At 68.6% G+C, this 112,919-nt stretch carries 101 protein-coding genes, 1 tRNA gene, 1 rRNA gene and 1 riboswitch (1 of these 104 running past the window's edge); of the genes, 56 read left to right on the top strand and 47 right to left on the bottom strand.

Going from position 1 to position 112,919, the window contains the following annotated elements:
* Positions 1–318: the final stretch of a phenylalanine 4-monooxygenase gene (gene phhA, locus EV683_RS04120; RefSeq protein WP_131861927.1), read on the top strand. Its footprint begins 582 nt before the window's first position; the window shows 318 of its 900 coding nt (coding positions 583–900); its start codon lies beyond the left edge, outside the window; it ends in the stop codon at positions 316–318.
* Between the two features lie 17 nt (positions 319–335).
* On the top strand, positions 336–1,040 hold the full coding sequence (locus tag EV683_RS04115; protein WP_131861926.1) for an SDR family NAD(P)-dependent oxidoreductase: 705 nt from the start codon (positions 336–338) through the stop codon (positions 1,038–1,040).
* Between the two features lie 74 nt (positions 1,041–1,114).
* Here EV683_RS04115 and EV683_RS04110 read toward each other — a convergent pair.
* Positions 1,115–1,190, bottom strand: a tRNA-Asn gene (locus EV683_RS04110).
* A gap of 84 nt (positions 1,191–1,274) precedes the next feature.
* Entirely contained in the window at positions 1,275–4,325 is a 3,051-nt protein-coding gene (locus tag EV683_RS04105) for an Rne/Rng family ribonuclease (RefSeq protein WP_131861925.1), read from the bottom strand.
* A 516-nt stretch (positions 4,326–4,841) separates the two neighbouring features.
* Here EV683_RS04105 and EV683_RS04100 point away from each other — a divergent pair.
* Genes EV683_RS04100 through EV683_RS04070 form a run of 7 tightly spaced genes read left to right on the top strand, consistent with a single transcriptional unit; the run spans position 4,842 to position 9,708 of the window.
* The gene (locus EV683_RS04100) at positions 4,842–5,795 is read left to right on the top strand and encodes an RluA family pseudouridine synthase (RefSeq protein ID WP_131861924.1); all 954 of its coding nucleotides are present in this window, start codon (positions 4,842–4,844) and stop codon (positions 5,793–5,795) included.
* On the top strand, positions 5,779–6,438 hold the full coding sequence (locus EV683_RS04095) for an HAD-IIIA family hydrolase (RefSeq protein ID WP_066614322.1): 660 nt from the start codon (positions 5,779–5,781) through the stop codon (positions 6,436–6,438). The genes EV683_RS04100 and EV683_RS04095 overlap by 17 nt, the downstream gene beginning before the upstream one ends.
* Positions 6,414–6,764: a Rieske (2Fe-2S) protein gene (locus EV683_RS04090; RefSeq protein WP_131861923.1), complete on the top strand. Its 351-nt coding sequence runs from the start codon at positions 6,414–6,416 to the stop codon at positions 6,762–6,764. Before EV683_RS04095 ends, EV683_RS04090 begins: the two co-directional genes overlap by 25 nt.
* Entirely contained in the window at positions 6,764–7,759 is a 996-nt protein-coding gene (locus EV683_RS04085; RefSeq protein ID WP_131861922.1) for a S49 family peptidase, read from the top strand. Before EV683_RS04090 ends, EV683_RS04085 begins: the two co-directional genes overlap by 1 nt.
* A 14-nt stretch (positions 7,760–7,773) precedes the next feature.
* Positions 7,774–8,580: a flagellar motor protein MotD gene (gene motD, locus EV683_RS04080; protein ID WP_066614325.1), complete on the top strand. Its 807-nt coding sequence runs from the start codon at positions 7,774–7,776 to the stop codon at positions 8,578–8,580.
* Positions 8,581–8,601: 21 nt separating this feature from the next.
* Positions 8,602–9,192, top strand: coding sequence for a malonic semialdehyde reductase (locus tag EV683_RS04075; protein WP_066614326.1), 591 nt, complete (start codon positions 8,602–8,604; stop codon positions 9,190–9,192).
* Positions 9,193–9,240: 48 nt separating this feature from the next.
* Positions 9,241–9,708, top strand: a complete 468-nt coding sequence (locus EV683_RS04070; protein ID WP_131861921.1) for an outer membrane lipoprotein — start codon at positions 9,241–9,243, stop codon at positions 9,706–9,708.
* Between the two features lie 70 nt (positions 9,709–9,778).
* Here the strand turns inward: EV683_RS04070 and EV683_RS04065 are convergent, their stop codons facing one another.
* From EV683_RS04065 to fur, 3 genes are read right to left on the bottom strand one after another with little or no spacing between them, the layout of a single operon-like run.
* A complete protein-coding gene (locus tag EV683_RS04065) occupies positions 9,779–10,534 on the bottom strand; it encodes an arginyltransferase (RefSeq protein WP_131861920.1) in 756 nt (251 codons plus the stop codon).
* Entirely contained in the window at positions 10,521–11,222 is a 702-nt protein-coding gene (gene aat, locus EV683_RS04060; protein WP_066614329.1) for a leucyl/phenylalanyl-tRNA--protein transferase, read from the bottom strand. Before aat ends, EV683_RS04065 begins: the two co-directional genes overlap by 14 nt.
* Complete coding sequence (gene fur / locus EV683_RS04055) at positions 11,219–11,653, bottom strand: ferric iron uptake transcriptional regulator (protein WP_197457481.1); 435 nt, start codon at positions 11,651–11,653, stop codon at positions 11,219–11,221. The genes aat and fur overlap by 4 nt, the downstream gene beginning before the upstream one ends.
* Positions 11,654–11,748: 95 nt before the next feature.
* Here fur and EV683_RS04050 point away from each other — a divergent pair, with 95 nt between their 5' ends.
* The 4 genes from EV683_RS04050 to EV683_RS04035 all read left to right on the top strand — a co-directional run bounded on the left by EV683_RS04050 (position 11,749) and on the right by EV683_RS04035 (position 14,732).
* Positions 11,749–12,105, top strand: a complete 357-nt coding sequence (locus EV683_RS04050) for an outer membrane protein assembly factor BamE (protein ID WP_082824233.1) — start codon at positions 11,749–11,751, stop codon at positions 12,103–12,105.
* Between the two features lie 15 nt (positions 12,106–12,120).
* On the top strand, positions 12,121–12,930 hold the full coding sequence (dapB, locus tag EV683_RS04045) for a 4-hydroxy-tetrahydrodipicolinate reductase (RefSeq protein ID WP_131861919.1): 810 nt from the start codon (positions 12,121–12,123) through the stop codon (positions 12,928–12,930).
* A 64-nt stretch (positions 12,931–12,994) separates the two neighbouring features.
* On the top strand, positions 12,995–13,972 hold the full coding sequence (locus EV683_RS04040; RefSeq protein ID WP_131861918.1) for a FecCD family ABC transporter permease: 978 nt from the start codon (positions 12,995–12,997) through the stop codon (positions 13,970–13,972).
* Entirely contained in the window at positions 13,959–14,732 is a 774-nt protein-coding gene (locus EV683_RS04035) for an ATP-binding cassette domain-containing protein (RefSeq protein WP_131861917.1), read from the top strand. The genes EV683_RS04040 and EV683_RS04035 overlap by 14 nt, the downstream gene beginning before the upstream one ends.
* A gap of 52 nt (positions 14,733–14,784) precedes the next feature.
* Here the strand turns inward: EV683_RS04035 and EV683_RS04030 are convergent, their stop codons facing one another.
* The 7 genes from EV683_RS04030 to EV683_RS04000 form a co-directional block, all read right to left on the bottom strand.
* The gene (locus tag EV683_RS04030) at positions 14,785–16,308 is read right to left on the bottom strand and encodes a SpoVR family protein (protein ID WP_066614339.1); all 1,524 of its coding nucleotides are present in this window, start codon (positions 16,306–16,308) and stop codon (positions 14,785–14,787) included.
* A 10-nt stretch (positions 16,309–16,318) separates the two neighbouring features.
* On the bottom strand, positions 16,319–17,599 hold the full coding sequence (locus EV683_RS04025; protein ID WP_066614340.1) for a YeaH/YhbH family protein: 1,281 nt from the start codon (positions 17,597–17,599) through the stop codon (positions 16,319–16,321).
* A 57-nt stretch (positions 17,600–17,656) separates the two neighbouring features.
* Complete coding sequence (locus EV683_RS04020; RefSeq protein WP_131861916.1) at positions 17,657–19,585, bottom strand: PrkA family serine protein kinase; 1,929 nt, start codon at positions 19,583–19,585, stop codon at positions 17,657–17,659.
* Positions 19,586–19,793: 208 nt separating this feature from the next.
* Positions 19,794–20,111, bottom strand: a complete 318-nt coding sequence (locus EV683_RS04015) for a PilZ domain-containing protein (RefSeq protein ID WP_082824234.1) — start codon at positions 20,109–20,111, stop codon at positions 19,794–19,796.
* Positions 20,098–20,655, bottom strand: coding sequence for an NUDIX domain-containing protein (locus tag EV683_RS04010; RefSeq protein WP_066614343.1), 558 nt, complete (start codon positions 20,653–20,655; stop codon positions 20,098–20,100). The genes EV683_RS04015 and EV683_RS04010 overlap by 14 nt, the downstream gene beginning before the upstream one ends.
* Positions 20,627–21,196, bottom strand: coding sequence for a DUF2062 domain-containing protein (locus EV683_RS04005; RefSeq protein ID WP_066614345.1), 570 nt, complete (start codon positions 21,194–21,196; stop codon positions 20,627–20,629). The genes EV683_RS04010 and EV683_RS04005 overlap by 29 nt, the downstream gene beginning before the upstream one ends.
* A 70-nt stretch (positions 21,197–21,266) precedes the next feature.
* Positions 21,267–21,932: a YecA family protein gene (locus EV683_RS04000; RefSeq protein ID WP_131861915.1), complete on the bottom strand. Its 666-nt coding sequence runs from the start codon at positions 21,930–21,932 to the stop codon at positions 21,267–21,269.
* Between the two features lie 157 nt (positions 21,933–22,089).
* Here EV683_RS04000 and EV683_RS03995 point away from each other — a divergent pair, with 157 nt between their 5' ends.
* The 3 genes from EV683_RS03995 (at position 22,090) to EV683_RS03985 (ending at position 25,697) form a co-directional block, all read left to right on the top strand.
* On the top strand, positions 22,090–23,256 hold the full coding sequence (locus EV683_RS03995) for an isovaleryl-CoA dehydrogenase (protein WP_131861914.1): 1,167 nt from the start codon (positions 22,090–22,092) through the stop codon (positions 23,254–23,256).
* Positions 23,253–24,851: a carboxyl transferase domain-containing protein gene (locus tag EV683_RS03990; protein WP_131861913.1), complete on the top strand. Its 1,599-nt coding sequence runs from the start codon at positions 23,253–23,255 to the stop codon at positions 24,849–24,851. Before EV683_RS03995 ends, EV683_RS03990 begins: the two co-directional genes overlap by 4 nt.
* Positions 24,852–24,917: 66 nt before the next feature.
* Complete coding sequence (locus EV683_RS03985; protein WP_131861912.1) at positions 24,918–25,697, top strand: enoyl-CoA hydratase/isomerase family protein; 780 nt, start codon at positions 24,918–24,920, stop codon at positions 25,695–25,697.
* 120 nt (positions 25,698–25,817) lie between these two features.
* Here the strand turns inward: EV683_RS03985 and EV683_RS03980 are convergent, their stop codons facing one another.
* From EV683_RS03980 to EV683_RS03970, 3 genes are read right to left on the bottom strand one after another with little or no spacing between them, the layout of a single operon-like run.
* The gene (locus tag EV683_RS03980) at positions 25,818–26,636 is read right to left on the bottom strand and encodes a formate/nitrite transporter family protein (protein WP_131861911.1); all 819 of its coding nucleotides are present in this window, start codon (positions 26,634–26,636) and stop codon (positions 25,818–25,820) included.
* Positions 26,637–26,646: 10 nt separating this feature from the next.
* Positions 26,647–29,304 (bottom strand): formate dehydrogenase subunit alpha, encoded by a 2,658-nt coding sequence (fdhF, locus tag EV683_RS03975; RefSeq protein ID WP_131861910.1) that lies wholly within the window; start codon positions 29,302–29,304, stop codon positions 26,647–26,649.
* Entirely contained in the window at positions 29,292–30,731 is a 1,440-nt protein-coding gene (locus tag EV683_RS03970; RefSeq protein WP_131861909.1) for an NADH-ubiquinone oxidoreductase-F iron-sulfur binding region domain-containing protein, read from the bottom strand. The genes fdhF and EV683_RS03970 overlap by 13 nt, the downstream gene beginning before the upstream one ends.
* 285 nt (positions 30,732–31,016) lie before the next feature.
* On the opposite strand from EV683_RS03970, the gene EV683_RS03965 reads away from it, so the two are divergent.
* The 4 genes from EV683_RS03965 (at position 31,017) to EV683_RS03950 (ending at position 34,278) form a co-directional block, all read left to right on the top strand.
* Positions 31,017–31,595 (top strand): peptidylprolyl isomerase, encoded by a 579-nt coding sequence (locus tag EV683_RS03965; protein ID WP_131861908.1) that lies wholly within the window; start codon positions 31,017–31,019, stop codon positions 31,593–31,595.
* A 26-nt stretch (positions 31,596–31,621) separates the two neighbouring features.
* Positions 31,622–32,113, top strand: coding sequence for a peptidylprolyl isomerase (locus EV683_RS03960; RefSeq protein ID WP_066614361.1), 492 nt, complete (start codon positions 31,622–31,624; stop codon positions 32,111–32,113).
* A gap of 37 nt (positions 32,114–32,150) precedes the next feature.
* Positions 32,151–32,876: a UDP-2,3-diacylglucosamine diphosphatase gene (locus EV683_RS03955; RefSeq protein WP_131861907.1), complete on the top strand. Its 726-nt coding sequence runs from the start codon at positions 32,151–32,153 to the stop codon at positions 32,874–32,876.
* 64 nt (positions 32,877–32,940) lie between these two features.
* Positions 32,941–34,278 carry an MATE family efflux transporter gene (locus EV683_RS03950; protein ID WP_131861906.1) on the top strand — a complete coding sequence of 446 codons (1,338 nt, stop codon included), beginning with the start codon at positions 32,941–32,943 and terminating at the stop codon, positions 34,276–34,278.
* Positions 34,279–34,357: 79 nt separating this feature from the next.
* On the opposite strand, the gene EV683_RS03945 is transcribed toward EV683_RS03950, so the two are convergent.
* Both EV683_RS03945 and EV683_RS03940 read right to left on the bottom strand, forming a co-directional pair.
* Positions 34,358–35,821 carry a protein adenylyltransferase SelO gene (locus EV683_RS03945; protein ID WP_131861905.1) on the bottom strand — a complete coding sequence of 488 codons (1,464 nt, stop codon included), beginning with the start codon at positions 35,819–35,821 and terminating at the stop codon, positions 34,358–34,360.
* A 62-nt stretch (positions 35,822–35,883) separates the two neighbouring features.
* Entirely contained in the window at positions 35,884–36,795 is a 912-nt protein-coding gene (locus EV683_RS03940; protein ID WP_131861904.1) for a LysR family transcriptional regulator, read from the bottom strand.
* 287 nt (positions 36,796–37,082) lie between these two features.
* On the opposite strand from EV683_RS03940, the gene EV683_RS03935 reads away from it, so the two are divergent.
* The 12 genes from EV683_RS03935 to rraA all read left to right on the top strand — a co-directional run bounded on the left by EV683_RS03935 (position 37,083) and on the right by rraA (position 49,254).
* Positions 37,083–37,391: a DUF485 domain-containing protein gene (locus tag EV683_RS03935; RefSeq protein WP_066614371.1), complete on the top strand. Its 309-nt coding sequence runs from the start codon at positions 37,083–37,085 to the stop codon at positions 37,389–37,391.
* A complete protein-coding gene (locus EV683_RS03930; protein ID WP_066614373.1) occupies positions 37,388–39,052 on the top strand; it encodes a cation acetate symporter in 1,665 nt (554 codons plus the stop codon). The genes EV683_RS03935 and EV683_RS03930 overlap by 4 nt, the downstream gene beginning before the upstream one ends.
* Before the next feature lie 69 nt (positions 39,053–39,121).
* Positions 39,122–41,086, top strand: coding sequence for an acetate--CoA ligase (gene acs / locus EV683_RS03925; RefSeq protein WP_066614375.1), 1,965 nt, complete (start codon positions 39,122–39,124; stop codon positions 41,084–41,086).
* Between the two features lie 150 nt (positions 41,087–41,236).
* Positions 41,237–41,818, top strand: a complete 582-nt coding sequence (gene rsxA, locus EV683_RS03920) for an electron transport complex subunit RsxA (RefSeq protein ID WP_131861903.1) — start codon at positions 41,237–41,239, stop codon at positions 41,816–41,818.
* 25 nt (positions 41,819–41,843) lie between these two features.
* On the top strand, positions 41,844–42,416 hold the full coding sequence (rsxB, locus tag EV683_RS03915) for an electron transport complex subunit RsxB (RefSeq protein WP_207910397.1): 573 nt from the start codon (positions 41,844–41,846) through the stop codon (positions 42,414–42,416).
* Positions 42,413–44,131 (top strand): electron transport complex subunit RsxC, encoded by a 1,719-nt coding sequence (gene rsxC, locus EV683_RS03910; RefSeq protein WP_131861902.1) that lies wholly within the window; start codon positions 42,413–42,415, stop codon positions 44,129–44,131. Before rsxB ends, rsxC begins: the two co-directional genes overlap by 4 nt.
* A complete protein-coding gene (locus EV683_RS03905; RefSeq protein ID WP_131861901.1) occupies positions 44,128–45,132 on the top strand; it encodes an RnfABCDGE type electron transport complex subunit D in 1,005 nt (334 codons plus the stop codon). The genes rsxC and EV683_RS03905 overlap by 4 nt, the downstream gene beginning before the upstream one ends.
* Positions 45,129–45,746 (top strand): RnfABCDGE type electron transport complex subunit G, encoded by a 618-nt coding sequence (locus EV683_RS03900; protein ID WP_066614382.1) that lies wholly within the window; start codon positions 45,129–45,131, stop codon positions 45,744–45,746. Before EV683_RS03905 ends, EV683_RS03900 begins: the two co-directional genes overlap by 4 nt.
* A 15-nt stretch (positions 45,747–45,761) precedes the next feature.
* The gene (locus EV683_RS03895) at positions 45,762–46,514 is read left to right on the top strand and encodes an electron transport complex subunit E (RefSeq protein ID WP_131861900.1); all 753 of its coding nucleotides are present in this window, start codon (positions 45,762–45,764) and stop codon (positions 46,512–46,514) included.
* Positions 46,511–47,143: an endonuclease III gene (gene nth / locus EV683_RS03890; protein ID WP_131861899.1), complete on the top strand. Its 633-nt coding sequence runs from the start codon at positions 46,511–46,513 to the stop codon at positions 47,141–47,143. Before EV683_RS03895 ends, nth begins: the two co-directional genes overlap by 4 nt.
* Complete coding sequence (locus EV683_RS03885) at positions 47,140–48,699, top strand: DegQ family serine endoprotease (protein ID WP_131861898.1); 1,560 nt, start codon at positions 47,140–47,142, stop codon at positions 48,697–48,699. The genes nth and EV683_RS03885 overlap by 4 nt, the downstream gene beginning before the upstream one ends.
* Positions 48,700–48,774: 75 nt before the next feature.
* Positions 48,775–49,254, top strand: a complete 480-nt coding sequence (rraA, locus tag EV683_RS03880) for a ribonuclease E activity regulator RraA (RefSeq protein ID WP_066614391.1) — start codon at positions 48,775–48,777, stop codon at positions 49,252–49,254.
* A gap of 88 nt (positions 49,255–49,342) precedes the next feature.
* Here rraA and EV683_RS03875 read toward each other — a convergent pair whose 3' ends face one another.
* The 10 genes from EV683_RS03875 to pdhA all read right to left on the bottom strand — a co-directional run bounded on the left by EV683_RS03875 (position 49,343) and on the right by pdhA (position 58,036).
* Positions 49,343–49,804 carry a GFA family protein gene (locus EV683_RS03875; protein WP_082824237.1) on the bottom strand — a complete coding sequence of 154 codons (462 nt, stop codon included), beginning with the start codon at positions 49,802–49,804 and terminating at the stop codon, positions 49,343–49,345.
* A 214-nt stretch (positions 49,805–50,018) separates the two neighbouring features.
* Entirely contained in the window at positions 50,019–50,399 is a 381-nt protein-coding gene (gene panD / locus EV683_RS03870) for an aspartate 1-decarboxylase (RefSeq protein WP_066614392.1), read from the bottom strand.
* Positions 50,400–50,458: 59 nt separating this feature from the next.
* Complete coding sequence (panC, locus tag EV683_RS03865; protein ID WP_131861897.1) at positions 50,459–51,292, bottom strand: pantoate--beta-alanine ligase; 834 nt, start codon at positions 51,290–51,292, stop codon at positions 50,459–50,461.
* 79 nt (positions 51,293–51,371) lie between these two features.
* The gene (gene panB, locus EV683_RS03860) at positions 51,372–52,166 is read right to left on the bottom strand and encodes a 3-methyl-2-oxobutanoate hydroxymethyltransferase (protein WP_131861896.1); all 795 of its coding nucleotides are present in this window, start codon (positions 52,164–52,166) and stop codon (positions 51,372–51,374) included.
* 58 nt (positions 52,167–52,224) lie between these two features.
* Positions 52,225–52,839, bottom strand: coding sequence for a deoxynucleoside kinase (locus EV683_RS03855; protein WP_066614395.1), 615 nt, complete (start codon positions 52,837–52,839; stop codon positions 52,225–52,227).
* A gap of 31 nt (positions 52,840–52,870) precedes the next feature.
* Complete coding sequence (folK, locus tag EV683_RS03850) at positions 52,871–53,350, bottom strand: 2-amino-4-hydroxy-6-hydroxymethyldihydropteridine diphosphokinase (RefSeq protein WP_131861895.1); 480 nt, start codon at positions 53,348–53,350, stop codon at positions 52,871–52,873.
* A complete protein-coding gene (gene pcnB, locus EV683_RS03845) occupies positions 53,347–54,696 on the bottom strand; it encodes a polynucleotide adenylyltransferase PcnB (protein ID WP_131861894.1) in 1,350 nt (449 codons plus the stop codon). Before pcnB ends, folK begins: the two co-directional genes overlap by 4 nt.
* 141 nt (positions 54,697–54,837) lie before the next feature.
* The gene (locus EV683_RS03840; protein WP_131861893.1) at positions 54,838–55,956 is read right to left on the bottom strand and encodes a dihydrolipoamide acetyltransferase family protein; all 1,119 of its coding nucleotides are present in this window, start codon (positions 55,954–55,956) and stop codon (positions 54,838–54,840) included.
* Positions 55,957–55,989: 33 nt separating this feature from the next.
* Complete coding sequence (locus EV683_RS03835; protein WP_066614401.1) at positions 55,990–56,970, bottom strand: alpha-ketoacid dehydrogenase subunit beta; 981 nt, start codon at positions 56,968–56,970, stop codon at positions 55,990–55,992.
* Complete coding sequence (pdhA, locus tag EV683_RS03830; RefSeq protein ID WP_131861892.1) at positions 56,963–58,036, bottom strand: pyruvate dehydrogenase (acetyl-transferring) E1 component subunit alpha; 1,074 nt, start codon at positions 58,034–58,036, stop codon at positions 56,963–56,965. The genes EV683_RS03835 and pdhA overlap by 8 nt, the downstream gene beginning before the upstream one ends.
* A 242-nt stretch (positions 58,037–58,278) precedes the next feature.
* On the opposite strand from pdhA, the gene EV683_RS03825 reads away from it, so the two are divergent.
* The 5 genes from EV683_RS03825 (at position 58,279) to leuA (ending at position 64,097) form a co-directional block, all read left to right on the top strand.
* The gene (locus tag EV683_RS03825) at positions 58,279–59,001 is read left to right on the top strand and encodes a 3'-5' exonuclease family protein (RefSeq protein ID WP_165916782.1); all 723 of its coding nucleotides are present in this window, start codon (positions 58,279–58,281) and stop codon (positions 58,999–59,001) included.
* Between the two features lie 13 nt (positions 59,002–59,014).
* A riboswitch (SAM riboswitch) is annotated at positions 59,015–59,090 on the top strand.
* Positions 59,091–59,260: 170 nt separating this feature from the next.
* Positions 59,261–59,566: a hypothetical protein gene (locus EV683_RS03820; protein ID WP_066614406.1), complete on the top strand. Its 306-nt coding sequence runs from the start codon at positions 59,261–59,263 to the stop codon at positions 59,564–59,566.
* A gap of 131 nt (positions 59,567–59,697) precedes the next feature.
* Positions 59,698–61,098, top strand: coding sequence for an MATE family efflux transporter (locus EV683_RS03815; RefSeq protein WP_131861890.1), 1,401 nt, complete (start codon positions 59,698–59,700; stop codon positions 61,096–61,098).
* Entirely contained in the window at positions 61,095–62,120 is a 1,026-nt protein-coding gene (murB, locus tag EV683_RS03810) for a UDP-N-acetylmuramate dehydrogenase (protein ID WP_131861889.1), read from the top strand. Before EV683_RS03815 ends, murB begins: the two co-directional genes overlap by 4 nt.
* Positions 62,121–62,408: 288 nt before the next feature.
* Positions 62,409–64,097, top strand: a complete 1,689-nt coding sequence (gene leuA / locus EV683_RS03805) for a 2-isopropylmalate synthase (RefSeq protein WP_131861888.1) — start codon at positions 62,409–62,411, stop codon at positions 64,095–64,097.
* An 81-nt stretch (positions 64,098–64,178) separates the two neighbouring features.
* Here leuA and EV683_RS03800 read toward each other — a convergent pair whose 3' ends face one another.
* Entirely contained in the window at positions 64,179–64,946 is a 768-nt protein-coding gene (locus EV683_RS03800; protein WP_131861887.1) for an ABC transporter permease, read from the bottom strand.
* Position 64,947: 1 nt separating this feature from the next.
* Entirely contained in the window at positions 64,948–65,622 is a 675-nt protein-coding gene (locus EV683_RS03795; RefSeq protein ID WP_131861886.1) for an energy-coupling factor ABC transporter permease, read from the bottom strand.
* A gap of 154 nt (positions 65,623–65,776) precedes the next feature.
* On the opposite strand from EV683_RS03795, the gene EV683_RS03790 reads away from it, so the two are divergent.
* The 4 genes from EV683_RS03790 to ppnP all read left to right on the top strand — a co-directional run bounded on the left by EV683_RS03790 (position 65,777) and on the right by ppnP (position 69,185).
* Positions 65,777–66,514, top strand: coding sequence for a hypothetical protein (locus EV683_RS03790; protein ID WP_131861885.1), 738 nt, complete (start codon positions 65,777–65,779; stop codon positions 66,512–66,514).
* 83 nt (positions 66,515–66,597) lie between these two features.
* Positions 66,598–67,752, top strand: coding sequence for a hypothetical protein (locus tag EV683_RS14380; protein ID WP_207910396.1), 1,155 nt, complete (start codon positions 66,598–66,600; stop codon positions 67,750–67,752).
* A 223-nt stretch (positions 67,753–67,975) separates the two neighbouring features.
* On the top strand, positions 67,976–68,818 hold the full coding sequence (nadC, locus tag EV683_RS03775) for a carboxylating nicotinate-nucleotide diphosphorylase (RefSeq protein ID WP_066614420.1): 843 nt from the start codon (positions 67,976–67,978) through the stop codon (positions 68,816–68,818).
* 55 nt (positions 68,819–68,873) lie between these two features.
* A complete protein-coding gene (gene ppnP / locus EV683_RS03770; RefSeq protein ID WP_066614422.1) occupies positions 68,874–69,185 on the top strand; it encodes a pyrimidine/purine nucleoside phosphorylase in 312 nt (103 codons plus the stop codon).
* Between the two features lie 85 nt (positions 69,186–69,270).
* Here the strand turns inward: ppnP and EV683_RS03765 are convergent, their stop codons facing one another.
* The 8 genes from EV683_RS03765 to EV683_RS03730 all read right to left on the bottom strand — a co-directional run bounded on the left by EV683_RS03765 (position 69,271) and on the right by EV683_RS03730 (position 77,823).
* The gene (locus EV683_RS03765; protein ID WP_131861884.1) at positions 69,271–69,879 is read right to left on the bottom strand and encodes a CoA pyrophosphatase; all 609 of its coding nucleotides are present in this window, start codon (positions 69,877–69,879) and stop codon (positions 69,271–69,273) included.
* Positions 69,880–69,889: 10 nt separating this feature from the next.
* Positions 69,890–70,525: a trimeric intracellular cation channel family protein gene (locus tag EV683_RS03760; RefSeq protein WP_131861883.1), complete on the bottom strand. Its 636-nt coding sequence runs from the start codon at positions 70,523–70,525 to the stop codon at positions 69,890–69,892.
* 87 nt (positions 70,526–70,612) lie between these two features.
* Complete coding sequence (rho, locus tag EV683_RS03755) at positions 70,613–71,869, bottom strand: transcription termination factor Rho (RefSeq protein ID WP_066614426.1); 1,257 nt, start codon at positions 71,867–71,869, stop codon at positions 70,613–70,615.
* 120 nt (positions 71,870–71,989) lie between these two features.
* Positions 71,990–72,316, bottom strand: coding sequence for a thioredoxin TrxA (gene trxA, locus EV683_RS03750; RefSeq protein WP_066614428.1), 327 nt, complete (start codon positions 72,314–72,316; stop codon positions 71,990–71,992).
* Between the two features lie 115 nt (positions 72,317–72,431).
* A complete protein-coding gene (locus tag EV683_RS03745) occupies positions 72,432–74,021 on the bottom strand; it encodes an ABC transporter ATP-binding protein (protein ID WP_131861882.1) in 1,590 nt (529 codons plus the stop codon).
* 2 nt (positions 74,022–74,023) lie between these two features.
* Positions 74,024–75,043: an ABC transporter permease gene (locus EV683_RS03740; protein WP_131861881.1), complete on the bottom strand. Its 1,020-nt coding sequence runs from the start codon at positions 75,041–75,043 to the stop codon at positions 74,024–74,026.
* Positions 75,040–76,095, bottom strand: a complete 1,056-nt coding sequence (locus EV683_RS03735; protein ID WP_066614442.1) for a microcin C ABC transporter permease YejB — start codon at positions 76,093–76,095, stop codon at positions 75,040–75,042. The genes EV683_RS03740 and EV683_RS03735 overlap by 4 nt, the downstream gene beginning before the upstream one ends.
* Before the next feature lie 3 nt (positions 76,096–76,098).
* Complete coding sequence (locus EV683_RS03730) at positions 76,099–77,823, bottom strand: extracellular solute-binding protein (protein WP_243694707.1); 1,725 nt, start codon at positions 77,821–77,823, stop codon at positions 76,099–76,101.
* Between the two features lie 272 nt (positions 77,824–78,095).
* On the opposite strand from EV683_RS03730, the gene fabI reads away from it, so the two are divergent.
* From fabI to EV683_RS03705, 5 genes are all read left to right on the top strand, one after another.
* Entirely contained in the window at positions 78,096–78,884 is a 789-nt protein-coding gene (gene fabI / locus EV683_RS03725) for an enoyl-ACP reductase FabI (protein ID WP_066614446.1), read from the top strand.
* A 292-nt stretch (positions 78,885–79,176) separates the two neighbouring features.
* Positions 79,177–80,787: a methyl-accepting chemotaxis protein gene (locus EV683_RS03720; protein ID WP_131861879.1), complete on the top strand. Its 1,611-nt coding sequence runs from the start codon at positions 79,177–79,179 to the stop codon at positions 80,785–80,787.
* A 173-nt stretch (positions 80,788–80,960) separates the two neighbouring features.
* Positions 80,961–81,542 carry a DUF1415 domain-containing protein gene (locus tag EV683_RS03715; RefSeq protein WP_066614449.1) on the top strand — a complete coding sequence of 194 codons (582 nt, stop codon included), beginning with the start codon at positions 80,961–80,963 and terminating at the stop codon, positions 81,540–81,542.
* A gap of 83 nt (positions 81,543–81,625) precedes the next feature.
* Positions 81,626–81,892: a GlsB/YeaQ/YmgE family stress response membrane protein gene (locus EV683_RS03710; protein WP_066614451.1), complete on the top strand. Its 267-nt coding sequence runs from the start codon at positions 81,626–81,628 to the stop codon at positions 81,890–81,892.
* 166 nt (positions 81,893–82,058) lie between these two features.
* The gene (locus EV683_RS03705) at positions 82,059–83,354 is read left to right on the top strand and encodes an NCS2 family permease (RefSeq protein ID WP_131861878.1); all 1,296 of its coding nucleotides are present in this window, start codon (positions 82,059–82,061) and stop codon (positions 83,352–83,354) included.
* A gap of 89 nt (positions 83,355–83,443) precedes the next feature.
* Here EV683_RS03705 and EV683_RS03700 read toward each other — a convergent pair whose 3' ends face one another.
* The 5 genes from EV683_RS03700 to acnB form a co-directional block, all read right to left on the bottom strand.
* Positions 83,444–84,463: an adenosine deaminase gene (locus tag EV683_RS03700; protein ID WP_131861877.1), complete on the bottom strand. Its 1,020-nt coding sequence runs from the start codon at positions 84,461–84,463 to the stop codon at positions 83,444–83,446.
* A 186-nt stretch (positions 84,464–84,649) separates the two neighbouring features.
* Positions 84,650–85,864, bottom strand: coding sequence for a branched-chain amino acid ABC transporter substrate-binding protein (locus EV683_RS03695; protein ID WP_066614460.1), 1,215 nt, complete (start codon positions 85,862–85,864; stop codon positions 84,650–84,652).
* A 148-nt stretch (positions 85,865–86,012) separates the two neighbouring features.
* The gene (gene putA / locus EV683_RS03690) at positions 86,013–89,639 is read right to left on the bottom strand and encodes a trifunctional transcriptional regulator/proline dehydrogenase/L-glutamate gamma-semialdehyde dehydrogenase (RefSeq protein WP_131861876.1); all 3,627 of its coding nucleotides are present in this window, start codon (positions 89,637–89,639) and stop codon (positions 86,013–86,015) included.
* A 588-nt stretch (positions 89,640–90,227) separates the two neighbouring features.
* Positions 90,228–90,560, bottom strand: coding sequence for a tetratricopeptide repeat protein (locus tag EV683_RS03685; protein WP_131861875.1), 333 nt, complete (start codon positions 90,558–90,560; stop codon positions 90,228–90,230).
* A gap of 209 nt (positions 90,561–90,769) precedes the next feature.
* Positions 90,770–93,361, bottom strand: coding sequence for a bifunctional aconitate hydratase 2/2-methylisocitrate dehydratase (acnB, locus tag EV683_RS03680; protein WP_131861874.1), 2,592 nt, complete (start codon positions 93,359–93,361; stop codon positions 90,770–90,772).
* A gap of 157 nt (positions 93,362–93,518) precedes the next feature.
* Here acnB and gcvA point away from each other — a divergent pair, with 157 nt between their 5' ends.
* The 4 genes from gcvA (at position 93,519) to EV683_RS03660 (ending at position 98,063) form a co-directional block, all read left to right on the top strand.
* A complete protein-coding gene (gcvA, locus tag EV683_RS03675; RefSeq protein ID WP_131861873.1) occupies positions 93,519–94,412 on the top strand; it encodes a transcriptional regulator GcvA in 894 nt (297 codons plus the stop codon).
* 106 nt (positions 94,413–94,518) lie between these two features.
* Positions 94,519–97,338: an aconitate hydratase AcnA gene (gene acnA, locus EV683_RS03670; RefSeq protein ID WP_131861872.1), complete on the top strand. Its 2,820-nt coding sequence runs from the start codon at positions 94,519–94,521 to the stop codon at positions 97,336–97,338.
* Positions 97,339–97,393: 55 nt separating this feature from the next.
* Positions 97,394–97,714 (top strand): heavy metal-binding domain-containing protein, encoded by a 321-nt coding sequence (locus tag EV683_RS03665; protein ID WP_066614478.1) that lies wholly within the window; start codon positions 97,394–97,396, stop codon positions 97,712–97,714.
* 49 nt (positions 97,715–97,763) lie between these two features.
* Positions 97,764–98,063, top strand: a complete 300-nt coding sequence (locus EV683_RS03660; RefSeq protein WP_131861871.1) for a hypothetical protein — start codon at positions 97,764–97,766, stop codon at positions 98,061–98,063.
* An 81-nt stretch (positions 98,064–98,144) separates the two neighbouring features.
* Here the strand turns inward: EV683_RS03660 and EV683_RS03655 are convergent, their stop codons facing one another.
* Positions 98,145–98,900, bottom strand: a complete 756-nt coding sequence (locus tag EV683_RS03655; protein WP_231879890.1) for an FCD domain-containing protein — start codon at positions 98,898–98,900, stop codon at positions 98,145–98,147.
* A gap of 274 nt (positions 98,901–99,174) precedes the next feature.
* Here EV683_RS03655 and EV683_RS03650 point away from each other — a divergent pair, with 274 nt between their 5' ends.
* The 5 genes from EV683_RS03650 (at position 99,175) to EV683_RS03630 (ending at position 106,746) form a co-directional block, all read left to right on the top strand.
* The gene (locus EV683_RS03650) at positions 99,175–99,927 is read left to right on the top strand and encodes a (Fe-S)-binding protein (RefSeq protein ID WP_424948503.1); all 753 of its coding nucleotides are present in this window, start codon (positions 99,175–99,177) and stop codon (positions 99,925–99,927) included.
* Positions 99,924–100,622 (top strand): LutC/YkgG family protein, encoded by a 699-nt coding sequence (locus EV683_RS03645; protein ID WP_131861870.1) that lies wholly within the window; start codon positions 99,924–99,926, stop codon positions 100,620–100,622. Before EV683_RS03650 ends, EV683_RS03645 begins: the two co-directional genes overlap by 4 nt.
* Positions 100,619–102,070 (top strand): LutB/LldF family L-lactate oxidation iron-sulfur protein, encoded by a 1,452-nt coding sequence (locus EV683_RS03640; protein ID WP_131861869.1) that lies wholly within the window; start codon positions 100,619–100,621, stop codon positions 102,068–102,070. The genes EV683_RS03645 and EV683_RS03640 overlap by 4 nt, the downstream gene beginning before the upstream one ends.
* Positions 102,067–104,889, top strand: a complete 2,823-nt coding sequence (locus tag EV683_RS03635) for an FAD-binding and (Fe-S)-binding domain-containing protein (RefSeq protein ID WP_131861868.1) — start codon at positions 102,067–102,069, stop codon at positions 104,887–104,889. Before EV683_RS03640 ends, EV683_RS03635 begins: the two co-directional genes overlap by 4 nt.
* Positions 104,890–105,045: 156 nt before the next feature.
* Positions 105,046–106,746: an L-lactate permease gene (locus EV683_RS03630; RefSeq protein ID WP_131861867.1), complete on the top strand. Its 1,701-nt coding sequence runs from the start codon at positions 105,046–105,048 to the stop codon at positions 106,744–106,746.
* A gap of 59 nt (positions 106,747–106,805) precedes the next feature.
* Here the strand turns inward: EV683_RS03630 and EV683_RS03625 are convergent, their stop codons facing one another.
* Both EV683_RS03625 and EV683_RS03620 read right to left on the bottom strand, forming a co-directional pair.
* Entirely contained in the window at positions 106,806–107,354 is a 549-nt protein-coding gene (locus EV683_RS03625; protein WP_131861866.1) for an antibiotic biosynthesis monooxygenase, read from the bottom strand.
* A gap of 117 nt (positions 107,355–107,471) precedes the next feature.
* Positions 107,472–109,289, bottom strand: coding sequence for a M60 family metallopeptidase (locus EV683_RS03620; protein WP_131861865.1), 1,818 nt, complete (start codon positions 109,287–109,289; stop codon positions 107,472–107,474).
* A gap of 120 nt (positions 109,290–109,409) precedes the next feature.
* Between EV683_RS03620 and EV683_RS03615 the strand changes: the two genes are divergently transcribed.
* Positions 109,410–110,411, top strand: coding sequence for a class 1 fructose-bisphosphatase (locus EV683_RS03615; RefSeq protein ID WP_131861864.1), 1,002 nt, complete (start codon positions 109,410–109,412; stop codon positions 110,409–110,411).
* Between the two features lie 210 nt (positions 110,412–110,621).
* On the opposite strand, the gene EV683_RS03610 is transcribed toward EV683_RS03615, so the two are convergent.
* On the bottom strand, positions 110,622–112,547 hold the full coding sequence (locus EV683_RS03610) for a methyl-accepting chemotaxis protein (RefSeq protein ID WP_131861863.1): 1,926 nt from the start codon (positions 112,545–112,547) through the stop codon (positions 110,622–110,624).
* 289 nt (positions 112,548–112,836) lie between these two features.
* Positions 112,837–112,919: ribosomal RNA gene (rrf, locus tag EV683_RS14770) — 5S ribosomal RNA — on the bottom strand; the annotation flags it as partial.

The raw sequence follows: 112,919 nt of genomic DNA, 5'->3' as shown, positions 1-112,919 counted from the left end.
TACGGCGCCGGCATCGTGTCGTCGTACACCGAGTCGATCTTCTCGCTCGACGATCCGTCGCCGAACCGCATCGGCTTCGACCTGGCGCGCGTGATGCGCACCCGTTACCGCATCGACGACTTCCAGGAGAGCTATTTCGTGCTCGACCACCTCGACGAGCTGCTCGAGCTGGCCAATATCGACTTCGACCCGGTCTACGCGGCGATCAAGGACCAGCCGGACTACCTCCCCGGCGACGTGCTCGACACCGACCGCGTGCTGACGCGCGGCAACGGCACCTACCACGCGGCGCGCCGCGCCGAGACCGCGGCGCTGTAAACGGACAGGAGACCCCAATGCAATTTCACGATCGCACCGTGCTGATCACCGGCGCCGCCGGCAACCTCGGCCGCGCCGTCGCCGACGCCTTTTACGCACAAGGCGCCAATCTGGTGCTGCTCGGCCAACACGCCGAGCATTTGACCGAAGCCTTCGGCGCCGAGGACGCGCGCCGCCAGTTCGCCGCCGTCGACCTGCTCGACGCCGACGCGGTCGCGCGGGCGGCGGACGCCGCGCGCGCGCGCTTCGGCCGCGTCGACGTGCTGTGCAACCTCGCCGGCGGCTTCCGCATGGGCACGCCGGTGCACGCGACGGCCGACGCCGACCTCGACTTCCTGTTCGACATCAACGTGCGCACGATGATGCACGCGGTGCGCGCCGTCGCGCCGGGCATGGTCGCCGCCGGCGGCGGCAAGATCGTCAACGTCGGCGCCAACGCCGCCGGCAAGGGCGTCGCGCAGATGGGCGCCTACTGCGCGGCCAAGTCGGCGCTGATCCGCCTGACCGAGGCGATGGCCGCCGAGCTGCGCGAGGCCGGCGTCAACGTCAACTGCGTGCTGCCGACCATCATCGACACGCCGGAAAACCGCGCGGCGATGCCCGGCGCCGACCCGGCGCGCTGGGTCGCGCCGGCGGCGCTGGCCGACGTGATCGCCTTCCTCGCGTCGGACGCCGCGCGCGCCATCCACGGCGCCGCCGTGCCGGTGACGGGGCTGAGCTGACGCGGGGTCACCCGCGTTTTGCCACACCCGAAACGGAAAACGCCGTGAACCAAGAGGTTCACGGCGTTGGTATTTGGCTCCCCGACCTGGGCTCGAACCAGGGACCTGCGGATTAACAGTCCGTCGCTCTACCGACTGAGCTATCGGGGAATCGAGGAAGCCATAATAGTACCCTTACGGCTTCCCGTCAAGCCCGTATCGACATTTTTTACCAATACGGGCTTGTCTGCTGCATCACTCGCTCTTGGCCTCGCGTGTTTCGACCTGCACGAGTTCCGTCACCGGCTCTGCCGCCTCGTCCTTGCGGACGACGTCGCGGCGGCGCGGGCCGGATGCCGCCTCGACGACGGGCGCGGCGGGCTCGACGGGCTTGGAGGTCGTCACCATCACCAGGCCGCCCAGGTCGGGCTCGACCTCAAGCGGGCGCGCGGCGGACACGGCCACCTCTTGCCCCTCGCTAGCCGACGCCTTTTCGACCGCAGTCTCCTCGACCGCGACGGGCGACGGCGCGGACTCTAGCGCGGCGGTCGCCGGCTCGACCTGAACCGGCTCGACCGTCACCACCGCGACGACTGGCTCTTCGGTCACGACCGCTTCGACGGACGCGGACCCGACCTCGGCCGCTTCGGCCGACACCTCGGCCTGCACGACGGACAGCTGCGGCGCCGCCTCGACGGCCGGCTGCTCGAGCGCCACCGCGACGGCTTCGGCCGGGCTCGACACCGCCGGCTCGGCCTCAACGGCATTCGACGGCTCGGACGGGGCCGGAGCCTGCACCGGCTCGACGGCCACGGCCTTGGCCTCGACCGCTTCTTCGGCCTGCGGTGTGACATCCTGCTCGGCCTTGACGGCTTCGACCTCGGCCAACGCTTCCGGCTTCAGACGGCGGAGCACTTGACGGCGCTCGTGCTCGCTGAGCGGCGCGTCGATAGCGGGCTTCTCCAGCCCCATCGTCCGCAACTCGCCGAGCAGGACCTCGGCCTCGAGCGACAGCTCGCCCGCCAGCGCGGCCACATTGGTCACCATTTCGTCCTGGCGACGATCGCGACGGCCGCGACGACGACGGCGGTCGCCACGCTCGCGCGCCTCGCCCTCGGCCGGCGCAGCCGCCTCGGCCCCTTCAGCGGCGACCGGCTCGGCCGGCGCGACCTCCGGGGACGGCTGCGGCGCACGGCGACGGTCCTGGCGCTCCTGCGGCGCACGCGGCGCGCGCGCCTCCTCGGACTGACCCTCCTCGGCGGTCACGGCGCGATTGTCGCGCGGTTCGCGCTCCTTGCGCTCGCGGCGGTTCTCACGCGGCCCCTGCTGACGCTCGGCGCGCTCGGCATTGGCCGCCTCGCCCGCTCCGCGGGCCTCGGCCGGCTGGCGGCGCGGCTTTTCTTCCGCACCCGCGGCACGACGATCCTCGCGCGGCTCGTCGCGGCCGCGGCGCGGCTGACCGGCCTGGGGAGCCTGCTGGCCATTGTTGCGACGACGCTCCTCGCCACCCTGACGCGGCTTGCCGCCCTGGGCCTGGCGCGCATCGCGGCGCGGCGCCTCCTTCTTCTCCGGCTCGGCCGGCACGGCGGCGGCCGGCGCGCTCTCGCCCTTGAGCCAGGCGACGATGCGTGCGATCAGGCCGGGCTGCGACGCCGGCTGCGCCGGAGCGACGGCGGGTTTGGGTTCGGCAGCGACCGGGGCGGGCTGCGCCGGGGTAATGCCCTTGACCGCGGCCTCCTGGCGGACCGGCTTTTCCTTCTCCTGGCCGAAGCGCAGCTGGGTGTCTTCCTCCGGCGCTTCGACGCGACGGTAGCTCGGCATGTCGCCCAGCTCCTCGATGCCGTCGAGACGGACGCGCACGACCTGGTAGTTCGGCGTTTCGAGATGGATGTTCGGAATCAGCAGCACGCTGACGCCGAGGCGCTCCTCGAGCGAATACAGCTCGGTGCGCTTCTCGTTGAGCAGGAAGGTCGCGACGTCGACCGGCACCTGCGCGTGCACCGCGCCGGTGTTCTCCTTCATCGCCTCTTCCTGGATGATGCGCAGGATGTGCAGCGCCGACGATTCGGTGCCGCGGATGAAGCCGGTACCGTGGCAACGCGGGCACGGCTGGTGGCTGGTCTCGCCGAGCGAAGGCTGCAGGCGCTGGCGCGACAGCTCAAGAAGGCCGAAGCGCGACAGCTTGCCCATCTGGACGCGCGCGCGGTCGTGCTTGAGCACTTCGCGCAGCTTGTTCTCGACCTCGCGCTGGTTCTTCGGCACTTCCATGTCGATGAAGTCGATCACGATCAGGCCGCCCAGGTCGCGCAGACGCAACTGGCGGGCGACCTCCTCGGCCGCCTCGAGGTTGGTGTTCAGCGCGGTGGTCTCGATGTCGCCGCCCTTGGTCGCGCGCGCCGAGTTCACGTCGACCGACACCAGCGCCTCGGTATGGTCGATCACGATCGCGCCGCCGGACGGCAGCGTCACGCTGCGCGAGAAGGCGGTTTCGATCTGGTGCTCGATCTGGAAGCGCGAGAACAGCGGCACGTGGTCGGTGTAAAGCTTCACGCGATTGACGTTGTTCGGCATCACGTGGCTCATGAACTGGCGGGCCTGGTCGTACACCTCCTCGGTGTCGATCAGGATCTCGCCGATGTCCGGCTGGTAGTAGTCGCGGATCGCGCGGATGATCAGGCTGCTTTCCTGCAGGATCAGGAACGGCGCGCTCTGCGCGCCCGAGGCGCCTTCGATCGCGCGCCACAGCTGCAAGAGGTAGTCAAGGTCCCACTTGAGCTCTTCGAGCGAGCGGCCGATACCGGCGGTACGCGCGATCAGGCTCATGCCCTGCGGCGTCTCGAGCTGGGACAAGAGCTCCTTGAGCTCCTGGCGCTCCTCGCCCTCGATGCGGCGCGACACGCCGCCGCCGCGCGGATTGTTCGGCATCAGCACGATGTAGCGGCCGGCGAGGCTGATATAAGTGGTCAGCGCGGCGCCCTTGTTGCCGCGCTCGTCCTTCTCGACCTGGACGACCACTTCCATGCCTTCGCGCAGCACGTCCTGGATGCGCGGACGGCCGCCGTCGAAGTCCTTGAAGTAGGAGCGGGAGACTTCCTTGAACGGCAAAAAGCCGTGGCGATCGGTACCGTAGTCGACAAAGCAGGCTTCCAGCGAAGGTTCGATCCGGGTGATCGTGCCCTTGTAGATGTTGCCCTTGCGTTGTTCCTTACCAACGGTCTCGATATCGAGGTCGATGAGCTTTTGCCCATCGACGATCGCGACGCGCAGCTCTTCGGCCTGCGTCGCGTTGAACAGCATACGTTTCATGTAACGTTCCCCGCGCGGCACTCACGCTAGGGACACAGCAAGTATTTGACGGCCCAGGGTCTAAGATGGGCGCTTTCCGTAGAAGTATCTAAGTAAAGAACGAATAGAAACGGGGCGTAAGCCGACTTCCTGATGTCGAATCTCACGCGGCAAGCGGTAGGGCGCTCGAAACGCTGTGATGACGGCACCGCCGCGGGTTGGGCATTGCCGGTTGCGAGGGCCGGTCTTGTCGCGCCGGGTCAAACTTTGCTGCGCAATCCCCCGACTGGCTTGGCATCGAGGGAGGAAAGCTCGTGAGTGCGTGATGCGTGCAAATGCATTACCATCGCTGCTTTTCGGTGAGCGAGACAACCGTGGCTGCGGCCGGGTTCTCGGCGTCAGGTCAGGGCCTGGCCCTGCCGGCCGGAACGAATCCCGCAGCGGCCCGCGCCGCGATGAACCGCGGGGCGACTTCACTTGCCGGTATCGCCGTCCTCGCATTGCAACACGCGAAGAAGCGGACGAAGTATAAGTAAAATGACAGATATTCGCAAAGACTCCGTCACCTTCCACACGGTGACCGAAGACGAGGCAGGGCAGCGCATCGACAACTTCCTCCTGCGCGTGCTCAAGGGCGTGCCCAAGAGCCACGTCTACCGCATCCTGCGCTCGGGCGAGGTGCGCCTGAACAAGGGCCGCGTCGACGCCTCGGCGCGCCTCTCGGCTGGCGACCTGCTGCGCATCCCGCCGGTGCGCGTCGCGGAGAAAAAACCGCTGGGCCGCTCGCCCGCGCCGGCGGCGACCTTCCCGGTCGTCTACGAAGACGAGGCGCTGCTGGTCATCGACAAGCCGGCCGGCGTCGCCGTGCACGGCGGCAGCGGCGTGTCCTTCGGCGTGATCGAACAGTTGCGCCAGGCCCACCCGGACTGGCGCTATCTGGAGCTCGTCCACCGCCTAGACCGCGAGACCTCGGGCCTTTTGATGGTCGCCAAGAAGCGCTCGGCGCTGGTCAGGCTGCACGAGATGATGCGCAACAACGTGCCGGACAAGCGCTACTTCGCGCTTGGCCTCGGCCACTGGCCGGCCGACTTGCGCCACGTGAAGCTGCCGTTGTTCAAGTTCAGCACCCCCGAAGGCGAACGCCGCGTGCAGGTCGGCCCGGACGGCATCGCCGCGCACACCGTGTTTCGCGTCGTCACGCCCTATCAGGGCTTCACGCTGGTCGAGGCGCAACTGAAGACCGGCCGCACCCACCAGATCCGCGTGCACATGCAGGAAAGCGGCCATCCGATCGCCGGCGACGAAAAATACGGCGACTTCGGCTTCAACAAGGAGCTGGCCCGACGCGGCCTCAAACGCATGTTCCTGCATGCGACCAGCCTCACCCTGCCCCACCCGCTGACCGGCGAGCGCCTCGAGCTCAAGGCGCCGCTGCCGGCCGAACTTTCCGCCTTTCTCGCCTCTCTGACCCCGTATGGCCAAGACCTTTGATCTGATCGTTTTCGACTGGGACGGCACGCTGATGGACTCGACCGCGCACATCGTGCGCTCGATCCAGCGCGCCTGCGCCGACCTCGACCTGCCCATCCCGCCGCGCGAACGCGCCAGCCACGTCATCGGCCTCGGCCTCGTCGACGCGATGCGCCACGTCTGCCCGGGGCTCGAGCCCGCGCGCTACCAGGACATGGTCGTCGCCTACCGCGACCACTACCTGAAGGGCGACGAGGCCATCGAACTGTTCGACGGCGTCAGCGAAGGGTTGGCCGAGCTCAAGGCGCAGGGCGCCTTCCTCGCCGTGGCCACCGGCAAGAGCCGCGCCGGACTCGACCGCGTGCTGGCCAAGACCGGCCTCGCCGGGCTGTTCGACGCCACCCGCACCGTCGACGAGTGTCACTCCAAGCCGCACCCTTCCATGCTGCTCGAGCTGACCGACCATCTCGGCGTCGACACCCGCCGCACGCTGATGGTCGGCGACACCACGCACGACCTGATGATGGCGCAGAACGCCGGCACCCACGGCGCCGGCGTCAGCTACGGCGCCCACCCGGTCGGCGAGCTGGCCGCCTGCGCGCCGCTCGGCATCTTCGACACCTACCCGGACTTGCACGCATGGCTGCTGCCGCAACTGAACTGATCTGCCCGTCCGGCGCGCTCGAGGAGCGCGGCGTCGGCGTACGCTTCGTGATCGAGCACGCCAACGGCGAGAAGACCAAGGGTTTCGCCGTCCGCTTCCAAGGGCAGGTGTACGCCTTCCGGAACGCCTGCCGCCACGTGCCGGTCGAGCTCGACCTGATCGACGGCCACTTCTTCGACCCGAGCCGCGAGTTCCTCGTCTGCAGCATGCACGGCGCGCTGTACGCGCCCGACACCGGCCTGTGCGTCGCCGGCCCCTGCAAGGGCGCCAGCCTGCACGCCCTCGCCGTCGAGGAGCGCGACGGTCAGGTCTACGTCACGGGCTGATGCGCGACGGCAGATTTGCTAGACTGCCCCAGTCCCCCAACGGAGATTCCCCTTTGAATCAGCAGGACCCCAACTGGGAACGCCGCCTGGTCGAAAAACTCGCCAGCGCCGCGCTCGTCGAGCAGCGCCGCACGCGGCAATGGAAAACCTTCTTCCGGCTGATGTGGCTGACGCTGGCCGCACTGGCGGTCGCCGCGATGTGGTCGTCGTCCGACGGCGACAAGAGCGGCATCGGCCTGGGCAGCGCGCACACCGCGCTGATCGACCTGAACGGCGTGATCGGCGGCGAGAACGACGTCGCCGACAAGCTGGTCAAGGGCATGGAGGCCGCCTACAGGAGCGGCAGCGCGCGCGGCATCGTGATCCGCGCCAACAGCCCCGGCGGCAGCCCGGTGGTGTCCGGCATGGCCTACGACGAAATCCGCCGCCTCAAGAAGCAGCACCCGACCATCCCGGTCATCGTCGCGGTCGAGGAGGTCTGCGCGTCAGGCTGTTACTACATCGCCGCCGCCGCCGACAAGATCTACGCCGACAAGGCCAGCGTGATCGGCTCGATCGGCGTGCTCTCGGGCGGCTTCGGCTTCACCGGCGCGATGGAGAAGCTCGGCGTCGAGCGCCGCCTGATGACCGCCGGCGCCGACAAGGCCATGGGCGACCCGTTCTCGCCCGAGAACCCCCGGCACGAGGCGATACGCCGCAGCCTGATCGACGACATCCACCGGCAGTTCGTCGCGGCAGTCAAGCTTGGCCGAGGCACACGCCTGAAGAACGACCCCGAACTGTTCTCCGGCCGCATCTGGCTCGGCGACCAGGGCGTGGCGCTCGGCCTTGTCGACGGGCTCGGCTCGGTGCGCAGCGTCGCACGCGACGTGCTCAAGGCCGAGAAGCTGGTAGACTACACACCGCAGGACGACCTGACCAGCCGCTTCGCGCGCCGCTTCGGCGTCTCGCTGTCCGACGGGCTGCGCGAGCTGTTCGCGACGCGCCTGCTCTAGACCAGGAGCCCGCGATGAACCGCCGCCGACGCCGCGAGGAGGAGCCGGAGAACCACGAACGCTGGCTGGTTTCCTACGCCGACTTCATCACGCTGCTGTTCGCCTTCTTCGTGGTGATGTACGCGATCTCCTCGGTCAACGAGGGCAAGTACCGCGTACTGTCGACCGCCATCGTCGAAGCCTTCCGCGCCGAGCAACTGACGGTCAGCCCGACGCCGCCCAGCGGCGGCGCCAACACGATGATCGCCGTGCCGAACGCCAAGCCGGTCGCCAAGGAGGTCAAGGCCAGCCCGAAAATCGACGACAGCCCGGCCGGCCGCGAGCGCGCCCGGCTCGCGCAACTGGCCGACGAACTGATGAAGGCGACCGACCCACTGATCCGCGGCGGCCAGGTGCGCGTCACGCACAGCGCACTCGGCGTCGCGATCGAGATCAAGGACAGCGCACTGTTCCCGGTCGGCCAGGCCGCGCCGTCGCCGCAATCGCGCCAGGTGTTGGCCGAGGTCGCCCGCATCCTGTCCGGCGTCGACAACCCGGTGCGCGTCGAGGGCTTCACCGACAACGTGCCGATCAACAACCCGGTCTACCCGTCCAACTGGGAACTGTCAGCCGCGCGCGCCGGCAGCGTGGTGCGACTGTTCGTCGAGAACGGCATCGCGCCGGCGCGCCTGGTGGCGATCGGCCGCGCCGAGAACCTGCCGGTGGCCGCGAACGACGACGACGCCGGCCGCGCGCAAAACCGCCGCGTCGCGATCACCGTGCTGTCCAGCGACCCGGAGCGCGGCGAACCCGCCGGCGTCTCCGTCGCCCCGCAACCCTGAACCCGGAGCCCGAGCGAAACGATGACCACCCCGATCCAGCACGCCGATCTCGAGCAACTGTTCCACAACGCCCGCACCTTCACCCACTGGCAGGCCCGCCCGGTCGCCGAAGCCACGTTGCGCCAGTTGTTCGACCTCTTGAAACTGTGCCCGACCAGCGCCAACTGCTCGCCGGCACGCTTCGTATTCGTCGCCTCGCCCGAGGCCAAGGCCAGGCTCAAGCCCTGCCTCGCCCCCGGCAACGTCGACAAGACGATGAGCGCGCCGGTCACCGCGATCGTCGCGATGGACACGCGCTTTTACGAACACCTGCCGCAGCTGTTTCCGCACGCCGACGCGAAAAGTTGGTTCGAGGGCAACGCCGCGCTGATCGACGCCACCGCTTTTCGCAACAGCAGCCTGCAAGGCGGCTATCTGATCCTCGCCGCCCGTGCGCTCGGACTGGACTGCGGCCCGATGTCCGGCTTCGACGCCGACCAGCTGAATGCGGAATTTTTCCCTGACGGCCGCTTCAAAGCTAATTTCCTGGTGAATATCGGCTACGGCGACGCGAGCACCCTGCATCCGCGCTCGCCGCGCTTCGGCTTCGACGAGGCGTGCCGGATTCTTTGATTTTGGCCGGACCGTCCGCACGATCCGGCACTGCATAGCGAGAAAGCCATGACCCCCCTCTTCCGCCCCCTGTTGATCGGCGCCGTCGTCGTCAGCACCGCGCTGACCGGCTGCTCGACCTCCGATTCGGCGCGCGTCTACTCCAAAGGCCAGATGCGCCAGGTACAGACCGTCGAACTCGGCACGGTGATTTCGGTGACGCCGGTAAAGATGGAAGGTGAAGCCAACGAACTCGTCAACCTCGGCGGCGTCGCGCTCGGCGGCCTGGCCGGCAGCAATATCGGCAAGGGCACCGGCGCCGCCGCCGGCGCCATCGTCGGCGCGATCGCAGGCGGCCTCGCCACCGGCTCGGCGCAGCGTTCGCTGGGCGCCAAGAACGCCTACGAGATCACCGTCCAGCTCGACCGCGGCTCGCGCACGATATCGATCGTGCAGGAGGCCGACGTCGTGCTGCAGCCGGGCCAGCGCGTGCGCGTGCTCTCCGGCGGCGGCAACGACCGCGTGCTACCGCTCTGAGCCTGAGCGCCCCCCCCGAAACGGACGGCCCGCCGATCGGCGGGCCGTTTTCGTTTGGCGCGAAGCTCCTCTAGACACCCGACGGCAAATGAGGCGCCTGCCCCACCTCGAACGGCCGCCAACGGCCGTCGACCAGCGCCTCGAGCGGACGGTAGGCCGATTTGTACGACATCTTGCGACACTGTCCGATCCAGTAACCGAGGTAGACGTAAGCGAGTCCCAGCCGGCGAGCCAGCTCAACCTGCCAGAGCACGCTGTAAACGCCGTAGCTGGCCTGCGGCTCGTCCGGGTCGTAGAAGGTGTAGACCGCCGACAGGCCGTCGGCGAGCTGGTCGATCAGGCTGACCATCCTGAGCACCCCGCCCTCGCGGAATTCGGCCAGCCAGCTGTCGACGCCGCTCTTGAGGATGAACTCCGAGTACTGCCCCGGGTCGTCGTCGGCCATGCCGCCGCCGGCGTGGCGCGCCGCCTGATAGCGGCGGTAAAGCGCGTAATGCTCGTCGCGGAACTGCAGCGGCAGCAGACGCGCCTCGAGCGCACCATGACGGGCGAAGGCGCGACGCTGGCTACGGCTGGGCCGGAACGCGTCGACCGGCAGCCGGACCGGCACGCAGGCGCGACAGATATCGCAATAGGGTCGGTAGACGTAAAGCCCGCTGCGGCGGAAGCCCATACGCACCAGTTGGCTGTAGACGCGGGCTTCGATCGCATTGGCTGGAATCGCGACCTGCGAGCGCGCCTGAAGCCCCTCGAGATAACTGCACGGATAGGGGGCCGTGGCATAAAAATGGATGGCGACCGCGTCGCCGGCGTCACGCTGGCTCATTGGAGTAGTCGTAGTCCCACATCGAAGCAGGCTGCGCCGACGCGCAGCCTAGCTTCAGCGTAGCAACAAACGCCTCGCGCGGCACCAGCTCGGCCCCGAGGCTCTCGAGATGCGGGGTATGCATCTGGCAATCTATCATCGCCACACCCATGTCCTGCAGGTGGCGAACCATATGCACGAAGGCGATCTTGGACGCATCGCTCACGCGACTGAACATCGACTCGCCGTAGAACATCGTGCCGATGCCGACCCCGTAGAGGCCGCCGACCAGTTCGCCGTCGACCCAGGTCTCGAAACTGTGCGCGTACCCCCGCTCGTGCAGGCGGCAATAAGCCTCGACCATCTCGGGTACGATCCAGGTATCGCCGCCCGGCTCGCGCGGCGCCGCACAAGCCTCGACGACGGCGCGGAACGCCCTATCGACGGTGACGCGGTAGCGGCGGTTGCGCAAGGCCTTGGCCAGAGAGCGACTTACCTTCAGCTTGGGAGGACGGATCACCATGCGCGGCGATGGCGACCACCACAGGATGGGCTCGCCACGCGCGAACCATGGGAAGATGCCGCGACGGTAAGCGGCCAGCAGACGCTCGGGGGACAGGTCGCCGCCGACGGCCAGCAGGCCGTTGGGTTCGGCCAGCGCACGCGACAGCGGCGGAAAAACCGGCCGGTGGTCCAGCCAGGCGATCATCGACGGCGCTTGGGCTTGGCCTCGGCGCACTCGGGGCATTCGCCGTACATGTAAAGCGCATGGTCGATGATGTGAAAACCATGCTGCTCGGCGATGCGCTCCTGCAGCGCCTCGATCTCCGGGTCGAAAAACTCGACCACCTTGCCGCAACTGATGCAGACCATGTGGTCGTGGTGGCCGCCCTCGTTGAGCTCGTAGACCGCCTTGCCGGTTTCGAAATGGTGGCGGACCAGAATGCCGGCCTGCTCGAACTGGGTCAGCACCCGGTAAATGGTGGCCAGGCCGATGTCGATGTTTTCCGACAGCAGTTGCTTGTACACGTCCTCGGCGGACATGTGGCGGGTTTCGCTGTGCTCGAACAGATCGAGTATCTTCAGCCGCGGGCCGGTGGCCTTCAGGCCGATATCTTTGAGGTGACTGGCTTTGTCCATCATGATATAAAGGCGGTGGTTTCTATAAGGCATGATAAAGGCTTTTGCCCGCTTTGCCCAACCCACCCCCCGCTTCCCTGACCGACAAAGACCGCATGCGATCCCTGATTCTAGCCCTTTCGGTGACGTTGACCGCCTGCTCGGCCCCGAGCCTGACCGGTTGGATTTCCCCCTACCAGATGGACATCCCGCAGGGCAACACCGTCAGCGAAGAGTCGCTCGCCAAGATCAAGCCCGGCATGTCGCGCGCGCAGGTCCGTTTCGTGCTGGGCACGCCGCTGCTCACCGACCCCTTCCACGCCGACCGCTGGGACTATGCCTTCCGGCTGACGCGCAACGGCAAGTTGGCCGAGGACACGCGACTGACCCTGTTCTTCAGCGGCGACACGCTGGTCAAGGCGGAAACCCATGGCCTGACCCAGCCGACCGCCGCCGTCCCGACCACCCCGTAAGATACCTGTCACGACATGAGCGAACTGAACGTAGTCATCGTCGGCGCCGGCGGCCGCATGGGCCGCGCGCTGATCGAATCGGTGCTGAGCACCCCGAACGCCCGCCTGCACGCCGCGATCGAGCGCGCCGGCAATCCGCTGGTCGGCCAGGACGCCGGCCTGTTCGTCGGCCGCCACACCGGCGTGACCGTCGGCGACGACCTCGCAGCCGCGCTCGAAGGCGCCGACGTGCTGATCGACTTCACCCGCCCCGAGGCGACGCTCGGCTACCTCGACGCCTGCACCGCGGCCAAGGTCAACATCATCATCGGCACCACCGGCTTCGACGACGCCGGCAAGGCGGCGATCGCCCGCGCCGCCGAAAATATCGGCGTCGTGTTCGCACCCAACTTCAGCGTCGGCGTGAACCTGACCTTCAAGCTGCTCGACCTGGCCGCCCGCGTGCTGAACGAGGGCTACGACATCGAGATCGTCGAGGCTCACCATCGCCACAAGGTCGACGCACCGTCCGGCACCGCGCTGCGCATGGGCGAGGTGATCGCCGACGCCCTCGGCCGCGACCTGAAGACCTGCGCGGTCTACGGCCGCGAAGGCGTGACCGGCGAACGCGACCCGGGCACCATCGGCTTCGCCACCGTACGCGCCGGCGACGTGGTCGGCGACCACACCGCGCTGTTCGCCGCCGTCGGCGAGCGCGTCGAGATCACGCACAAGGCGTCGAGCCGTGCGACCTTCGCCAACGGGGCGGTGCGCGCCGCGCGCTGGCTGCAGGAGCAGCCGCTCGGCAAGGTCTACGACATGCAGGACGTGCTGGGCCTGCGCTGATGCGCCCACTCACCCCGTCTCGCACAGGGCGCCCCGGCGCCCTTTTTGCTGCCTGCCCCCGCCGATGACGCGCCCCCTTGCCTGGCTGGCCGCGCTCGCGTTCGCCTGCCTCGCGGCCATACTGATCGACGGCAACCCGGCCTCGGCCAACGTCGCCGCCCTGCTCGCCCTGCCCGGCCACGATGCCTGGTTGGCCGAGCTGCTCCACACCCTGCGCGTACCGCGCGTACTGGCCGCCGCCGGTGCCGGCGCGCTGCTCGCCACCGCCGGCAGCGCGGTGCAATTGCTGTTCCGCAATCCGCTGGCCGAGCCCGGCCTGATCGGCGTCTCGGGCGGCGCGGCGCTCGCCGCCGCCCTCGGCCTCAGCGTCGGCGCCGGCGCGATCGCCGTAGCCGGCTCCGCCTTCGCCGGCGGACTCGGCGCGCTGCTGATCGCGCGTCAGCTGTGCGGTCGCGACGTCTCCGGCAGCCGCCTGATCCTTGCCGGCGTCGCGGTCAACGCACTGGCAGGCAGCCTGCTGACGTTGCTGATCGCGACGCTGCCGGACGGCGACCTGAGGAACGTTACCTTCTGGCTGATGGGCAGCTTCGCGGCGATGGACTGGGCCGGCGCCGCCGGCCTGCTGGCGGCGATCGCGCCGGTCTGGCTCTTGCTCCGCCTGCAGGCGAGCTTCCTGAACGCACTGCAATTGGGCGAGGCGGCCGCCTTCCACGTCGGCTTCGCCGTTGCGCGCCGCTTGCAGGGCGTCGCGGTGCTGGCCGCGCTGGCGACCGCCCTGGTCGTTTCTGCGGTCGGCATGATCGGCTTCGTCGGCCTGCTGGCACCGCATCTGGCACGTCTGCTCGTCGGCGCGGAGTCGCGCCGCTTGATGACGCTGGCCCCGCTGCTTGGCGCGCTGCTGACGGTACTGGCCGACTGGGTGGCACGGCTCGCGCTGGCGCCGGCCGAGCTGCCGGTCGGCGTCGTCACCAGCCTGATCGGCGCGCCATTCTTTCTGTGGCTGCTGAACAAACAAGGAGGACGCGGCGATGCTCGAGCTTGAAGACGTTGGCCGAGCACTCGGCCCGCGCCGCCGCTTGGGCCCCGTCTCGCTGACCGTCTCTGCGGGCGAGGTGCTCGCGCTGCTCGGACCGAACGGAGCCGGCAAGACCTCGCTGCTTCACCTTGCGAGCGGGCTGGCGAAGCCGACGATCGGCGCCGTCCGGCTCGCGGGGCGCGCACTGTCCGACTACACGACGGCCGAGCTCGCGGCGCACCGCGCGGTGCTCGAACAGCAGGCGCAGTTGCCGCCGCGCTACTCGGTGCGCGAAGTGGTCGCCGGCGGCGCCTGCCGGCAACGTCACGCGGACGAAGCGCGACTGGAGGCGATCTTGCAACGAAGCGGCGCCGCGCCGCTCGCCGAACGCCTGACCGACACGCTGTCGGGCGGCGAGGCGCAGCGGGTGCTGCTCGCCCGCGCCTGTTATCAGCTCGCCGCGTCGGACCGCGCGGAGCGCTACCTGCTGCTCGACGAACCGACCGCCGCACTCGACATCGGCGCGGCGGACGCGCTGTTCGCCGACGTCGCGGCGCTCGCGCGGCGCGACGGGATCGGCGTGCTCGCCGTGGTCCACGACCTCAACCTCGCGCTACGCCATGCCGACCGGGTCGCGCTGATCGACGACGGTCGCTGCGTCGCCGTCGGCCCGACCGATGAGGTGATGCGCGCCGAACGGCTCGAGGCCGTCTACGGCGTCAGATTGGCCGAACTGGTCCATCCGGACGAAACCAGCTGGCGCGCTTTCATTCCGCTGCGCCGCTGACGCCCGATAACGAAAACGGCCCCGTCGGGGCCGTTTTCTTCACACACCCACCCTAGGCCAACGTCAGGGCGTGCGAATTGTCGACCTTGCTTTCGTAAAGGTGATGCACTTCGCCGTGCTCGTCGACGCTTTCGAGCCGGACGTTAAAGCCCCACAGCCGCGCGACGTGCTTGAGCACCTCGCTGGTGCTGGCCGCGTCGAGTGGGCGCCGACGGTGCATCGTATGGCGCAACGTCAGGCTACGATCGCCGCGCATGTTGACCGACCAGACCTGGATGTTCGGCTCGCGCGAACCGAGGTTGTACTGATCGGCCAGCAGCGAGCGCACCTCGCGATAACCCGATTCGTCATGGATCGCCTCGACCATCAGCTTGTCGTCCTGATCGTCGTCGCGGATCGCGAAGAAACGGAAGTCACGGATCAGCTTGGGCGACAGGTATTGCGAGATGAAGCTTTCGTCCTTGAAGTTTTTCATCGCAAACTCCAGCACCTCGCGCCACGGTGCGCCAGCGATGTCGGGGAACCAGGCCCTGTCCTCCGCCGTCGGGTTTTCGCAAATACGACGAATGTCCTGGTACATCGCGAAACCCAGCGCGTACACGTTGATGCCGCGATACCACCGCGCCGTCACCGGCGGCTGATAGACGACGTTGGTGTGACTTTGCAGGAATTCCATCATGAAACCGTCGGTCACCAGCCCCTTGTCGTACAGGCGATTCAGGATCGTGTAGTGCCAGAAGGTCGCCCAGCCCTCGTTCATCACCTGAGTCTGCCGCTGCGGGTAGAAATATTGCGCCACCTTGCGCACGATGCGCACCAGCTCGCGCTGCCAGGGTTCCAGCAGCGGGGCCGACTTCTCGATGAAATAGAGCAGGTTCTCCTGCGGTTCGGCCGGGAAACGGACCGTCCCCTGATGGCTACCGCCCTTGCCGCGACGCGGAATGGTGCGCCACAGGTCGTTGACCTGCATCTGCAGGTACTGCTCGCGCTCGAGCTGGCGCGCCTGCTCCTTGGCCAGCGACAGTTTCTGCGGTCGCTTATAGCGGTCGACACCGTAGTTCATCAGCGCGTGGCAGGAGTCCAGTATCTGCTCGACGGCGTCGATGCCGTGGCGCTCCTCGCACTGCGCGATGTACTTCTTGGCGAACACCAGATAATCGATGATCGCCGACGCGTCGGTCCAGGCCCGGAACAGGTAGTTCCCCTTGAAGAAACTGTTATGCCCGTAAGCCGCGTGCGCGGTGACCAGCGCCTGCATCGTCATGGAGTTTTCTTCCATCAGGTAGGCGATGCAGGGGTTGGAGTTGATGACGATCTCGTAGGCGAGCCCCATCTGCCCGCGCTTGTAGCTTTTTTCGGTGGCGACGAAGTGCTTGCCGAACGACCAGTGATGGTAGTTCACCGGCATGCCGACCGACGCGTAAGCATCCATCATCTGCTCGGCCGTGATCACCTCGAGCTGAATCGGATAGACATCGAGTTTGAACTCGTCGACGGCGACCTGGTGGATCGCCCTGTTGTAGCGTTCGATCAGCTCGAAGGTCCATTCTGACCCGGTGGATATCGGTGTTTTCATCGTCGCCCCCTCAGCGCATCGCGGCGCTGCCAACCTGACGCTTGAACAGCTCGCGGAAGACCGGATAGATGTCGGCCGCCGAATGGATGCGCTGCATCGCGAACTGGGGATGAGTCGCCTGCAACTTCAGGTACTCGTACCACAGGTTCTGCGGCTCGCCTTCGGTAATCTCGATATAGGCGAAATAGCGGCAGGCAGGCAGCAGGAAGTCATCGAGCACATGGGCGCAGTTGACCGAGTCGCTGTCCCAGTTGTCGCCATCGGATGCCTGCGCGGCATAGATATTCCATTCGGTCGGGCTGTAGCGCTTGCTGACAATCTCCTTCATCAGGTTTAGCGCCGACGACACCACCGTCCCCCCCGATTCACGCGAGTGGAAGAAGTCGTACTCGTTCACTTCGACCGCGCTGGTATGGTGACGGATGAACACCACCTCGATTTTTTCGTAGTTCCGCTCGAGAAACAGGTAGAGCAGGATGAAAAAACGCTTGGCCATGTCCTTCTTTGCCTCGTCCATCGAGCCGGACACGTCCATGATGCAGAACATCACCGCCTGGCTGGTCGGCTTCATTTCCTTGACGCGATTGTTGTAGCGCAGATCGAAGGGGTCGATGAAGGGGATGTGGCTCAGACGCTCGCGCAACGCGTGAATATGGCGGCGCTTCTCGCGGACCTCGATATCGTTGTCCTCGTCCGACTCGAGCAGCGTGTCCAGCTCCTCCTCGGCGTCCGACAGTTGGCTGAGCGTCGGCGACGACACCGCGACGCGGCGCGCCAGCGCGCCGCGCAGCGAGCGGACGATGTTGATGTTGGCCGGCGTGCCGTCGTTGGTGAAGCCGGCCCGCACCGTCTTCCACTCCTCAAGCCCCAGGAGCTGGTTCTTGACCAGGTTGGGCAACTCGAGGTCGTCGAAGAAAACGTTCATGAACTCCTCTCGCGACAGCTCGAATACGAAGTCGTCCTCCCCTTCGCCCTCGTTGCTGGCCTTGCCACCGCCACCACCGCCACCACCGCCCTGCGGGCGGTTGATCCTGTCTCCCTTGATGAACTCCTCGTTGCCCGGGTGCACATAGTCCCACACCCCGCCGTGGCCATGGTGAAACACGGGTTCGGAAATATCCTTCACCGGAATCGAGACCTTTTCACCGCTCTCGATGTCGGTAATGCTCCGCCCCTTGATCGCCTTGGTGACGGCCTCTTTGATTTGGCTCTTGAAACGGCGCAGGAACCGTTCGCGGTTGACCGCGGACTTGTTCTTGCCGTTCAGACGCCGGTCTATGATGTGGGCCATGTCTCGCTCCGTGGAAACCAGGTGATGGCCGGGGCCCGTTCGCCCCGGCCGACGGCGTCACGACGACTTGCGCACGCGCAAATACCATTCGCACAAGAGCCGGACCTGCTTGGCGGTATAGCCTTTCTCCACCATGCGGTTCACGAAGTCCTCATGCTTTTTGGCGTCCTCGGCGCTGGCCTTGGCGTTGAACGAGATGACCGGCAGCAGTTCCTCGGTATTCGAGAACATTTTCTTCTCGATCACGGTGCGCAGCTTCTCGTAACTGGTCCAGGTCGGGTTCTTGCCGCCGTTGTTGGCCCGCGCTCGCAGCACGAAGTTGACGATCTCGTTGCGGAAGTCCTTCGGGTTGGAAATCCCGGCAGGCTTCTCGATCTTCTCGAGCTCGTTGTTCAGGGCGTTGCGGTCGAAAATCTCCCCGGTATCCTGGTCGCGGTACTCCTGATCCTGGATCCAGTAGTCGGCAAAGGTCACGTAGCGGTCGAAGATGTTCTGCCCGTACTCGCTGTAGCTTTCGAGATAGGCGGTCTGGATCTCCTTGCCGATGAACTCGACATACTTGGGCGCCAGATACTCCTTGATGAAGGTCAGGTACTTTTGCTCGACTTCCGCCGGGAACTGTTCGCGCTCGACCTGCTGTTCGAGCACGTACAGCAGGTGGACCGGGTTCGCCGCGACCTCGCTATGGTCGAAGTTGAACACGCGCGACAGGATCTTGTAGGCAAAGCGGGTCGACAGTCCGCTCATTCCCTCGTCGACCCCGGCGAAATCGCGATACTCCTGCATCGACTTGGCTTTCGGATCGGTATCCTTCAGGTTCTCGCCGTCGTAGACCTGCATCTTGCTGTAAAGGCTCGAGTTCTCGGGTTCCTTGATCCGCGACAGCACCGCGAACTGCGCCATCATTTTCAGCGTCCCCGGCGCGCAAGGCGCGTCGGCGAGCGAGGAGTTGCGGATCAGCTTGTCGTAAATCTTCACCTCGTCGGTGACACGCAGGCAGTACGGCACCTTGACGATGAAGATGCGGTCGAGGAAGGCCTCGTTGTTCTTGTTGTTCTTGAACTGTTTCCATTCCGACTCGTTCGAGTGCGCGAGAATCACGCCGTCGAATGGAATCGCGCCGAAGCCCTCGGTGCCCTTGAAGTTGCCCTCCTGCGTTGCCGTCAGCAACGGGTGCAGTACCTTGATCGGCGCCTTGAACATTTCGACGAATTCCAGCAGGCCCTGGTTCGCGAGACAAAGGCCGCCGGAGTAGCTGTAGGCGTCGGGGTCGTCCTGCGCGTACTTCTCGAGCTTGCGGATATCGACCTTGCCGACCAGCGAGCTGATGTCCTGGTTGTTCTCGTCGCCCGGCTCGGTCTTCGACACGGCGATCTGCTTGAGCACCGACGGATAGCGCCTGACGACGCGGAACTGGCTGATGTCGCCGTTGAACTCGTGCAGGCGCTTCACGGCCCATGGACTCGGGATGGTTTTCAGGTAGCGCCTCGGGATGCCGTACTGCTCCTCGAGGATGGGGCCGTCCTCGTCGTAGTTGAACAGACCGAGCGGCGACTCGTTCACCGGGCTGCCCTTGAGGCAATAGAACGGCACGCGCTCCATTAGCTCCTTGAGTTTTTCGGCGATGGACGATTTACCGCCGCCGACCGGGCCCAGCAGGTAGAGGATCTGCTTTTTCTCTTCCAGGCCCTGCGCGGCATGACGGAAGTAGGCGACGACCTGCTCGATCACCTCCTCGGTACCGTAGAAGTCGCGGAAGGCCGGGTAGATCTTGATGACTTTGTTGGAGAAGATGCGCGACAGGCGCGGGTCGTGGCGGGTATCGACAAGCTCGGGCTCGCCGATCGCCATCAGCATCCGTTCGGCAGCCGACGCGTAGGCGGAGGCGTCTTTCTTGCACAACTCCAGGTACTCCTGGATGGTGTACTCCTCCTCGCGGGTACGGTCGTACCGCTCGGCATAATGGCTGAAAATATCCGGGTACATGGCTCACTCCTTGGCAGTGACCGGGGGGGCTCGCGTCAAGCGCCATGCTTCCGACATCCCCCTTGTCGATTTAGAGTTGGCGCACCGTCTGCGGTTCGCTCGTGCTGTTATCGCTTTATTTTGGGTATAGCACAGCGTCTCGCGCGTCCACCGCTAATTGCGATGGCAAGCCGGCGACAAGGAGGAAATGCAAAAAGAAAACAGGAGGTCAGGAGTTTCGGCGCAGGATGGCCATTCCGATGTCGTAACACTTGCCGCGCTCGACTTCCTGGCAGCGGCGAACCTGCGCCTCGACGACGAAAGGACGGGAAGGCAGCACGCCGACCGAGGGTACGCGAACCGTAACGACAAAGCGTTCGCCGAATTGCGGAACGCAGGCCGAACGAATGGCGATGCCGTCGACCGACAGGTCGACGCACTCGCCGTAGAAGACGTCGCCGGTCAACAGCGACTTGATGCGCGCCTGGCAGCCTATCGGCAGCCGGCGTGCGCGACGGCGCTCCGAACGCGCGTCAAACGGGCACACCGGGCAGCGTCCCGTTCTGGTGGGCGGCCAGCCAGTGCAGACCGACGATGGACTTGCTGTCGCAGATCTCGCCGGAAAGCGCCATCTGCTGCACCTTGGGCAGCGGCACCGACAAGACCTCGAGGAACTCGCCGTCGTCGAGCGCGCGCGCCTCAAGCCGCAGGCCGGTGGCGAGAAAATAGTGGATCGCCTCGTCCGCGTAGCCGATGCACGGATAGGCGGTGCCGAGAAAGCGCCATTCACGTGCGACGTAGCCGGTTTCCTCGAGCAGTTCGCGGCGAGCGGTGGTTTCGGGCGCCTCGCCGGCGTCGCGCTTGCCGGCGGGAATCTCGAGAAATTCGCGCCGCAAGGGATAGCGGTACTGGCGTTCCATGATCAGCTCGCCGGCGTCGGTCAGCGCGAGCACGGCGACCGCGCCGGGATGCTCGACGTACTCGCGCATCGCCTCGGCGCCGTCGGGCAGACGCACGCGGTCGCGGCGCAGGGTCAGGAATCGTCCCTCGCAAATCACTTCGCTACTGATTTCGTGTTCGGTCAGTTCCACGTTGCTGCTTCCGTTTCTTCCAGGCATGTAAGAGATATAGCCGCCAGGCGCCGCGCACGACGAAGTAACCGATCACGCCGAGGCTGAGCCCCAGCGCCGGCACGCCGATCAACAGCGGCAGGCCAAGTTGGCCGAGCCAGTGACCCCATTCCGCCCCCCAGGCCCACAGGCCCTGACCATTCCATTCGGGTTGCGCGGCCATTGTACCTGCATGGCCGTGGCCCAGGATGAACTCGCCATAACGGAATGCGAGGAAGTAAAGCGGCAGGTAGGTGAAGGGGTTGGTGTAGAGGGTAGTGAACACCGCCACCGGCAGGTTGACGCGGATCAGCAGCGCGAGGATGGCGGCGGTCAGCATCTGGGTCGGACCCGGCATCAGGCCGGAGAACAGGCCGACGGCGACGGCAAGCGCGACCTTACGGCGGTTGAACGCCCAGTAAGCTGGCCGGTCGAGCCACGGCGCGAGCGGCCTCAGCCAGCGGTTGGCGAACAGCGCGTGGCGGTCGGGCAGGAGACGGTGCAGGTGGCGACGGGGTGACATGGGCAAAAGGGGGAACGGCTTGGCCGAGCCTATCGGCCCGGTCCGGCCAAGCCGGGTTCCACGCGGCGGTTTACTCCTTGCCGCAGCACTGCTTGTATTTCTTGCCGCTGCCGCACGGGCAAGGGTCGTTGCGGCCGACCTTGGGCGCGTCGCGGCGCGCGGTCGTCGGCGCGTTGACCTTGGCGCGCCAGTAGTTGTAGACCGCCAGCACCGCGTCCGGCAGTTCGTCCTTGAAGCCTTCGAGCTCGTCGTCGCTGAATTCGACCAGCGCCTCGCCCTCCTCTTCGTCGAAGATGCCGCCCAACGCCATCAGCGGGTAGAGCAGGTCCTCGAAACCCTCGTCGTCGGCGGCTTCGAACCAGTCGGTTTCCACCACGTCGAGCGCGTACAGGTAGGCGTTGCACCACGGCCAGTAGTCGGCCTCGTCGCCGTCTTCCTCGGCGTACAGGATCAGCTCGGGCACTTCGCCGGCGGCCAACGCGTCGGCGGTCGCGGCGTACAGCTTCTCGAGCAGCGCGACGACCTCGGCGCGCGCCGCGTCGTCGTCGAAGGCCGGCGATTCGCCGAGCACGTCGTCGATCCAGTCGGCGGTTTCGAGGCGGTCCGGGCCGCTGGCGATCGCGGCGAAGAAACCCTGCACCTCGTCGAGGCGCATGGTGTCGGTGGTGGCGGCCAGCGGGGCCAGCAGGCTCTCCAGGCGGGTGAATTCGGCGTCGGTCAGGGCTTGGGCGCTCATGGCGGTTTCCTTCGAAAAAGAGGCTGTCGCGCGCATTGTAGCGAAATGGCGCCGCCGCCGCGCGCCATCCGGCATTTGACCTTCGCGCGCTTGTCATACACAACGGAGGTAGGAGACCGCGATTGGCAACGCGGCGCACGATGGCAAGGAGACGGCCATGCTGCAGCAACCCGATTTCATTCTGGACGACACGCTCGCCGCGCTGCGCGAGAGCGTGCGCGCCTTCGCCGCGCGGGAAATCGCGCCCCGCGCGGCCGCCATCGACCGCGACAACCTGTTCCCCACCGAGCTGTGGCGCGCCTTCGGCGAGCTCGGGGTGCTCGGCATCACCGCGCCCGAGGAATACGGCGGGCTGGGCTTGGGCTACCTCGCGCACATGGTCGCGATGGAGGAAATCAGCCGCGCCAGCGCCGCGGTCGCCCTCTCCTACGGCGCGCACTCCAACCTGTGCGTGAACCAGATCCGCCGCTGCGGCAGCGACGAACAGAAGCGGCGCTTCCTGCCGAAGCTGATCTCGGGCGAGTTCGTCGGCGCGCTGGCGATGAGCGAGCCGAACGCCGGATCGGACGTGATGGGCATGAAGCTGCGCGCCGAGCGCCACGCCGAGGGCTGGAAGCTCAACGGCGCCAAGATGTGGATCACCAACGGCGGCGACGCCGACGTGCTGGTCGTCTACGCCAAGACCGACCCGGCGGCCGGCAAACTGACCGCCTTCCTGGTCGAGAAGGGCTTCGCCGGCTTCTCGGCAGGCGGCAAGCTCGACAAGCTCGGCATGCGCGGCTCGAACACCTATCCGCTGTTCTTCGACGACTGCTTCGTTCCCGACGAGAACGTGCTCGGCGAGGTTGGCCGAGGCGCCGAGGTGCTGATGAGCGGGCTCGACTACGAGCGCGCGGTGCTCGCCGCCGGGCCGCTCGGCATCATGCAGGCCTGCCTCGACGTCGCGCTGCCCTATCTGGCGACGCGCGAGCAGTTCGGTCGCGCGATCGGCGACTTCCAGCTGATGCAGGGCAAACTGGCCGACATGTACGTGACGTTGTCGGCCAGCCGCGCCTACGTCTATGCGGTCGGCCGCGCGCTCGACGCCGGCGCCAGCGGCCGCGCGATCCGCAAGGACGCCGCCGGCGCCATCCTCTACGCCGCCGAAAACGCGACCAAAATGGCGCTAGAGGCGATCCAGTGCCTAGGCGGCAACGGCTACATCAACGACTACCCGACCGGCCGGCTGTTGCGCGACGCCAAACTCTACGAGATCGGCGCCGGCACCAGCGAGATCCGCCGCTGGCTGATCGGCCGCGAACTGATGACGGGAGAAGGCCGATGAGCATCCTTTCGACGCGCTACAAGGCCGATCGGCCCGAGGCCTCGGCCAACGTCACGCGCATGAAGGCGCTGGTCGAAGAACTCAAACAACAGGTCGCGCTTGCCGCCGACGGCGGCGGCGCGGCGGCGCGCGACAAGCACGTGTCGCGCGGCAAGCTACCGCCGCGCGAACGCATCGCCGCCCTGCTCGACCCTGGCACGCCCTTCCTCGAACTGTCGCCGCTGGCCGCCCACCACCTGTACGACGAACAGGCGCCCGGCGCCGGCCTGATCACCGGCGTCGGCACCGTGTCGGGCGTCGACTGCGTGATCGTCGCCAACGACGCGACCGTCAAGGGCGGTACTTACTACCCGATCACCGTCAAGAAACACCTCAGGGCGCAGGAGATCGCGCGCGAGAACCGCCTGCCCTGCCTATACCTGGTCGACTCGGGCGGCGCCTACCTGCCTTTGCAGGACGAGGTTTTCCCCGACCGCGACCACTTCGGCCGCATCTTCTACAACCAGGCGAAGCTGTCGGCCGACGGCATCCCGCAGATCGCGCTGGTAATGGGCAGCTGCACCGCCGGCGGCGCCTACATGCCGGCGATGAGCGACGAGACCATCATCGTCCGCAACCAGGGCACCATCTTCCTCGGCGGCCCGCCCTTGGTGCGCGCGGCGACCGGCGAAATCGTGACGGCGGAGGAGCTGGGCGGCGCCGACGTGCACACGCGGCTGTCGGGCGTCGCCGACCACCTGGCCGACAACGACGCGCACGCGATCGCCCTCGCCCGCGCGCGCGTCGCGGCGCTCAACTGGCAGAAGCTCGGCCGACTCGACCGCGCCGAGCCGAAGCCGCCGCGCTACCCGGCCGAGGAGCTGTACGGCCTGATGCCGGTCGACACGCGCCGGCCGCTCGACTGCCGCGAGATCATCGCGCGGCTCGTGGACGACTCGGACTTCGACGAATTCAAGGCGCTGTACGGCACCACGCTCGTCACCGGCTTCGCGCGCCTCGACGGCTGGCGCGTCGGCATCATCGCCAACAACGGCATCCTGTTCTCCGAATCGGCGCTCAAGGGCGCGCACTTCGTCGAACTGTGCTGCCAGCGCGGCATCCCCTTGATCTTCCTGCAGAACATCACCGGCTTCATGGTCGGCAAGAAGGTCGAACAAGGCGGCATCGCCAAGGACGGCGCCAAGCTCGTCACCGCGGTCGCCTGCGCGTCGGTGCCGAAATTCACCGTCATCGTCGGCGGCAGCTTCGGCGCCGGCAACTACGGCATGTGCGGGCGTGCCTTCGGCCCGCGTTTCCTGTGGATGTGGCCGAACGCGCGCATCTCGGTGATGGGCGGCGAGCAGGCGGCGCGCGTGCTGTCGCAGGTCAAGCGCGACCAGCTCGGCGACGCGTGGAGCGACGCCGACGCCGCCGCGTTCGAGGCGCCGATCCGCGACCAGTACGAGCGTCAGGGCCACCCCTTCTACGCGACCGCCCGGCTGTGGGACGACGGCATCCTCGACCCGGTCACGACCCGCGACACGCTCGCGCACGCGATCGCCGTGTCGCTGAACGCGCCGATCGAGGCGACGCGCTTCGGCGTGTTCCGCATGTAGCCGCGCCGCCGGCGCGAACAGCCCACGCGTCGCGCGCGGGGCTCGGCCAACCTTGGGAGAGACAGCATGAACCCGGTCATCGAGATCGACGTCGCGCCGCCCTTGGCGACCGTATGGCTCAACCGTCCCGACAAGCACAACGCCTTCGAGGAGACGCTGATCGCGGCGCTGAGCGACGCGCTCGCCGGGCTGGCGGCGCGCGACGAGGTACGGGTGCTGATGCTCGCCGGGCGCGGGCCGAGCTTCTGCGCCGGCGGCGACCTCAACTGGATGAAGAAAAGCGCCGCCTATGGTGAGGCGGAAAACCTCGCCGACGCGCGCGCGCTCGCGGCGCTGATGCAGGCGCTGCACGATTTCCCGAAACCGGTGATCGGCCTCGTGCACGGCGCAGCCTACGGCGGCGGCGTCGGCCTGGCCGCCTGCTGCGACGTGGTCGTCGCCAGCGAAACCGCGCGCTTCTGCCTGTCTGAAGTCAAGCTCGGACTGATCCCGTCGGTGATCGCCCCCTACGTGATCGAGAAGATCGGCGCGTCGGCGGCGCGGCGCTACTTTCTCGGCGCCGAGGCATTCTCGGCCGTCACCGCGCGGGAAATCGGCCTAGTGCACGAGGTGGTCGACGAGCTCGAGGTGGCGACCACGGCGACGAGGTTGGCCGAGCTGTTCGCGCGCAACGGTCCGCAAGCGATGCGTGCGGCGAAGACGCTGATCCGCGACGTCGCCGGCCGGCCGATCGACGACGCGCTGGTCGAGGACACCGCGCAGCGCATCGCACGCATCCGCGTCGGCGCCGAGGGCCAGGAAGGCTTAGCCGCCTTTCTGGAAAAGCGCGCGCCGCGCTGGCGCTGACGGTGTGGCCCCACCCATGGGGCACGCGCGAAACATGTAGGCCGCACCGGCGCGCAAGGCGGTGGCCCGTCGGAATCGAACAGCCCGACAGGCCGTTTCCCACCAGACCAGGAGCCGGTCTCACGCCATCGACCGCCGATAAATCACGTGATAGACCAGAGCCACCAGCACGCTGCCGCCGAGGAGGTTGCCGGCGATCACCAGGCCCAAATTACGCAACACCCCAGCCCACACCAGCGCATCCGCCATAGGAATGCCGGGGGACACGCTATCTTTCAGCAACATTGCCAATGGAAGCAGATACATATTGGCGACGCTGTGTTCGAAGCCCGCCGCCACAAAGGCCGAGACCGGGAAGACGATCGCCACCGCCTTGTCGGCCACGCTCCGGCCAGCCATCGCCATCCAAACAGCCATGCACACCAGGGCATTGCAAAGCACCCCTTTCCAGAACAGCTCTCCCGAAGGCGCCGCGCACTTGAGCGCCGCCAGCCTTACCACCTGCTCAGCCACCAAACCCTGGTTCATTGCCGGATGACCAGACAACCAGACCAGGGTCGCCAGGCCTGCCGCGCCGACGAAATTGGCCGCGCACACGACGGCCCAGTTGCCAAGCAGCTCGCGGCTCGTGATCTGGCCTGCGGCCCACGCCATCACCAGCAGATTGTTGCCGGTAAATAGCTCGGCCCCGGCGACGATGACCAGCAGCAGCCCCAGCGAGAAAGCGACGCCACCCAGCACGCGTGAGGCGGCGAAGCCGAGACCGGGGTCGCTCGCTATCAGCACGAAATACAGCGCGCCCAGGCCGATGAAAGCCCCCGCGAGCCCTCCCAGCATGGCCATGCGCAGCAAGGGCAGCCGTGCTTTCGCGACGCCGATTTTTTCGACTTTCTCGGCGATCTGCGCCGGAGAGAAGGCATCGAATCCATACATTTCCATGCCCAGGACCTCAGCCGTCCGGTTTCTCAAGTCTGACCGCGGTCACCTTGTACTCCGGCGCGTGCACGAGGCGGTCGCGCACCGACGAGGTCAGTTGGTTCACGAACAGGTCGGGGCGATGAAAGGACGTGAAAAGTTGTCCCGGCCGCATCGCCGGGGTGACGTGCACGGGCAGGCAGGCATGACCGTAACGACTGCGGACCCGGACAATGTCGCCGTCCTTGAGGCCGTAAGCGGCGGCGTCGACGGGGGCGATATCGAGCGTGTCCGAAGGGGCAAGCGTGGCGTTAGGCGTCCGGTAGCTCATCGTGCCCGCGTTGAAGTGGTTGAGCGTGCGCCCGGTCGTCAGCAGCAGCGGGTAGGTGTCGTCCACCTGCTCCGGCGTCGCGACGAAGGGGATCCTTGCCAATTCCGCCGCCTTGCCGTCGGCGAAGTGGTCGGCGTGCAGCACGGGGGTGCCGGGGTGCCGCTCGTCGGTGCAAGGCCAGTTCGGGCTGTCGTTGTCGAGGCGCGGGTAGGACAGCCCGGCGCCGGCCGGCCAAAGCGCGCGCACTTCATTCCAGACCGCTTCCGGGCCGTCGAAGGCGAAACCGTCCGGCTTGCCCAGACGCTCGGCCAAGGCCTGGATGATCCACCAGTCGGGCTTGGCGTCCCCTGGCGGCGGCAGCACCTGCCTGACCCGCTGCACCCGGCGGTCGGAGTTCATGAAGGTGCCGTCCTTCTCGAAGACCGACGCGGCGGGAAAGAACACGGTGCCGAAGGTGGCGGTTCGGTTAAGAAACAGGTCCTGCACGATCAGCAGGTCGAGTCGGGACAGCGCCGTACCGGTTTCCGCCGCATCGGCGAGCGACTGATAGATATCGTAGCCGAACGCCCAGATCGCCTTGAGTTCGCCGTCCCGGGCGGCGTCCATCATTTGCAGCAAGTCAAGACCGTGCGAGGCAGGCAGCTTGCGTCCCCACACGGCCTCGAAACGAGGCCCGGCGTCCTTGAAGGACTGGGCCCCGGTTAGCGACGCCGGGTCGCAGCCCATCTGCGCCGCGCCCTGCACGTTGTTCTGGCCGCGTAAGGGGTTGATGCCGGCACCGGGCTTGCCGAGGTTGCCGGTCAGCAGGGCGAGGTTGATCAGCGCCATCACCCCCTCGGTGCCCTGCAGATGCTCGGTCACGCCGAGGCCATGAAAACACATCGACGGCCGGCCCGCGGCGTAGAGACGGGCCGCCGCGCGGATGTCCCCCGCCGCCACGCCGCAGACGGCCGCCATTTTCTCGGGCGTATAGTCGGCGACGAAGGCGACGTAGTCGGCAAAGCCGACCACCCGCGCGGCAACGAAATCGCGATCGACGAGCCCTTCTTCGACCAGCGTCGCCGCCATGGCGTTGAACAGCGGCACATTGCCGCCCGGTCGCACCGCCAGGTGCACGTCGGCCAGCGCCGCCAGTTCGGTGCGCCGCGGGTCGACGACGATCAACCTGGCGCCTTGCAGCACCCTCTGCTTGATCCGGGCGCCGACGACGGGATGGTTCTCGGTTGGGTTCGCGCCGCACAGCAAGAAGGCGTTCGTCGCCTCGATGTCGTCGAAAGCGTTGGTCGCCGCGCCCGTGCCGAGCATGGTCTTCAGTGCCTTGGCGCTCGGCGTATGGCAGACGCGTGCGCAGCAGTCGACATTGTTGGTGCCGATCACGACGCGGGCGAATTTCTGCGCGAGGTAGTTTTCTTCGTTAGTGGCGCGCGCCGAACCGAGCACCCCCACCGCATCCGGGCCATGGCGGTCGACGATTTCCTGCAGCCGCCTGGCGGTAAAATCGAGGGCCTCGTCCCAGCAGACCGGCTCCCAGCCGCCGTCACGGCGGATCATCGGCGACGTGATCCTGTCGTCGGCGTGGTTGAAGTCGAAGGCGTAGCGCCCCTTCACGCACAGGTGCCCTCGGTTGACCGGGCTGTTGGCCGGCCTGACGGCGACCACCCGGCCGGCAGACCGGCCGACTTCCATCTGGCAGCCGACGCCGCAATAGACGCAGCTTGTGCGGGTCCAGTTGTCCGGCTCGGCCGTGACGCGCTTGTCGAATAGCGCACCGGTCGGGCAGGTGTCGACGCAGGCACCGCAGCCGACGCAGCCGCCCGACAGCAGGGTGTCGCCCTTCCCGGGGGCGATGCGCGTGCCTTCCCCCCTCCCCCACGCCTCCCACACGAACTGCCCCTGCACCTCCTCGCAGATGCGGACGCAGCGGTAGCACTGGATGCAACGTTCCATCGCCGTGCCGATATAGGGATGGCTGTCGTCGTGGAAGAGGTCGCGATGGACGTCGCCGCCGGCTTCGACGCCGTATTCGGCGAGCAAGCGATGGAAGGGGTGGAGGGGTTCGGCCAGCACCGCCTCTTTCGGGTAATGACGGGCGATCAGTTGCAGATTGGTTCGGCGCAGGGTCTCCAGTTCGGCCGTCCGGGTCCTCACGCGCATGCCGTCGTGGACAGGGGTGGCGCATGCGGCGACCGGCCTTGCTTCGCCGTCGACCTCGACGATGCACAAGCGGCAGGCGCCGAACGGCTTCAGGCGCGCGTCGTGACAAAGATGCGGCACGTCGATGCCGGCCGTTTGCAGCGCGTCGAGCAGGCTGGTGCGCTTGGCCAGCACGAGAGGTTTGCCGTCCAGGGTCAGTCGAAACATGCCTCTATCTCCCCGCCGAAGTGGCGCTGCACCGAACGGGCAAACTCGGCCAACCCTCTTCCGTGCCCGCACAGACTGGTTGCGGCCAGCGCGTCTACGAGCGCCGTATAGTCCGAGCGGTCGATTCGCCCGCCATTTTTCGCCTCGTGGAGCAGCTCGGCCAACCGTGGCGCGCCAAGATGGCAAGGCGTGCATTTTCCGCAGGACTCGCGGGCGCCGAAGCGGAACACCTGCGCGGCGATGTCAAGGAGGGAAGTGTCGTCGGCAAAGGCGATCACGCCGCCATGTCCGACGGCGCAGTCGATGGACTGCATCTCCTCATAACCGAGCCGGGTCGACAGCAAGGCCGGCGGCACGATGCCGGCGAGCGGCCCGCCGACCATCAAACCTTTGAGTGCGCCACGCCTGAGTCCCCCGCCCAGCCGTTCGACGACATCGGACAGCGCGACGCCGAACTCCACCTCGTAGAGCCCGGGGCGCCGGAACAGCGAATTGAGCGAAAGCAACTTGGTGCCCCGGCTTTGCGAAAAACCGAGCGCGGCGTACGCGCTGGCGCCGTGGTTCACGATCCACGGGATCGCGCACAGGGTCTCGACGTTGTGGACCAGCGTCGGCGCACCGAACAGGCCCTGCTCGGTAACCTGCGGCGGACGCAGCCTCGCCTCGGGGCGCCGCCCCTCGAGCGCGTTGAGCAGCGCCGTCTCCTCGCCACAAAGATAGCTGCCCTCGCCCATCACCAGTTCAAGATCGAATGACGGCCCGAACCAGTCGGCGGCGCGCGCCTCGAGCAGCGCGGCGGAAACGACGCGTGCCGCCTGCGGGTACTCTTTGCGCAGGTAGATGTAGCCCTTTGTCGCGCCGACGGCGCGCGCCGCGATGGCGGCCGCCTCGAGAAGGCAGAACGGGTCGTCTTCGAGCAGGAAACGGTCCGAAAACGCCCCCGGGTCCCCCTCGTCGGCGTTCACGACCAGGTATTTGACGCGTGCGCGCTGCTCCGCCGTGAGTTGCCACTTGCGTCCGGCGGGAAAGCCCGCGCCGCCGCGCCCGCGCAGACCAGAGGCCTCGACCAGCCCAATCAGCTGCGACGGCGTCAGGTGCTGCGCCTTGAGCCGCGCAGCGCCGCCGCCCCGGGCACGATAGCTGGCGAGGTCGCGCACGCCGCCGGCCAGCACATTGTTGAGCAGCACGGAACGGCGACCGTGGACGCCGATATGGGGACGCGTATCGTGCCCGGCATCGCTGGGGCCCGCGTAGCACTTACCCACGCAGTAGACGGGGGGGACTTGCCTCGTCGCGCGCTGCCAGCGTTCGGCATCGTCGGCCCGGGCCGCAAAACAGGCCAAGCCGCTGCACGCACAATCGCTCAATGAACATCCCGCCAGATGGTAGAAGGTAGACGCCGCGGCGTGGCGCTGTATGGGCTTCATCGACGTCCTTCCGAGTGGCGGTCCCGGAGATTCCGGAGGCACGGTGCGGAACATGGTTGCTTCAAACTATAGCGAGGGGAAGCGCAGAAAAGCCAACCCGGACCCATCGACTGCAGGCCAGGCATGCCGAAAAGGAGGGCGCCACCGATTCTGCCCCTCCGCCGCCGCCAGCCACGTCGCTGCCGCGCCACTCTCGAACAACGCGGCAACGGCAGATAGGCCGCACGTCGCTGTGTTAAACTGGGCGGCCGAACGCCAAGTCAAACCGACGACCCTAGCCGACCCATGCTCAAAAGCCTCGTGGGCTTTGCCCTCACCCTCGTCCTGCCCGCCGCGCTCGCCGCGCCCGTCGTCACCCTCGTCACCAACAAGGGCGAGATCGACATCGCGCTCGACGAGCAGCGCGCGCCCAGAACCGTCGCCAACTTCACCCAGTACGTGAAGGCCGGCCACTACAACGGCACCGTGTTCCACCGCGTGATCGACGGTTTCATGATTCAGGGCGGCGGCTTCGTGCCCGAATCCAGCCTGTTGGGCGTCAAGCTCGTGCAGAAGCCGACGCGCGCCCCGATCCCGAACGAAGCGGCCAACGGGCTCAAGAACACCGTCGGCACCGTCGCGATGGCGCGCACCGGCGACCCGCACTCGGCCACCAGCCAGTTCTTCATCAACGTGGCCGACAACGATTTCCTCAACCACCGCGCCCCGACAGGCCAAAGCTGGGGCTACGCGGTATTCGGCCGCGTGACCCGCGGCATGGACGTGGTGAACCGCATCGCCAAGACCCGCACCGGCTCGATGTCCGGCATGACCGACGTTCCGCAGGAACCGATCGTCATCGTGAAGGCGGTCCTCAAGCCCTGACCCAACCCGACACAAGCGAGACAAGCATGATCAAGCTCAGCACCAACTTCGGCGACATCCTGATCGAACTGGATCACGAAAAAGCGCCGAAAACCGCCGCCAACTTCGAAGCCTACGTGACCGCAGGCCACTACGACGGCACCATCTTCCACCGCGTGATCAACGGCTTCATGATCCAGGGCGGCGGCTTCACCAAGGAAATGGAACAGAAGCCGACGCTGGAACCGATCCAGAACGAGGCCAACAACGGCCTGAAGAACGAGGCCTACACGCTGGCGATGGCGCGCACCATGGCGCCGCACTCGGCGACCGCCCAGTTCTTCATCAACGTCGTCGACAACGACTTCCTGAACTTCAGCTCGGAAAGCTCGCAAGGCTGGGGCTACTGCGTGTTCGGCCGCGTGGTCGAGGGCAAGGAGGTGGTCGACCGCATCAAGACCGTCAAGACCGGCCGCTCGGGCATGCACCAGGACGTGCCGGTCGAGCCCGTCGTGATCGAGAAGGCCGAGATCGTCTAAACCGCACCGGCCCGCCTCGCGCGGGCCTTTTTCCGCCATGGCCACCCATTTCATCTCCGACCTGCACCTGTGCGAGGCGACGCCCGCGCTCAACCGCCTGTTCGTCGACACGCTCGCCGCCTGGCGCGGCCGGATCGACGCGCTCTACATCCTCGGCGACCTGTTCGAATACTGGGTCGGCGACGACGACGACTCGCCGTTCAAGCGCGAGATGCTCGCCGCGATGAAGGCCTTCGCCGCCGAAACGCCGCTGTTCGTGATGCACGGCAACCGCGACTTTCTGCTCGGCCAAGGTTTCGAGACGGAAAGCGGCGCCACGCTTTTGCCCGAGCCCACCGAGGTCGAGCTTTACGGCCGGCGCTATCTGCTTTGCCACGGCGACGCGCTCTGCCGCGACGACGCGGCCTACCAGCAGTTCCGCGCGATGGTGCGCAACCCCGCGTGGCAACAGGCGCTCTTGGCCAAACCGTTGGCCGAGCGCCACGCGATCGCGGCGCAGATCCGCGCCGCCAGCGAAATGAAGAAGCAGGAAACCGGCCTGAGCGATATCGGCGACGTCACCGAGCTGGCGGTACTCGAGCTGCTGGCCGCGCACGACGCGCCGACGCTGATCCACGGCCACACGCACCGCCCGGCGCGCCACGACCACGCGCTGCCCGACGGCCGCGCCGCCGAGCGCTGGGTGATCGCCGACTGGCACGACGCCGCCGGCGGCTACCTGGTGGTCGACGCGACCGGCGTGCGGGCCCACCCGCTGCGCTGAGCCCGTCCTCCTTGCGAGCCGGCCGACGCGCCGGCTCTTTGCGTTTTCCAGACCGCCCGACCCGATGACCGCCACCCCTCCCCGTCCCGACCTGACGCCCGGCTACCCCGCGCTGATCCGCTTTGCGATCCCGGTCGCGCTCGCCGGCATGGCCACCCCGCTGATGGGCCTGGTCGACACCGCCGTGCTCGGCCGGCTCGGCGACCCGGCGGTGATCGCCGCCGCCGGCATCGGCGGCACCATCTTCACCGTGATCTACTGGTGCTTCAGCTTCCTGCGCTTCACCACCACCGGCCTCGTCGCGCAGGCGGCAGGCTCCATGAACGACGCCGAGATCGTGCTGGCGGGCCTGCGGCCCATGCTCGCCGCGCTCGCCGGCGGCGTCCTGCTGTGGCTCCTGCAATGGCCGATCGGCCTCGTCGCGATCAAGCTGTTGTCGCCGCCGGCCGAGGTCGTACCGTTGGCCGAGCAGTACTTCTACGCGCGCATCTGGTCGGCGCCGTTCACCTTGCTCGGTTACGCGCAGTTCGCCTGGCTGATGGGGCTGGGCCGCTCGCGCACGGTGATGGCGCTGCAGCTCGCGATGAACGCGCTGAACGCCTTGCTGTCGGCGCTGTTCGTGCTGGGCTTAGGCTGGGGCATCGCCGGCGCCGCGTGGGCGACGGTGACGAGCGAGGCGGCGATCAGCATCGCGACGACGGCCGTGATGCTGCGGCTGATCCCGCTGCCGCGCTGGCAGCGCGCGCTCGCGCAGGCCTTCGCCGGCCACGCGTGGCGGCGGCTGTTCTCGGCCAACGTCGACATCATGGTGCGCACGCTGCTCTTGACCGGCGCCTTCGCGCTGATGACCGAGCGCGGCGCGCAGATGGGCACGCTGGAACTGGCCGCGAACCAGATCCTCTTGCAGCTGTTCATGCTGTGCGCCAACCTGCTCGACAGCTTCGCGGTCGCCGCCGAAGTGCACGGCGCGCGCGCGATCGGCGCCGGCTCGCGCGCCGCGCTGATCGTCAACGTGCGCCGCGCCGCCTGGCTGTCGCTGGCATGGAGCGGCGTGCTCGCCGCCCTGCTCGCGCTGGTCGCGCCGTTCTTTCTGCCGACGATGAGCACCGACGTCGGCCTGCAGCGCGAGGCGCTGCGCTTCTGGCCGTGGCTGGTCGCGCTGCCGCTCGTGTGCATCTGGGCCTTCTTCTGGGACGGCGTGTTCATGGGCGCGGTCGCCACCCGCACGATACGCAACGCGATGATCGCCAGCTTCGCCGTCTACGTGCCGGCGCTGTTCGGCCTGTCGGCGGCCTTCGGCAACCACGGCGTGTGGGCGGCGATGCTGGTGCTGATGGCGATGCGCAGCCTGATGCTGACGCTCGCCTGGCCGCGGCTGCGCGACACGGTGCCGGCGCGCTGACGCGCCGCCCGAACGTCGCACGACAAAAAGCTCGGCCAACGTTGGCCGAGCTTTTTGTCTCGATACGCTTCCGCGCCGCTCAGCTCGAACAGCTGACCGACAGATCGCCCGCCCACTCGGGCGGGAAGGCCGCGTAGTCGTCGAACTCGGGCGCCTCGTCGAACGGGCGCGCGAGGCAGCGCATCAGCCGGTCGACCTCGGAGCAGTCGCCGTCGCGCGCGCGGCGGATCGCCGTCTCGGCCAGGTGGTTGCGCAGCACGTACTTCGGGTTGACCGCGTTCATCGCCGCGCGGCGCGCCGCCGCCTCGCGCTCCTCGGAGAGCAGCCGCTCGCGGTAGCGCGCGGCCCAGCCGTCGAAGGCGGCGCGGTCGAGGAACAGGTCGCGCAGCGCGTCGTTCTTCGCGCCGTCGGCGCTGTCGAAACCCGCCAGGCGGCGCCAGAAGATCGTGTAGTCGACGCGGTTGGCGTGCATCGCCAGCAACAGCGCCTCGGCCAGATCGACGTCGTCCGGCCGCGCGTCGGCGAGGCCGAGCTTGGCGCGCATCCTCGCCAGATAAGCGCCCTCGAAGCGCGCCTGGTAGCCGCGCAGCAGCGCGACCAGCTCCTCCTCCGGCACCAGCGGCAGGAAGGCCGACGCCAGGCAGTTGAGGTTCCACAGCGCGACCTGCGGCTGCTGGCCGTAGGCGTAGCGGCCGGCGTGGTCGGAATGGTTGCAGATGTGCGCGGCGTCGAAGCCGTCGAGGAAGCCGAACGGGCCGTAGTCTATCGTCAGGCCCAGGAGCGACATATTGTCGGTATTCATCACGCCGTGGCAGAAGCCGACCGCCTGCCAGTCGGCCATCAGGCGCGCGGTGCGCGCGATCACCTCGCCGACCAGCGCGGCGTAGGGCTGGGCTGAGTCCTGCAATTCGGGGAAATGGTGGCGCAGCGCGAAGTCGGCCAGCACGCGCACGCCGTCCTCGTCGCCGCGATGGTAGCAGTGCTCGAAGTGGCCGAAGCGCAGGAAGCTCTCGGCGACGCGGGTGACGACGGCGGCGGTCTCGACCGTCTCGCGGTAGACCGGCTCGGGCGAGCCGGCAATCGCCAGCGCGCGCGTGGTCGGGATGCCGAGGCCGGCCATCGCCTCCGAGCACAGGTATTCGCGGATGCTCGACCTGAGCACCGCGCGGCCGTCGCCCATGCGCGAGAACGGCGTCAGGCCGGCGCCCTTGAGCTGGATTTCCCAATCGCGGCCACGGCCGTCGCGCCACTCGCCGAGCAGCAGCGCACGACCGTCGCCGAGCTGGCCGGCCCACACGCCGAACTGGTGGCCGCTGTAGGCGGTCGAGAGCGGCGTCTTGCCGGGCGGCGCCGAACCGGCCAGGAGCGCGACGCCGTCGGGCTCGGCCAACCTTTCCGGGTCGAGGCCGAGCTCGCGCGCGAAGGCGTCGTTCAGGTGGACGAGACGGGGTTCGGGCAAGGCGGTCGGTTCGACCGCGCGGTAAAAGCGCGGCGGCAGCGTCGCGTAGCGCTGCGGCAACATGGCGAAGGGGTGCGTTTTCATGCCCCGATTGTAGCCGCACGCCCGCCGCGCAAACACGCGACGGCGGCGGGGTTATCGTCCCCTCACCCGGCGCCGGCGCGCGCGATCGCGTCCGGGTCCAGCCCCCAGACCGGCGCGAGCTCGGCGAGCAGCGCCGACAACACCGGCTCGCCGACGCGTTCCGACGGGTAAACGAACAGCAACTCCGCCGATTTGTGGTAATCGGGCAGGATCGTGACGCGACCCTGCGCGGCCAGCGGCTCGGCGCCGTCGCGGCGCGCCAGCGCGGCGCCGACGCCGGCGGCGACCAGCTCGAGCATGGTCGACAAGTGGTCGCATTCGGCGACCTTCTTCGGCGAAATATTCAGTTCCCGCCATAATTCCGCGGTGATCTTCGACAGGCTGGAGAACTGCGACACGCCGACCCACGGCAGCCGGCCGAGCTCCTTCGGCTGGCCGAGGTCGGCGCGCGCCTCCCAGCCCGGCGGCACGACGACGCACAGCGGCAGCTCGGCCAAGCTGACCGCGTTCACGTTCACGTAGGGGTTCTTGCCGAGGTAGAAGCCGCAGTCGAGCTCCTTCTTGCGCACCAGGTTCAGCACGTCGCCGGTCACGCCGTGCTGCAGCCGCAATTCGAGCAGCGGGTAGCGCTCGCTGAGCGCCGCGACCCACGGCCCGATGCGCAACAGCTCGGGCGTCAGCGTCACGCCGATCTGCGCGCGGCCGGACAGCTGCCCCTTGAGGCCGCGCGCGTGGTTCAACAACTCGCGCGCGGCGCCGAGGATGGCCTGGGCGCGCGGCAGCAGCTCCTGCCCGGCGCGCGTCAGCGTCACCCCGCCGGCCGAGCGCTCGAACAGCGGCATGCCGACCTCCTCCTCGACGGCCTTGATCTGGGCGGTAACCGCCGGTTGCGACAGGTGCAAGAGCTCGGCCGCCTGCGTCAGATGTCCCTGTTGGGCGACCGTGACGAAGGCGCGCAGTTGGTAGATTTCCATGGTGGTCCGGGCTTTCGGAAAGGCGTGGATCGCTAGGTGTTAACCCTATTCTGGGATGCGTCCGCGCGGCTTGTCGAGCCTAGGCAAACCCTAGAGACCCTGCCGCACGGAAGGGATTTCCGGACTCAAACACCATCGCAACTAATTGAAAAACATGGGTTTTTGCAACGCAACATCGGCGCGACAAATTTTGTCGATCAGAAAATGCGATTAGCAAGGCGCACGAGCGCTCTCGTACATTCAGGCTCAGCGAGTCCGCATGGACCGCCGTCTTCAAGGAGGATGCAATGAACGAAGAAGTTCTCAAGCGCGTGCAATCCAACCCGAAGTTTCTCGAGCTCGTGCACAAAAAAACGAGCCTGGGCTGGACCCTGACCCTGGTCATGCTGGCCATCTACTACGGCTTCATCCTGCTGCTGGCGTTCTCGCCGGCCACGCTGGGCACGCCGCTGGGCGGTGGCGTGATGACGGTCGGCATCCCGGTCGGGGTGCTGATCATCGTTTCCGCTTTCGTACTGACCGGCGTCTACGTGCGCCGCGCCAACACCGAGTTCGACCGACTCAACCAACAGATCGTCGAGGAGGCCAAGCAATGAAGCGCTGGCATACCCCCCTGGCCGCGACCGGCCTTGCCCTGGCTCCGGCGTTCGCGCTGGCCGCCGGAGCCATCGAAGGCGAGGTCAAGCAGGCGGCGACCAACTGGCACGCCATCATCATGTTCTTCCTCTTCGTCGCCTTCACGCTCGGCATCACCTACTGGGCGGCGCGACGCACCAAGTCGGCCAGCGACTTCTACGCCGCCGGCGGCGGCATTTCCGGCTTCCAGAACGGCCTGGCGATCGCCGGCGACTACATGTCGGCCGCGTCCTTCCTCGGCATTTCGGCGATGGTGTTCGACAAGGGCTACGATGGCCTGATCTACTCGATCGGCTTTCTGGTCGGCTGGCCGGTGATCCTGTTCCTGGTCGCCGAGCGGCTGCGCAACCTCGGCAAGTACACCTTCGCCGACGTCGCCTCCTACCGCCTCAAGCAGACCCCGGTGCGCATCTTCGCCGCCACCGGCACGCTGGTCGTGGTCGCGCTCTACCTGATCGCGCAGATGGTCGGCGCCGGCAAGCTGATCCAGCTGTTGTTCGGCATGAACTACACGTCCGCCGTCGTCATCGTCGGCGTGCTGATGGTGCTGTACGTGATGTTCGGCGGCATGCTGGCGACCACCTGGGTGCAGATCATCAAGGCGGTGATCCTGCTGTCGGGCGCGAGCTTCATGGCGATCATGGTGATGCAGTCGGCAGGCTTCAGCTTCGAGGGCATGTTCGCGAAAGCGGTCGAGGTTCACCCGAAGGCGAGCGAAATCATGGCGCCGGGCGGCCTGGTATCCAACCCGATCGACGCGATCTCGCTGGGCCTGGCGCTGATGTTCGGCACCGCAGGCCTGCCGCACATCCTGATGCGCTTCTTCACCGTCGCCGACGCCCGCGAGGCGCGCAAGTCGGTGTTCTACGCGACCGGCTTCATCGGCTACTTCTACATCCTGACCTTCATCATCGGCTTCGGCGCGATCTATCTGGTCGGCACCAACCCGAGCTTCCTCGACCCGGACGGCAAGATCATCGGCGGCAACAACATGGTCGCGGTGCACCTGGCCAACGCGGTCGGCGGCGACCTGTTCCTCGGCTTCATCTCGGCGGTGGCGTTCGCGACCATCCTCGCGGTGGTGGCCGGCCTGACGCTGTCGGGCGCCTCGGCGGTGTCGCACGACCTGTACGCCAGCGTGATCAAGAAGGGCAAGGCTAACGAGGCCGACGAGATCCGCGTCTCCAAGCTGACGACGCTGGCGCTGGGCGTGATCGCCATCCTGCTGGGCATCATCTTCGAGAAGCAGAACATCGCCTTCATGGTCGGCCTGGCGTTCTCGATCGCCGCCTCGGCCAACTTCCCGGTGCTGTTCCTGTCGATGTTCTGGAAGGGCCTGACCACCCGCGGCGCGGTGCTCGGCGGCTTCATCGGCCTGGCGTCGGCGGTGGTGCTGATCGTGATCGGCCCGACCGTGTGGGTTGACGTACTGCACAACGAGGCCGCACTGTTCCCGTACAAGAACCCGGCCATCTTCTCGATGACGCTCGCCTTCGTGTTCACCTGGCTGTTCTCGGTGCTCGACAGCTCGCGCCAGGCCAGCGACGAGAAGGCCAAGTTCGAGGCGCAGTTCGTGCGCTCGATGACCGGCATCGGAGCCTCCGGCGCCTCCAAGCATTAAGGCCGCAACCGCAATCCGGCCGCGCCCGCCACGGGCGCGGCCACAAAAAGCAAGACAGAAGGAGATGCCATGTCCACCCTCGAATCGATCCTGAAGGAAACCCGCAGCTTTCCGCCCGCCGACGACTTCCGCCGCAAGGCCGTCGTGTCCGGCATGGACGCCTACAACGCGCTGTGCGAGCAGGCCGACGACCACTACCTTTCCTTCTGGGGCGACCTGGCCCGCGAGCTGATTACCTGGAAAAAGCCGTTCTCGCGGGTGCTGGACGACAGCAAGGCGCCGTTCTTCAAATGGTTCGACGACGGCGTGCTGAACGTGTCGTACAACTGCCTGGACCGCCACCTGGCGCTGAACGGCAACAAGATCGCGCTGATCTTCGAGGCCGACGACGGCGAAGTCACCCGCGTCACCTACTCCGAACTGCACCGCCGCGTCTGCCAGTTCGCCAACGGCCTCAAGGGGCTGGGGGTCGGCCGCGGCGACCGCGTCGTGGTCTACATGCCGATGTCGATCGAGGCCATCGTCGCGATGCAGGCTTGCGCGCGCATCGGCGCGATCCACTCGGTGGTGTTCGGCGGCTTCTCGGCCGGCGCCGTCAAGGATCGCATCCAGGACGCCGGCGCCAAGATGGTGATCACCGCCAACGAGGGCGTGCGCGGCGGCAAGCGCGTGCCGCTGAAGGCGACCGTCGACGAGGCGCTCGAACTGGGCGGCGGCGAATCGGTCGAGCACGTCGTCGTCTACCAGCGCACCAACGGCGGCGCCGACTGGACCGAGGGCCGCGACGTCTGGTGGCACAAGCTGGTCGAGGGCCAGTCCGAGCAGTGCGAGCCGGAATGGATGAACGCCGAGGACCCGCTGTTCATCCTCTATACCTCGGGCTCGACCGGCAAGCCCAAGGGCATCCAGCACAGCAGCGCCGGCTATCTGCTCGGCGCGGCCAACAGCTTCCGCTGGGTGTTCGACTACAAACCGAACGACGTGTACTGGTGCACCGCCGACGTCGGCTGGATCACCGGCCACTCCTATATCTGCTACGGCCCGCTGGCCAACGGCGCGACGCAGATCATCTTCGAGGGCGTGCCGACCTACCCGGACGCCAGCCGCTTCTGGCAGATGATCGAGAAGCACAAGGTCACCATCTTCTACACCGCGCCGACCGCGATCCGCTCGCTGATCAAGCTGGGCGCGGACCTGCCCAAGCAGTACGACCTCTCCAGCCTGCGTCTCTTGGGCACCGTCGGCGAGCCGATCAACCCGGAAGCGTGGATGTGGTACTACGAGGTGGTCGGCGGCAGCCGCTGCCCGATCGTCGACACCTGGTGGCAGACCGAGACCGGCTCGATCCAGATCGCGCCGCTGCCGGGCGCCGTCGCGACCAAGCCGGGCTCGTGCACGCTGCCCTTGCCGGGCGTGATGGCCGACATCGTCGACGAATCGGGTGCGCCGGTCGAACCGGGCCGCGGCGGCTTCCTCGTCATCAAGAAGCCGTTCCCCAGCCTGGTGCGCACCATCTGGAACGACGACGAGCGCTTCAAGAAAACCTACTTCCCCGAGGAATTCAACGGCCAGTACTACCTCGCCGGCGACTCGGCCAACCGCGACGAGAACGGCTTCTTCTGGATCATGGGCCGCATCGACGACGTGCTGAACGTGTCCGGCCACCGCCTCGGCACGATGGAGATCGAGTCGGCGCTGGTCGCCAACCCGCTGGTCGCCGAGGCCGCCGTGGTCGGCAAGCCGCACGAGGTCAAAGGCGAGGCCGTGGTCGCCTTCGTGGTGCTCAAGGGCAGCCGCCCCGAGGGCGAGGACGCCAGGAAGGTGGCGTCCGAGCTGAAGAACTGGGTCGCGCACGAGATCGGCAAGATCGCCCAGCCGGACGACATCCGCTTCGGCGAGAACCTGCCCAAGACCCGTTCGGGCAAGATCATGCGCCGCCTGCTGCGTTCGATCGCCAAGGGCGAGGCGATCACCCAGGACACCTCGACGCTGGAAAACCCGCAGATCCTGCAGCAGCTGCAGGACATCCACTAAGGGCTCCTCACCCCTCTCGCGCCGACCCGCCGCGAGGGGCTTCTTCGCCGCACCGTCCCCGGTGCGGCTTTTTTGCGCCTGCCGCCGGCTTGAATGGCATCCGTCCGCCGTAGATAATTGCTTGTTTTGCCCAAACGGTATCGGCAACGCATGGATCTCGGACATTACCTGCTCGTGCTGGTCGCGGCCGTCCTCGTCAACAACGTGGTACTGGTGCGCATGCTCGGCCTGTGCCCGTTCATGGGCGTCTCCAAGAAGCTGGAGGCGTCGATCGGCATGGGCGCCGCCACCGCCTTCGTGCTGACGCTGGGCGCCGGTTCCAGCTACCTGATCAACGAGGCGCTGGGCGCGCTCGGCCTCGAATACCTGCGCACGCTGTCCTTCATCGTGGTGATCGCCGCCATCGTGCAATTCACCGAGATGCTGATCCAGAAGACCAGCCCGATGCTCTACCAGACGCTGGGCATCTACCTGCCGCTGATCACCACCAACTGCGCGGTGCTCGGCGTGCCGCTCCTGAACGTGCAGGAGCGGCACAGCTTCGCCGAGTCGCTGGTGTTCGGCTTCGGCAGCGCGGTCGGCTTCTCGCTGATCCTGATCCTGTTCGGCGCGATGCGCGAACGGCTCGAGGGTGCCGACGTGCCGGCGCCGTTCAAGGGGCCGGCGATCGCCTTCGTCACCGCCGGCCTGATGAGCCTGGCCTTCATGGGCTTCGGAGGCCTGGTCAAATGACCGCATTATTAATAAGGAATCGCCGATGAGCGCGATCCTGACCGCGATCGCGCTGATGGCGCTGATCGCCCTCGCGCTCGGCGCGGTGCTCGGCTACGCGTCGGTCAAGTTCCGCGTCGAGGCCGACCCGCTGGTCGAGAAGATCGACGCCGTACTGCCGCAGACGCAGTGCGGCCAGTGCGGCCACCCCGGCTGCCGCCCCTACGCGCAGGCGATCGCCGACGGCGTCGACGACATCAACAAATGCCCGCCCGGCGGCGAGGACGGCATCCGCAAGTTGGCCGAGCTGTTGGGCGTCGAGTACAAACCCTTCGACGAAGGCGCGGCGCAGCCCAAGCCCCGGGCGGTCGCCGTCATCGACGAGGCAAACTGTATCGGCTGCACGCTGTGCCTGCAGGCCTGCCCGGTCGACGCCATCCTCGGCGCCGCCAAGCAGATGCACACCATCATCGCGTCCGAATGCACCGGCTGCGAGCTGTGCATCGCGCCCTGCCCGGTCGACTGCATCGCGATGAAACCGCTCGAACCGACGCTCAAGACCTGGAAATGGGGCGAGCCGGTGATCCGCATCCACCCCGTCGAGGACACCCGCGCATGAGAGCGCTGTACGACTTCAACGGCGGCGTCCACCCACCCGAGCACAAGGCGATCTCGACCGGCACGCCGATCCGCCAGGCGCCGGTGCCGCCGCGCCTTTACGTGCCGATGAGCCAGAGCCTTGGCAACGCCGCGCTGCCCTGCGTCGCCGTCGGCGACACGGTACTCAAGGGCCAGAAAATAGCCGAGCCCGACGGCCGCCTGTCGGCGGCGGTGCACGCGCCGACTTCGGGCCGCGTCGTCGCCATCGCACCGCACGCCTACCCGCACCCGTCCGGCCTGAGCGAGCTCGCCGTCGTCATCGAGCCCGACGGCCGCGACGCGTGGACCGAACGCCGACCGGTCGCCGACTGGCGCGTCCGCCCCGCCGGCGAGCTGCTCGCCCGACTGGCCGAGATGGGCGTGGTCGGCCTCGGCGGCGCCGTGTTTCCGACCCACCTGAAGGCCGCCGCCAGCGCGCTGGACACGCTGGTGATCAACGGCGCAGAGTGCGAACCCTTCATCAGTTGCGACGACATGCTGATGCGCGAGCGCGCCGGTGGCATCGTCGACGGCATCCGCGTGCTCGCCCACCTGACGCAGCCGCGCGAGGTGCTGATCGGCGTCGAGGACAACAAGCCCGAGGCGATCGCCGCGCTGCGGCAGGCCTGCGCCGGCAGCGGCTTTACGGTCGTTGCCGTGCCGACCAAGTATCCGAGCGGCGGCGCCAAGCAACTGATCCGCATCCTGACCGGCAAAGCCGTGCCGCACGGCACCCGCTCGACCGAAATGGGCGTGCAGTGCTTCAACGTCGCCACCGCCTACAGCGTCGGCCGGGCGATCGTCCACGGCGAGCCGGTGATCAGCCGCATCGTCACCCTGACCGGCGACGTCGAGCGCCCGCACAACGTCGAGGCGCTGCTGGGTACGCCGGTGCGCTTTCTGATCGAGTACGCCGGCCGCCGCGCCGGCGTCGACGCGGTACTGATGGGCGGGCCGATGATGGGCTTCGCGCTGCCCGACGAGGACGCCGGCATCACCAAGGCGAGCAACTGCCTGATCGCGAAAAGCCCGGCCGTGCTGCCGCCGCGCCCGGCGGCCATGCCGTGCATCCGCTGCGGCGAATGCGCGAGCGCCTGCCCGGTCGAGCTGCAGCCGATGGACCTCTACTGGTTCGCCAAGGCGAAGAACTTCGGCAAAGCGCAGGAGTGGCACCTGTTCGACTGCATCGAATGCGGCGCCTGCAGCTACGTGTGCCCGAGCCAGATTCCGCTGGTCGACTACTACCGCTACGCCAAGGGCGAGATCTGGGCCGCCGAGCACGACAAGAAGGCCGCCGACCGCGCGCGCGCGCGCCACGAGTTCCGTCAGTTCCGCCTCGAGCGCGACAAATCGGAGAAGACGCAGCGACTCGCCGAGCGCGCCGCGATCAAGGAAAAGGAACTGGCCGCCAGCCTCGGCCAACCCGCGGCGCCGGCGCCCCGCGCCGCCGAGCCAGCCGTCGCCGACGACGACGCGAAGAAGGCCGCCATCCAGGCCGCGATGGAACGCGCCGCCGCGCGCAAAGCCGAGAAACAGACCGGCGAGGCCGCACCGGCCGGGCCCGCGCCCGCCGCCGCCCTCGACGACGCGAAGAAGGCCGCCATCCAGGCCGCGATGGAACGCGCCGCCGCGCGCAAAGCCGAGAAGCCGGCGGCGCGCGACGCGGCGCAGCAGAAAGACGACAAGGAACGATGATCTCCTCCCCCTTCATGGCCCGGCCGACGACGGTGTCGGTGGTGATGCTCAAGGTGCTCGCCGCGCTCGTGCCGGGCGTCGTGCTGTCGGTGTACTTCTACGGCGTCGGCGTGCTGGCTCAGCTCGCGCTGGCGAGCGCGACCGCGCTCGTCGCCGAGGCGGCGATGCTCAGGGCACGCGGCCAGCCCGTCGCCGTCTTCCTCAAGGACGGCAGCGCGCTCGTCACCGCGTGGCTGCTGGCGCTGGCCATGCCGCCGCTGGGGGCGTGGTGGCTGGTCGTGGTCGCGACCGCCTTCGCCATCGTCATCGCCAAGCAGCTCTACGGCGGCCTCGGCAACAATCCGTTCAACCCGGCGATGGTCGGCTTCGCGGCGATGATCGTCGCCTTCCCGGCGCAGATGGCGCAATGGGGCTCGGCCGTCGCGCCGCTGTCGGCGCCCGAGCAACTGGCCTACATCTTCGGCCGCGCGCTGCCGGCCGGCATCGACGCGATCGTGTCGGCGACGCCGCTCGACCATCTGAAGACGCAACTGAGCCTGGGCGTGCCGATCGCGACCACCTTGGCCGAACCGCTGCACGGCCGCGCCGCCGGCCAGTGGGTCGCCGCCGGCTACCTGGCCGGCGCGCTGTGGCTGTGGCAGCAGCGGCTGATCCCGTGGCAGACGCCGGTCGCCATGCTCGCCGGCGTCGCCACGCTGGCGCTGCCCCTGTGGCTGCTCGACCCGGCGCGCTACGCCGACCCGCTGTTCCACCTGTTCGCCGGCGCGACGATGCTCGGCGCCGGCTTTATCGTCACCGACCCGGTGTCCGGCCCGACCACGCCGCGCGGCCGGCTGATCTTCGGCTTTCTCGTCGGCGTGCTCGTCTACGTGATACGCGTGTTCGGCGGCTTTCCCGATTCGATCGCCTTCGCGGTGCTGATCATGAACATCGCCGTACCCTTCATCGACCACACGACGCGGCCGCCGGTCTTCGGCGCGAAGAAGGGAGGCCGCGCATGAAGCACACGCCGCAGGCGCAGGCGATGCGCAGCGCGCTGACGCTGCTGGCCTTCGCCGTCGTCGCCACCGCCGTGCTCGGCACCACCTGGGCGCTGACCGCCGACCAGATCGCGGCCAACGAGGCGGCGGCACGCGCCGCGCTGCTTTCCCAGGCGCTGCCGCCGGGCAGCTTCGACAACGACCTCGTCGCCGACGCCCGCCCGCTGCCGGCGCGCGACGCCGCGATGCTCGGCCGCGACACGGCGCGCGTCTACCCGGCGCGGCTCGCCGGCCGCTTGAGCGGCCGCGTCTTCGAGGCCGCCGCGCCCAACGGCTACGGCGGCCGCATCGAACTCCTGGTCGGCGTCGACGCCGCCGGCGCCGTCACCGGCGTGCGCGTCGTCTCGCACAAGGAAACGCCGGGGCTGGGCGACTATATCGACAGCGCCAAGAGCGCCTGGTCCGCGCAGTTCGCCGGCGTCGCCGACGCGCCCGGCATGGCGTGGGCCGTGAAGAAGGACGGCGGCCGCTTCGACGCGCCGGCCGGCGCGACGATCTCGGCGCGCGCGGTCGCCGCCGCCGTCGGCCGCGTCGCGCGCTACGCGCGCGAGCACCCGCACCTCGCGAACCCCTAAGCCCCGGAAAGAGCGATGCAGACATCCCCCTCCCCCGCCGAAAACGCCCCGACCGCCGAGCCGGGGCGCTGGCGCAAGCTCGCCGTCGACGGCCTGTGGAAGCAGAACCCCGGCCTCGTGCAACTGCTCGGCCTGTGCCCGGTGCTGGCGGTCAGCTCGACCGCGGTCAACGGCATGGCGCTGGGTCTGGCGACCACGCTGGTCACCGCGCTGTCGGGCGCGGCCGTCGCCGCCGTGCGCCACTACATCCCGAACGAGATCCGCAACCCGGTGTTCATCCTGATCATCGCCGCGCTGGTCACCTGCGTCGACCTGACGATGAACGCCTACCTGCACGCGCTGTACGGCGTGCTCGGCATCTTCATTCCGCTGATCACGACCAACTGCATCGTGCTGGCGCGCGCCGAGGCCTTCGCGTCGAAGAACCCGGCGCGCGAGGCGGCCTTCGACGGCCTGACGATGGGACTCGGGCTGACGCTGGTGCTGGCGGCGCTGGGCGCGCTGCGCGAACTGTTCGGCCGCGGCACGCTGTTCTCTGGCGCCGAGCTGCTGTTCGGCGAGCCAGGCCGGGCGCTGACCCTCCACCTGGTGCCGGCCGAGGCGAACTACCAGTTCCTGCTCGCGCTCCTGCCGCCGGGCGCCTTCATCGGCCTCGCCTGCCTGATCGCGGCCAAGAACGCGCTCGACGCGCGTACCAAGCGCCGCGCCGCGGCGCGACCGACCCAGGCCGAGCCGGACGCCGCGCCCGCCACGGAGGGCGCGCGATGAACGCCGCCAAACGCCGCCAGATCTTCGAGCGCCTGCGCGACGCCAACCCTTCGCCGACCACCGAGCTCGAATACGACACGCCGTTCCAGCTCTTGATCGCGGTACTGCTGTCGGCGCAGGCGACCGACGTCGGCGTCAACAAGGCGACGCGCCGGCTGTTCCCGGTCGCGCCGACCGCCGAGGCGATGCTGGCGCTCGGCGAGGAAGGGTTGGCCGAGCACATCAAGACCATAGGCCTGTACCGCACCAAGGCGAAGAATGCGATCGCGACCTGTCGCATTCTGGTCGAGCGGCACGGCGGCGAGGTGCCGCAGACGCGCGAGGCGCTCGAGGCGCTGCCCGGCGTCGGCCGCAAGACCGCCAACGTGGTGCTCAACACCGCCTTCGGCCAGCCGACGATCGCGGTCGACACGCACATCTTCCGCGTCGCCAACCGCACCCGCCTCGCCCCCGGCAAGGACGTGCGCGAGGTCGAGGACAAGCTGATGAAGGTGGTGCCGGCCGAGTTCCGTCTCGACGCCCACCACTGGCTGATCCTGCACGGCCGCTACGTCTGCAAGGCGCGCAAGCCCGAGTGCCCGCGCTGCCCCATCGTCGATCTCTGTGAATACCCTGCAAAACCGGTATGATTGAGCCATGGACCGCGCGTTTGCGCGCCGTTCTCCCCCCGCCACAAGAAAGGATTCCTTCAGTGACCCGGCTGTTACGTTCCGCGCTCGTTGCCACCTTGCTGGTCAGCACGCTCGCGGGCTGCGAGAAGATCGAAACCCTGTTCAAGGGCGACGGCGCCCCCGTCGCCGTGCCCGCCAAGGAGGACGGCACGGTGCAGATGCTGCTGCCCGACTTCACGCAGCTGGTCGACCGCGAAGGCGCGGCCGTGGTCAACATCCAGGCGAACAAGCTCGACCAGACCGCGCAGAGCGCCGCGCCGCTGCCCTTCCCCATCCCCGAGGACGACCCGCTCTACGATTTCTTCCGCCGTTTCATCCCGAACGCGCCGCAAGGGCCGGGTACGCCGCAGCAGCCGCAGGACCCGTCCGAGAGCCTCTCCTACGGCTCCGGCTTCATCATCAGCGAGGACGGCTACATCCTGACCAACGCGCACGTGGTCTCCGGCGGCAACCAGATCAAGGTGATGATGACCGACAAGCGCGAAATGAACGCGCGCCTGGTCGGCCTGGACAAGCGCACCGACGTCGCGGTGCTGAAGATCGAGGCCAAGGGCCTGCCCATCGTCAAGATCGGCGACCCGGCCGGCCTCAAGGTCGGCGAATGGGTCGCCGCGATCGGCGCGCCGTTCGGCTTCGAGAACACCGTGACCGCCGGCATCGTGTCGGCCAAGGGCCGCAGCCTGCCGGACGAGAACTACGTGCCCTTCATCCAGACCGACGTCGCGATCAACCCCGGCAACTCGGGTGGGCCGCTGTTCAACCTCAAGGGCGAGGTGGTCGGCATCAACTCGCAGATCTACAGCCGCTCGGGTGGCTTCATGGGCATCTCGTTCGCGATCCCGATCGACATCGCGATCGGCGTCGCCGACCAGCTCAAGGCCAAGGGCCGCGTCAGCCGCGGCCAGCTGGGCGTGCACATCCAGGAGGTGTCGCAGGAGCTGGCGCAGAGCTTCGGCCTCGACAGGCCGCGCGGCGCGCTGGTGGTCAACGTCGAGCCGAACGGCCCGGCATCGCGCGCCGGCCTGCAGATCGGCGACATCATCGTCGCGCTCAACGACAAGCCGGTCAGCAGTTCGAAGGAATTGCCGGTGATGATAGGCGCCTTGCAGCCGGGCACCAAGGTCAAGCTCGGCCTGTGGCGCAAGGGCAAGGCCGCGGCGGTCGAGGTACAACTGGGCGAACTCTCCGGCGACCCGCAGGCGGCGCAGCAGCCTGCGCCGCAGGGCGGCGAGCAGCAAAGCTACCAGTTCGGCAAGCTCGGCCTGACGCTGGCCGAACTGTCGGCTGCGCAGCGCGACGAGCTCGGCGTGCGCGGCGGCCTGCTGATCCAGAAGGCGCAGGGGCCGGCCGCGCGCGCCGGCCTGCAGCACGGCGACGTGATCATCGGCGTCAACCAGGTGCAGATCACCGACCTCAAGAGCTTCGAGACGGCGATCAACAGCGCCGGCAAGAACATCGCGCTGCTGGTGCGGCGCATGGAAACGACGCTGTTCGTACCGCTGCGCATCGACTGAAGCCCTCCTTTGCACACAGGCCGCCCGAGGGCGGCCTTTTGCTGCCCCCAGCCACCCGACCTTGCGGAGACTGCCATGGACTTCCTGACCACCGACCTCGTCGACGCGCACGAAGAAACCGTCCGCGTGCTCGACCCGATGCTGCGCCACTTCGGCGGCGCGACGCGCTTTTGCGGACCGATCGCCACCGTCAAGCTGTTCGAGGACAACTCGCTGGTGCGCGCGGCGCTGTCCGAGCCCGGCGCCGGGCGCGTGCTGGTGGTCGACGGCGGCGGCTCGCTGCGCTGCGCGCTGCTCGGCGACATGCTCGGCGAGCTGGCGGTGCAGAACGGCTGGGCCGGGGTGCTGGTATACGGCTGCGTACGCGATTCGGTCGCGCTCGCCCGGCTGCCGCTCGGCGTATGCGCGCTCGCCACCCACCCGAAAAAATCGCAGAAGCGCGGCGAAGGCCGCCGCGACGTGCCGGTCCGTTTCGGCGGCGTCGACTTCGTGCCCGGCCACTGGCTGTACGCCGACGAGGACGGTGTGCTGCTCGCCGACCGACCGCTGTGGTGACCGCGTCGCCACGATGAAAACGGCTCGGCCAACCTTGTTGAGGTTGGCCGAGCCGTTTGGACGGTATGCGACTTGCGGTCCGCCGCGCTCACAGGCCGACGTCGTCGTCCGGTGCCTGCACGCGGCCGTGATGGGACGGCAGCGCGTCCATGCGCGCCCGCAGGTGCACCGGCAACGCCGACAACACCGTCGGCGTCGCCCACAGCAGGTGCTCGCTCCACCAGGTATGGTGCTCGGGCAACAGCTGCAACGGGTCGTCGAGCGAACAGACCGTCAGGTCGATCTCGTCCGGCGACGAAGCGTGCTGGTAGGCCAGCGTCGCGCCGCAGTGCGGACAGAAGCCGCGCTCGACCGCCGCCGACGAATGGTAGACGCGCATCGGTTCGCCCTGCCATTCGACCTCGGCCAACCTGACGGTGAACCAGGTCACGAAGGCCGCGCCGCTCGCCTTGCGGCAACTGGCGCAATGGCAATGCGTGACATGGTAGGGCTCGCCGTAGACCCGATAACGGATCGCCCCGCACAGACAAGCTCCAGCCAGCACGCCCATCGCCCATCCCCCACCGGCGCGCCGCCACGGCGGCGGCCGTCCATGAATGACCCTGCAATTTCATTCATTATGCGGAAACAAAGCGCGAAAAAACAATGCGGCGGGCGGTCGCTGCACCGGCGGGGTCAAAAAAGCCCGGCCGCCCCTTGTGCGGGGCGGCCGGGCCTGTGCCGCGCGCGGCAGGAACATTCCGACGGCGCGCAAGGTGCGCCGGTCAGGCCGGCTGCACCGGCGTTTCGTTGCCCAGCGCGGTGATGCGGTTCTTCTCGTCGACGAACACCAGCTTGGGCGCGTGGTCCTTGAGCTCGGCGTCTTCGTACTGGGCGAAGCTGGCGATGATCAGCAGGTCGCCCGGCGCGGCGCGGCGCGCGGCCGAGCCGTTGACCGAAATGATGCCCGAGCCGCGTTCGGCGCGGATCGCGTAGGTCGCGAAACGCTCGCCGTTGTTGACGTTCCAGATCTGCACTTCTTCGTATTCACGGATGTCGGCGGCCTCGAGCAGGTTCTCGTCGATCGCGCACGAACCGATGTAGTGAAGCTCGGCATGGGTGGTGGTCACCCGGTGCAGCTTCGATTTGAGCATGATGCGCTGCATAGCGTATTCCTTGGTTCTGCGGGTCCGCCCGACTCGGCGGCCCTTCTTCTGGCGCGAGATTAACGCGTCACTTCGACATTGTCGATCAGTCGCGTACGACCGAGGCGCGCGGCGGCCAGCACGACGAGGCGATGGGCGCCGGCGTGCGCGACCTCCAGCGTCGCCGCGTCGCGCACCTCGACGTAGTCGACCTGCCAGCCGGCGCCTTCCAGGTCGGCGCGCGCGGCGGCCTCCAGGTCGGCGTAGTCGCTGCGGCCGGCTTCGAGCGCCGCGCGGATCGTCGACAGGTTGCGGTAGAGGCGCGGCGCCTCGGCGCGCTCCTCGGCGGAGAGGTAACCGTTGCGCGACGATAGCGCCAGGCCGTCGTCGGCGCGGCCGGTGTCGACCGGCACGATCTCGACCGGGATGTTCAGGTCGTCGACCATCGCGCGGATCACGAACAGTTGCTGGTAGTCCTTCTTGCCGAAACAGGCGACGTCCGGCTGCACGATGTTGAACAGCTTGCTGACCACGGTCGCGACGCCGCGGAAGTGGCCGGGGCGGAAGGCGCCGCACAGCTCGTTCTGGATGTGCGGCGGTTCGACGTTGAAGTCCTGCCTGATGCGCGGGTAAAGCTCGGCCTCGTTGGGGTGGAACACGACGGCGACGCCCTCGGCCTCAAGCTTGGCACAGTCCTCGGCGAAGGTACGCGGGTAGGCGCCGAAGTCCTCGCCCTGGCCGAACTGCAGCCGGTTGACGAAAATACTCACCACCACCGCGTCGCCGCGTCGCTTCGCTTCGCGCACCAGCGACAGGTGGCCTTCGTGCAGGTTGCCCATGGTCGGCACGAAGGCGACGCGGCCGGCCGCTTTGCGCCACGCGCGCATGCCGGCGATGGTCTCGATGATCTGCATGGATGCTTTCCTTGATGACGGCTTGGCTGCGCCGCAGGCCAGGCCAAGCCGGTAGTCGACGTCACACCGCAAGGTGCGTTCAGAACATGTGCTCGGCAGCGGGGAAGGTCCGGCCGCGCACCGCGTCGGCGTAGGCGCGGATCGCGCCGGCGACGCTGCCGGTCTCGGCCATGAAGTCCTTGACGAACTTGGCCTTCTTGCCCGGGTAGATGCCGAGCATGTCGTACACCACCAGCACCTGGCCGGACACGTCGAGGCCGGCGCCGATGCCGATGGTCGGCGTCGCGGGGATCGCCTCGGTGACGCGGCGCGCGACGTCGGCGATCACGCACTCCATCACCAGCAGGCTGGCGCCGGCATCCGACAGCGCCTTCGCGTCGGCCAGAAGGCGCGCGGTGTCGTCGTCGGTCTTGCCCTGCACGCGGTAGCCGCCCATGGTATTGACCGACTGCGGCGTCAGGCCGATATGCGCGCAGACCGGGATGCCGCGCTCGACCAGGAAGCGCACCGTGTCGGCCATATAGGCGCCGCCCTCGAGCTTGACCATGTGCGCGCCGGCCTGCATCAGGCGGGCCGAGCTGGCGAAGGCCTGCTCGCGGCTTTGCTGGTAGGCACCGAACGGCAGGTCGGCCAGCACCAGCGCGTTTTTGGCGCCGCGCGCGACCAGCCGGGTGTGGTAGACCATCTCGTCCAGCGTCACCGGCAGGGTCGAGTCGGCGCCCTGCAGCACGGTGCCGAGCGAGTCGCCGACCAGCAGCACGTCGACGCCGGCCTCGTCCATCACCTGCGCGAAACTGGCGTCATAGCAGGTGAGCATGACGATCTTTTCGCCGTCCCGCGCCTTCTTGTGGAGGGTGTTGACGGTAACTTTCATGCGGATCCTTCCTCGATGCCGCGGCGGCAAGGAGTCATGGCCGCCGGGAAGCGCCGTTTCAGACGGCTTTGTTGAAGTAGCTGCGCTGGCCGCGCATGTCGCTGATGCAGCGCAACAATAGCTCGAAGTCTTCGTCGCTCGCAAGGTCGACGTGGTCGGCGTTGACGATCAAGAGCGGCGCGCGCTCGTAGCGGTGAAAAAAGGCGCTGTAGGCCGCGTGACTACTCTCGACCAGCCCCTGCGGCGCACCGAGGTCGGCGAGCCTGGCGAGGCTGCGCTCGAGCTCCGGCTGCAGGTAGATCACCAGGTCGGGAACCGGGTATTCGGGCAGGAAGGCCTGCGCGAGGCGCCGGTACAGCGCGTGCTCGGCTTCGTCGAGCACCAGCTCGGCGAACAGCGCGTCGCGTTCGAACAGGAAGTCGGACACCACCGGCTCGGCCAGCAGCTCGCCCTTGAGCATCCGGCGCGCGACGTCGGCGCGCCCGGTCAGGCTGTGCGTCTGGGTCGCGAAGGCCAGCGCCGGCTGCCCCTGCAGGAAACGGTCGAGAAACGGGTTGTCGTCGAGCGGATCGGGCACCAGACGCATGCCCCAGCGCTCGGCGAGGCGCTCGGCCAACTGCCGCTTGCCGACGCCCATCGGCCCTTCGACGACCACGTAACGGTATTCGGCCACGCTCTCCTCCTCGTTGTGCCTGCGGCGCGTTTCAGTCCAGTTTTACGATGCCCTGCCCGGCCAGCAAACCGGCCAGCGCCGCGGCCTTGCCGTGCGCGCCGAGCTCGAGCTCGGGCGCGATCTCGGCCAAGGGCACCATCACGAAGGCGCGCTCGTGCATGCGCGGGTGCGGCAGCGTCAGGCGCGCGTCGTCCCGCGTCACGCCCTCGTACCACAACAGGTCGAGGTCGAGCACGCGCGGCGCGTTGCGGAAGGTGCGCACGCGGCCGAAGCGCTCTTCGACGGCCTGCAGCGCGTCGAGCAGCGCGTCGGCCGACAAGGCGCTGTCGAACTCGGCGACCGCGTTGACGAAATCGGGCTGGTCGAGATAGCCGACCGGCACGGTGCGGTACAGCGACGAGGCCTTGGTCAGCGTCAGGCCCGGCAGCGCGGCCAAGGTCTCGATCGCCGCGCCGACCTGGCCGGCGGGATTCTCGAGGTTGCTGCCGAAGGCGACGAAGACGCGGCTCATGCGGCCTCCCCCGCGCCGTCACCGGTCTTCTTGCGCCGGCGGCGACGCTTGCGCTGCGCGCCGCCCTTGGGCGCGTCGTCGCGGACGCTGGCGGTCATGTCCAGACGCGCCTCGTCGCTCACGCTCTGGAAGCGCGTCCACCAGTCGACCAGTTCGCGCTCGACCTCGCCGACCTCGGCGCGCAGCGCAAGGAAGTCGTAGGCGGCGCGGAAACGCGGCTGCTCGAGGAAGCGGAACGGACGCTGGCCGCTGCGGTTCTCGAAGCGCGGCTGCAACATCCAGATCTCGCGCATCGTGGTCGAGAAACGGCGCGGGATCGCGAAGTCGTTGTCCTGCAAGGCCTCGACGTCGCTCATCGCCGCCATCAGCGCCCCGACCGGCTTCTCGCCCTGCGCGATGCGCTGCTGCCAGCGGTTGTAGACCTGATGCCACAACAGCGTCGCCAACAGGAAGCCGACCGACACCGGCTTGTCGGCGCGGATGCGCGCGTCGGTCGAATCGAGCGCGAGCTTGACGAAGGCCTCGCTGCCCGGCTCGTCCATCACGGCGGCCAGGAGCGGGAAGTTGCCGTGCGACAGCCCCTCGTCGGTCAGCTTCTTCAGGCACTGATAGCCGTGGCCCGAGTGCAGCAGCTTGAGCAGCTCGTCGAACAGGCGCGCCGGCGGCTCGTTCTTCAAGAGGTGGGCGTGCGAGCGGATCGGCTTTTGCGTCGACTCGTCGATCTCGAAGCCGAGCTTGGCGGCCAGGCGCACCGCGCGCAGCATGCGTACCGGGTCTTCCTGGTAGCGGCGCGCCGGCTGGCCGATCATCACCAGCTTCCTCGCCTGCAGGTCCTTCACACCGTGGTGGTAGTCGATCACCGACTCGTCGCTCGGGTCGTAGAACAGCGCGTTGACGGTGAAGTCGCGCCGGTGCGCGTCCTCCTCCTGCGAGCCGTAGCTGTTGTCGGTCATGATGCGGCCGGTCTCGTTCTTGTTGCCGACCTCGCCGCCGCGGAAGGTGGTGACCTCGATCGTCTCCGGCCCGACCATCACGTGCACGATCTTGAAACGGCGGCCGATGATGCGCGAGCGGCGGAACAGGTGGTGCACCTCCTCAGGCGTGGCGTTGGTCGCGACGTCGAAGTCCTTGGGCTCGACACCGAGCATCAGATCGCGCACGGCGCCGCCGACCACGTAGGCCTGGAAGCCCGCCTCCTGCAGCCGGCTGGTGACCTTGAGCGCGGCGAAGCTGAGGCGGTCGCGGTGCACGCCATGCTGGGTCACGGGGTAGATTTTGGGCTTGATGCCCTTGCGGGTACGGCCGCCGGGAAGTTCGAGCACGCGTCGGATAAGCTTGCGGATCATGTGAGGGTTGGCTTGAAAGGGAGGGATCGCAAGAAGATTTGCAAGGCGCCGATTATAGCGGGAACGCCCCGGCAAATACAGGCGGCCAAAAGCGCCGGCCGGAGGCCCAGCCCCCGGCGCCCCTCCCCGCCACCATCGCGCTTATTCGGCGAGCTCGAGGTCGGCCAGCAGCGCCGCCAGGAAGCGCGCCGCCTCGGCGCCGGTGCAGGCGCGATGGTCGAAGGTGATCGAGATCGGCAAGCGCCGGTGCAAGCCGATCGCGTCGCCCACCGCGACCGGTTCGAGCCTGGCGCGGCCGGCGCCGACGATGGCGACCGTCGGCGGCATCACGACCGGGCTCGCGTAGCGGCCGGCGAACATGCCGAAGTTGGACAGCGTGATCGTGTGGCCCTTGAGCTGTGCCGGCGCGAGCGAGCGCGCCCTCACCCTGTCCTTGAGCGCGTTCAGCTCGGCGCGGCAACGCGCGCGGTCGAGTCTTTCCGCGTGGCGGATCACCGGCACGAACAGCGCCTCCTCGGTGTCGAGCGCGATGCCGATGTCGACGTGCTCGAACACACGGCGCGCGAGCGCCTTGCCGTCGAACCAGGCGTTGAGCGCCGGCACCGCGCGACAGGCGGCGACCATCGCGCGCATCAGCCGCCAGGTCGCGTCCTCGCCCTTGGGCCAGGCGTGGATGTCGGCGTCGTCGACCAGCAGCACCGGCACCACCTCGGCGTGCGAGATCGCCATGTTCTGCGCCATCGCGCGGCGCGGGCCGCGCAGCGCCTGCGCTTCGGGCGCGGCTGGCGCGCCGTGGCGCGCGGCGGCTTCGACGTCGGCGCTGGTGATCGCGCCGTCCGGCCCGCTGCCGGCGAGCGTGGCGAGCTCGACGCCGAGCCGCGACGCCAGCGCGCGCACCGCAGGCGCCGCGCGCACGGCGACCGGCGCGGGCTTGCCCGCCGGCGCGACGTTGGCCGAGGGCTTGTCCTTGGCCGGCGTCGCGGCGACGTGGCTGTCGCCGACCACCGTCCCCGTGTCGTCGGGCGCGCCGTCGTCGATATCGACCAGCGCGCCGCCGAGCGGCACGATGTCGCCGACCCTGGCGTACAGTTTCACCACCTTGCCGGCGAACGGCGCCGGCACGTCGACGATGGCCTTGGCGGTCTCGACCGACAGCAGCGGCTGGTCGAGCACCACCTTGTCGCCCTCGCCGACCTGCCAGGCGACGATTTCCGCCTCGGCCAAGCCTTCGCCCAGATCGGGCAGCGTGAAGGTTTTCATGGCATCCCCCTTCCTGCGAACGGCGCGCGGGCCTCAGCGATAGGCCATCAGCGCCTCGGCCGCCGCGACGATGCGCGCCGCCGACGGCAGATAATCGTCTTCGAGCCGCGCCAGCGGCATCACCGTATCGTAGCCGGCGAGGCGACCGACCGGCGCGACGAGGCTCATCAGCGCCTCGCTCGCGACCTGCGCGGCGATCTCGGCGCCGGCGCCGAACAGCCGCGGCGCCTCGTGCACGATCAGGCAGCGTCCGGTCTTGCTCACCGACGCGAGGAGGGTGGCCGAGTCGAGCGGCCTCAGGGTCGCGACGTCGACCACCTCGGCCGACACGCCCCGTTCGGCCAACGTCTGCGCCGCCTGCCCCACCTCGACCAGCGTCGCCCCCCAACTGACTAGCGTGATGTCCGCGCCCTCGCGACGCACGAAGGCGCGCCCGAGCGGCAGCGCGGCGCCGTCGTCGGCGACCGGCTCCTTCAGCATCCGGTACAGCCGCGTCGGCTCGAGAAACACCACCGGATCCGGGTCGCGGATCGCCGCGAGCAAGAGGCCGTAGGCTGCCGCCGGCGTCGACGGCGTGACCACCTTGATGCCGGGGATGTGCGCCAGCCAGCCTTCCGGGCTTTCCGAATGATGCTCCGGCGCGTGGATGCCGCCGCCGACCGGCGTGCGCAGCACCATCGGGCAAGTCAGTCGGCCGCGCGTGCGGGTGCGCAGCCGGCCGGCGTGGTTGATCAGCTGGTCGAAACAGGAATACATGAAGCCGGCGAACTGGATCTCGGCGACCGGCTTCATGCCCTCGACGGCCATGCCGACCGCGCTGGCGGCGATCACCGTTTCGGCGAGCGGCGTGTCGCGCACGCGCTCCTCGCCGAAACGCGCGGCGAGGCCGCCGGTGGCGCGGAACACGCCGCCGTTGACGCCGATGTCCTGGCCGATCAGCACCACGTCGGGGTCGTCTTCGAGGGCGCGGGCCAGCGCGAGGTTGACCGCCTCGATCAGGGTCAGATCAGCCATGATGCCCTCCTTCGCGCGCGGCGAGCTCGGCGCGCTGCGCGACTAGTTCGGCCGGCAGTTCGGCGTACAGATAATCGACCATGCTGGTCAGCGGCTGCGGCGGCGTCGCCAGGTAGTCGGCGACGGCGGCCTCCAGCCGCGCCTGGTTGTCGGCGATCAACGCCTCCTCGTCGGCCTTGGTCCACAGGCCCTCGCGCGCCAACAGCGCGCGCAGCCGCACCAGCGGCTCCTCGGCCCAGGCGGCGCTGACCTCGTCGGCGCTGCGGTAGCGGCGCGCGTCGTCGGCGGTGGTGTGGTCGGTGAGCCGGTAGCTGAGCAATTCGACCACCGTCGGCCCCTCGCCGCTGCGCGCGCGCTCGAGCGCCTGGCCGACCACGTGGCGCACCGCGACCGCGTCGTTGCCGTCGGCCTGCACGCCGGGCACGCCGCCGGCGATCGCCTTCTGCGCGAAGGTCGCGCAGGCGGTCTGTCGCGCCGCCGGCACCGAGATCGCCCAGCGGTTGTTGATGACGACGAACACCGCCGGCAGCCGCCAGACGCCGGCGAGGTTGACCGCTTCGTAGAAATCGCCCTTGGAAGTCGCGCCGTCGCCGAGCACGCAGACGGCGACGCGCGCCTCCTTGCGGTACTGGAAGGCGGCGGCGACGCCGGTCGCGTGGCCGCAGTGGCTGGCGATCGGCACCGAGATCGGAAAGTCGCCGCGCGGCCCGGCGATGGCGCTGCCGCGCTCGTCGCCGGCCCAGTAGAGGAAGATTTCGACCGGCGTGACGCCGCGCCACAGGAAGGCGCCGGTCTCGCGGTAGGTCGGCAGCAGCACGTCGTCGGGCCGCATCACGCTGGCGAGCCCGACGGTGGCGGCCTCCTCGCCGAGCGAGGACGGGAAGGTGCGCAACTGGCCGGTACGCTGCAGCGCGACCGCGCGCGCGTCGAAGGCGCGCGTGAAAGCCATGGTGCGGTAGACCGGCACCAGGGCCGGCAGGTCGAGCCCCGGCGGCGGCTCGGCCAACGCCCCCTTGGCGTTCAGAAACTGGTGGTAGGAAACGGAAAACTGTGCCGCGGTTTTCATCTGCCTTCTCCTTGACAGAAGCCGTCTTGCCGGCCGGTTTGGCCCGGCGCTTGTCCGGCCGCGAGGATCGCCCGCATGCCGTCTTGATCGCCTACCCGGGCAGGTGGGATACCCTCAGCATAGTAGCGCCCGGCGCCGTTGCGGCAAGGACGAGCCTTGACGCATCGCAACAGCCGCCGCGATTGCCCGGCACGGCGAGCGGCGCCTACAATCCGGCTTCGACAACCCCCGCCTCCCGCATCGTGACGCCCATCCTCAGCTTCGACATCGAAACCGTGCCCGACGTTGCCGGCATCCGCCTGCTGACCGGTTTCGACCACACCATCACCGACTACAACGTCGTCGAGTACGCGCTACAGCGCCGCCGCGCCGAAACCGGCCAGGGCTTCGTCGCGCCCCACCTGCAGCGGGTGGTGGCGATCGCCGCCGTGCTGCACGACGCCTCGGGCGTTTCCCTCTACAGCTTCGGCGCGCCCGAGGCGGACGAGGCGGCCACGATCGCCGGCCTGCTCGAACTCGTCGAGGCGCGCGCGCCGCGCCTGGTCGGCTGGCGGGGCAACGCGCAGCTGGCCGCCGTGCGCAGCCGCGCGCTCGCGCACGGTCTGGTCGCGCCGCGCTTCTGGGCCGACGGCCGCGCCGACGACCTCGCCAACCGCGTCGCGCCGGACGGCGACGCGCCGGCGCTCGTCGACATCGCGCGCCTGTGCGGGCTGCCGGCCGCCGAACGCCTCGGCCCGCTCGCGGTGCGCGACGCCGTCGACGCCGGCCGCCTCGACGCGGTCCGCGCGCAGTGCGAATCGGCCGCACTCGCCACCCACCTCCTGGCGCTGCGCCTAGAACGGCTCGCCGGCCGCCTGACGGACGCCGCGCACCACGCCGCGCAATCCGCGGTGCGCGACGCACTCGACGCCGCCGCGCCGCGCTGGCGCGCGCTCGCCGACGGCTGGCCGCTTGACCGGCGCTGAGGTCGCCGGTAGATTCAAACCTCGCGCCGATTTGGGACTGCTTGCGGGCGCGTTACAAATGCCAGCTAAAGTGTCGAGGGAGAAACCCGCTCGAGCTTGTGGCTTGCGCGGGTTTTTCGTTTTGGACGGCCCGCGCGGCCTCCCTCGCACGACGGCGCCGATTTAATCGACAACTTGCAGAGCGCCGATTCCCAATCTGCTAAAGCGTCGCCCGCCGGGTCGGGCGATGAACCGTTCACCACGCTTCAGGAGCCTTGCCATGTACGACTGCCAGTCCGACCGCTATACCGACTTTTCCGCCCCGACCCCCGCCTCGGCCAACCTCGCGCTCACCGGTTCGCTGACGGCGCGCGCCGCCGGCCGCGACGCCCATGACGCGCTCGCGGCGCTGGCCGCGCACGCCGAGCGCCTCGGGCACGCGGTCGAACGCGCCGCCGATGCGGTGCGCGTCGACGGACTGGGCCTGGCCGATGCGCTGGCGCTCAACGCCGCGCACGGCGCGACGCTGCTGATCGACTGCGACCTGCGCGCCCGCCGCGCGGTGCGCCAGACGCACATCGACTGAGCGCCCCCGGCGGCGCGGCCTGGCCGCGAAGCGCGCTATAATCGCCGCTTAGCGGCCGCCGCCCTTATCCCGTGCGACGGCCCGCCCGGCCAACCTACGCGGCGCCACCCGCGCCGCCCGCACGGAACCCTATGCTGTTCGAACTGCACCGCACCCCGCGCCGCGACATCGCGCGCGAAGCCGGCTCGCTGATCCGCCTCGCGCTGCCGATGATGATCGCGCAGATCGCGCAGGTCGCCACCGGCTTCGTCGACATGGTGATGGCCGGCGCCGTCGGCACCGACGACCTGGCCGCCGTCTCGCTCGGCGCCAGCGTGTTCATCATGGCCTACGTCACGCTGATGGGCGTGGTCAGCGCGCTCAACCCCATCCTGTCGCACCTCCTGGGCGCAGGCCGGGTCGAGCAGATCGGCGCGACCGGCCGCCAGGGGCTGTGGTTCGGCTTCCTGCTCGGCTTGGCCGGCATGGCGGCCATGCTCGCGACGCGGCCTGTGCTGACCGCCTGGCTGCCGCTGCCGGCGCATGTGACCGCGATGGTCGACCTCTACATCGTCGGCGCCGCGCTCGGCATGCCCGCCGCGATGACGCACCGCGCGCTGCACGCCTACGCGTCGAGCCTGAACCGGCCGCGCCCCATCATGTTCATGAGCCTGATCTGCCTGGCGCTGAACGTGCCGCTCAACTACGTGCTGATCCACGGCCTGTTCGGCCTGCCGGCGCTCGGCGGCGCCGGCTGCGGCTGGGCGACCGGCATCGTGTTCTGGATCAACGCGCTGCTCCTGGGGGCCTATATCGCGCGCCACCCGCACTTTGCGCCCTTTGGCCTGTTCCGCCGTTTCGACGCGCCCGACTTCGCGCGCCTGCGCGAGTTTTTCAAGCTCGGCGCGCCGATCGGCCTGTCCTTCTTCACCGAGGTCAGCCTGTTCTCGCTGATCGCGCTCCTGGTCGCGCGCTTCGGCACCGTCGTCGTCGCCAGCCACCAGGCGGTGCTCAACGTGTCGAGCATCGCCTACATGATCCCGCAGAGCCTCGCGGTCGCGGTGTCGGTGCGCGTCGGCCAGGCCGGCGGCGCCGGCGACTGGCGCCGCGCGCGCTTCGTGTCGGGCGTCGGCCTCTTGGTCGGGCTGGCCGGCGCGCTGATCACGATGGCCGTCGTGATGGGCTGGCGGCACGAGATCATCGGCCTTTACAGCGACGACGCGCGCGTGCTCGCGCTCGGCGCGGGCCTCCTGGTTTATTCGGCGGTGTTCCAGCTCGTCGACGCGACGCAGACGGTCGCCTCCGGCGCGCTGCGCGGCTACAAGCTGACCGCGGTGCCGATGCTGATCCACACGCTGACCTTCTGGGGCGTCGGCCTCGGCCTCGGCGTCACGCTCGGGCTGACCGACTGGCTGGCCCCGGCGATGGGCGTCTACGGTTTCTGGTCGGCGCTGGTGGTCAGCCTGATCGCCGCCGCCGCGCTCCTGGTCGCCTACCTCGCCTTCGAAAGCCGCCGCCGGCTGGCGCGCCACACCGTTCAAGGAAACGCATGAGCCTCACCTTCGTCGAGCACGCCCCGCTCAAGCCGCACAACACCTTCGGCGTCGCCGTCAGCGCGCGCTGGTTCACCACGCTGTCCGAGCTCGCCGACCTGCCGGCGCTCATCGCGAGCGCCCCGTACCGCGAAGGCCCGGTGCTGTTCCTCGGCGGCGGCAGCAACCTGCTGTTCACGCGCGATTACCCCGGCCTCGTCGTCAAGCTGGCGCTCTCGGGCGTGCGCAAGATCGCCGAGGACGAAACCTCGGTCGTCGTCGAAGCGGCCGCCGGCGAGCCCTGGCACCCCTTCGTGCAACGGACCTTGGCCGAGGGCTGGTACGGGCTCGAGAACCTGAGCCTGATCCCCGGCACCGTCGGCGCCGCGCCGATCCAGAACATCGGCGCCTACGGCGTCGAGGTGAAGGACGCGCTGACCGAGGTGGTCTGCGCCGACCTTCACCACGGCGGCGCCCCGCTGACGCTCGCCAACGCCGACTGCCGCTTCGGCTACCGCGACAGCGTGTTCAAACACGAGGCGGCCGGCCGGCTGCTGGTGACCGCGGTGCGTTTCCGGCTGTCGAAAACGCCGCAGCTGAAAACCGGCTACGGCGACATCGCCGGGGAACTTTCGCGCATGGGCGTGACCGAGCCGACGCCGCGCGACGTCGCCGACGCGGTGATCCGCATCCGCCAGAGCAAGCTGCCCGACCCGGCGCGGCTCGGCAACGCCGGCAGCTTCTTCAAGAACCCGGTGGTCGACGCCGCCGCCGCCGCCCTGCTGCTCGAACGCTTCCCGACCCTGCCGCACTACCCGGCCGGCGACGGCCGCGTGAAGCTCGCCGCCGGCTGGCTGATCGACAACGCCGGCCTCAAGGGACATCGCGTCGGCGACGCGGCGGTGCACGAGCGTCAGGCGCTGGTGCTGGTCAACCACGGCGGCGCGAGCGGCCAGCAAATCCGCGCGCTCGCCGCGACGGTGCAGGACGCGGTGCGCGAGCGCTACGGGGTGCTGATCGAGCCCGAACCCGTCGTGCTCTGAGCGCCCGGCCCCGACAAGAAGCTCGGCCAACCCCAAAAGGTTGGCCGAGTTTTTTTGCGTCTACCGTTTGCGGCGACGCAACAACCACGTTGTCGAAATGCAACAACGGCGCGCATGAAATCAGACACCCTGTCGGAAAATATTCCCGAAATCGGACTGAACGTCCAATTAAGGCGCGCTGTCTATGGTGTTAGCAGGGCTGTCGCGCGGAGGCGTTTGACCAAAAGTCGAACCCTTCCCTAGCCTAAGGGGGACCGCACGCTTCGCCCATCCCACAAGGAGACCGCCATGATCGCCCATCCGGAACGCAAATACCGCGCCTTCCAGCCCGTCGCCCTGCCCGACCGCCGCTGGCCCGACGCGCGCCTGACCCACCCGCCGGTCTGGATGAGCACCGACCTGCGCGACGGCAACCAGGCGCTGATCGAGCCGATGAACGTCGAGAAAAAGCTGCGCCTGTTCGACGCGCTGGTCGCGATCGGCTTCAAGGAGATCGAGGTCGCCTTCCCGTCGGCGTCGCAGACCGACTTCGATTTCGTGCGCCGGCTGATCGACGAGAACCGCATCCCCGGCGACGTGACGATCGAGGTGCTGACGCAGTCGCGCGAGGACCTGATCGCGCGCACCTTCGAGGCGCTCCAGGGTGTGCGGCGCGCCATCGTCCACCTGTACAACCCGATCGCCGAGCCGTGGCGGCGCCTGGTGTTCCACGCCGGCCGCGACGAGGTGAAGGCGCTGGCGCTGAAGGGCACGCGGCTGATCCGCCAGATGGCCGACGCCCACCCGGACACCGAATGGGTGTTCGAGTATTCGCCCGAGACCTTCTCGGCCGCCGAGCCCGACTTCGCGCTCGAGGTGGTCGACGCGGTGTCCGAAGCGTGGGACCCGACGCCGGACGCGAAGATGATCGTCAACCTGCCGGCGACGGTCGAGATGGCGACGCCGAACACCTACGCCGACCAGATCGAGTGGATGCACCGCCACATGGCGCGCCGCGACGCGATCGTGCTGTCGGTCCACCCGCACAACGACCGCGGCACCGCGGTCGCCGCGGCCGAGCTGGCGCTGATGGCCGGCGCCGAGCGCGTCGAGGGCTGCCTGTTCGGCAACGGCGAGCGCACCGGCAACGTCGACCTCGTCACGCTGGCGCTGAACCTGTACAGCCAGGGCGTGCACCCGCGGCTCGATTTCTCCGACATCGACGCGGTGCGCCACGTCGCCGAGGAATGCACCGGCCTGCCGGTGCACCCGCGCCACCCCTACGTCGGCGACCTGGTGTTCACCGCCTTTTCCGGCTCTCACCAGGACGCGATCAAGAAGGGCATGGACGCGCGCCGCGACGACGGCGTCTGGGAGGTGCCCTACCTGCCGATCGACCCGGCCGACCTCGGCCGCAGCTACGACGCGATCATCCGCGTCAACAGCCAGTCGGGCAAAGGCGGCGTCAGCTATCTGCTGCAGCACGAGCACGGCTTCGAGCTGCCGCGCCGGCTGCAGATCGAGTTTTCGCGCGCGATCCAGCGCGTCAGCGACGCGACCGGCAGCGAAGTCACCGGCGACGACATCTTCCACCTGTTCTCCGGCGAATACCTCGAGCAGACCGAGCCCTACGGCTATCGCGGCCACCGCGTGGCCAGCGGCGACGGCGGCGTGACGATCGAGGCCGAACTGACCGTGTCGGGCCAGCCGAGCACCGTGTCCGGGCGCGGCAGCGGCCCGCTCGACGCCTTCGTCGCCGCGCTCGGCCAACCCGTCGCGCTGATCGACTACCAGGAACACGCACTCGGCAGCGGCGCGGCGGCGCGCGCGGTCTGCTACGTCGAAGTGCGCGTCGCGAACGGCGCGCCGCGCTGGGGCGTCGGCGTCGACCGCGACATCGTCGCCGCCGCGCTGCGCGCCATCCTGTCGGCCGTCAACCGCCACCTCGCCGCCGAGGCCGGCCGCCAACAACCCGCCCCGGCGCAGGCCGGCCGCTAGACCGCCGGCCGCCAAAGACAACGCCCCGCGTGCCGACAGGGCAGGCGGGGCGTCTTGCCTCGGCCAACGTTGGCCGAGCGCTCAACTCAACAGCCGCCGGCGCGTCAGGCGCACCGCGACGACGAAGGAAACCAGCGCGTAAGCCGCCAGCACCGCGACGCTCGTCGCGATGCCGGCCGGCACCGTGCCGTTGACGAGCGGACGCGCCAGATGGATCGCGTGCGTCAGCGGCAGCACCGCCGACACCGTCTGCAGCCACGCGGGCAGCTGCTCGACCGGGTAGAACACGCCCGACAGCAGCATCATCGGGCTGACCACCAGCGTGAAGTAGTACATGAAGAAGTCGTAGCTCGGCGACACCGCGGTCACCACCAGCCCCATGCCGGCGAAGGCGAGGCCGGACAGCGCGACCAGGGGCACGAGCCACAGCACCAGCGCGCTCTTGACCAACCCCAGCGCCGCCATCACGACGAGGATCGCCAGGCCGGACAAGAGGCTCTTGGACGCCGCCCACAGCCACTCGCCGAGCACCACGTCGTCGACGGTCAAGGGCGCGTTGATGATCGCCAGCCAGGTCTTCTGCACGTGCATGCGCGAGAACGCCGAGTAGAGCGCCTCGAAGGTCGCGCTGTTCATCGTGCTGTAGCAGACGGTGCCGGCGGCGAGGAACTGGATGTAGGGCACACCGCCGACCGACGGCAGCAGCGCGCCGATGCCGAAGCCGAGGCCGAGCATGTAGAACATCGGGTCGGCCAGGTTGCCGAGCATCGACGGCAGCGCGAGCTTCTTCCAGACCAGGAAGTTGCGCCGCCACACCGGCACGAAACGCCACGACAGTTGCGGCAGCATGTCAGCCCTCCAGCGGGGGTTGCTTGAGATAGCGCGCGTCGTCGAAGGTCGAAACCCAGTGCGGCCGGTAGACCACCAGCACCGCGAGCAGGAAACCGGTGGTGAACGCCTCCGACCACGACAGCAGGAAGTAGAACGGCAGCGCGTCGAGCAGCAGGTAGTCGGGCTCGTAGGCGCCGGCCAGCGCCAGCGCGCCGACGCCGGCCAGCGCCGACGCGAAAAAGCTTGCGCCGCCGGCGAGAAAGGCGTTGACGAACACGTAGACGAACAGGTTGGCCGGCAGAAAGCGACGCGCCAGCCACAGCGCGGCGCCGACCACGCCGACCGGCACCGCCGCCATCGTCAGCCAGTTGAGCCCGATCGCCAGCCAGCCGCCTCCCCCGGTCGCCGTCGCGACCGCCAGGATCGCCGCCAGCGCGATCAGCGCGCGCCACGGCCCCATCAGCAGCGTCAGTACCGCCGCGCCGAGCAGGTGGAAGCTCAGGCCCGGCTTGAAGCCGCCCGACAGCGACCACATCAGCAGCGTCAGCACCGCCGCGCCGCCCCAGGCGTTGGCGCGGCTGGGCGTCAGCGACGTGGCGTCGGCGCGCCAGACGGCGACGCACAGCCCTGCGAGCGCTGCCGCGCACGCGCACCACAGGAAAAGGGCCGGAAAGAGATGGGCGGGCAGGTTCATGACCACTGACGATGACGACACGAAGGTTCTGCGATGATACACCGGTCGGCCCCGCCCCGGCCGCCGGCCTGGTCTAGGCTGAACCAGGCCTCCTCACACCGTCATTCCGTCGCCCGCCACGATGCGCCCACCTGCCCCTGAACGCCGAACGGTCGTGCTGACCGCGCTGGCCGTCGCGCTCGCCACGCTGGCCGCCACCCTGTCGCCGCTCGCGCTGCCGCCCGGCTACCACGACTTCGCCGACCGCCGCAGCTGGCTCGGCGTGCCCAACGCCGCCGACGTGCTCTCCAACCTCGGCTTCGCGCTGGTCGGCCTGCTGGGCCTCGCCGAGCTGCGACGCGGCCGGCTCGCGGTCGCCCCGGCCGCGCGCGGCGCCTACGCGCTGTTTTTCTCCGCCCTGCTGCCGACCGCGCTCGGCTCGGCCTGGTACCACCTCGCCCCCGACGACGGCCGCCTGCTACTCGACCGCGCGCCCATCGTGCTTTGCAGCGCCGCGCTGATGGCCGCCGCTCTCGCCGAGGCCCGGCGACCGCCGCCCGGCTGCGCACGCGCGTGGCCCTGCGCCGCGCTCGCGGCGCTCGGCCTCGCGACGCTGGCCTACGCTCACCACAGCGGTGACCTTGCGCCTTACCTCGTGTTCCAGCTCGCGCCGCTCGCGCTGCTGCCGCTCGTCCAGACGCTCTACCCGACGCCGGCACGCCAGCGCGCCTCGATCGCCGTCGCGATCGTCTGCTACCTGCTCGCGCGCGGCGGAGAACTGGCCGACCGGGCGCTGTTCGACGCGCTCGGCGTCGTCAGCGGCCACACGCTCAAGCACCTGTTCGTCACGTTGGCGGTGGTCGCCGTCTGGCGCGGTCTGCCCCGCCACGCGGGCACGCGAAAACGCGGCTGAAAGCGCACAAAAAACCCGGCAGAACCGACTGCCGGGTTTTCCTCCCAGGGAGCCCCCCTGGACGCCTTCAGCTGGCGCTACCGATGGCCGCCATGCCCGCGACCGCCGAAGCCCCCCCTGCCGCCGCCGTCACCGTCGCCGCCGCGACCGCCGTGGCCTCCCTTGCCGCCGCCGTCACCGTCGCCACCGCGACCGCCGTGGCCTCCCTTGCCGCCGCCGTCACCGTCGCCGCCGCGACCGCCGTGACCTCCCTTGCCGCCGCCGTCACCGTCGCCGCCGCGACCGCCGTGGCCACCCTTGCCGCCGCCGTCACCGTCGCCGCCGCGACCACCCTTGCCACCGCCGTCACCGTCGCCGCCGCGACCGCCGTGACCACCCTTGCCGCCGCCGTCACCGTCGCCGCCGCGACCGCCGTGGCCACCCTTGCCGCCGCCGTCACCGTCGCCGCCGCGACCGCCGTGGCCACCCTTGCCTTCGCCCTTGCCTTCGCCCTTGCCATGGCCGCCTTTACCATGCCCCCCCTTACCGCCGTCGTCCTTTCCTCCACCGTCACCTTTGCCACCGCCATCGCTCGCACCGCTGCCACCGCTCGCGCCACCGCCACCGCTCGCGCCGCTGCCACCGCTCGCACCGCCGCCATCGCTCGCGCCACCACCATCGCTAGCGCCGCCCGTCGAGTTGCCGCTGCTGGACGGCCCCCCTTGCCCCCCGCCAACGCCCGCCAGGCCTGCGGTGCGGGCACCGAACTGTCGGCTGCCGTCGCCACGATAGAGTCGCAGGGCATCTTCGCGCGGCATTCCGCCACGCCCCAGGCCAACAAGGTCCAGGCCGTCGTCGTAGGCCGCCGCTGCCGTCGCGATCGGATCGGAAGAGTCCGCGAAAGCGGTACCGCCAAGCAACAAAGCGACCATCGCCGCCAAGGTTTTGACTTTCATCTTGCCCTCCATTTGGCTGAGCAGCCGGCGCAGCGGACGCCTTCCCCTTCACGCACGCCTCGCCGCGAACGCTCCGCAGCGGCTTGCGACCCGCCCCTTCCGGCTATCGAAAGAGACCAACGCACTGCTCCTCACGCGAAAAGCGTGCCAAATGGATTGACAAATGCAAAAAACACCGAAAAATCACATGAAATCATTGAATATCAACAATATAAATCCGCCAAACCCCTCCAACCCACCCTCGCCCTCACCCAGAAATCCGGAAAAACCCAGGCCGATCAAGGCCGACCGTCTCAATCCTGATACACCCTAAGTCCCGCCTCGCGTCCGCTCGCCGCATTCCGTCAGGCTTGCGGCGCCGGGCGGAAACCGTCGCAGATCTGGCACAGTGGGCACGTCCGCTCCCCTGGCCGTGCCCGGCAGCCCCGACGCTGTCCCGGTTTTGCGACAGTCGCCTGACGCGCCCCATCGAACGCAAAGCGGCGCTTCGCGTTTACAATGCGGTTTTTGCTATCCGGAATCCGCCATGTCGACCCTGCCCCCGTTCCACCTGATCGCCCAGCAAGTGAGCGTCGCGCTCGCCGAGGACGTCGGCGAGCGCGACTGGACCGCCGAACTGATCCCCGAGCAGCAGCCCGGCCGGGCGACGGTGATCGCGCGCCAGACGGCGGTGGTCTGCGGCCAGCCGTGGTTCGACGAATGCTTCCGCCAGATCGACGCGCGCTGCACCGTGACCTGGGGCGTCAAGGAAGGCGAAACGGTCGACGCCGGCCGCCAGCTGTGCGAGATCGAGGGTCCGGCGCGCGCGCTGCTGACCGCCGAACGCGCCGCGCTGAACTTCCTGCAGACGCTGTCGGCGGTCGCCACCGTCACCCGCCGCTACGCCGACGCGGTCGCAGGCACCCGCGCGCGCGTGCTCGACACGCGCAAGACGCTGCCCGGCCTGCGCCTCGCGCAGAAGTACGCGGTCACCGTCGGCGGCGGCGACAACCAGCGCATCGGCCTGTACGACGGCATCCTGATCAAGGAGAACCACATCATGGCCGCCGGCGGCATCGCCGCGGCGCTGGCCGAGGCGCGCCGCATCGCGCCGCCGCACGTGACGCTGCAGGTCGAGGTCGAGACGCTGGCAGAGCTCGACGAGGCGCTCGCGGCCGGCTGCACGCTGATCCTGCTCGACAATATGAGCCTGGACGACATGCGCGAGGCGGTGCGCCGCAGCGCCGGACGCGCCCGGCTCGAGGCCTCGGGCGGCGTCGACCTCGCGACGGTGCGCGCGATCGCCGAGACCGGCGTCGACCGCATCTCGGTCGGCAAGCTGACCAAGGACGTCGAGGCGGTCGACCTGTCGATGCGCTTCAAGCTGTAAACGCCCGCCATCCCTCGATAAGATTCAAACCACAACCGAGACTGAAGGAATCGCCATGTCCCAATTCGACAACGTCAGCGTCGTCAAGAAAGCCAACGTCTACTTCGACGGCAAGTGCGTCAGCCACTCGATCGTCCTGGCCGACGGCAGCAAGAAATCGGTCGGCGTCATCCTGCCGTCCAGCCTGACCTTCAACACCGGCGCGCCGGAAATCATGGAGGTGATCGCCGGCGAATGCCGCGTGAAGCTGGCCGGCGAGAGCGAGGCCAAAACCTACAAGGCCGGCGAATCGTTCACCGTGCCGGGCGATTCGAGCTTCGACATCGAGGTGACGAGCACGCTGCACTACGTCTGCCACTTCGGCTGACCGCCGCGGCGCCCGACGAAAAAAAGCTCGGCCAACCTTGACGGTTGGCCGAGCCTTTTTTCGTCCACGCCACCGGGGTGCGGGATCAGGGTCCGCTCCCGCCCAGCGCCTCGACCAGCGCGCGCAGCATCGCCGCGGTCGCGCCCCAGACGCGGTCGCCGCCGTGGTGCAGCACCCAGTACTCGCCCTGCACGCCGCCGCGCTCGTAGCGCTCGGCGACGAAGGCGCCCGGCGCCGCCGCGCACGCGAGCGGCAGCTCGAACACGCTGTCGACCTCGGACGGCTGCGGCGTCAGCGCCACCGGCGGCACCAAGAGGCCGACCACCGGCGTGACGAGAAAGCCGGTCACCGTCGCGTAATCGGCCAGCCGGCCGACCACGCACACCTCGGCCGGCTCGACGCCGACCTCCTCGCGCGCCTCGCGCAAGGCGCCGGCGACCGCGTCGCCGTCGCCGGCCTCGATCTTGCCGCCGGGGAAGCTGATCTGGCCGGCGTGGGTCGGCAGCGACAACGCACGGCGCGTCAAGAGCACGGTCGGCTCCGCCGGGTGCCAGATCAGCGGCACGAGCACCGCGGCCGGCGTCAGCGGCCCGGGGCCCAGGCCCGGCGGGCGGACGAAGGGGGCGCGGGCGGACGGCGCGGCGAGTCGCTGCCGCAGCCAGCGGGTGGCGTCATCCGGGTGCTCGGGCCACATGGCATCCTCTTTAGTCGGGGTGAGCGGGTTTGACGATCTTGGGCAGCGTCAGTTCTTTCCAGTGCGCAATCAGCCGCAGCGCGAGCCCGCCCCAGAACAGCAGTTGCAGGTTCAGCGGCGTCGCCAGCCCGAAACGCTCGAGCAGGTAGAGGCCGCCGCCGACCAGGATGGCGACCGTGCCGTAGAAGTCCTGATTCAGGATGAAGGGAATGTCGTTGACCAGCATGTCGCGCACCATGCCGCCGCCGACGGCGGTGATGAAGGCCAGCGCCAGCACGCCGAAGGCGTTCAGGTCGAGCTCGATGCCGACCATCGCGCCGGTCAGGCTGAAGGCGACCAGGCCGATCGAATCGGCGACGATGAACAGCCGCGCGATCAGCTCGTTTTCGCGCTGGTGCAGGCGCAGCGCCCAGGCGACGAACAGCGTCGCGCCGATGACGAGCAGCGGCTCGGTGTCGTAGAACACGCGCGGCACGCGGCTGATCAGCGCGTCGCGGATCAGCCCGCCGCCGATCGCAGTCAGCAGGCTGACGATCACCACGCCGAGCACGTCCAGATGCTTTCTCACGCCGACCAGATAGCCGGAGAAGGTGAACGCTGCCGTCCCCGCCACCGCGAACCAGTCCACCGCCATTACGCCCCCCATTTTCACCGCCTTTCGTTTGATTATCGCGCAAAAAGAAAGAGCGCCGGACCCCGTCCGGCGCTCTGCGAACCGCAAACCACGTGGGCCTTATCGACGCATCGAGTCGAAGAAGGCGGCGTTGTTCTTGGTGGCGCGGATCTTGTCCTGCAGGAATTCCATCGCCTCGAGGTCGTCCATCGGGTACAGCAGCTTCCTGAGCACCCAGATGCGCTGCAACTGGTCCTGCGGGATCAGCAGCTCCTCGCGGCGGGTGCCCGAGCGGTTGATGTTGATCGCCGGGAAGATCCGTTTCTCGGCCATGCGGCGGTCGAGGTGGATCTCCATATTGCCGGTGCCCTTGAATTCCTCGTAGATCACGTCGTCCATGCGGCTGCCGGTGTCGATCAGCGCGGTGGCGATGATGGTCAGGCTGCCGCCCTCCTCGACGTTGCGCGCGGCGCCGAAGAAGCGCTTCGGGCGCTGCAGCGCGTTGGCGTCGACGCCGCCGGTCAGCACCTTGCCCGACGCCGGGATCACGGTGTTGTACGCGCGCGCCAGACGGGTGATCGAATCGAGCAGGATCACCACGTCCTTCTTGTGCTCGACGAGGCGTTTGGCTTTCTCGATCACCATCTCGGCGACCTGCACGTGGCGGGTGGCCGGTTCGTCGAAGGTCGAGCTGACCACCTCGCCGCGCACCGAGCGCGTCATTTCGGTCACTTCCTCGGGACGCTCGTCGATCAAGAGCACGATCAGCTCGACTTCCGGGTGGTTGGCGGTGATCGCGTGCGCGATGTTCTGCAGCATCACCGTCTTGCCGGACTTCGGCGGTGCGACCAGCAGGCCGCGCTGGCCCTTGCCGATCGGCGCGACCAGGTCGATCACGCGGCTGGTGGTGTTCTCCTCCGCCTTGATGTCGCGCTCCAGCTGCAGGCGCTCGGTCGGGAACAGCGGCGTCAGGTTCTCGAACAGGATCTTGTGCTTGGCGTTCTCCGGCGGCTCGCCGTTCACTTTGTCGACCTTGACCAGCGCGAAGTAGCGCTCGCCCTCTTTCGGCGTGCGGATCTCGCCCTCGATGGTGTCGCCGGTGTGCAGGTTGAAGCGGCGGATCTGGCTCGGGCTGACGTAGATGTCGTCCGGGCCGGCCAGGTACGAGGTGTCGGGGCTGCGCAGGAAGCCGAACCCGTCGGGCAGCACCTCGAGCGTGCCCTCGCCGTAGATACTCTCGCCTTTCTTGGCCTGGTTTTTCAGGAGAGCGAAGATCAGGTCCTGCTTGCGCAGGCGGTTGGCGCCATCGATTTCGTTGGCGATGGCCATCTCCACGAGTTCACTGACGTGCAGATGCTTGAGGTCGGATAGATGCATAACGGGAAGGAGCGTGAGCCTTGGCTACAGGGTTTGAGCGGGAACAGCGGGATGCGGGGAAGATACAGGACGGGCGGCTTTGCGCCGCCCGTTTCGGAACTACGTCGGAGAATAGAAGGTTTACAGGTGGCTGTCAATGAACTGGACCAACTGCCCCTTGGCCAGCGCGCCGACCTTGGTCGCCGCCACTTCGCCGTTCTTGAACAGCATCAGCGTCGGGATGCCGCGGATGCCGAACTTCGGCGGGGTCAGTTCGTTCTGGTCGATGTTCAGCTTGACGATCTTCAGCCGACCTTCGTACTCCTTGGCGACCTCGTCGAGGATCGGGGCGATCATCTTGCACGGACCGCACCACTCGGCCCAGTAGTCGACCAGGACCGGGCCATCGGCCTTCAGGACATCCTGTTCGAAGGAATCGTCGGTTACGTGCAGAATCAGATCGCTCATAGCTTCCTCTTATCATCAAAGCGGTTCGGTTAGCACCGATGGTAACAAGCGCGCGAGGCGCGCGGCAAGTTTCTGCCGTCGGGATGCCAGTGCAATGGGGGTGACGCCGCCGATTTCAAGTGAGCGGCGCCGCCAGCGACACGTCGCCGAGGCGGGCTGCCTCGACGAGGCTGCGCGTATACGCCTCGCGCGGCGCGGCCAGCAGCGCCGCCGCCGGCCCCTCCTCGACCACGCGGCCGTCCTTGAGCACCAGCACCGCGTGCGCCAGCGCGCGCACCACCGCCAGGTCGTGGCTGATGAACAGGTAACTCAAGCCGTGGTCGCGCTGCAGCTTGAGCAACAGCGCGATCATCTGCTTTTGCAGCGTCGCGTCGAGCGCGCTGGTCGGCTCGTCGAGGATCAGCAGCCGCGGCTTGAGGATCAGCGCGCGCGCCAGCGCGATGCGCTGGCGCTGGCCGCCGGAGAATTCGTGCGGATAACGGTCGAGCGCGTCGGGGGACAGACCGACCTCGGCCAGGGTCGCCGCCACCCTGAGCGCGCGCTCGGCTGGCGGCAGGCCCGGTTCGTGCTGCACCAGGCCCTCGCCGACGATATCGCCGACTGTCAGCCGCGGCGACAACGACGCGAACGGATCCTGGAACACCATCTGATAGTCGCGCCGCGTCGCGCGCAGCGCCTCGCCCTTGAGCGCATCGAGCCGCACGCCGTCGAGCCGGATCTGGCCTTGCGAGTCGATCAGCCGCATCAGCGCGAGCGCGAGCGTGGTCTTGCCCGAGCCCGACTCGCCGACCACGCCGAGCGTGCGCCCGGCCGGCACCGCCAGCGTGACGTCCTGCAGCACCGGCACCGCCTCCTTGCGCCACCAGCCGCGCCGGCGCGAGCAGGACACCGACAGGCCGTCGACCGCCAGCCGCACCGGCGCGGCATCGTGCCGCTCGGCCAGCGGATCGGGCCGGCTCGCCAGCAATTCGCGGGTATAGGGGTGGGCCGGGTCGGCGAACACCGCCGCCACCGAGCCGGTCTCGACGATCTGGCCGTCGCGCATCACCGCGACCCGGTCGGCGAAACGGCGCACCAGGGTGAGGTCGTGGGTGATGAACAGCACCGCCATGCCGAAGTCGCGCTGCAACTCGTCCAGGAGGGCGAGGATCTGCGCCTGCACGGTGACGTCGAGCGCGGTGGTCGGCTCGTCGGCGATCAGCAGCCTGGGCTTGGCGGCGATCGCCATCGCGATCATCGCCCGCTGGCGCTGGCCGCCGGAGAGCTGGAACGGGTAGGCGTCGACCCGGCGCTCGGGCTCGGGGATACCGGTGCGCGCCAGCAGGCGGATTGCCTCGTCGCGCGCGGCGCGCGCCGGCAGGCCCAGGTGCAGGCTCAGCACCTCGACGATCTGGGCGCCGACGGTCTGCACCGGGTTCAGCGCGCTCATCGGCTCCTGGAAGATCATCGCGACGTCGCGGCCGCGCACGCGCCGCAACCGCGCCTCGGACAAGGCCAGCAGGTCGTCGCCGTCGAGCAGCGCCCGGCCCGACAGCGTCACGTCGGGATTCAGGCGCAGGATGGCCTGCGCGGTGACGCTCTTGCCCGAGCCAGACTCGCCGACCAGCGCGAGCTTCTCGCCGGCGGCGATCGTGAAGCTCGCGCCCTTGACGGCCCGGTGTTGGCCGAAGGCGGCGGTGAGGTTGTCGACGGTCAGCAGCGTCATGGTCAGCCCTTGCGCGTATCGAGCGCCGAGCGCAGCCCTTCGCCGATGAAGATCAGCAAGAGCAGCGTCGCGGTCAGCACGGTGAAGGTGGACAGCGCGATCCACCAGGCGTCGAGATTGTCCTTGCCCTGCGCGAGCATCTCGCCGAGGCTGGGCGTGCTGGCCGGCACGCCGAGGCCGAGAAAGTCGAGGCTGGTCAGCGCGAGGATGGCGCCGGAGACGCGGAACGGCAGGAAGGCCAGCACCGGCGTCAGACTGTTGGGCAGCAGGTGGCGCCAGATGATGCGCGCGTTCGAGACGCCGAGCGCGCGCGCCGCCAGCACGTATTCCATCTGGCGGTTCTTGAGGAACTCGGCGCGCACGTAGTCGGCCAGCCCCATCCAGCCGAACAGCGCCAAGAGCACCAGCAACAGGCCAAGGCTGGGGTTGAAGAAGGACGCGAGGATGATCAGCAGATACAGCTCGGGCAGGCTGCCCCAGATCTCGCTGGCGCGCTGCAGGATCAGGTCGACGCGGCCGCCGAAATAGCCCTGCAACGCGCCCATCGCGACGCCGATCAGCGTGCCGACCACGGTCAGCGCCAGCGCGAACAGCACCGACAGCCGGAAACCGTACACCAGCCGCGCCAGCACGTCGCGGCCGCGGTCGTCGGTGCCCAACAGGTTGGCCGAGGACGGCGGCGCCGGGTTCGGGCTGGCGGTGAACTCGTTGATCGTGTTGGCGCCGTAGTGGTTGGGCGCGAACAAGGCGACGTTGCCGGGCTCGGCCAACCTGTCGCGGATATAAGGGTCTAGGTAGTCGGTCGGCGTATCGAAGTCGCCGCCGAAGGCGGTCTCGTTGTAGACCTGGAGCACCGGCCAGTACCACTGGCCGTGGTAACGCACCGCTAGCGGCTTGTCGTTCGACAACAGCTCGGCGAACAGCGACAGGCCGAACAGCACGGCGAACAGCCACAGGCTGACGTAGGCGCGACGGTTTTTCTTGAAACGCGCCCAGGCACGCGCGGCGGGAGACTGGCTCATCGACCGCCCTCCTCGAAGCTGACGCGCGGGTCGACCCACAGATAGGACAGGTCGGACAACAGCTTGGCGACCAGCCCCAGCAGCGTGAACACGTAGAGGCTGCCCATCACCACCGGGTAGTCGCGGCGGATCACCGACTCGTACGACAGCAGCCCGAGCCCGTCGAGCGAGAACAATGTCTCGATCAAGAGGCTGCCGGTGAAGAAGGCGCCGATGAAGGCGGCCGGAAAGCCGGTGATCAGCGGGATCAGCGCGTTGCGGAACACGTGGCGGTACAGGATGGCGTTTTCCGACAGGCCCTTGGCGCGCGCGGTGTAGACGTACTGACGGCGGATTTCTTCGAGGAACACGTTCTTGGTCAGCAGCGTCATCACCGCGAGGTTGCCGACCGTCGACGCGGTCACCGGCAGTGCGATGTGCCACAGGTAGTCGAGCGCCTTGTCCAGCGGCCCAAGCTCGGCCCAGTTGTCGCTGGTCAGGCCGCGCAGCGGGAACAATTGCCAGAAGCTGCCGCCGCCGAACAGCACCAGCAGCAGCACGCCGAGCACGAAGCCGGGGATCGCGTAAGCGACCAGGATCGCCGAACTGGTCACGAGGTCGAAGCGGCTGCCGTCGCGCACCGCCTTGGCGACGCCGAGCGGGATGCAGATCAGATAGGTGAGGAAAAACGTCCACAGCCCGAGCGTCATCGACACCGGCAGCTTGTCGACGATCAGCGCGCCGACGCTCTGATGGTGGAAAAAGCTCTGCCCGAGGTCGAAGCGCGCGAAGCTGACCAGCATGTCGAAAAAGCGCTCCAGCGCCGGCTTGTCGAAGCCGTACAGCCGGTTGAGCTCGGCCAGCTCCTCGGGCGACAGGCCGGCCTGGCCGCGCATCAGCGCGCTCGGCGCGGCGGCGGCGGTCTCGCCGGCCAGACCGCTGTGCGTCAGCGTCTGCACCATCTGCTCGACCGGGCCGCCGGGCACGAACTGGATCACCGCGAAGGTGATCGCGAGGATGCCGACCAGCGTCGGAATCATCAGCAGCAGGCGTTTGGCGAGGTAGTGTCCCATCGATCAGCTCCCGGGCTTCGCCCACCAGGTCTGGATCGCCCAGTTGCTGGCGTCGTAGTAGCGCGGCAGCGTCGCCGGCTGGCCGAAGCGGTTCCACCACGCGACGCGATGATACGGAATGTGCCAGTTCGGCACCACGTAGCGGCCGGCGCGCAGCACGCGGTCGAGCGCGCGCGCCGCCGTCACCAGTTGCTGGCGGGTCTCGAAATGCTGGAAGCGCGGCAGAATCGCCTCGACGGCCGGGTCGCACAGCCCGGCCCAGTTGCTCGAGCCGGGCGTCTTCGCCGCCCGGCAACTGTGGAAGTTCAGCTGTTCGTTGCCCGGGCTTTGACTGGCACCGTAGACGACGACGGTGGTGTCGAAGGCAAAATCGTTCATGCGGCGCTGGAAGATCGCCGGGTCGACCACCCGCACCGTCAGCTCGACGCCGAGCTTGGCCAGCTGCTTCTGCCACTGCGCGACGACGCGCTCGTAGGTGCGCGAATAGCTGAGAAACTCGAAACGGAACGGCCGGCCGCGCGCGTCGACCAGCCGGCCGCCGTCGTAGCGCCAGCCGGCAGCCAGCAGCAGTTCGCGTGCCCGCTTGAGATTCTCGCGCACGCCGTAGCGGCTGTCCGACACCGGCGGCCTGACCGCCAGACCGAACACCTCGGGCGTGAGCTTGTCGCGCAAGGGCTCGAGGATGGCGTGTTCGTCCTCGCTCGGCCAACCTTGCGCCGCCATCTCGCTGTTGCTGAAGTAGCTGTCGCTGCGACGATACTGACCGTAGAACAGCTGGCGGTTCAGCCATTCGAAGTCGAAGGCCAGCGTCAGCGCCTCGCGCACGCGCACGTCGGCGAACAGCGGGTTCCTCAGGTTGAACACGAAGCCCTGCATGCCGGACGACGCACCGTGCGGCAGCGTCTTCTTGACGATGCGGCCATCGTCGAACTTGGCGCCACGATAGCCGCGCGCCCACTGCTTGGCGACGTTCTCGGCCGAGACGTCGAACTCGCCGGCCTTGAACGCCTCGAGCCTGGCGGTTTCGTCCTTGTAGTAGCGGTAAACGATGCGGTCGAAGTTGTACATGCCGCGCCGGGTCGGCAGATCGCGCGCCCAGTAGTCGGGCCGGCGCACGAAGGTGCTCTGGCGGCCGAGCGCGTAGCCCGCCAGCGCGTAGGGGCCGGAACCGATCGGCGGCGTCATCGCGACGTCGGCCAAGGTCTTGCCCTTCGGAATCCAGGCGCGCGAGAACACCGGCAGTTGCGCGACCGTCAGGTGCAGCTCGGCGTTCGGACGCTTGAAGTCGAAGCGCACCGTCAACGGGTCGACCGCGACCGCGCGCGCGACGTCGCCGTAGTAGAAGCGGTAGCCCGGCGTCGCGCCGGGGTCGCGCGTCAGCGTGTCGAACGAGAACACCACGTCGGCGGCGCTGACCGGCCGGCCGTTGGCAAAGCGCGCGCGCGGATCGAGCTTGAAGGTGACCGACAGCCTGTCGGGCGCGAGCGCGATATCGCGCGCGATCAGCGGGTAGACGCTGAAGGGCTCGTCCTGGCTCTGCTCCATCAGCGTCTCGACCGTCAGCGCGCCGACGCCCGCCTCCTTGTCGCCCTTGAGCGTGTAAGGGTTCAGCGTGTCGTAGCCGCCCAGCGCCGGCAGCACCAGCCGGCCGCCCTTGGGCGCGGCCGGGTCGACGTAGTCGAAATGACGGAAACCGGCGGGATACTTCGGCGCGTAACCCAGGGCCATGGCGGGCGCCGCCGAGGCGGGCAAGGCCGCCAGCAGCAACAGGACGGAAATCGGCGTACGTCTTAGGCGCATAGGGTATGGGGTATGGCGGTGTGGTCGCTGCGTGTCAAGGGTGCGCACCCGCTCTGGATAACGGTGCGCGCGCCTTTTATTCAATACCAAATCCCGCACCGCGACCAGCCCCGGCGGATTTTGCGCGGCCGGCCGCCGGGATGCCGCGCCAACAAAGCATGGTTATAATGCCGGCACGTTTCCCTAACAAGGACTCATCGATGGGTTTCCTGCAAGGCAAAAAGATTCTGATTACCGGCATGATTTCGGACCGCTCGATCGCCTATGGCATCGCGCAGGCCTGTCACCGCGAAGGCGCCGAACTGGCGTTCACCTACGTGGTCGACAAGCTGGAAGACCGCGTCCGCAAGATGGCCGCCGACTTCGGCAGCGACCTCGTGTTCCGCTGCGACGTGCAGAGCGATGCCGAAATCGACCAACTGTTCGTCGACCTCGGCCAACGTTGGGACGGGCTGGACGGCCTCGTCCACGCGATCGCCTTCGCGCCGCGCGAGGCGCTGAACGGCGACTTCCTCGATTCGCTGTCGCGCGAGGCCTTCCAGGTCGCGCACGACGTGTCGGCCTACAGCTTCCCGGCGCTGGCCAAGGCGGCGCGCCCGATGATGAAGGGCCGCAACAGCGCGCTGCTGACGCTGTCCTACCTCGGCGCGGTGCGCGCGATCCCGAACTACAACGTGATGGGCCTCGCAAAGGCCAGCCTCGAGGCGTCGGTGCGCTTCACCGCCAGCGCGGTCGGCCGCGACGGCATCCGCTGCAACGGCATTTCGGCCGGTCCGATCAAGACGCTGGCCGCCTCCGGCATCGCCGGCTTCGGCAAGCTGCTGTCGCACGTCGCGCACGACGCGCCGCTGCGCCGCAACGTGACCACCGAGGAAGTCGGCAACGCCGCCGCCTTCCTGCTGTCCGACCTCGCCTCGGGCATCACCGGCGAAATCACCTACGTCGACGCCGGCTACAGCATCAACGCGCTGAACGTCGACGAAGAATGAGCGCCGCGTCGGGCTTCGGACGCACGGCCTAGACGCACGAGCGGCGTACGATGGCCGGCGACGCCTGGCCGCGCATCGAAACGGGGCAGCCCTGCCAACAGGGCTGCCCCGTTTTTTGGGCCGCCATGACCGCCGACCGGCGTAGCGCCCTGGCCGGCCCGGCCGCGGCAGGCTTGGCCGAGCCGGTTCGGCTCGTCAGGATTTCCCACATAGTCAGCCACGCGCATGCCGACTAGATTTTCCGGCCGACGCCCACCCACCTCCACGGGCGCACCCGCTAAGGAATGTCAACATGCGCCTTTCCACCCGGCTGATGATTATCACGGCCACCTGCCTTGCCGGGCTCGTCCTGCTCGGCGGCTTTTCGCTGTACTCGATCCGCACCAATCTGCTCGCGGAGAAAAAAAACCAGATCACCCTGCTCCTGAAGATGGCCGAGGCCACAGCCGCCCGTTTCGAGCGGCTGGAGCGCGACGGCCGCCTGACGCGCGCCGACGCGCAACGGCAGGCGGCCGAGGCGCTCGGCCGGCTCAAGGTCGACGACATCTACTTCTTCGCGCGCGACGACGGCAACGTGATGCTGCTCCACCCGCGCGCCGACCGCGTCGGCAAGGTCGACACCGGCGCGCGGCTGCCCGACGGGCGCACGACGGTGGACGCCTACCGCGAGGCGCTCAGAGAGAGCCGCTACGGCAGCACCGTCATCGCAAGCCGGCGCGGCGACGGCGACGCGCTCTACCCCAAGCTCAACGGCGTGGTGCGTTTCGAACCTTGGGGCTGGACCATAGGCACCGGCTTCTTCGTCGACGACATCGACGCGGCGTTCCGGCGTCAGGCGGCCGGGCTGCTCGCGCTGGCGGCGGCGACGCTGCTCGGCCTGGTCGTGCTGCTGCGCCGGATGTCGCGCGCCATCTTCGACGAGCTGGGCGGCGAACCGGCGTACGCGAACGCCGTCGTCGGCGCGATCGCCGAGGGGCGGCTGGGCGAGACGATCGCGGTGGGCGGCCCCGACGGCAGCCTGCTGGCCGCGATGAGCCGGATGCAGACGAATCTCGCGACGATGATCGCCGACATCCGCGCCGCGTCCGGCGAACTGGCGCAGACCGCCGCGTCGCTCGCGCGGGAGACGGGTGTGCTCGACGACGGCGCCGCGCGCGCGAGCGCCACCGCGACGGCGTCGGCCGCGGCGATCGAGCAGCTGTCGGTCAGCATCGATCAGGTTTGCGACGGTGCGCGCCGCGCCGAGGCCGACGCGCAGGCCTCGGCCGGCGAAGCGCAGGCCGGCGCCGCCACCGCGCGCGACGCGTCGGCGCGCATCGCCGGCATCGCGCACGACGTCGGCGAGGTCAACCGGCAGGTCGGCCGGCTCGCCGAACGCACGCAGCAGATCAGCGGCATCGCCGGCACCATCCGCGACATCGCGAACCAGACCAATCTGCTGGCGCTGAACGCCGCGATCGAAGCGGCGCGCGCCGGCGAACAAGGCCGCGGCTTTGCCGTGGTCGCCGACGAGGTCAGGAAGTTGGCCGAGCGCTCCGCGCAGGCGACCGACGAGATCGCCGGCATCGTCGCGGCGGTCGTCGACGAGACCGCCGACGTGTCGGCGCGCATGGCGGCGATCCAGCCGGCGGTGGCCGACGGGGTACGCGAGGTCGGCGCGGCCGCCGCGACCTTCGACGCGCTGTCGCGCCAGGCCGGCGACTGTCTGGCGCAGATCCGCAACGTCGCCGTCGCGACCGCCGAACAGAGCCGCGCCGGCGCCAGCCTCGCCGGCAATATCGAGGAGGTCGCGACTCTGGTCGAGGCGACGCAGCACGCGGTCGGCCAGACGGTCGCCGCGGTGCGCCGGCTCGACGCGATGGCCGCCTCGCTCGACGCCTCGGCCCGGCGCTTCGCGCTGTAGACGCGCTCTTGGCCTGGGCGGCGATCCGGTACAATGGCGGGCGCGCGCCGCCGGCGTCGACACCGGCGGCCCGGCGGCGCTTTCGCAGGCCGACCGCCAGGCCTTCGCCAACCAGCTCGACAGGCTGCTGGCCCGCCGCGCGGCACCGCCGACCCCAGACAAGGAAGACCCCCATGTACCGCGCTCCCGACGAAGACCGTCCCGAATTCGACCCCGCCATCGTCGACGCCACCCGCGACTGGCTGGAAAAGGCCGTGATCGGTCTCAACCTGTGCCCGTTCGCGAAGGCGGTGCACGTCAAGAAGCAGATCCGCTACGTGGTCAGCCACGCCGAGGACGCCGAGGCGCTGCTGGCCGAGCTCGTCGCCGAGCTCGAAACCCTGGCCGAAGCCAGCCCGGACAAGATCGACACCACGCTGCTGATCCACCCCTGGGCGCTGACCGACTTCCTCGACTACAACGACTTCCTCGACGTCGCCGACGCGGCGCTCGAACAGCTCGACCTCGACGGCATCCTGCAGGTCGCGAGCTTCCACCCCGACTACCAGTTCGACGGCACCGACATCGACGATATCGAGAACTACAGCAACCGCTCGCCCTACCCCACGCTGCACCTGCTGCGCGAGGACAGCATCGAGCGCGCCGTGGCCGCCTTCCCCGATGCGGCGGACATTTACGAACGGAATATCGAAACGCTCAAAAAACTCGGCCATGCGGGCTGGGACGCGCTCGGCCTGCGCGCCGGGCGTCGCTGAAGCGCGCGCGCCGGCTGGCCCGGCGGCTCCTCGTCGTCTACGGTGAAGAAAACCTCATCCGCATGACATCAAAGGAGCGCGCCGTGGGCTGGATCGTCACCCTCGTCGTCGGCGGCCTGATCGGCTGGCTGGCGAGCAAGATCATGAACACCGACGCCCAGCAGGGCGTGATCGCCAACATCCTCGTCGGCGTGATCGGCTCGGCGCTCGGCCGCTGGCTGTTCGCCGACCTGCTCGGCATCGGCGCGGCCGGCGCGGCCGGCGGCTTCTCGCTCGCCGGCCTGCTGTTCGGCGTGCTCGGCGCAGCGGTACTGATTTTCCTGCTCAAGCTCGTCGGCGTATTCAAGTAAGGCCCACCAACGCCCCTCGCCGCGGCAGCCGGACCCCGTGCCGCGCCGTCTGGCAGACTGGCGGTGCCTTCATATAATTATTGTGCTTATGAAAAAGGTATGACCGCGCTGCTCACCGCGCGCCGGAAAAGCAAGAAAAAAACGCCACGCCACGAGGAGAAACGTCATGCTGGAGAGCCTGTTCAAACTGCGGGAGCACAACACCACCGCCCGCACCGAGGTCCTGGCCGGCCTCACCACCTTCCTGACCATGGCCTACATCATTTTCGTCAACCCGACCATCCTCGGCACCACCGGCATGGACAAGAACGCCGTGTTCGTCGCGACCTGCCTGGCCGCGGCGATCGGCACTTTCGTGATGGCCTTCGTCGCCAACTACCCCATCGGCATGGCCCCGGGCATGGGCCTGAACGCCTTCTTCGCCTTCACCGTGGTCGGCGCGATGGGCTACACCTGGCAGCAGGCGCTCGGCGCGGTGTTCATTTCCGGCTGCATCTTCATTCTGCTGACGGTCACCGGCGTGCGCTCCTGGCTGATTTCCGGCGTGCCCAAGTCATTGCGATGCTCGATCGCGGCCGGCATCGGCCTCTTCCTCGGCATCATTGCGCTGGGCAACGCCGGCATCGTCGTCGCCAACCCGGCGACCAAGGTCGGCATGGGCAACCTGCATGCACCGCAGGCGATGCTCGCCATCCTCGGCTTTTTCGTCATCGCGGCGCTCGACGCGCTCAGGGTCCGCGGCGCGATCCTGATCGGCATCGTCGCCGTCACCGTCCTCAGCATGGCGCTCGGCCTCAACCAGTTCGCCGGCGTCTTCTCGATGCCGCCCAGCCTCGCGCCGACCTTCCTGCAACTGGACATCCTCGGCGCGCTGCACACCGGCTTTTTGCAGGTCATCCTCGTGCTGGTGCTGGTCGAGGTATTCGACGCCACCGGCACGCTGATGGGGGTCGCGCGCCGCGCCGGCCTGCTCGAGGGCGGCCGCGAAAAGCGCCTCGGTCGCGCACTGTTCGCCGACAGCACGGCGATCTTCGTCGGCTCGCTGCTGGGCACCAGCAGCACCACCGCCTACATCGAGAGCGCCTCCGGCGTGCAAGCCGGCGGCCGCACCGGCCTGACCGCGCTGACCATCGGCGTGCTGTTCCTGTTCGCGCTCTTCCTCGCGCCGCTGGCAGGTTCGGTCCCGGCCTACGCGACCGCGCCCGCGCTGCTCTACGTCGCCTGCCTGATGCTGCACGAGCTGGTCGACGTCGACTGGAACGACGTCACCGAGGCGATCCCGGCCGCGCTGACGGCGGTGGCGATGCCGTTCACCTACTCGATCGCCAACGGCCTCGGCTTCGGCTTCATCGCCTACGCCGCGCTCAAGCTGCTCTCCGGCCGGGCCAGGGAAGTGCATCCGGCGGCCTGGACCATCGCCGCGCTGTTCCTGATCCGTTACGTGTTCTTCGCCGGCGAATAGTCCGCCCGGACGCGGCGGGCGGGCCACAAAAAAAGCACTTCACGGCAGACCGCCGTGAAGTGCTTTTTGCTGTTCGCCTGCCGGCAAGCTCAGACGCCGAATTTCTCGGCGATGATGTCGCACTCGCCCATCCACCAGCCGCGCTCGCCCTCCTCAAGCCAGCTGGCCTCGAAACCGTTCTTGACCAGCTGCAGGATCTCCCCGCCGCTCAAGCCCAGCTCGCGCGCGCAGCCCAGATAGTTGTCCTGCACATAACCGCCGAAATAGGCCGGATCGTCGGAGTTGACCGTCGCGCACAGTCCTTTTTGCAGCAGGACGCGCAGCGTGTGGTCGGACAGCTTGTCGAACACCCTGAGCTTGACGTTGGAAAACGGGCAGACCGTCAGCGGCATCCGGGCCTCGGCCAACCTTTCGACCAGCTTCCCGTCTTCCAGCGCGCGCACGCCGTGGTCGATGCGGCACACGTCCAGCAGGTCGAGCGCCTCCCACACATATTCGGGCGGTCCCTCCTCGCCGGCGTGCGCGACGCGCGGCAGGCCGAGCGCCTTGCACTCGGCGAACAGGCGCGCGAACTTCGACGGCGGATGGCCCACCTCGCTCGAATCGAGGCCGACGCCGTCGATCCGGTCGAGATGAGGGCGCGCCATCTCCAGCGTCCTGAAGCCGTCCTCCTCGGGCAGGTGGCGCAAGAAGGACATGATCAGCCTGGAGCTGATGCGCAGTTGCGCCCGGCCGTCGTCGAGCGCGCGGCGGATGCCGGCAAGCACCGTCTCGAAGGCGATGCCGCGCTCGGTGTGCGTCTGCGGGTCGAAGAAGATTTCGGTGTGCACGACGTTGTCGGCCTGGCAGCGCTTCAGGTAGGCCCAGGTCAGGTCGTAGAAGTCCTGCTCGGTGATCAGCACGCCGGCGCCGGCGTAGTAGAGGTCGAGGAAGGACTGCAGATTGCTGAAGTCGTAAGCCTTGCGGACCGCCTCGACGCTGTCGTAGGGCAGCTTGACGCCGTTGCGGCGCGCCAGCTCGAACATCATTTCCGGCTCGAGCGTGCCCTCGATGTGAAGGTGCAGCTCGACCTTGGGCAAGGCACGGATCAATGCTTCCTGCTGCGTCATGCTTGACTCCTTTCGTGCGGATGGAAACCGCGGACGACCCGTTCGCGCGCCCGAGAAACAGGTGGTCGCGTTTTCATTGTGCGCCATCCGTCACCCGGCGGCGCGAACGGGGCGCAAAAAAACGGCGCAAGCATCGCTTGCGCCGTCGAAATCCGGCCGAGGCCGAAATATCAGGAACCGGGAGACTTACTGCGCGGCGGAAGCGCCGGCAGCCGGGGCCGGCGCTGCGCCGCCACCGACGGTCTCGAGCACTTTCCACTCGCCGTTCTCGACCTTGTAGACGGTGATGCCGCCGTCTTTCAGGTCGCCCTTGTCGTCGTACGACCAGTTCGACGAGGTCACGCCGGTGTGGCTGATCTTGGCGAGCACCGGCAGGTACTTGGCCGGCTCGGCCGAGTTGGCCTGCTTCATCGCGTCGATCATGGCGCGGGTCGCATCATAACCGTAAGGCGAGTAGGTCGCCACATCCATATTGAAGCGCGCCTTGTAACGGCTTTCGTAGTCCTTGCCCTTCGGCATCTGCTCGAGCGGCAAGCCGGCCAGGCTGGCGATGGTGCCGTCGGCTTCCTTGCCGGCCAGCTTCAGGAAGGTCGGGGTCTTGGTCATTTCGCCCGACACCAGCGGCGCGGTCAGGCCGAGGCGCTTCATCTGCTTGGCCATCGGGGCGGACTGCGCGTCGGCGCCGCCGTAGAAGACCACGTCGGGGCTCACCGCCTTGATGCTGGTCAGGATCGCGGCGAAGTCGGTCGCCTTGTCGTTGGTGAACTCGCGCTTCACCACCTCGCCGCCGGCCGCCTTGACCGCCTTCTCGAACTCGTCCGCCAGGCCCTGGCCGTAGGCGGTACGGTCGTCGACGATGACGATCTTCTTGGCGCCCAGCTTGTCGACGACGAACTTGCCCATCACCGAGCCTTGCTGGGTGTCCGAGGTCATCGAGCGGAAGGTGGTCTTGAAGCCCTGCTGGGTGAACTGCGGCGCGGTGGCCATCGCGATCATCGGGATGCCGGCGTCGGAGTAGATCTTGGAGGCCGGGATCGAGGTGCCCGAGTTGAAGTGGCCGATGATGCCGTTCACCTGCTGGTCGACGAACTTCTGCGCCAGCTGGGTCGCGGTTTTCGGGTCGGCCTGATCGTCCTCGGCGATCAGCTCGAAGCTCACCGGCTTGCCGCCGATGGTCGGTTTCTCGGCGTTGGCGTCCTCGATGGCGAGCGTCACGCCGTTCTTGTATTCCTCGCCGTAGTGGGCCTGCGGGCCAGTCAGCGGCGCGGCGAAGCCGATCTTCACCACCTGCGTGCCGGCCTCGGCGCTTGCAGCCGGCGCTTCTTGCTTCTTGCCGCAGGCGGAAACGGCCAGAGCAGCGGCGACGGCGACGGACAACGTCGTGATTTTGGTCAATTGCATGGTTTCCCTCTGATGTTTGCAGACTTGCTTATGTCGCCCGGACAGGATGTGCCGGGCGGTTTTACCGACCACGTTGGATAAACGTAACGGACATTATTTCCACGCCACGTCACGCTTGGCAAGCATCCGGGCGCTCCCGCCCGGCGGGTCAGGCCTCCAGGCTCATCAGGCTGGCGTTACCGCCCGCCGCGGTGGTATTGACGCTGACCGCGCGCTCCACCACGAGCCGATGCAGATTCCATTCGCCGTCGTCGCTGGCGGTCACCAGCGGCACCAGCGCACCGTCGCGCGCGGCGAGCCGCCGGCGCAGGGCGGCCGCCTCGGCCGGCGCGCCGTCGAACAGCAGCACCGCGACGTCGGCCGCGGCGAGGTCCGGCGCGACGGAGACCGCGCCGCCCAGCGCCGCCTTGAGCGTAGCCGAGATCCCTCCCTCGGCCAGCACGGCGCGGTTACCGGTCGCAAAGGCCGCGATCAGCATGCCGACCAGCGCCTCGTCGCTGGACGCGAGGCAGCCGACGGCGCCGCGTGGCGCGAAGTGCAGCCAGTTGCTCTCGCCGGTCGGCCCCGGCAGTTCGACCTCGTCGGCCAGCGGCGAGGCGGCGCGCGCCCGGCCCAGCCAGCTGGCGAGCCGCGCCCTCGCCTCCGGCGTCAGCGGCAGCCTGGGCAGCAGCTCGGCGAGGCTCTCGAGCGCCGGCAGGGTCGCCGCGGTGCGACGCGCCTTCAGCGACGGGTGCCACTGTGCGGCCGCCGACAGGCGGTAGAGGTAGAACGGGCCACCGGCCTTCGGACCGGTGCCGGACAGGCCCTCGCCGCCGAAGGGCTGCACGCCGACCACCGCGCCGACGATGTTGCGGTTGACGTAGACGTTGCCGGCGGCGACCTGCGACACGATCGCGTCGATGGTCTCGTCGATGCGGCTGTGCACGCCGTGCGTGAGGCCGTAGCCGCTGCTGTTGACCTCGGCGATCACACGCGCCAGCTCGCTGGCCTCGAAGCGGATCACGTGCAGCACCGGGCCGAACACCTCGCGCTTGAGGCGGCCGATGTGGTCGATCTCGAACAGCGTCGGCGGCACGAAGGTGCCGTCGGCGCACTCGGCCGGCACGCGCGCCTGGTGGGTCCGCTTCGCGATGCCCTTCATCGCGTCGATATGGCGCATCAGGTTGCCGCGCGCCTCGGCGTCGATCACCGGACCGACGTCGGTCGACAGCCGCGCCGGGTTGCCGACGACGAGCTCGTCCATCGCGCCCTCGATCATCTCGATCACCTTGTCGGCGATGTCGGACTGCAGGTAGAGCACGCGCAGCGCCGAGCAGCGCTGGCCGGCCGAATCGAACGCCGAACTGAGCACGTCGGCGACCACCTGTTCGGGCAGCGCCGAGCTGTCGACGATCATCGCGTTCATGCCGCCGGTCTCGGCGATCAGCACCGGGTCGCCGGCGCGCTCGGCCAACGTTCTGTTGATGATCTGCGCGACCTCGGTCGAGCCGGTGAAGATCACGCCGGCGACGCGCGGATCGCGCGTCAGCGCCGCGCCGACGGTCTCGCCGCGGCCGGGCAGGAACTGCAGCGCCGCGCGCGGCACGCCGGCCTCGTGGAACAGGCGCACCGCCTCGGCGGCGATCAGCGCGGTCTGCTCGGCCGGCTTGGCCAGCACCGGGTTGCCGGCGGCGAGAGCCGCCGACACCTCGCCGATGAAGATCGCCAGCGGGAAGTTCCACGGGCTGATCGCGACGACCGGGCCGATCGCCGGCTCGGCGACGTTGTCGAAGTTCAGCCTGACCTGCGACGCGTAGTAGCGACAGAAGTCGACCGCCTCGCGCACCTCGGCGATCGCGTTGGGCAGCGTCTTGCCGGCCTCGCGCACCGCCAGCCCCATCAGCACGCCCATGCGTTGCTCCATCAGGTCGGCCATGCGCTCGAGGCAGTCGGCGCGCTCGTCGACCGGCGTCGCCGCCCAGTCGTCGGCCGCCTCGTGCGCGGCGGCCAGCGCCGCCTCGACGTCGTCGAGGCCGGCTTCGACCACCTCGCCGACCAGGTCGTGATGGTTGGCGGGGTTGCGCACCGGCTGCACCTCGCCGCCGTGACCGCCGTCGCGCCCGGCCAGCATCGGCACCGCGCGCCACAGCGTCTGCTCGGACTCGGCCAGCTCGGCGTCGAGACGGGCGAGCGCGTGCTCGTTCGACAGATCGATGCCGCGCGAATTGAGCCGCACGCCGCCGTACAGGTCGACCGGCAGCGGGATCTTGGCGTGCGGCGCGCCGTCGAGCGCCAGCGCCTCGGCGACCGGGTCGGCGACCAGCTCGTCGATCGACACCGACTCGTCGACGATGCGGTTGACGAACGAGCTGTTGGCGCCGTTCTCGAGCAGGCGGCGCACCAGGTAGGCCAGCAACGTCTCGTGCGAGCCGACCGGCGCGTAGATGCGGCAGGCGCGGCCAAGGTTGGCCGAGCCGACCACCTGGTCGTACAGCGTCTCGCCCATGCCGTGCAGGCACTGGAATTCGTAGTCCTTGCCCTCGGCCATCTTGTAGACGGCGGCGAGCGAGTAGGCGTTGTGGGTCGCGAACTGCGGGTAGATCGCGTCCTGCGCAGCCAACAGGCGCTTGGCGCACGCGAGGTAGGCGACGTCGGTGTAGACCTTGCGCGTGTAGACCGGGTAGCCGTCGAGGCCGTCGACCTGCGCGCGCTTGATCTCGGCGTCCCAGTAGGCGCCCTTGACCAGGCGCACCATGAAGCGGTGGCCGGTAGCGCGCGCCAGCTCGACCAGGTAGTCGATCACGTAGGGGCAGCGCTTCTGGTAGGCCTGCACGACGATGCCGATGCCCTTGAAGCCGGCCAGTTGCGGGTCGCGCGCGATCGCCTCGACCAGGTCGAGCGACAGCTCGAGGCGGTCGGCCTCCTCGGCGTCGATGTTGAGGCCGATGCCGTACTGCTTGGCCAGCAGGAACAGGCCCTTCAGGCGCGGCAACAGCTCGCTCATCACGCGCTCGTGCTTGGCGCGCGCGTAGCGCGGGTGGATCGCCGACAGCTTGACCGAGATGCCCGGACCCTCGTAGACGCCGCGGCCGTTCGACGCGCGGCCGATCGCGTGGATCGCGGTCTCGTAGTCCTTCAGGTAGCGCTGCGCGTCGGCCTCGGTCATCGCCGCCTCGCCTAGCATGTCGTAGCTGAAACGGTAGCCGCGCGCCTCGCGCTCGCGGCCGTTGGCGAGCGCCTCCTCGATCGTCTCGCCGGTGACGAACTGCTTGCCGAGCATGCGCATCGCCAGATCCACCCCCTTGCGGATCAAGGGCTCGCCGCCCTTGGCGATCAGGCGGGTCAGCGCGCTCGACAGACCCGTTTCGCTGGCCGACGACACCAGCTTGCCGGTCACGAGCAAGCCCCACGCCGCGGCGTTGACGAACAGCGACGAACTGTTGCCCAGATGGGCCTTCCAGTCGCCCTTGCTGATCTTGTCGCGGATCAGCTTGTCGGCGGTCTCGCGGTCGGGGATGCGCAGCAGCGCCTCCGCGAGGCACATCAGCGCGACGCCCTCCTCGCTCGCCAACGAGAACTCGTGCATCAGCGCGTCGACGCCGCTCGACTTGGTACGCTCGCGGCGCACCTGCGTCACCAGGCGGCGCGCCAGGTCCTGGATCGCGGCGACCTGCTCGGACGGCAGCGCCGCCTGCGGCAGCAGCGCACGCACGCAGTCGCGTTCATCCTGGCGATAGGCGGCGGTGATGGCGTCGCGCAGCTCGGACTGCGCGTGGGCGAAAGGCTCGAAGGTCATGGAATCGGCTCCAGGCAAATGCATGCCCCGGACGGGGCGGCGATGCCGCGCATCTTAACATTGCAGAAAATATATTGTCCGACAATATAAAGTATTTTATCTGCGCCACCCTGCTCCGGCGCGTCGAAAACGACACAGGGATGACCCTGAACCCGCGCCGGCCACGAGCGCGCGTCGCCCTATCGTTTTAGTCGAGCGGATGTTGGAGTGCGAAGGCGCAAGGGGCGAGGGAAGGAATGCGGACAGGCCGGCAGGACAAGTTTGGCCGAGGGTATGGCCGGACCGGCTACACGGCCCCGCCCCCGACGGCAGACAAAGGCCACTGCGGGGCACGGACAGTCGCCGATCCACTCCTGCGCTAAGAGCCGCTAACAAAACCTCAATCGAGCAACCGTAAGGTCTTGATCCGGCATGCACCGGCTCGCGGGGAAAGTAGGTTTTGTTAGCGGCTCTAAGCCAGCGGGGCGTCAAAAGACAAGAGCATGGACGAGCTGCGCCCGGGGCGCAGCGCTGTCCGGCGGGGACGCCAGCCCAGCCGCAAAGGGCGACGGTGAAACGACGCGCACCGCGCCGCAAACGGCCCGGCTGCTAGCCGCCGGCCTGCTGTTTTTCCAAGCGGCGCAGGAACACCGTCATTTCCCTGGCCGCCTGCACGTCGCCGCGCGCCTCGGCGACGGCGATGCCGTGCCGATAGGCGTCGATCGCGCCGGCCGCGTCGCCCGACTCGGCGCGCGCGCGGCCGAGCAGCTTCCAGGCCGCCGAATAGTCGGTCTGCCAGGCGAGCGCCTGTTCGAGATGCGCCACCGCCTCGGCGGGCCGTCCCGCCGACACCAGCGCGCTGCCGATCGAGAAACGCAAGAGCGCGCTGTCGCGCGGGCCGCCGACCATCTTCATCAGCGCATCGATCTGGGCCGCTTGCATGCCGGGTCTCCTTTTTTCCGTTTGCTGCGAAGCAGTCTAGCGCAAGGCGGCGGCACGGGAGCTGGCGCCGCCCGCCCCAGGAGCCACCTGACTGGCCAAGCGCGACGGAAAACGCAAAAAAAATGCCCCGCGTCGTGCGGGGCATCGTGCTAAAGCCGGCGCGCGGCAAGGCGGGCCTCCTCGGCCAACCTTGCGCGGCTTCGCCGTGCTTACAGCTTGACGGTGTCGGCCACTTCCCTGAACTCTTCGATCTGGTCGAAGTTCATGTACTTGTAGACGTCGGCGGCGTTCTGGTTGATCACGCCGATATCGGCCATGTACTCCTCCTTGGTCGGGATACGGCCCAGTTTCGAGCAGATCGCCGCCAGTTCGGCCGAACCCAGATACACATTGGTATTCTTGCCCAGACGGTTCGGGAAGTTGCGGGTCGAGGTCGACATCACGGTTGCGCCTTCGCGCACCTGCGCCTGGTTGCCCATGCACAGCGAGCAACCCGGCATCTCGGTGCGCGCGCCGGCGGTGCCGAACACACCGTAGTGGCCTTCGCGGGTCAGCTCCTGCGCGTCCATCTTGGTCGGCGGCGCCACCCACAGCTTGACCGGGATATCGCGCTTGCCTTCCAGCAGTTTGGAAGCGGCGCGGAAGTGGCCGATGTTGGTCATGCACGAACCGATGAACACTTCGTCGATCTTGGCGCCGGCGACTTCGGACAGCGTCTTCACGTCGTCCGGGTCGTTCGGGCAGGCCACGATCGGCTCGTGGATGTCGGCCAGATCGATCTCGATCACGGCGGCGTACTCGGCGTCGGCGTCCGGCTGCAGCAGTTCGCCGTTGGCGATCCACTCTTCCATCGCCTTGATGCGACGCTCGAGGGTACGCGCGTCCTGGTAGCCGTCGGCGATCATCACCTTCATCAGCGTGATGTTCGACTTCAGGTACTCGACGATAGGCTCCTTGGCGAGGCGCACGGTGCAGCCGGCGGCGGAACGCTCGGCCGACGCATCGGACAGCTCGAACGCCTGCTCGACCTTCAGGTTCGGCAGCCCTTCGATTTCGAGGATGCGGCCGGAGAAGACGTTCTTCTTGCCGGCCTTGGCCACGGTCAAGAGGCCCTGGCGGATCGCGTACAGCGGGATCGCGTTGACGAGGTCGCGCAGCGTGACGCCCGGCTGCATTTCGCCCTTGAAGCGCACCAGCACCGACTCCGGCATGTCGAGCGGCATCACGCCGGTCGCGGCGGCGAAGGCCACCAGGCCCGAGCCGGCCGGGAAGGAGATGCCGATCGGGAAACGGGTGTGCGAGTCGCCGCCGGTGCCGACGGTGTCCGGCAGCAACAGGCGGTTCAGCCACGAGTGGATCACGCCGTCGCCCGGGCGCAGCGCGACGCCGCCACGGGTGCTGATGAAGGCCGGCAACTCCTTGTGCATCTTCACGTCGACCGGCTTCGGATAGGCGGCGGTGTGGCAGAAGGACTGCATCACCAGGTCGGCCGAGAAGCCGAGGCAGGCGAGGTCTTTGAGCTCGTCGCGGGTCATCGGGCCGGTGGTGTCCTGCGAGCCGACGGTGGTCATCTTCGGCTCGCAGTAGGTACCCGGGCGCACGCCCTGGCCTTCCGGCAGGCCACAGGCGCGACCGACCATCTTCTGCGCCAGCGAAAAGCCCTTGCCGGAATCGGCCGGCGCCTTCGGCAGACGGAACACGTCGGAAGCCGGGAGATTCAGCGCTTCGCGCGCCTTGGCGGTCAGGCCGCGGCCGATGATCAGGTTAATGCGGCCGCCGGCGCGCACTTCGTCGAGGATCACGTCGGACTTGAGCGCGAACTCGGCGATCTTCTCGCCATTCTTCTCGACCTTGCCGGCGTACGGGTAGATGTCGATCACGTCGCCCATCTCCATCTTCGACACGTCGACTTCGATCGGCAGCGCGCCGGAGTCTTCCTGGGTGTTGAAGAAGATCGGGGCGATCTTGCCGCCCAGGCACACGCCGCCGAAGCGCTTGTTCGGCACGAAGGGGATGTCCTCGCCGGTGGCCCAGATCACGCTGTTGGTGGCGGACTTGCGCGACGAACCGGTGCCGACCACGTCGCCGACGTAGGCGACCAGATGACCCTTCTTCTTCAGTTCTTCGATGAAGGCGATCGGGCCGCGCTTGCCGTCTTCTTCCGGCACGAAGGCCGCACCCGGACGGGTGTTCTTCAGCATCGCCAGGTAGTGCAACGGGATGTCCGGGCGGCTCCACGCATCCGGGGCCGGCGACAGGTCGTCGGTGTTGGTCTCGCCCGGCACCTTGAACACGGTCACGGTGATCTTCTCGGCCACTTCCGGGCGGCTGGTGAACCACTCGGCGTTGGCCCAGGATTCGACCACTTCGCGCGCGAAGGCGTTGCCCTTGTCCATCTTCTCCTTCACGTCGTGGAAGGCGTCGAACATCAGCAGGGTCTTTTTCAGGCCGTTGGCGGCGATCGGCGCCAGCGCCGCGTCGTCCAGGAGGTCGATCAGCGGCTTGATGTTGTAGCCGCCGACCATGGTGCCGAGCAGCTCGGTGGCTTTCTCGCGCGAGATCAGCGGCGAGGACACGGTGCCTTCGGCCACGGCGGCGAGGAAGGACGCCTTGACCTTGGCGGCGTCGTCGACGCCCGGCGGCACGCGGTGGGTGATCAGCTCGACCAGGGTCTCGCCTTCGCCGGCCGGCGGGTTTTTCAGCAACTCGACCAGTTCTTCGGTCTGGCGGGCGGACAGCGGGAGCGGCGGGATGCCCAGCGCGGCGCGCTCGGCGACGTGCTGACGGTAGGCTTCGAGCATGGAGGTGACCTCTTTTGCGGAATTGGCAAAATGTTGGCCGAGGCCAACGCCGGAATCGGATTTTTCGAACCCAGGGTATTGGACGCAAGATTAACGCCGTCCGCCCCGTTCCGACAAACGAGTAATCGCCACAGCGGCTGTGAGATAAAATCACAGCATGGCTACCTATCCTCCCCTCAACGCGCTGCGCATTTTCGAGGCTGCGGCGCGGCTGGAAAGCTTTTCCGCCGCCGCGGGCGAACTCTTCGTCACCCACGGCGCTGTGAGCAAGCAGATCAAGCAGCTCGAAGACTGGCTGGGCGTCAAGCTGTTCGAGCGCGCCGGCGGGCGCGTCAGGCTGACCGACACCGGCTGGCGCTACCTCGTCCAGGTGCAGGACGGCCTCGACCTGATCGCGAACGCGACCTCGCAACTGTTGCAGCCCGAGCGGCAGCGGCGGCTGACGATCAACTCGACGCCGACGCTGGCGATGTTCTGGCTGTTGCCGCAGCTGGCGTCGTTCCGCGCGGACTGTCCCGAGATCGACCTCAGGATCATGACCTCGGACCGCGACATCGGCCGGCTCGACGCGCCGTTCGACGTCGCGATCCGCCGCGGCCCCGGCGACTGGCCGGGCTATATCGCCAAGCCCTTCCTCGACGAATGGGAACGCCCCCTGTGCGCCCCCGCCCTGCTTGAACGACACCCGCTGCGCCAGCCGGCCGACCTCGCCCAGCACACGCTCTTGTACGCCGACACCCGGCCGACCGCCTGGCAGCGCTGGCTGACGCTCGCCGGCGTGCCGGAACTCAAGCCCGCGGCGACGATCCATTTCGACCACTTCTACCTGGCGCTCAGGGCCGCGATGGACGGCCTCGGCGTCGTGCTCGGCCCGCTGCCGATGGCGCAGAGCGAGATCGACGCCGGCCGGCTCGTCGCGCCGCTGGCGGCGCCTGCGGTACCGGTGCGCGACTACTGCTGGATCGTGCCGCGCGCGGCGGCCGACGACGCCGCCATCCACGCTTTCTGCAACTGGCTGGAGGCGCGCGCCGATGCCCTCAAGGGCCGTTGATAGCCGGGCGACCTTGCCCTGGCGGCGATGACGAGCCATAGACTTAGAGGATGGTTTCACCCGTCATTCCCGCCCCGCCCGGCCACGGGCGCACAAGGAGTTCGCCATGACCCACGCCTTCGAGCACACCCGCCAGTCGCTCTCTTTATCCGGCGGCCAGACTTTTTCCTACTTCAGCCTGCCGGCGCTGGAGGCGGCCGGCGTCGGCCGCGTGTCGCGGCTGCCGGTGTCGATCCGCATCGTGCTCGAGGCGGTGCTGCGCCACTGCGACGGCAAGAAGGTGACGGCCGAGCACGTGAAGCAGTTGGCCAACTGGGGCGCGACCGCGCCGCGCAGCGACGAGATCCCCTTCGTCGTCGCGCGCGTGGTGCTGCAGGACTTCACCGGCGTGCCGCTGCTGGCCGACCTCGCGGCGATGCGCAACGTCGCCCAGGCGCAGGGCAAGAACCCGAAGACGATCGAGCCCCTGGTGCCGGTCGACCTCGTCGTCGACCACTCGGTGATGATCGACGAGTACGGCACGCCCGACGCGCTGCGCCGCAATATGGAGCTCGAATTCGCGCGCAACACCGAGCGCTACCAGTTCATGAAATGGGGGATGCAGGCGTTCGACACCTTCAAGGTCGTGCCGCCCGGCGTCGGCATCGTGCACCAGGTCAACCTCGAATACCTGTTCCGCGGCGTGCAGCAGAAGGACGGCGTGCTCTACCCGGACACGCTGGTCGGCACCGACAGCCACACGACGATGATCAACGGCGTCGGCGTGGTCGGCTGGGGCGTCGGCGGCATTGAGGCCGAGGCCGGCATGCTCGGCCAACCGGTGTACTTCCTGACGCCGGACGTGGTCGGCGTCGAGCTGACCGGCAAGTTGGCCGAAGGCATCACCGCCACCGACCTGGTGCTGACGATCACCGAGCTGCTGCGCCGCGAGAAGGTGGTCGGCAAGTTCGTCGAGTTTTTCGGCGACGGTACCGCCAGCCTCACCGTCACCGACCGCGCGACGATCGCGAACATGGCACCCGAGTACGGCGCGACGATGGGCTTCTTCCCGGTCGACGAGAAAACCGTCGACTACATGCGCCGCACCGGGCGCGACGACGCCGAGGTCGAGCGCTTCGAGGCCTACTTCCGCGCGCAGGGCCTGTTCGGCGTGCCGCGCGCCGGCGACATCGATTACACGAAGACGCTGGCGCTGGACCTTGCGACCATCGTGCCCAGCCTCGCCGGCCCGAAGCGCCCGCAGGACCGCATCGCGCTGCCGGCGATGAAATCGACCTTCGAGCGGCTGTTGTCGGCGCCGGTCGCCGACAACGGCTTCGGCCGCGCCGCCGCCGAACTCGGCCGACGCTACACCGCCGGCGGCAAGGGGCGCGCGTCCGACGACGACGCGCAGGCGCTCGGCGGCGCGGGCGCGGCGCGCAACGTCGTCGAGATGGTCGACAACCGGCCGACCTCCGACCATGTCGCACCGGCCGACGGCGGCTCGATCGACCTCGGCCACGGCGACGTGCTGATCGCCGCGATCACCAGTTGCACCAACACCTCGAACCCGGGCGTGCTGCTGGCTGCCGGCCTCGTCGCCAAGAAGGCGGTCGAAAAGGGGCTGACCGTCCACCCGCGCGTCAAGACCAGCCTCGCGCCGGGCTCGCGCGTGGTCGGCGAATACCTCGCCAGGACCGGTCTGCAGCCCTACCTCGACAAGCTGGGCTTCAACGTCGCCGCCTACGGCTGCACGACTTGCATCGGCAACGCCGGCGACCTCAGACCCGAGTTCAACGACGCGATCGTGCAGAACAACCTCGTCTGCGCGGCGGTGTTGTCGGGCAACCGCAACTTCGAGGCGCGCATCCACCCGAACATCAAGGCCAACTTCCTCGCCTCGCCGCCGCTGGTGGTCGCCTTCGCGCTGGCCGGGCGCGCCAATATCGACCTGACGAGCGAGCCTTTGGGCACCGGCAGCGACGGCGCGCCGGTGTATCTGAAGGATGTCTGGCCCTCGAGCGACGAGGTCGCCGCGCTCCTGGACGCCGCGCTCGACGCCGACACCTACCGGCGCCTGTACGCCGACCTCACGCGCGACCACGACCTGTGGAACGCGATCGCCGCGCCCACCGGCGAGGTCTACAGTTGGCCGAAGTCGAGCTATATCGCCAGGCCGCCGTTCTTCGACGGCTTCACGATGACGCCTGGCGCGCTGCCCGGGATTCGCGGCGCGCGTGCGCTGTTGATGCTCGGCGACTCGGTGACGACCGACCACATCTCGCCGGCCGGTTCGTTCAAGGAGAGCACGCCGGCCGGGCAATACCTGCTGGCCGAGGGCGTGGCAAAACCCGACTTCAACAGCTACGGCAGCCGGCGCGGCAACCACGAGGTGATGATCCGCGGCACCTTCGCCAACGTGCGGATCAAGAACCTGATGCTGCCGGCCAACCCGGACGGCAGCCGCGTCGAGGGCGGCTACACCTTGCTCGACGGCGCGCAGACCACCGTCTACGACGCGGCGATGGCGTACAGCGCGCGCGGCGTACCGACCGTGGTGTTCGCCGGCGAGGAATACGGCACCGGCTCGAGCCGCGACTGGGCGGCCAAGGGCACGCAGCTTCTGGGCGTGAAGGCGGTCGTCGCCAAGAGCTTCGAGCGCATCCACCGCAGCAACCTCGTCGGCATGGGCGTGCTGCCCTTGCAGTTCAAGGGCGGCGACGGCTGGGAAGACCTGAAGCTCAGCGGCGAGGAGACCTTCGACATCGACGGCGTGACCGACGCGCTCAAGCCGCAGCAGGACATGACGCTGGTCGTCCATCGCCCGGACGGCGGCAGCGAGCGGGTGACGGTGCTGTGCCGCATCGACACGCCGATCGAGGTCGACTACTACCGCCACGGCGGCATCCTGCCCTACGTGCTGCGCGAGCTGCTGGGCCAGGCCTGACACCCGGGGCCGCCGCGGCGGCCCCGGCCACCCCTTCCCCCGACAGGAGAGCACCATGATCGTGACCACCACGCCGAGCGTCGAAGGACAACGCATCGTCGAATACAAGGGCATCGTCACCGGCGAGGCCATCGTCGGCGCCAACATCTTCAAGGACCTGTTCGCCAGCATCCGCGACATCGTCGGCGGCCGCTCGGCCGCCTACGAGAACGAGCTGAAGAAGGCGCGCCAGATCGCGTTGGCCGAGGTCGAGGACGCGGCGCGCGCGCTCGGCGCCAACGCGGTGGTCGGCGTCGACCTCGACTACGAGGTCGTCGGCCAGGCCGGCAGCATGCTGATGGTCAGCGTGTCCGGCACCGCGGTGCGGGTCGAATAGCCCCGACGCCGACACGCCCTCGCCGCCCCCTGTCCGAAGCGAGAACGCGATGAAGACACTCCCCCCTCTCGCCGCGCTGCTGGCGCTGGCCGCCTGCGCCGCGCCCGGCGTGCCGCACGAACGGCACCGCGCCCAGCACGGCCACGAACACGGCCACGCCTGCGCGCGGCTCGACGACGCGACGCTGGTCGGCAAGACCGAGGCCGATGCCGGCGCGCTACTCGCCGGCTGCCCTTGGCGGGTCTCCCAGCGCGACGGGCAGAGCCTGCCCGGCACGATGGACTACCGCCCCGAGCGGCGCAACCTCGGCGTCGAGAACGGCAAGGTGGTCTGGGTGCGGCGCGGCTGAAGCGCGCCGCCGCACGAAAAAGGCTCGGCCAACCCTTGAAGGTTGGCCGAGCCTTTTTCGCATCGCGGAACGCGGGGCGGATCAGCGGCCGGTGTCGTGGTGGGCGAGCCGCGCCAGCGCGCGCTCGCGGCGCTCGGCCTCGGTCTTGAGCTGGTCGAGCGTGTCGGCGACGAAGTCGATGTGCGCCTCGGCCGCCTCGCGCGCCGCCGCCGGGCGGCGCTCCTTGATCGCGCGCCAGATCGCGCGGTGCTGCGACAACAGCTCGTCCGACACCGGGCCGACGTTGAACAGATTCGCGATATTGTCCTTCACGTGCGTGTTCAGCGTCGTCAGCAGGCTCGAGATCTGGTGCGCGAACAGGATGTTGTGCGAGGCCTCGGCGACGCCGAGGTGGAAGGCGACGTCGGCCGCCGCCTGCGCGGCGAGGTCGGCGCCGCCGTAGCTTTGTTCGAGCGCGTCCATCAGCGCGTCCAGCCGCACCAGGTCGGCGTCGGTCGCGCGCTGCGCGGCGAACGCCGCCGCCGTGCCCTCGAGCACGCGGCGGAACTCGAGCACGTCGTCCTGCAACTGCGGGTGGCTGGACAGCATCTGCCGCCACGGGTCGGAAAAGGACGCGCCGAGCTGGTCGGTCACGTAGGTGCCGCCGCCCTGCCGGCTTTGCAACAGGCCGCGCGCGGCGAGCTTCTGGATCGCCTCGCGTAGCGACGGGCGCGACACGCCGAGTTCCTCGGCCAGCACGCGCTCTGGCGGCAGCCGGTCGCCGGGCTTGAGCGCGCCGCCGAGGATGCGCTCCTCCAGTTGCCGCATGATTTCGTCGGACAGACGCGGCACGTTCACCCGCTGATATCCCATCGCACCCACCCTGTTGCCCAAAGACGACATTTTGCCAGCCGCGACACGCCGGCGGCCAGCGCCGCGCCGGCGCGCGCGACGCCACGAAGCGGCGACTGCAAGGCCAGCGCCCAACAATTGGTAAGACCAATTATAAGACGTGTGCGACGGCTAGCCAAGCGCTCCCGAGATAACGCGCATTGACAGCGCGTACCGTTCGCTCTAGATTGCAGTTATCGCCAAATCATTGGTCTTACCAATTAACCAACGGAACGCCGCCGTGAGCCAGAAACGACCGCCCGCCGACGTGTACTTCTTCGGCACCTGTCTGATCGACGTCTTCCAGCCGCAGGCCGGACTCGACGCCGTCACGCTGATCGAGCGCGAAGGCGTGCGCGTGCACTACCCGGACGCGCAAAGCTGCTGCGGCCAGCCGGCCTACACCAGCGGCGAGGTCGCCGCCGCGCGCCGGGTGGCGCGCGCCCAGCTCGACCTGTTCCCCGAGGCGTGGCCCATCGTCGTGCCGTCCGGCTCCTGCGCCGGCATGATGAAGCACCACTGGCCCACCCTTTTCGCCGGCACGCCCGACGAGGCGCGCGCGAAGGAAGTCGCCGGCCGCATCGTCGAATTCGCCGATTTCCTCCTCAACACGCTCGACTGGCAGCCGACCGACCTCGGCCAACCGCTGACGCTGGCGGTGCACACCTCCTGTAGCGCGCGCCGCGAAATGAACACCCACGTCAACGGCTGGGCGCTGATCGACCGGCTCGCCAACGTCAAACGCGTGGTGCACGAGCGCGAAGCGGAGTGCTGCGGTTTCGGCGGCGTGTTCTCGGTGCGCCACCCCGACATCGCCGGCGCGATGGTCGCCGACAAGGCTGCCGCGCTGAAGGACAGCGGCGCCGCGCAATTCGTGACCGCCGACTGCGGCTGCATGATGAACATCAACGGCAAGCTGGCAAAAGACGGCGACACCTTCGCCGGCGAACACCTGGCGACCTTCTTGCTGAAGCGGACCGGAGGGGCGGCATGAGCGCGCGCGAGAATATCCTGACCAAGCTGCGCGCCGCGCCGCGTTCGGCGCCGCCCGCCCCCGACGTCGCCGCCTATTACGCCGGCACCCCGAAACTAACCGGCCTCGCGGCGCTGAAGCACTGGGCCGCGCTGATGCGCGCGGTGCGCACCGAGGTGCTGTGGGTGCGCGAGTCCGACTGGCCGCGAACGCTGGCCGAACAAGTCGCCGCGCGCGGGATCAGGACGCTGCTGTTGGCTCCTTCCACCGCGCACGGCGCGCGCGCCGCCGCCGCGCTGGCCGAGTTGGCCGAGCCGCCGCTGCGCCTCGGCTTCGACCAGACCATCGACGGCTGGAAAGCGACGCTGTTCAACGAGGTCGACGCCGCCTTCACCCGCGTGCGCGCCGGCATCGCGCTGACCGGCTCGCTGATCGCCTGGCCCGACGAGCACGAGCCGCGCACGATGAGCCTCGTCCCGCCTATCCACTTCGCGCTGTTCGACACCCGCACGCTGTACCCGGACTTCTTCTCGGCGATGAGCGCGGAGAACTGGGCAGCCGGCATGCCGACCAACGCGCTGCTGATTTCCGGCCCGTCCAAGACCTCCGACATCCAGCAGACCGTCGCCTACGGCGCGCACGGCCCGCGCGAGCTGGTGGTGCTGGCCGTGCTGCCCGACGAGATCGACCTGGCCGAGCTGGAGGCCGACGCATGAACGAAGCCACCCTCACCTACTATCCGTCGCGCGACTTCAAGGCGAACGCGCGCGCGGCGCTAGCCGATTCGAACCTGCGGGCAAGCTTTCGCGGCGCGATGGACTTCCTGATGGGCAAGCGCGCCGCGCAATTCCCCGACGCGCACGAGTTGGCCGAGCTGCGCAAACTCGGCGAAGCGATCCGCCAGAAGAGCCTGGCCAAGCTGCCGGAGCTGCTTGAACAACTGGAAGCGAAGCTGACCGAGAACGGCGTCACCGTGCACTGGGCCGAGACGACCGAGGAAGCCAACGCCATCGTCCACGGACTGATCGCCGCGAAAGGCGGCAAGCTCGCGGTCAAGGGCAAGTCGATGGTGAGCGAGGAGACCGAGCTCAACCACTACCTCGAGGCGCGCGGCATGACCGCGATCGAGAGCGACATGGGCGAATACATCGTCCAGCTCGCCGGCGAGAAGCCCAGCCACATCATCATGCCGGCCATCCACAAGACCCGCGCCGACATCGCCCGCCTGTTCAGCGAGCACATCCCGGGCACGCCGTACACCGAGGACGTCGACGCGCTGATCCAGATCGGCCGCCAGGCGCTGCGCCAGATGTACGTGAGCGCCGACGTCGGCATCTCGGGCGTCAACTTCGCGATCGCCGAGACCGGCACGCTGTGTCTGGTCGAGAACGAGGGCAACGGCCGCATGTGCACCACCGTCCCCGACATGCACATCGCGATCACCGGCATCGAGAAGGTGATCGAGAAGCTGAGCGACGTGGTGCCGCTCTACAGCCTGCTGACCCGCTCGGCGACCGGCCAGCCGGTGACGACCTACTTCAACATGATCAGCGGCCCGCGCCGCCCCGGCGAGAAGGACGGCCCGCGCGAAGTGCACCTGGTGCTGCTCGACAACGGCCGCTCGCAGGCCTACTCGGACGAACAGCTGCGAAAGACGCTGCAGTGCATCCGCTGCGGCGCGTGCATGAACCACTGCCCGGTCTACACCCGCATCGGCGGCCACGCCTACGGCACCGTCTACCCGGGACCGATCGGCGAGATCATCTCGCCGCACATGCTGGGGCTGGAAAACACCGTCGACCTGCCGACCGCGTCGAGCCTGTGCGGCGCCTGCGGCGAGGTCTGCCCGGTCAAGATCCCGATCCCCGAGATGCTGATGCGCCTCAGGGAGGAATCGGTGCGCGACCCGCACGAGAAGGTCGCGCACCCGCTGCGCGGCCAGGGCGCCGGCGTGGACAAGGAAGTCAAGCTGGCGTGGCGGCTGTGGACCGGTCTTTACAGCAAGCCCGGCTACTACCGGCTGTTCGGCTGGGCGGCGACTCGACTGCGCGGCCTCACGCCCAGACACCAGCTCGGCTGGACGCAGAACCACGTGCCGATGAAACCGGCGCCGAAGACGCTGCACGAACTGATGCGCGAGCGCCGCAAGGAGACGGGGCGATGAGCGCGGCGCACCAGGCCTTCGCGACGGCGCTGGCCGGCTTCGTGCCGGCGGGCCGGATCTACACCGACCCGGTCTCGACGCTCGCCTTCGGCACCGACGCGAGCTTCTACCGGCTCGTGCCGCAGGTGGTCGTCAAGGTCGATTGCGAGGCCGAGGTCGGCCACGTGCTGCGCCTTGCGCGCGAACACCGCGTCGCCGTCACCTTCCGCGCCGCCGGCACCAGCCTGTCGGGCCAGGCGGTCAGCGACTCGGTGCTGGTGGTGCTCGGCGACGGTTTCGCGCGCGGCGAGGTGCTCGACGGCGGCGCGCGCATCCGGCTCAAACCCGGCCTGATCGGCAGCCGCGCCAACGCGCTCTTGGCGCCGTTCGGCCGCAAGATCGGCCCGGACCCGGCGTCGATCGCCACCGCCAAGATCGGCGGCATCGCGGCCAACAACTCGTCCGGCATGTGCTGCGGCACCCGGCAGAACAGCTACCACACGCTCGCCTCGCTGCGCGTGATGCTCGCCGACGGCGCGGTGCTCGACACCGGCGACGCGGCAAGCGTCGCCGCCTTCCGGCAAAGCCACGCGCGATTGCTGCAAACGTTGGCCGAGCTGTCGGCCAACATCCGCGCCGACGCGGCGCTCGAGGAAAAAATCCGCCACAAGTACCGGCTGAAGAACACCACCGGCTACGGCATCAACGCGCTGATCGACTTTTCCGACCCCATCGACATGCTCGCGCACCTGATGATCGGCTCGGAGGGCACGCTCGGCTTCATCGGCGAGATCACCTACCACACCGTGCCCGACCACCCGCACAAGGCGAGCGCGCTGGTGCTGTTCGACGAGCTCGACCGTTGCTGCCGCGCGGTGACCGCGCTGAAGCAGTCCGCGCCGGTCGAGTCGGTCGAGCTGATCGACGCGCGCAGCCTGAGGGCGATCCAGGGCAAGAAGGGCCTGCCCGACTTCATCTACGGCGAGATCGGCGATTCGACCGCCTGCCTCTTGATCGAAACGCGCGCCGAGAGCGCCGAAAGGTTGGCCGAGCAGATCGCCGCCAGCGACGCGGTGCTCGCCGAGTTCGCGCCGAGCGCGCACAGCGGCTTCTCGACCGACGCCGGCGTCTGCGAGACCTACTGGGCGGTGCGCAAGGGCCTGTTCCCGGCGGTCGGCGCGGTGCGCCCGGTCGGCACCACCGTCGTCATCGAGGACGTCGCCTTCCCGATCGACTACCTCGCCGACGGCGTGCGCCGCCTGACCGCGCTGTTCGACGCCTACGGCTACGCCGAGGCGCTGATCTTCGGCCACGCGCTCGAGGGCAATCTGCACTTCTGCTTCACCCCCAGCTTCGACACCCAGGCCGAGATCGAGCGCTACGACGGCTTCATGCAGGCGGTCGCCAACCTCGTCGCCGGCGAATACGGCGGCTCGCTCAAGGCCGAGCACGGCACCGGCCGCAACGTCGCGCCCTTCGTGCGCCAGGAATGGGGCGACGCGGCCTACGCGGTGATGTGCGCGATCAAGGCAGCGTTCGACCCGGACAACCTCTTGAACCCGGACGTGATCATCAGCGGCAACGCGCGCGTCCACCTCGAGAACCTCAAGGCGATGCCGGCGGCCGACGCGATCGTCGACCACTGCATCGAATGCGGTTTCTGCGAGCCGGCCTGCCCGTCGAACGGCCTCACGCTGACGCCGCGCCAGCGCATCGTGCTGTGGCGCCGCATGCAGCAGCTGTCGCGCACCGACCCGGCGTCGAGCGAGCTAGCCGCCTACCGGGCGCGCTACCGCTACGTCGGCGTCGACAGCTGCGCGGCGACCGGCATGTGCGCGACGCGCTGCCCGGTCGGCATCAACACCGGCCTCCTGATGAAGAAGCTGGGCGCGCCCGGGTCGCCGTCGCCGCTGGCGCGCTTCGCGCAGCGCCACATGGCGTCGGCCACCGCCGGCGCGCGCTTCGGGCTGTTCCTCAACCGCCAGCTCGGCGACAGCTCGGCCAAGGTGGCCCGCACGCTGAAGAAAACCTTCCCGCTGCTGCCGCTGCCGCCCTCGGGCACGCCGGGCCCGGCCGGGCCCTTGCCCGACCCCAAACCCATGCGCGCAGCCGACGCGCCGCAAGTGGTCTACTTGGTCAGTTGCGTCAATAGAACGTTGGCCGAGGGCCGCGACGGCAGCGACAGCGTCGCCGCCAGCACGCTGCGCCTGTTCGCGCGCGCCGGCATCGCGGCGGTCTATCCGGACGGCCAGGCCAGCCTGTGCTGCGGCCAACCCTTCGACTCGGCCGGCGCGACCGATGCCGCCGACGCGGCGCTGCGACAGGTCGAGGCGGCGCTCTTGAAAGCGTCGAAAGACGGCGCGATCCCGGTGTATCTGGACAACAGCCCGTGCTCTCTGCGCCTGATCGACGCGCAGAAGGCCGGCCGGCTCGACGCGCGGCTCGAGCTCCACGACCCGGCCAGCTACCTCGCCGACCAGGTGCTGCCGCGCCTGACGCTACACAAGAAGCTGCCGCAACTGGCGGTTCACGTGCCGTGCAGCGCCAGCAAGATGGGCGTCGGCAGCAAGCTCTTGGCGCTGGCGCGCGCCTGCGCCGACGAGATCGTCGCGCCGGATATCGCCTGCTGCGGCTTCGCCGGCAGCAAGGGCTTCACGCTGCCGGAACTGAACGCCAACGGCCTGCGCGGCCTGCGCGCCAGCCTGCCCGACACGTGCGACGCCGGCGTGTCGATGAGCCGCACCTGCCAGATCGGCCTGACCACCCACTCGGGGCGCGACTACCACAGCATCGAGGCGCTGCTCGACTTCTGCACCACCCCGGAGCCGCCCCGGACCTGACGACGCCCGTCGCGGCACACAAGAACACAGGCCGCGACGCCCTGCACACAAAGGAGAAACGACATGCCCCCCGCCGAGCCCGAATCGTAGCGGCCGCGCCAGCCCGCGCCCCACACACAAGAACCGGAACGTCGTCTGAATTTCAAGGAGACCCCCATGAGTCTCGGATTGCAAGCCTTCCTGGCTTTTCTGCCCATTCTGCTGTCGGCCGTCCTGCTCGTCGGCCTGCACTGGCCGGCCAAGCGCGCCATGCCGGTGGTGTTTCTCGTCACCGCGCTGACCGCCTACTTCGGCTGGGAAATGTCGCTGAACCGCATCGTCGCCTCGACGCTGCAGGGCGGCCTGATCACGCTGTCGCTGCTGTGGATCATCTTCGGCGCCATCCTGCTGCTGAACACGCTCAAGCACTCGGGCGGCATCGCCGCGATCCGCCGCGGCTTCGCGCACATCAGCCCCGACCGCCGCATCCAGACGCTGATCATCGCCTGGCTGTTCGGCTGCTTCATCGAGGGCGCGTCGGGCTTTGGCACGCCGGCCGCGGTCGCCGCGCCGCTCCTGGTCGCGATGGGCTTCCCGGCGCTGGCCGCGGTGATGCTCGGCATGATGGTGCAGTCGACGCCGGTATCGTTCGGCGCCGTCGGCACGCCCATCTTGGTCGGCATCAACAGCGGCATCGACACCGCGTCGGTCGGCGCCAAGCTGGCCGCGGCCGGCTCGGACTGGACCGCCTACCTGCACCTCGTCACCGGCCAGGTCGCCAGCATCCACGCCATCGTCGGCACGCTGATGCCGCTGTTCATGGTGCTGATGCTGACCCGCTTCTTCGGCAAGAACCGCTCGTGGAAGGAGGGCTTGGAGGCCGCGCCGTTCGCGCTGCTGTCGGGCGTCGCCTTCACCGTGCCGTACGCGCTGACCGGCATCTTCCTCGGCCCCGAGTTCCCGTCCATCATCGGCAGCCTGGTCGGCCTGGTGATCGTCGTCAGCGCCGCGCGCGCCGGCTTCCTCGTGCCGAAGAAGAGCTGGGACTTCGCCCCGGCCGACGAGTGGCCAGCCGAGTGGCTCGGCTCGCTGCAGATCAAGCTCGACGAGCTGAGCAAGGCGCCGATCTCGCTGCTGCGCGCCTGGCTGCCCTACCTCGTCGTCGCCGCGCTGCTGATCCTGAGCCGTACCAACGACAGCGTGAAGGCCGCGCTCAAGAGCCTCTCGTTCAAGGCCGACAACATCCTCGGCGAGGCCGGCGTCGGCGCGGCCATCGACCCGCTCTACCTGCCGGGTGGCATCCTGGTCATCGCGGTGATCGCGACCTTTTTCCTGCACCGGATGAGCGTCCGCGACATGCGCGCGGCGGTCGGCGAGTCGGGCAAGGTGCTGTTCGGCGCCGGCTTCGTGCTGCTGTTCACCGTGCCGATGGTACGCATCATGATCAACTCGGGCGTGAACCTCGCCGACATGAAGAGCATGCCGATCGCGATGGCCGAATACGTCGCGCACACCTTCGGCAGCATCTATCCGCTGTTCGCCCCCGCCGTCGGCGCGATGGGGGCCTTCATCGCCGGCTCGAACACCGTCAGCAACATGATGCTTGCCCAGTACCAGTTCGGCGTCGCCGAGTCGCTCGGCATCACCACGTCGATCATCGTCGCGGTGCAGGCGATCGGCGCGGCCGCCGGCAACATGGTCGCGGTGCACAACGTGGTCGCCGCGTCGGCGACGGTCGGCCTGCTCGGCCGCGAGGGCGTGACGCTGCGCCGCACCATCGTCCCGACGCTCTACTACCTGGCGATGACCGGCCTGATCGCCGCGCTCGCGATCTTCGTGCTCGGCGTGACCGACCCGCTGTCCGCGCTCGCGCGCTGAGGCCCGACCTTCTCTTCGACCCTTAGGGCGGCCTCGGCCGCCCGTTTTTTTGGCCGACCTCAGTCGCTGGCGACGCGCCGCGCCGGCAGCGCGGCCGGCTGCAGCCAGCGCCGTAACAGCCGCGTCGCGAACGGGATGAAGACGAAGACCATCACCGGGGTCAGGATGGCCGTGCTGACGAACACGCGCCAGACCACCGGCAGCGCGGCCAGCCGCTCGCCCAGCAACAGCGTGAAGGCGAGCGACACCGGAAAGAAGGCCAGCCAGATCGCCACCGCCTGCTTCCAGCGCGGCGGCGCGGCGCCGAACCAGGCGTCTAGCCCGCTCGCGCAGCGCACGCGACTGTCGCGCACCAGGCCGGTGCCTTCGCGCAGCCAGTCGCGCCGCTCGGCCGATTCGGTCCAGCGCGCCAGGCTCGTCTCGTCGGCGAAACGGAACACGACCTGGTACTCGTCGCCGCCCGAGGGCGGCGCGAGCACGCCGGCGCCGAGAAAGCCGGCGAAGCGGGCGGCGAGCCGCGTACCGCGGCGCGTCCAGGCGAGAAAGTCGCGGTAGCGCGCCGGTGCGACGCGCCGCGACACCAGAAGGGTGACGGGGGATGGGGACATTCGGGGTTCTCCTGTCGACGGACCGGGCCCGCGGGTGGCGGGCCGCTCGCGCGGCGCCCCCGGTCGGGGCGCGCAACGTCGATTGAACAAGCAAACGCCGTTCCTGTCACCGTCCGCCTATTCGGGGTTGACGAGCCAGGTCGGGAAGGTCGGCGCGGGCAGGCCGCGCGCACCGACGCGCGCGAGCGCCGCGGCCGACACCGGCACGCCCCAGTTCAGGAAGTGCGACGAGAGGTCGCGGCCGACGACGTCGGACAGGAGCTCGAACAGCGTGTCGACCTGCCTCGCCTCGCTCGCGCAGATCGCGCGCTGCTCGTCGGCCGGCAACTCGCGGTAGCGACGGTTCAAACGCCGGAAGATCTCCCAGCCCTGCTCGGGGAAGGCGTAGCGCAGTTGGGCGAGAAAGACGAGCTTGTCCTCCCGGTCGGCGTCGCGGTCGAAGTCGAAGCCCGGACCGAGCTTGGCGATCGCCTTGGAAAAGCGCAACGTGCCGATCAGCGCCGGCTGGCCGCGCAGCGTCTCGGCGACGAACAGCGGGATCAGGTTGACCGTCGACTCCAGCCCGTAGCGCGTCGCCCACAGGCAGAAGGCCTGGTAGTTGTGGCCGGTTTCGTGCATCACGCCCCAGTTGCTCGCCGCGTCGACACGCGCGAGCCGCCAGTCCAGATGGGTCATGATCGGAAAGCCGGCGTGGCCGTAGCCGTGGCTGAGCTGCACGTCGGCGACGAACCATTGCCGGCCCTGAAGACGCGGGTGCCGCGCCGACGAGCCGTCGAAACCGGCCAGATGCTGCGCCGCCCGCTGCGCCTCGTCGTAGGCGCGCATCACCGCCGCCGCGTCGTCGAGCGCGCGCACCTCGTCGCTGGGCACGACGAGCACCGCTTCGTCGCCCTCGAGCACCGCCCACGGCGCCGGCGCCTCGCGCGCGCGGCGCCATGCGGCCGCGTCGTCGCGGCCGAGCCGGAAATGCGGCGCGCGGACCGCGCCGCCTATCGTCAGCTCGACGCGCGCGGCCGCCGGCACGCGCGACTCGACGATCAGCAGTCCGCCGTACTGGCTGCGCACGAGGTTGACGCCGGGCCGCAGCGGCACGACGTAGTTCAGGTCGGCGAAGCGGCGCAAGGTCTCGCCCGGTTTCGTGCGCACGATCACGTCGCGGTGCGCGCCGATGCGCAGGAAAAGGCCGGGCGCGGCATCGTCGGGCAGCGTGACCGAAACGGTCTCGCCGGCCGGCGCGTACAGCCCGGTCGCCAGCCAGTTCTGCGGTTTCTGCGTCCAGCCGACGTGCGCGAAGCGGCGAAAGCGCAGCTCCATCGGCACCGTTGCGACGACGCGCGGTGCGTCGGCCGGCACCGCCCCCGGAAAGCCCGACACGTCGCGCGGCACCGGCAACGGCGCCGGCGGCGGCGTCAGCTGGTTGACGACGTGGCGCGCGCGTTCGAGCGCGACCGCCGCCGCGTCGCCCGCGTCGAGCGGATAGCGGACGACGACGTCGCGCGCCGCGTCGACCTGCGCGGCCAGGGTCGACAGCCGCTCCCAGCGTTGGCCGGGGGCGGCTGCGTCGCCGGCGCGGACGGCGAGCCGGTTGTCGCGCGTCAGAGCCAACGCGCCGGTCGCGCCGACGAGCGCCCCGCCGTCGGGATCCCAGCGCTGCGCGCCACTGCCGTCGCAGTCGGCCAGCGCGGGCGCCGCGTCCGGCCGCGCCGTCAGGCAGAGCGCCGGCGCGTCGGCCGGGCGCAGCGTGCCGCCATCGGCGCGCCAGCGCTGGCGAGGGTCGGCGCCGTCGCAAGGCGCGACGCCGGCGACGACCGGCGCTTCGCGCGCGAGGCACCAGCCGCGCTCGGCGATGAAAAGGTCGCCGGCGTCGGACGGGGCCGCCGCGACGACGCCGGCGAAACCGGCCGCGAACGCGGCAAGAAAAAAGGCTGCGATCATGCTTTTCACGATAGCGCGAACGGCGACACGCGGCGACGCGGCGACGCGGCACGGCCTTTGCCTTATAATCGCGGCTGTTGCGCCGCCCGAGGGGCGGCCTTTGCCATTTCGAGGACCCCCATGAGCCGCATCACCCTCTCGCGCTTCCTGATCGAGCAGCAACGCTCGGCCAACCTGCTGCCGGCCGAGCTGCGCTTTCTGATCGAAACCGTCGCCCGCGCCTGCAAGGCCATCAGCCACTCGGTCAACAAGGGCGCGCTCGCCGGCGTGCTCGGCGAGGCCGGCACCGGCAACGTCCAGGGCGAGGCGCAGAAAAAGCTCGACGTGATCGCCAACGACGTGCTGCTCGAAGCCAACGAATGGGGCGGCAGCCTCGCCGGCATGGCCTCCGAGGAAATGGACCTGCCGTACGCGATCCCCGGCCAGTACCCGAAGGGCGCCTACCTCTTGCTGTTCGACCCGCTCGACGGCTCGTCCAACATCGACGTCAACATCTCGGTCGGCACCATCTTCTCGGTGCTGCGCTGCCCGGACGGCGTGACCGAGCCGACCGAGGCCGACTTCCTGCAGCCGGGCTCGCGCCAGGTCGCCGCCGGCTACACGCTGTACGGCCCGCAAACGATGCTGGTGCTGACGGTCGGCAACGGCGTCAACGGCTTCACGCTCGACCGCGAGACCGGCAGCTTCGTGCTGACCCACCCGGGCATGCAGGTGCCGGCCGAAACCCGCGAATTCGCGATCAACATGTCGAACCAGCGCCACTGGGAAGCGCCGGTGCAGCGCTATATCGGCGAGCTGTTGGCCGGCACGACCGGCCCGCGCGGCAAGGACTACAACATGCGCTGGGTCGCGTCGATGGTCGCCGAGGTGCACCGCATCCTGACCCGTGGCGGCGTGTTCATGTATCCGAAGGACGCGCGCGACCCGAAAAAACCGGGCAAGCTGCGCCTCTTGTACGAAGGCAACCCGATGGCCTGGCTGATCGAGCAGGCCGGCGGCGCCGCGACCAACGGCCGCGAGCGCATCCTCGACATCGTCCCGACCGAACTGCACGAACGCGTCGCCGTCTTCCTCGGCAGCAAGGAGGAAGTCGAAACGGTCACCCGCTACCACGCCGAGTAAGCCGTCCCGCAGCAAGACGACAGGCCGCCCGCGGGCGGCCTGTTTTCGTTCATGGCTTGAGCGCCCCGCCGGGGCGGCCCGGCGGCCATCGGCGCCTCACCCCTCGGCCAACGTCCGCGACGCCGGAGGGGGCGATGCGGGCCCGTCCTCCCGAATGCAAAACAGCCCCGCCACCGGCGGGGCTGTCCGTACAGAGCGGACCTCCGGCGGCTAGACCTGGAAGCGCCGCACCAGGCGCTCCAGTTCGCCCGACAAGCGTCTGAGCTCGCGGCAGGCGCTACCGGTCTCGCCCGACGCATGCTCGGTACGCTCGTTGACCGCGTTGATCTCGACGATGCTGCCGGTGATGTCCTTGAGCGCGGCGTCCTGCTGTTCGGTCGCCGTCGCCACCCGGGTGTTCAGATCGTTGATCTGGATGACCATCGCGGCGATCTCGTCGAGCACGCGCCCGGCGGTCTGCGACGCCTCGATGCCGACGCGGGTCAGGCCGCTGCCCGACTCCATCGTGCTGACCGCCTCGCGCGCCTGCTGCTGCAAGCGCGCGATGATGGCCTGGATCTCGGCGGTCGACTGGTTGGTCTTGTGCGCGAGCTTGCGCACCTCGTCGGCGACCACCGCGAAGCCGCGGCCGGCCTCGCCGGCGCGCGCCGCCTCGATCGCGGCGTTCAGCGCCAGCAGATTGGTCTGGTCGGCCACGTCGCCGATCACGTCCAGCACCCGACCGATCGCCTCGGTCTGCTCGGCCAACTGCGCGATGACCTCGCCCGAACGCGCCATCGCCTCGCCGACACCGTGGATTTTCGCGATGCTGTCCTGCACCACGCGCCGCCCCTCGGCCGACTGCTCGGCCGCCCGGCGGGCGGAGGCCGCCGCGTCGCCGGCGTGACTGGCGATCTCTCCGACCGTCAGGCCCACCTCGTGCAGCGAATCGGCCAGTTGCCGCGTGTACTGGCCCTGGCGGGCGACGTCGCGCCGCGTCCCCTCGGCCATGCCGTCGACCTGCTGCGCGCTGCGGTCGAGCGCGTCGGCGTTGTCCTTCACCTGCGCGACGATGCCCTGCACCCGCTCGATGAAACGGTTGAAGTGGACCGCCAGGTCCGACAACTCGTCGCGGCCGTCGACAGGCAGGCGTTGCCGCAGGTCGCCCTCGCCGGCGGCGATGTCCTTCAACAGCCCGCCGATGCGGCGCAGCGGCCGCGTCATCCGGTCGGCAAACAGCACCGCGACGAGCAGGAACAGCACCGCGAGCACCGCGCCGACGATCAGCACGCGGCCGAGTGCCTCGTTCAGGCCGGCGTAAAGCTCGCGCTCAGGCACCTCGGCCAACACATACCAGCCCAGCTTGGGCAAGAAGCGGCTGGCGACCACGTAGGCCTCGCCGTCGCGCTCGATACGCGCGCTCGCGAAGGGCTTGCCGGCCAGCAAGGTGCCCGCAGCCTGACCGAACTCGGGCAGCGTCCTCAGCGAATCGCGGTCGACCTTGGCAAGGTCGGCGTGCACCTTGACCACCCCTTGCCCGTCGACCAGATAGACGATGCCACTCTGCCCGACCTTCATCTGCGCAATGGTGCGCGACAGGTCGGACATCTTGAGCCCGACCCCCGCCAGGCCGGCCCCCTGCGGCATCCTCACGTTGATGAACAGCGTCAGCTCCTTGTGCTCGGACGCCGCGTCGACGTCGAGCGCCAACTCCATCGGCCGGCCCGAGTTCAGGAAATTGCCGAACCATGCCTCCTTGCCCGGGTCGATGGTCCGGCTGAAACCCTTGTGGTCGTAGTAATGCCGCGTCTTGGCCGACGCGAGAAAGACCGTGTCTACCTGGTTGTCCCGTCGGACGCTGGCGGCGTAGCGTACCCAGCGCGGCAAGATCTCGGCCGACTCGCCGCCGGTAATCCAGTCCGTCACGAAAGCATTGGCCGCGATATGACGCGACAAGGCGATCGGCACGGCGATATGCCCTTCCACGTCGTTGCCTATCGCCGTCACCAGCGTCGGCAGTTCCTGCTCATGGACCCGCTGCAACACCACCTCCCGCCCCAGATAGTGGCTATACCCCAAGACCGCGCCCAACAGCGTGACAATCATCAGCGCGAGCGCCAGCACCAGCCTCTGTCGCAACGACAGCTTCCCGAACATCTTTGAGTCCCCTACGCCGTTAATTTTTCTTTATGGAAAGATTTGAATCACGACTTTCCATCCGGGGACGGCAAGAGCAGCGCCGAAGATCCATTTATATCGCTCGATCCGCGGTATCCTGATGAAATTGCGTCCCAGGAAAAGTCGGCCTCTATCCTGCGCGCAAATTTTGCTTTTTACAAAGATTTTTCGCAAAGAGCGAAATGTGATGATCACGCACGCGGCCGGCTGGGTGCGACGCAAAGCGACGACGCCCCGAGCGTGGGCTCGGGGCGTCGTCTTGAGGGGCGTCTGGCGGTGACCTACTTTCACACGGGAACCCGCACTATCATCGGCGCTGAGGCGTTTCACGGTCCTGTTCGGGATGGGAAG

The sequence above is a fragment of the Crenobacter luteus genome (genome assembly GCF_004345725.1).
Lineage (GTDB): Bacteria > Pseudomonadota > Gammaproteobacteria > Burkholderiales > Chromobacteriaceae > Crenobacter > Crenobacter luteus.
This window is presented reverse-complemented; position numbering and strand designations above follow the sequence as displayed.

Excerpts from the sequence above, each read along its gene's own strand:
- dapB (WP_131861919.1), top strand. The coding sequence starts at position 12,121 with ATGAGCGAACTGAACGTAGTCATCGTCGGCGCCGGCGGCCGCATGGGC.
- EV683_RS04115 (WP_131861926.1), top strand. The coding sequence starts at position 336 with ATGCAATTTCACGATCGCACCGTGCTGATCACCGGCGCCGCCGGCAAC.
- leuA (WP_131861888.1), top strand. The coding sequence starts at position 62,409 with ATGATCGCCCATCCGGAACGCAAATACCGCGCCTTCCAGCCCGTCGCC.
- EV683_RS03895 (WP_131861900.1), top strand. The coding sequence starts at position 45,762 with ATGCAGACATCCCCCTCCCCCGCCGAAAACGCCCCGACCGCCGAGCCG.
- EV683_RS03695 (WP_066614460.1), bottom strand. The coding sequence starts at position 85,864 with ATGCAATTGACCAAAATCACGACGTTGTCCGTCGCCGTCGCCGCTGCT.
- EV683_RS03800 (WP_131861887.1), bottom strand. The coding sequence starts at position 64,946 with ATGCTGCCGCAACTGTCGTGGCGTTTCGTGCCGGTGTGGCGGCGCAAC.
- EV683_RS03875 (WP_082824237.1), bottom strand. The coding sequence starts at position 49,804 with ATGGGCGTGCTGGCTGGAGCTTGTCTGTGCGGGGCGATCCGTTATCGG.
- panB (WP_131861896.1), bottom strand. The coding sequence starts at position 52,166 with ATGAAAGTTACCGTCAACACCCTCCACAAGAAGGCGCGGGACGGCGAA.
- EV683_RS03930 (WP_066614373.1), top strand. The coding sequence starts at position 37,388 with ATGAAGCGCTGGCATACCCCCCTGGCCGCGACCGGCCTTGCCCTGGCT.
- EV683_RS03640 (WP_131861869.1), top strand. The coding sequence starts at position 100,619 with ATGAACGAAGCCACCCTCACCTACTATCCGTCGCGCGACTTCAAGGCG.
- EV683_RS03820 (WP_066614406.1), top strand. The coding sequence starts at position 59,261 with ATGTACGACTGCCAGTCCGACCGCTATACCGACTTTTCCGCCCCGACC.
- EV683_RS03625 (WP_131861866.1), bottom strand. The coding sequence starts at position 107,354 with ATGTCCCCATCCCCCGTCACCCTTCTGGTGTCGCGGCGCGTCGCACCG.
- fdhF (WP_131861910.1), bottom strand. The coding sequence starts at position 29,304 with ATGTTTCGACTGACCCTGGACGGCAAACCTCTCGTGCTGGCCAAGCGC.
- nadC (WP_066614420.1), top strand. The coding sequence starts at position 67,976 with ATGTCGACCCTGCCCCCGTTCCACCTGATCGCCCAGCAAGTGAGCGTC.
- putA (WP_131861876.1), bottom strand. The coding sequence starts at position 89,639 with ATGACCTTCGAGCCTTTCGCCCACGCGCAGTCCGAGCTGCGCGACGCC.
- motD (WP_066614325.1), top strand. The coding sequence starts at position 7,774 with ATGAACCGCCGCCGACGCCGCGAGGAGGAGCCGGAGAACCACGAACGC.
- EV683_RS03610 (WP_131861863.1), bottom strand. The coding sequence starts at position 112,547 with ATGTTCGGGAAGCTGTCGTTGCGACAGAGGCTGGTGCTGGCGCTCGCG.
- ppnP (WP_066614422.1), top strand. The coding sequence starts at position 68,874 with ATGTCCCAATTCGACAACGTCAGCGTCGTCAAGAAAGCCAACGTCTAC.
- EV683_RS03960 (WP_066614361.1), top strand. The coding sequence starts at position 31,622 with ATGATCAAGCTCAGCACCAACTTCGGCGACATCCTGATCGAACTGGAT.
- acs (WP_066614375.1), top strand. The coding sequence starts at position 39,122 with ATGTCCACCCTCGAATCGATCCTGAAGGAAACCCGCAGCTTTCCGCCC.
- EV683_RS03760 (WP_131861883.1), bottom strand. The coding sequence starts at position 70,525 with ATGGGGGGCGTAATGGCGGTGGACTGGTTCGCGGTGGCGGGGACGGCA.
- EV683_RS03795 (WP_131861886.1), bottom strand. The coding sequence starts at position 65,622 with ATGAACCTGCCCGCCCATCTCTTTCCGGCCCTTTTCCTGTGGTGCGCG.
- EV683_RS03970 (WP_131861909.1), bottom strand. The coding sequence starts at position 30,731 with ATGAAGCCCATACAGCGCCACGCCGCGGCGTCTACCTTCTACCATCTG.
- EV683_RS03940 (WP_131861904.1), bottom strand. The coding sequence starts at position 36,795 with ATGGAAATCTACCAACTGCGCGCCTTCGTCACGGTCGCCCAACAGGGA.
- EV683_RS03705 (WP_131861878.1), top strand. The coding sequence starts at position 82,059 with ATGCTGGAGAGCCTGTTCAAACTGCGGGAGCACAACACCACCGCCCGC.
- EV683_RS04030 (WP_066614339.1), bottom strand. The coding sequence starts at position 16,308 with ATGAAAACACCGATATCCACCGGGTCAGAATGGACCTTCGAGCTGATC.
- EV683_RS04035 (WP_131861917.1), top strand. The coding sequence starts at position 13,959 with ATGCTCGAGCTTGAAGACGTTGGCCGAGCACTCGGCCCGCGCCGCCGC.
- EV683_RS03990 (WP_131861913.1), top strand. The coding sequence starts at position 23,253 with ATGAGCATCCTTTCGACGCGCTACAAGGCCGATCGGCCCGAGGCCTCG.
- rsxB (WP_207910397.1), top strand. The coding sequence starts at position 41,844 with ATGAGCGCGATCCTGACCGCGATCGCGCTGATGGCGCTGATCGCCCTC.
- acnA (WP_131861872.1), top strand. The coding sequence starts at position 94,519 with ATGACCCACGCCTTCGAGCACACCCGCCAGTCGCTCTCTTTATCCGGC.
- EV683_RS04105 (WP_131861925.1), bottom strand. The coding sequence starts at position 4,325 with ATGAAACGTATGCTGTTCAACGCGACGCAGGCCGAAGAGCTGCGCGTC.
- rraA (WP_066614391.1), top strand. The coding sequence starts at position 48,775 with ATGGACTTCCTGACCACCGACCTCGTCGACGCGCACGAAGAAACCGTC.
- EV683_RS03620 (WP_131861865.1), bottom strand. The coding sequence starts at position 109,289 with ATGATCGCAGCCTTTTTTCTTGCCGCGTTCGCGGCCGGTTTCGCCGGC.
- EV683_RS03630 (WP_131861867.1), top strand. The coding sequence starts at position 105,046 with ATGAGTCTCGGATTGCAAGCCTTCCTGGCTTTTCTGCCCATTCTGCTG.
- EV683_RS04000 (WP_131861915.1), bottom strand. The coding sequence starts at position 21,932 with ATGAGCGCCCAAGCCCTGACCGACGCCGAATTCACCCGCCTGGAGAGC.
- EV683_RS03745 (WP_131861882.1), bottom strand. The coding sequence starts at position 74,021 with ATGACGCTGCTGACCGTCGACAACCTCACCGCCGCCTTCGGCCAACAC.
- EV683_RS04050 (WP_082824233.1), top strand. The coding sequence starts at position 11,749 with ATGCGATCCCTGATTCTAGCCCTTTCGGTGACGTTGACCGCCTGCTCG.
- EV683_RS04065 (WP_131861920.1), bottom strand. The coding sequence starts at position 10,534 with ATGAGCCAGCGTGACGCCGGCGACGCGGTCGCCATCCATTTTTATGCC.
- EV683_RS03935 (WP_066614371.1), top strand. The coding sequence starts at position 37,083 with ATGAACGAAGAAGTTCTCAAGCGCGTGCAATCCAACCCGAAGTTTCTC.
- EV683_RS03815 (WP_131861890.1), top strand. The coding sequence starts at position 59,698 with ATGCTGTTCGAACTGCACCGCACCCCGCGCCGCGACATCGCGCGCGAA.
- acnB (WP_131861874.1), bottom strand. The coding sequence starts at position 93,361 with ATGCTCGAAGCCTACCGTCAGCACGTCGCCGAGCGCGCCGCGCTGGGC.
- EV683_RS03715 (WP_066614449.1), top strand. The coding sequence starts at position 80,961 with ATGTACCGCGCTCCCGACGAAGACCGTCCCGAATTCGACCCCGCCATC.
- panC (WP_131861897.1), bottom strand. The coding sequence starts at position 51,292 with ATGCAGATCATCGAGACCATCGCCGGCATGCGCGCGTGGCGCAAAGCG.
- nth (WP_131861899.1), top strand. The coding sequence starts at position 46,511 with ATGAACGCCGCCAAACGCCGCCAGATCTTCGAGCGCCTGCGCGACGCC.
- EV683_RS04020 (WP_131861916.1), bottom strand. The coding sequence starts at position 19,585 with ATGTACCCGGATATTTTCAGCCATTATGCCGAGCGGTACGACCGTACC.
- EV683_RS04005 (WP_066614345.1), bottom strand. The coding sequence starts at position 21,196 with ATGTCACCCCGTCGCCACCTGCACCGTCTCCTGCCCGACCGCCACGCG.
- EV683_RS03945 (WP_131861905.1), bottom strand. The coding sequence starts at position 35,821 with ATGAAAACGCACCCCTTCGCCATGTTGCCGCAGCGCTACGCGACGCTG.
- EV683_RS03965 (WP_131861908.1), top strand. The coding sequence starts at position 31,017 with ATGCTCAAAAGCCTCGTGGGCTTTGCCCTCACCCTCGTCCTGCCCGCC.
- EV683_RS03885 (WP_131861898.1), top strand. The coding sequence starts at position 47,140 with ATGATTGAGCCATGGACCGCGCGTTTGCGCGCCGTTCTCCCCCCGCCA.
- EV683_RS04090 (WP_131861923.1), top strand. The coding sequence starts at position 6,414 with ATGGCTGCTGCCGCAACTGAACTGATCTGCCCGTCCGGCGCGCTCGAG.
- rsxA (WP_131861903.1), top strand. The coding sequence starts at position 41,237 with ATGGATCTCGGACATTACCTGCTCGTGCTGGTCGCGGCCGTCCTCGTC.
- pcnB (WP_131861894.1), bottom strand. The coding sequence starts at position 54,696 with ATGATCCGCAAGCTTATCCGACGCGTGCTCGAACTTCCCGGCGGCCGT.
- EV683_RS03995 (WP_131861914.1), top strand. The coding sequence starts at position 22,090 with ATGCTGCAGCAACCCGATTTCATTCTGGACGACACGCTCGCCGCGCTG.
- EV683_RS03660 (WP_131861871.1), top strand. The coding sequence starts at position 97,764 with ATGAAGACACTCCCCCCTCTCGCCGCGCTGCTGGCGCTGGCCGCCTGC.
- EV683_RS14380 (WP_207910396.1), top strand. The coding sequence starts at position 66,598 with ATGGCCGCCATGCCCGCGACCGCCGAAGCCCCCCCTGCCGCCGCCGTC.
- fur (WP_197457481.1), bottom strand. The coding sequence starts at position 11,653 with ATGGACAAAGCCAGTCACCTCAAAGATATCGGCCTGAAGGCCACCGGC.
- EV683_RS03665 (WP_066614478.1), top strand. The coding sequence starts at position 97,394 with ATGATCGTGACCACCACGCCGAGCGTCGAAGGACAACGCATCGTCGAA.
- folK (WP_131861895.1), bottom strand. The coding sequence starts at position 53,350 with ATGAGCCGCGTCTTCGTCGCCTTCGGCAGCAACCTCGAGAATCCCGCC.
- aat (WP_066614329.1), bottom strand. The coding sequence starts at position 11,222 with ATGATCGCCTGGCTGGACCACCGGCCGGTTTTTCCGCCGCTGTCGCGT.
- EV683_RS03685 (WP_131861875.1), bottom strand. The coding sequence starts at position 90,560 with ATGCAAGCGGCCCAGATCGATGCGCTGATGAAGATGGTCGGCGGCCCG.
- rho (WP_066614426.1), bottom strand. The coding sequence starts at position 71,869 with ATGCATCTATCCGACCTCAAGCATCTGCACGTCAGTGAACTCGTGGAG.
- EV683_RS04085 (WP_131861922.1), top strand. The coding sequence starts at position 6,764 with ATGCGCGACGGCAGATTTGCTAGACTGCCCCAGTCCCCCAACGGAGAT.
- EV683_RS04025 (WP_066614340.1), bottom strand. The coding sequence starts at position 17,599 with ATGGCCCACATCATAGACCGGCGTCTGAACGGCAAGAACAAGTCCGCG.
- EV683_RS03635 (WP_131861868.1), top strand. The coding sequence starts at position 102,067 with ATGAGCGCGGCGCACCAGGCCTTCGCGACGGCGCTGGCCGGCTTCGTG.
- fabI (WP_066614446.1), top strand. The coding sequence starts at position 78,096 with ATGGGTTTCCTGCAAGGCAAAAAGATTCTGATTACCGGCATGATTTCG.
- EV683_RS03645 (WP_131861870.1), top strand. The coding sequence starts at position 99,924 with ATGAGCGCGCGCGAGAATATCCTGACCAAGCTGCGCGCCGCGCCGCGT.
- panD (WP_066614392.1), bottom strand. The coding sequence starts at position 50,399 with ATGCAGCGCATCATGCTCAAATCGAAGCTGCACCGGGTGACCACCACC.
- EV683_RS03985 (WP_131861912.1), top strand. The coding sequence starts at position 24,918 with ATGAACCCGGTCATCGAGATCGACGTCGCGCCGCCCTTGGCGACCGTA.
- EV683_RS03950 (WP_131861906.1), top strand. The coding sequence starts at position 32,941 with ATGACCGCCACCCCTCCCCGTCCCGACCTGACGCCCGGCTACCCCGCG.
- EV683_RS03740 (WP_131861881.1), bottom strand. The coding sequence starts at position 75,043 with ATGAGCCAGTCTCCCGCCGCGCGTGCCTGGGCGCGTTTCAAGAAAAAC.
- EV683_RS04095 (WP_066614322.1), top strand. The coding sequence starts at position 5,779 with ATGGCCAAGACCTTTGATCTGATCGTTTTCGACTGGGACGGCACGCTG.
- EV683_RS03900 (WP_066614382.1), top strand. The coding sequence starts at position 45,129 with ATGAAGCACACGCCGCAGGCGCAGGCGATGCGCAGCGCGCTGACGCTG.
- EV683_RS04070 (WP_131861921.1), top strand. The coding sequence starts at position 9,241 with ATGACCCCCCTCTTCCGCCCCCTGTTGATCGGCGCCGTCGTCGTCAGC.
- pdhA (WP_131861892.1), bottom strand. The coding sequence starts at position 58,036 with ATGAAAACCGCGGCACAGTTTTCCGTTTCCTACCACCAGTTTCTGAAC.
- EV683_RS03765 (WP_131861884.1), bottom strand. The coding sequence starts at position 69,879 with ATGTGGCCCGAGCACCCGGATGACGCCACCCGCTGGCTGCGGCAGCGA.
- EV683_RS04075 (WP_066614326.1), top strand. The coding sequence starts at position 8,602 with ATGACCACCCCGATCCAGCACGCCGATCTCGAGCAACTGTTCCACAAC.
- rsxC (WP_131861902.1), top strand. The coding sequence starts at position 42,413 with ATGAGAGCGCTGTACGACTTCAACGGCGGCGTCCACCCACCCGAGCAC.
- EV683_RS03905 (WP_131861901.1), top strand. The coding sequence starts at position 44,128 with ATGATCTCCTCCCCCTTCATGGCCCGGCCGACGACGGTGTCGGTGGTG.
- EV683_RS03980 (WP_131861911.1), bottom strand. The coding sequence starts at position 26,636 with ATGGAAATGTATGGATTCGATGCCTTCTCTCCGGCGCAGATCGCCGAG.
- EV683_RS03840 (WP_131861893.1), bottom strand. The coding sequence starts at position 55,956 with ATGAAAACCTTCACGCTGCCCGATCTGGGCGAAGGCTTGGCCGAGGCG.
- EV683_RS04100 (WP_131861924.1), top strand. The coding sequence starts at position 4,842 with ATGACAGATATTCGCAAAGACTCCGTCACCTTCCACACGGTGACCGAA.
- EV683_RS03615 (WP_131861864.1), top strand. The coding sequence starts at position 109,410 with ATGAGCCGCATCACCCTCTCGCGCTTCCTGATCGAGCAGCAACGCTCG.
- EV683_RS03700 (WP_131861877.1), bottom strand. The coding sequence starts at position 84,463 with ATGACGCAGCAGGAAGCATTGATCCGTGCCTTGCCCAAGGTCGAGCTG.
- EV683_RS03730 (WP_243694707.1), bottom strand. The coding sequence starts at position 77,823 with ATGGCCCTGGGTTACGCGCCGAAGTATCCCGCCGGTTTCCGTCATTTC.
- murB (WP_131861889.1), top strand. The coding sequence starts at position 61,095 with ATGAGCCTCACCTTCGTCGAGCACGCCCCGCTCAAGCCGCACAACACC.
- gcvA (WP_131861873.1), top strand. The coding sequence starts at position 93,519 with ATGGCTACCTATCCTCCCCTCAACGCGCTGCGCATTTTCGAGGCTGCG.
- EV683_RS04040 (WP_131861918.1), top strand. The coding sequence starts at position 12,995 with ATGACGCGCCCCCTTGCCTGGCTGGCCGCGCTCGCGTTCGCCTGCCTC.
- trxA (WP_066614428.1), bottom strand. The coding sequence starts at position 72,316 with ATGAGCGATCTGATTCTGCACGTAACCGACGATTCCTTCGAACAGGAT.
- EV683_RS03735 (WP_066614442.1), bottom strand. The coding sequence starts at position 76,095 with ATGGGACACTACCTCGCCAAACGCCTGCTGCTGATGATTCCGACGCTG.
- EV683_RS03835 (WP_066614401.1), bottom strand. The coding sequence starts at position 56,970 with ATGGCTGATCTGACCCTGATCGAGGCGGTCAACCTCGCGCTGGCCCGC.
- EV683_RS03955 (WP_131861907.1), top strand. The coding sequence starts at position 32,151 with ATGGCCACCCATTTCATCTCCGACCTGCACCTGTGCGAGGCGACGCCC.
- EV683_RS03720 (WP_131861879.1), top strand. The coding sequence starts at position 79,177 with ATGCGCCTTTCCACCCGGCTGATGATTATCACGGCCACCTGCCTTGCC.